Source organism: Streptomyces sp. WG7 (genome assembly GCF_049975785.1).
GTDB lineage: Bacteria > Actinomycetota > Actinomycetes > Streptomycetales > Streptomycetaceae > Streptomyces.
Genome location: NZ_JBNGGE010000034.1, coordinates 1 through 93,367 on the forward strand (window position 1 = coordinate 1; position 93,367 = coordinate 93,367).

At 71.6% G+C, this 93,367-nt stretch carries 66 protein-coding genes and 4 pseudogenes; 34 read left to right on the forward strand and 36 right to left on the reverse strand.

Annotated elements, in window-relative coordinates; genetic code table 11:
* Positions 1 to 130: 130 nt before the first annotated feature.
* From ACP4J0_RS27470 to ACP4J0_RS27480, 3 genes are all read right to left on the reverse strand, one after another.
* On the reverse strand, positions 131 to 3,139 hold the full coding sequence (locus ACP4J0_RS27470) for a family 16 glycoside hydrolase (RefSeq protein ID WP_426601404.1): 3,009 nt from the start codon (positions 3,137 to 3,139) through the stop codon (positions 131 to 133).
* Positions 3,140 to 3,343: 204 nt separating this feature from the next.
* Positions 3,344 to 4,741 carry a DEAD/DEAH box helicase gene (locus tag ACP4J0_RS27475; protein WP_426601405.1) on the reverse strand — a complete coding sequence of 466 codons (1,398 nt, stop codon included), beginning with the start codon at positions 4,739 to 4,741 and terminating at the stop codon, positions 3,344 to 3,346.
* 265 nt (positions 4,742 to 5,006) lie between these two features.
* Complete coding sequence (locus tag ACP4J0_RS27480) at positions 5,007 to 5,810, reverse strand: SDR family NAD(P)-dependent oxidoreductase (protein WP_426601406.1); 804 nt, start codon at positions 5,808 to 5,810, stop codon at positions 5,007 to 5,009.
* Between the two features lie 288 nt (positions 5,811 to 6,098).
* Between ACP4J0_RS27480 and ACP4J0_RS27485 the strand changes: the two genes are divergently transcribed.
* Both ACP4J0_RS27485 and ACP4J0_RS27490 read left to right on the forward strand, forming a co-directional pair.
* Positions 6,099 to 6,938 carry an SDR family oxidoreductase gene (locus ACP4J0_RS27485; protein ID WP_426601407.1) on the forward strand — a complete coding sequence of 280 codons (840 nt, stop codon included), beginning with the start codon at positions 6,099 to 6,101 and terminating at the stop codon, positions 6,936 to 6,938.
* 11 nt (positions 6,939 to 6,949) lie between these two features.
* Entirely contained in the window at positions 6,950 to 8,011 is a 1,062-nt protein-coding gene (locus ACP4J0_RS27490; RefSeq protein ID WP_426601408.1) for a type I phosphomannose isomerase catalytic subunit, read from the forward strand.
* Between the two features lie 13 nt (positions 8,012 to 8,024).
* On the opposite strand, the gene ACP4J0_RS27495 is transcribed toward ACP4J0_RS27490, so the two are convergent.
* Positions 8,025 to 8,984 carry an alpha/beta hydrolase family protein gene (locus ACP4J0_RS27495; RefSeq protein WP_426601409.1) on the reverse strand — a complete coding sequence of 320 codons (960 nt, stop codon included), beginning with the start codon at positions 8,982 to 8,984 and terminating at the stop codon, positions 8,025 to 8,027.
* Between the two features lie 243 nt (positions 8,985 to 9,227).
* Positions 9,228 to 9,638, reverse strand: coding sequence for a PGPGW domain-containing protein (locus ACP4J0_RS27500; protein WP_426601410.1), 411 nt, complete (start codon positions 9,636 to 9,638; stop codon positions 9,228 to 9,230).
* 273 nt (positions 9,639 to 9,911) lie between these two features.
* On the opposite strand from ACP4J0_RS27500, the gene ACP4J0_RS27505 reads away from it, so the two are divergent.
* The 3 genes from ACP4J0_RS27505 (at position 9,912) to ACP4J0_RS27515 (ending at position 13,002) form a co-directional block, all read left to right on the forward strand.
* Entirely contained in the window at positions 9,912 to 10,613 is a 702-nt protein-coding gene (locus ACP4J0_RS27505; protein ID WP_426601411.1) for a bleomycin resistance protein, read from the forward strand.
* Positions 10,614 to 10,802: 189 nt separating this feature from the next.
* Positions 10,803 to 12,668 carry a CocE/NonD family hydrolase gene (locus ACP4J0_RS27510; protein ID WP_426601412.1) on the forward strand — a complete coding sequence of 622 codons (1,866 nt, stop codon included), beginning with the start codon at positions 10,803 to 10,805 and terminating at the stop codon, positions 12,666 to 12,668.
* Between the two features lie 91 nt (positions 12,669 to 12,759).
* On the forward strand, positions 12,760 to 13,002 hold the full coding sequence (locus ACP4J0_RS27515; protein WP_426601413.1) for a DUF5302 domain-containing protein: 243 nt from the start codon (positions 12,760 to 12,762) through the stop codon (positions 13,000 to 13,002).
* A gap of 67 nt (positions 13,003 to 13,069) precedes the next feature.
* On the opposite strand, the gene ACP4J0_RS27520 is transcribed toward ACP4J0_RS27515, so the two are convergent.
* Together ACP4J0_RS27520 and ACP4J0_RS27525 are read right to left on the reverse strand one after the other, a co-directional pair.
* Entirely contained in the window at positions 13,070 to 13,834 is a 765-nt protein-coding gene (locus ACP4J0_RS27520) for an ABC transporter permease (protein ID WP_426601414.1), read from the reverse strand.
* Positions 13,835 to 13,860: 26 nt separating this feature from the next.
* Positions 13,861 to 14,808 (reverse strand): methionyl-tRNA formyltransferase, encoded by a 948-nt coding sequence (locus ACP4J0_RS27525; RefSeq protein WP_426601415.1) that lies wholly within the window; start codon positions 14,806 to 14,808, stop codon positions 13,861 to 13,863.
* 235 nt (positions 14,809 to 15,043) lie between these two features.
* Here ACP4J0_RS27525 and ACP4J0_RS27530 point away from each other — a divergent pair, with 235 nt between their 5' ends.
* The 8 genes from ACP4J0_RS27530 to ACP4J0_RS27565 all read left to right on the forward strand — a co-directional run bounded on the left by ACP4J0_RS27530 (position 15,044) and on the right by ACP4J0_RS27565 (position 35,095).
* Positions 15,044 to 16,399, forward strand: coding sequence for a lysine N(6)-hydroxylase/L-ornithine N(5)-oxygenase family protein (locus tag ACP4J0_RS27530; protein ID WP_426601416.1), 1,356 nt, complete (start codon positions 15,044 to 15,046; stop codon positions 16,397 to 16,399).
* Between the two features lie 11 nt (positions 16,400 to 16,410).
* Positions 16,411 to 17,469, forward strand: a complete 1,059-nt coding sequence (locus ACP4J0_RS27535) for a FecCD family ABC transporter permease (RefSeq protein WP_426601417.1) — start codon at positions 16,411 to 16,413, stop codon at positions 17,467 to 17,469.
* 32 nt (positions 17,470 to 17,501) lie between these two features.
* The gene (locus ACP4J0_RS27540) at positions 17,502 to 18,569 is read left to right on the forward strand and encodes a FecCD family ABC transporter permease (RefSeq protein WP_426601463.1); all 1,068 of its coding nucleotides are present in this window, start codon (positions 17,502 to 17,504) and stop codon (positions 18,567 to 18,569) included.
* Positions 18,570 to 18,607: 38 nt separating this feature from the next.
* A complete protein-coding gene (locus ACP4J0_RS27545; RefSeq protein WP_426601418.1) occupies positions 18,608 to 19,468 on the forward strand; it encodes an ABC transporter ATP-binding protein in 861 nt (286 codons plus the stop codon).
* A gap of 90 nt (positions 19,469 to 19,558) precedes the next feature.
* A complete protein-coding gene (locus tag ACP4J0_RS27550) occupies positions 19,559 to 20,614 on the forward strand; it encodes an iron-siderophore ABC transporter substrate-binding protein (protein ID WP_426601419.1) in 1,056 nt (351 codons plus the stop codon).
* Between the two features lie 2 nt (positions 20,615 to 20,616).
* Positions 20,617 to 22,407 carry an ABC transporter ATP-binding protein gene (locus ACP4J0_RS27555; RefSeq protein ID WP_426601420.1) on the forward strand — a complete coding sequence of 597 codons (1,791 nt, stop codon included), beginning with the start codon at positions 20,617 to 20,619 and terminating at the stop codon, positions 22,405 to 22,407.
* 57 nt (positions 22,408 to 22,464) lie between these two features.
* The gene (locus tag ACP4J0_RS27560) at positions 22,465 to 33,408 is read left to right on the forward strand and encodes an amino acid adenylation domain-containing protein (protein WP_426601421.1); all 10,944 of its coding nucleotides are present in this window, start codon (positions 22,465 to 22,467) and stop codon (positions 33,406 to 33,408) included.
* Complete coding sequence (locus ACP4J0_RS27565) at positions 33,395 to 35,095, forward strand: ABC transporter transmembrane domain-containing protein (RefSeq protein WP_426601422.1); 1,701 nt, start codon at positions 33,395 to 33,397, stop codon at positions 35,093 to 35,095. The genes ACP4J0_RS27560 and ACP4J0_RS27565 overlap by 14 nt, the downstream gene beginning before the upstream one ends.
* Before the next feature lie 30 nt (positions 35,096 to 35,125).
* On the opposite strand, the gene ACP4J0_RS27570 is transcribed toward ACP4J0_RS27565, so the two are convergent.
* On the reverse strand, positions 35,126 to 36,217 hold the full coding sequence (locus ACP4J0_RS27570; RefSeq protein WP_426601423.1) for an alpha/beta fold hydrolase: 1,092 nt from the start codon (positions 36,215 to 36,217) through the stop codon (positions 35,126 to 35,128).
* 88 nt (positions 36,218 to 36,305) lie between these two features.
* Between ACP4J0_RS27570 and ACP4J0_RS27575 the strand changes: the two genes are divergently transcribed.
* The 4 genes from ACP4J0_RS27575 to ACP4J0_RS27590 all read left to right on the forward strand — a co-directional run bounded on the left by ACP4J0_RS27575 (position 36,306) and on the right by ACP4J0_RS27590 (position 41,227).
* A complete protein-coding gene (locus tag ACP4J0_RS27575) occupies positions 36,306 to 36,518 on the forward strand; it encodes an MbtH family protein (protein ID WP_426555369.1) in 213 nt (70 codons plus the stop codon).
* A gap of 858 nt (positions 36,519 to 37,376) precedes the next feature.
* Entirely contained in the window at positions 37,377 to 38,273 is an 897-nt protein-coding gene (locus ACP4J0_RS27580; RefSeq protein WP_426601424.1) for an aminoglycoside phosphotransferase family protein, read from the forward strand.
* Between the two features lie 583 nt (positions 38,274 to 38,856).
* Positions 38,857 to 40,200 (forward strand): GDSL-type esterase/lipase family protein, encoded by a 1,344-nt coding sequence (locus tag ACP4J0_RS27585; RefSeq protein ID WP_426601425.1) that lies wholly within the window; start codon positions 38,857 to 38,859, stop codon positions 40,198 to 40,200.
* Positions 40,201 to 40,471: 271 nt separating this feature from the next.
* Positions 40,472 to 41,227, forward strand: a complete 756-nt coding sequence (locus ACP4J0_RS27590) for an SDR family NAD(P)-dependent oxidoreductase (protein WP_426523466.1) — start codon at positions 40,472 to 40,474, stop codon at positions 41,225 to 41,227.
* Positions 41,228 to 41,709: 482 nt separating this feature from the next.
* Here ACP4J0_RS27590 and ACP4J0_RS27595 read toward each other — a convergent pair whose 3' ends face one another.
* Together ACP4J0_RS27595 and ACP4J0_RS27600 are read right to left on the reverse strand one after the other, a co-directional pair.
* Entirely contained in the window at positions 41,710 to 42,417 is a 708-nt protein-coding gene (locus tag ACP4J0_RS27595; protein WP_426601426.1) for a B3/B4 domain-containing protein, read from the reverse strand.
* Positions 42,418 to 42,455: 38 nt separating this feature from the next.
* On the reverse strand, positions 42,456 to 43,103 hold the full coding sequence (locus ACP4J0_RS27600; RefSeq protein WP_426601427.1) for an FMN-binding negative transcriptional regulator: 648 nt from the start codon (positions 43,101 to 43,103) through the stop codon (positions 42,456 to 42,458).
* Positions 43,104 to 43,396: 293 nt separating this feature from the next.
* Between ACP4J0_RS27600 and ACP4J0_RS27605 the strand changes: the two genes are divergently transcribed.
* Positions 43,397 to 43,972, forward strand: a complete 576-nt coding sequence (locus tag ACP4J0_RS27605; RefSeq protein WP_426523462.1) for a helix-turn-helix domain-containing protein — start codon at positions 43,397 to 43,399, stop codon at positions 43,970 to 43,972.
* 314 nt (positions 43,973 to 44,286) lie between these two features.
* On the opposite strand, the gene ACP4J0_RS27610 is transcribed toward ACP4J0_RS27605, so the two are convergent.
* Positions 44,287 to 45,336 (reverse strand): pentapeptide repeat-containing protein, encoded by a 1,050-nt coding sequence (locus ACP4J0_RS27610; protein ID WP_426555401.1) that lies wholly within the window; start codon positions 45,334 to 45,336, stop codon positions 44,287 to 44,289.
* A gap of 280 nt (positions 45,337 to 45,616) precedes the next feature.
* Positions 45,617 to 46,528 carry an NAD-dependent protein deacetylase gene (locus ACP4J0_RS27615; RefSeq protein WP_426601428.1) on the reverse strand — a complete coding sequence of 304 codons (912 nt, stop codon included), beginning with the start codon at positions 46,526 to 46,528 and terminating at the stop codon, positions 45,617 to 45,619.
* 362 nt (positions 46,529 to 46,890) lie between these two features.
* On the opposite strand from ACP4J0_RS27615, the gene ACP4J0_RS27620 reads away from it, so the two are divergent.
* On the forward strand, positions 46,891 to 48,234 hold the full coding sequence (locus ACP4J0_RS27620) for an APC family permease (RefSeq protein WP_426601429.1): 1,344 nt from the start codon (positions 46,891 to 46,893) through the stop codon (positions 48,232 to 48,234).
* A 176-nt stretch (positions 48,235 to 48,410) separates the two neighbouring features.
* Positions 48,411 to 48,785 (forward strand): VOC family protein, encoded by a 375-nt coding sequence (locus tag ACP4J0_RS27625; protein ID WP_426601430.1) that lies wholly within the window; start codon positions 48,411 to 48,413, stop codon positions 48,783 to 48,785.
* A 415-nt stretch (positions 48,786 to 49,200) separates the two neighbouring features.
* Here the strand turns inward: ACP4J0_RS27625 and ACP4J0_RS27630 are convergent, their stop codons facing one another.
* Positions 49,201 to 51,885, reverse strand: a complete 2,685-nt coding sequence (locus ACP4J0_RS27630) for an erythromycin esterase family protein (RefSeq protein ID WP_426601431.1) — start codon at positions 51,883 to 51,885, stop codon at positions 49,201 to 49,203.
* A 604-nt stretch (positions 51,886 to 52,489) separates the two neighbouring features.
* On the opposite strand from ACP4J0_RS27630, the gene ACP4J0_RS27635 reads away from it, so the two are divergent.
* The gene (locus ACP4J0_RS27635) at positions 52,490 to 53,587 is read left to right on the forward strand and encodes a winged helix DNA-binding domain-containing protein (protein ID WP_426601432.1); all 1,098 of its coding nucleotides are present in this window, start codon (positions 52,490 to 52,492) and stop codon (positions 53,585 to 53,587) included.
* A gap of 114 nt (positions 53,588 to 53,701) precedes the next feature.
* On the forward strand, positions 53,702 to 57,142 hold the full coding sequence (locus ACP4J0_RS27640; protein ID WP_426601433.1) for a phosphocholine-specific phospholipase C: 3,441 nt from the start codon (positions 53,702 to 53,704) through the stop codon (positions 57,140 to 57,142).
* 412 nt (positions 57,143 to 57,554) lie between these two features.
* Here the strand turns inward: ACP4J0_RS27640 and ACP4J0_RS27645 are convergent, their stop codons facing one another.
* Positions 57,555 to 58,346: a class I SAM-dependent methyltransferase gene (locus tag ACP4J0_RS27645; protein ID WP_426601434.1), complete on the reverse strand. Its 792-nt coding sequence runs from the start codon at positions 58,344 to 58,346 to the stop codon at positions 57,555 to 57,557.
* Positions 58,347 to 58,538: 192 nt separating this feature from the next.
* On the opposite strand from ACP4J0_RS27645, the gene ACP4J0_RS27650 reads away from it, so the two are divergent.
* The 4 genes from ACP4J0_RS27650 (at position 58,539) to ACP4J0_RS27665 (ending at position 62,130) form a co-directional block, all read left to right on the forward strand.
* Positions 58,539 to 59,783: a sensor histidine kinase gene (locus tag ACP4J0_RS27650; protein WP_426601435.1), complete on the forward strand. Its 1,245-nt coding sequence runs from the start codon at positions 58,539 to 58,541 to the stop codon at positions 59,781 to 59,783.
* Positions 59,777 to 60,433, forward strand: coding sequence for a response regulator (locus ACP4J0_RS27655; protein WP_426601436.1), 657 nt, complete (start codon positions 59,777 to 59,779; stop codon positions 60,431 to 60,433). The genes ACP4J0_RS27650 and ACP4J0_RS27655 overlap by 7 nt, the downstream gene beginning before the upstream one ends.
* 110 nt (positions 60,434 to 60,543) lie before the next feature.
* A complete protein-coding gene (locus ACP4J0_RS27660) occupies positions 60,544 to 60,915 on the forward strand; it encodes a hypothetical protein (protein WP_426601437.1) in 372 nt (123 codons plus the stop codon).
* Between the two features lie 1,065 nt (positions 60,916 to 61,980).
* A complete protein-coding gene (locus ACP4J0_RS27665; RefSeq protein ID WP_426601438.1) occupies positions 61,981 to 62,130 on the forward strand; it encodes a hypothetical protein in 150 nt (49 codons plus the stop codon).
* A gap of 258 nt (positions 62,131 to 62,388) precedes the next feature.
* Here the strand turns inward: ACP4J0_RS27665 and ACP4J0_RS27670 are convergent, their stop codons facing one another.
* The 3 genes from ACP4J0_RS27670 to ACP4J0_RS27680 form a co-directional block, all read right to left on the reverse strand.
* On the reverse strand, positions 62,389 to 63,288 hold the full coding sequence (locus tag ACP4J0_RS27670) for an SUKH-3 domain-containing protein (protein WP_426601439.1): 900 nt from the start codon (positions 63,286 to 63,288) through the stop codon (positions 62,389 to 62,391).
* Entirely contained in the window at positions 63,207 to 63,833 is a 627-nt protein-coding gene (locus ACP4J0_RS27675) for a YwqJ-related putative deaminase (RefSeq protein WP_426601440.1), read from the reverse strand. Before ACP4J0_RS27675 ends, ACP4J0_RS27670 begins: the two co-directional genes overlap by 82 nt.
* A gap of 114 nt (positions 63,834 to 63,947) precedes the next feature.
* Positions 63,948 to 65,627, reverse strand: a complete 1,680-nt coding sequence (locus tag ACP4J0_RS27680; protein WP_426601441.1) for a carboxylesterase/lipase family protein — start codon at positions 65,625 to 65,627, stop codon at positions 63,948 to 63,950.
* A 321-nt stretch (positions 65,628 to 65,948) separates the two neighbouring features.
* Here ACP4J0_RS27680 and ACP4J0_RS27685 point away from each other — a divergent pair, with 321 nt between their 5' ends.
* Complete coding sequence (locus ACP4J0_RS27685; RefSeq protein WP_426601442.1) at positions 65,949 to 66,614, forward strand: hypothetical protein; 666 nt, start codon at positions 65,949 to 65,951, stop codon at positions 66,612 to 66,614.
* Positions 66,615 to 66,902: 288 nt separating this feature from the next.
* Here the strand turns inward: ACP4J0_RS27685 and ACP4J0_RS27690 are convergent, their stop codons facing one another.
* From ACP4J0_RS27690 to ACP4J0_RS27740, 11 genes are all read right to left on the reverse strand, one after another.
* On the reverse strand, positions 66,903 to 67,403 hold the full coding sequence (locus ACP4J0_RS27690; protein WP_426601443.1) for a nuclear transport factor 2 family protein: 501 nt from the start codon (positions 67,401 to 67,403) through the stop codon (positions 66,903 to 66,905).
* 147 nt (positions 67,404 to 67,550) lie between these two features.
* A complete protein-coding gene (locus ACP4J0_RS27695) occupies positions 67,551 to 67,952 on the reverse strand; it encodes a hypothetical protein (RefSeq protein ID WP_426601444.1) in 402 nt (133 codons plus the stop codon).
* A 37-nt stretch (positions 67,953 to 67,989) separates the two neighbouring features.
* The gene (locus ACP4J0_RS27700) at positions 67,990 to 69,000 is read right to left on the reverse strand and encodes a methyltransferase (RefSeq protein WP_426601445.1); all 1,011 of its coding nucleotides are present in this window, start codon (positions 68,998 to 69,000) and stop codon (positions 67,990 to 67,992) included.
* On the reverse strand, positions 68,997 to 70,778 hold the full coding sequence (locus ACP4J0_RS27705) for an ABC transporter ATP-binding protein (RefSeq protein WP_426601446.1): 1,782 nt from the start codon (positions 70,776 to 70,778) through the stop codon (positions 68,997 to 68,999). Before ACP4J0_RS27705 ends, ACP4J0_RS27700 begins: the two co-directional genes overlap by 4 nt.
* A complete protein-coding gene (locus ACP4J0_RS27710; protein WP_426601447.1) occupies positions 70,768 to 71,196 on the reverse strand; it encodes a lasso peptide biosynthesis B2 protein in 429 nt (142 codons plus the stop codon). The genes ACP4J0_RS27705 and ACP4J0_RS27710 overlap by 11 nt, the downstream gene beginning before the upstream one ends.
* Complete coding sequence (locus tag ACP4J0_RS27715; RefSeq protein WP_426601448.1) at positions 71,193 to 71,450, reverse strand: lasso peptide biosynthesis PqqD family chaperone; 258 nt, start codon at positions 71,448 to 71,450, stop codon at positions 71,193 to 71,195. Before ACP4J0_RS27715 ends, ACP4J0_RS27710 begins: the two co-directional genes overlap by 4 nt.
* Positions 71,451 to 71,479: 29 nt before the next feature.
* Positions 71,480 to 73,126: an asparagine synthase-related protein gene (locus ACP4J0_RS27720; RefSeq protein WP_426601449.1), complete on the reverse strand. Its 1,647-nt coding sequence runs from the start codon at positions 73,124 to 73,126 to the stop codon at positions 71,480 to 71,482.
* 156 nt (positions 73,127 to 73,282) lie between these two features.
* A complete protein-coding gene (locus tag ACP4J0_RS27725; RefSeq protein WP_426601450.1) occupies positions 73,283 to 73,396 on the reverse strand; it encodes a lasso RiPP family leader peptide-containing protein in 114 nt (37 codons plus the stop codon).
* A 419-nt stretch (positions 73,397 to 73,815) separates the two neighbouring features.
* Positions 73,816 to 76,122 (reverse strand): lanthionine synthetase LanC family protein, encoded by a 2,307-nt coding sequence (locus ACP4J0_RS27730; protein ID WP_426601451.1) that lies wholly within the window; start codon positions 76,120 to 76,122, stop codon positions 73,816 to 73,818.
* Positions 76,119 to 77,237 carry a phosphotransferase family protein gene (locus ACP4J0_RS27735; RefSeq protein ID WP_426601452.1) on the reverse strand — a complete coding sequence of 373 codons (1,119 nt, stop codon included), beginning with the start codon at positions 77,235 to 77,237 and terminating at the stop codon, positions 76,119 to 76,121. Before ACP4J0_RS27735 ends, ACP4J0_RS27730 begins: the two co-directional genes overlap by 4 nt.
* Positions 77,238 to 77,313: 76 nt before the next feature.
* Positions 77,314 to 77,628, reverse strand: a complete 315-nt coding sequence (locus ACP4J0_RS27740; protein ID WP_426601453.1) for a hypothetical protein — start codon at positions 77,626 to 77,628, stop codon at positions 77,314 to 77,316.
* Between the two features lie 355 nt (positions 77,629 to 77,983).
* Between ACP4J0_RS27740 and ACP4J0_RS27745 the strand changes: the two genes are divergently transcribed.
* The 3 genes and pseudogenes from ACP4J0_RS27745 to ACP4J0_RS27755 all read left to right on the forward strand — a co-directional run bounded on the left by ACP4J0_RS27745 (position 77,984) and on the right by ACP4J0_RS27755 (position 79,727).
* Entirely contained in the window at positions 77,984 to 78,274 is a 291-nt protein-coding gene (locus ACP4J0_RS27745) for an AMP-binding protein (RefSeq protein ID WP_426601464.1), read from the forward strand.
* A 3-nt stretch (positions 78,275 to 78,277) separates the two neighbouring features.
* Positions 78,278 to 78,973, forward strand: a pseudogene (locus ACP4J0_RS27750) (condensation domain-containing protein); the annotation flags it as partial.
* Positions 78,957 to 79,727, forward strand: a complete 771-nt coding sequence (locus tag ACP4J0_RS27755; RefSeq protein ID WP_426601454.1) for an acyltransferase domain-containing protein — start codon at positions 78,957 to 78,959, stop codon at positions 79,725 to 79,727. The pseudogene ACP4J0_RS27750 and the gene ACP4J0_RS27755, both read left to right, overlap by 17 nt.
* A 777-nt stretch (positions 79,728 to 80,504) precedes the next feature.
* On the opposite strand, the gene ACP4J0_RS27760 is transcribed toward ACP4J0_RS27755, so the two are convergent.
* Positions 80,505 to 81,332 (reverse strand): pentapeptide repeat-containing protein, encoded by an 828-nt coding sequence (locus ACP4J0_RS27760; RefSeq protein WP_426601455.1) that lies wholly within the window; start codon positions 81,330 to 81,332, stop codon positions 80,505 to 80,507.
* 681 nt (positions 81,333 to 82,013) lie between these two features.
* Here ACP4J0_RS27760 and ACP4J0_RS27765 point away from each other — a divergent pair.
* Positions 82,014 to 82,584, forward strand: a pseudogene (locus ACP4J0_RS27765) (hypothetical protein); the annotation flags it as partial.
* 74 nt (positions 82,585 to 82,658) lie between these two features.
* On the opposite strand, the pseudogene ACP4J0_RS27770 reads toward ACP4J0_RS27765, so the two are convergent.
* Positions 82,659 to 82,793: pseudogene (locus tag ACP4J0_RS27770) on the reverse strand (HIT family protein); the annotation flags it as partial.
* Between the two features lie 807 nt (positions 82,794 to 83,600).
* Between ACP4J0_RS27770 and ACP4J0_RS27775 the strand changes: the two are divergent.
* The gene (locus tag ACP4J0_RS27775; protein ID WP_426601465.1) at positions 83,601 to 84,140 is read left to right on the forward strand and encodes an SMI1/KNR4 family protein; all 540 of its coding nucleotides are present in this window, start codon (positions 83,601 to 83,603) and stop codon (positions 84,138 to 84,140) included.
* 66 nt (positions 84,141 to 84,206) lie between these two features.
* Here ACP4J0_RS27775 and ACP4J0_RS27780 read toward each other — a convergent pair whose 3' ends face one another.
* From ACP4J0_RS27780 to ACP4J0_RS27790, 3 genes are all read right to left on the reverse strand, one after another.
* Positions 84,207 to 84,956 (reverse strand): transposase, encoded by a 750-nt coding sequence (locus ACP4J0_RS27780; protein ID WP_426601456.1) that lies wholly within the window; start codon positions 84,954 to 84,956, stop codon positions 84,207 to 84,209.
* Between the two features lie 144 nt (positions 84,957 to 85,100).
* On the reverse strand, positions 85,101 to 85,982 hold the full coding sequence (locus tag ACP4J0_RS27785; protein WP_426601457.1) for an NADP-dependent oxidoreductase: 882 nt from the start codon (positions 85,980 to 85,982) through the stop codon (positions 85,101 to 85,103).
* Positions 85,983 to 86,129: 147 nt separating this feature from the next.
* A complete protein-coding gene (locus ACP4J0_RS27790; RefSeq protein ID WP_426601458.1) occupies positions 86,130 to 86,525 on the reverse strand; it encodes a MerR family transcriptional regulator in 396 nt (131 codons plus the stop codon).
* Between the two features lie 265 nt (positions 86,526 to 86,790).
* Between ACP4J0_RS27790 and ACP4J0_RS27795 the strand changes: the two are divergent.
* A pseudogene (locus tag ACP4J0_RS27795) lies at positions 86,791 to 87,996 on the forward strand (IS256 family transposase); the annotation flags it as partial.
* A gap of 459 nt (positions 87,997 to 88,455) precedes the next feature.
* Here ACP4J0_RS27795 and ACP4J0_RS27800 read toward each other — a convergent pair.
* The 3 genes from ACP4J0_RS27800 to ACP4J0_RS27810 are packed head-to-tail and all read right to left on the reverse strand — an operon-like array spanning position 88,456 to position 92,381.
* Positions 88,456 to 91,221, reverse strand: coding sequence for a Helicase associated domain protein (locus ACP4J0_RS27800; protein ID WP_426601459.1), 2,766 nt, complete (start codon positions 91,219 to 91,221; stop codon positions 88,456 to 88,458).
* Positions 91,222 to 91,252: 31 nt separating this feature from the next.
* The gene (locus tag ACP4J0_RS27805; RefSeq protein WP_426601460.1) at positions 91,253 to 91,708 is read right to left on the reverse strand and encodes a hypothetical protein; all 456 of its coding nucleotides are present in this window, start codon (positions 91,706 to 91,708) and stop codon (positions 91,253 to 91,255) included.
* A complete protein-coding gene (locus ACP4J0_RS27810; protein ID WP_426601461.1) occupies positions 91,698 to 92,381 on the reverse strand; it encodes an ankyrin repeat domain-containing protein in 684 nt (227 codons plus the stop codon). Before ACP4J0_RS27810 ends, ACP4J0_RS27805 begins: the two co-directional genes overlap by 11 nt.
* 312 nt (positions 92,382 to 92,693) lie before the next feature.
* On the opposite strand from ACP4J0_RS27810, the gene ACP4J0_RS27815 reads away from it, so the two are divergent.
* The gene (locus ACP4J0_RS27815; protein ID WP_426601462.1) at positions 92,694 to 92,990 is read left to right on the forward strand and encodes a hypothetical protein; all 297 of its coding nucleotides are present in this window, start codon (positions 92,694 to 92,696) and stop codon (positions 92,988 to 92,990) included.
* Positions 92,991 to 93,367: the final 377 nt, after the last annotated feature.

Genomic DNA, 93,367 nt, shown 5'->3' on the forward strand with positions numbered 1-93,367 from the left:
CCTCTCTTGCTCCTCCCCTCTTTCCCCCCCCCCCCCCCCCGCCCGGGGGGGGGGGGGGGTGGGGGGGGGGGGGGGTGGGGGGCGGGGGGGGGGGGGGGGGCCCCCCCCCCCCCCCCCCCCACGGCTGCGGTCAGCTCAGCGGTTCCACCCGGATGTTGCGGAACCGGACCTTGTTCCCGTGGTCCTGCAAGCGGATCGCCCCGGCGGCCGGCGTCTCGGCCCTGCCCGACGCGGTGGGCCCGTCGAGGACGATGTCGTCGTGGACCTTCTCGCCGTTCCACACCACCGTCACCCGGGCGTCGGCGGTCTTGCGGCCGCTGTCGTCGTAGCGGGCCGCGCGGAAGACGACGTCGTACGTCTGCCATGTCTCCGGCGCCGCCGCCGCGTTGGTGTCGGGCGCCTTCTTCAGATAGATCGCGCCGGCCTCGTCGGTGGCCGGCGAGGTGTCACCGTAGGAGTCGAGGATCTGCAGCTCGTAGCGGTCCTGGAGGAAGATGCCGCTGTTGCCGCGGTCCTGTCCGGTCACGTCCGGCGGCAGCAGTGGGACGCGGTACTCGACGTGCAGCCTGAAATCCTGGTAGGCCTCCTTGGTGCGGATGTCACCGCAGCACACCTCCATCGACCTCTCCTCGGCGAGCGGCCATGCCACGCGCCGTCCGTCCGTGTGCTGCCACTGCTCCTGCGAGGCGGCGGTGCCGTCGAAGAGCGCGACGCGGGCACCGTGCGGGCGCACGGTGATCAGGTCGAGGTTGACATGGCCGGTGTCGCCCGGCTCGTACCGGTAGGAGACGGTGTTGTGGCCGGCGCGCAGTCTCAGGCGTTCGGTCCGCGTGGACCAGGAGTCCCAGTCCCCGGTGGAGGCGAGTTCGGTCTGCCGCACCTTCTTCCCGTTGGCGTACAGGGAAAGGGACTTGGTGCCCTCGAACGGGTGCGGTCCGTTGGAGTACCGCAGGCCCACGTCGTAGGTGCCCGATTTCGGGACCGTCACGTCGAACGTCGTGGCGGCCTTGCCCTCGGTGTCGTACCGGTCGACGAATCCGCTGCCGGAGTAGCCGGCGTGGTCGGTGTCGATACCGGCCGTGCCCGTCAGACGCGCCTCCTCGGCCTCGTAGAGGGTGGCGGGCGGCGGCTGCTTGCCGGGCATCTCGTTGAGTGTGTACCAGGCCTCGGTGCTCCACAGCGTCTCGCCGGTCGCCGAGGTGAAGGGGCGGGGGGAGCGCACGTGCACCACGCGCTCCGGCTGGAGGCCGTCCAGCCTCAGCCGGACGGTCCGGCCGTCCTTGGAGAGCGTCGCCGAGCGCACGGACAGCTCCTCCTCGGCGATCTTCGGGCCGCCGTAGTCGGCGGTCGGCGTGTAGTGCCACTGCTCGACCTGGTAACGCTCGGCGAGTTCGGCGGCGGTCTCCTCGGACACCGGCTGGGTGTACGTCAGGTCGAAGCCGCCCGGCACGGCCCGCATCTTCTGGATGTCGAAGGTGTTGCCGCCGTTCGGCGTCAGCTTCTGCAGACCGAACTTGAGCTTGCCCTCCTGGCCCCAGTTGCCGTCGGCGCCCAGACCGCCGGCGTAGATCGCTCCGTCGGGGCCGAGGGTGATGCGGTTGACGCCTGCCTCCAGGCCCTGGGTGTAGCGGAAGACGGCGCCCTGGTACTGGCCCTTCACCTTCTCCAGGTAGGCGCGCTGCAGGCCGCCGTAGGTGACGTCGCCGATCAGCATCTGGCCCGCGAACCTGCCCTTGTTCAGGTACAGCGGGGTGGAGGGTGAGTTGCCGATCTCGTTCTGGGGCAGCCACAGCACCGGTTCGGTGACCGGGGAGTCCTCGAAGGGGCCGGCGGGCTCGGTGTAGTGGTTGAAGAAGCGGTCCTGTTTGATCTGGACGAGCTTCGAGGAGGGCAGCCAGCCGCCCTGGTTGTCGGTGGCGAAGAGACTGCCGCCGGGGCCCCAGCCGATGCCGTTGGGGGTGCGCAGTCCACCCGCGACCGGACTGATCCTGCCCGTCCTCTTGCTGATCTTGTATGTGGTTCCGCGGTTCGGCGCGGGCTGCGGAGTGGTGGTCGCGCCGCCGAGGTCGATGGCGACGGACAGGTTCACGTAGAAGTAGCCGTCGCGGTAGAGCAGGCCGAACGCGAACTCGTGGAAGTTTCCTCCGTACGGCCAGGTCGCGACCGTGCGGTACTCGTCGGTCACGTCGTCGTCGTTCAGGTCGACCAGCCGCGTCAGTTCGTGCTTCTGCGAGACGTAGAGCGAGCCGTCGACGTACTTGATGCCCATGGGTTCGCGCAGCCCGCTCGCCACCTTCTCGACGGTGACCTTGTCGCGGCTGGTCGCGCCGGTGACGTTGCCGAGCAGGTACACCTCTCCGGCAACGTTGTCGGAGCCGCCCCAGGTACTGATGGCGAGGCGGCCGTCGGGCAGCCAGTCCATGCCGGTGACCTGCGGTTCGAACCCGTCGGGGCGCAGGTCGGTGAGGGTCAGGTCGGGGCGTACGGAGGTCAGCGGCAGGCCGTCGCCGGGGGTGTCGCCGCCCGCCTCGCACTCCTTGCGGCCCGGTGCCGTCACCCGCACGACCCCGGCGTCGGTGCTCAGCGCCTCGCGGGGCACCACGGTGAACTCGCTCTCGCCCGGGGGTATCCAGGAGAGTTGCAGCTGCTGTCCGCCGCCCCGGTCGAAGTGCTCGATGCGCAGCGGGTGCGCTCCCGCGGTGAGGTCGACCGTGCCGTCCTTCGGCTCCGCGCCGTGCAGCCCGTCGTGGTCGATCACCGTGGCGCCGTCGAGGCTCAGCCGTGAGCCGTCGTCGCTGGTGAGCCGGAACACGTAGGTGCCGTCACGTGGCGCGACCAGGTATCCGGAGGCCTCCGAGACGAAGTTGTCGGCGATCCCGCCGAAGTCGGCGGTGGTGGACCAGTCGACCGTCGGCATGAGTGTGTCGTGGTTGGGGGTCTGGCCCGGCTTGAGGGTGCACAGCTCGTTCAGCGGTGTCTGGACGTCGAACACGCGCAGGGTGACTCCGGGCTCCTGCGGAGGGATGTCCGCGGGGGCGGCCGAGGACGCCGGGGCGGCCAGGACGCCGCCGATGGAGACGGCCGATGTCAGCAGGAGAATGAGGTGTCTTCGGGCACGCCTGAACAGGCGTTGGCGCATTGGTCCTCCAGGGCGTGGGGACCGGACCGTGCCGGAAATCGCTCCGGTCTCGTGCGGTGGGACTGCACTTCCGCCGCCAAGGTAGGAGACTTCCGCTTGACATGTCCATACTTTGTCATCGACGTGTTCAAAGTTCTCGGATCCCGCCCGCGCCCGGTTCTGGGACCCCGCCCGCCCCGCCCGCTCCCGCCGGTCCGCCCCGGGTCAGCGGCCCTTGCGTACCCGGGCCGCCGCGCGGGCCTCCGCCGCCTTGCGGGCCTCGGCGGTCTTGCGGGACTCCTTCGCGGGGCGGCCCGAGCGGGCGCCGAGGCCGCGGAAGGGCGCGTTGCCACCGCTGGTCTTCGAGCCGGCCGGCGGACGCTTCGCACCGGTGAGGGTGGTCAGCGTCTGTTCGCCGGAGCGCACGGGGGTGACGGTGGGCCGGATCCCGGCGTCGGACATCATCCGGTTCACCTCGCGCCGCTGGTCGGGAGTGACCAGGGTGACCACACTCCCGGACTCGCCGGCGCGCGCCGTACGCCCGCCGCGGTGCAGGTAGTCCTTGGCGTCGGACGGCGGATCGACGTTGACGACGAGATCGAGCGCGTCGACGTGGATGCCCCGGGCCGCGACGTTGGTGGCCACCAGCACGGTGACCTTGCCCTCCACGAACTGGGCGAGCGTGTGCGTGCGCTGCGGCTGCGACTTCCCGCTGTGCAGGGCGGCGGCCCGCACGCCGCTGGCCCGCAGGTGCCGGGTGAACCGGTCGACCCCGGCCTTGGTGTCCAGGAACATCAGCACCCGGCCGTCCCGGGCGGCGATCTCCGTCGCGGTCGCGTACTTGTCGGCGGGGTGAATGGTCAGGACGTGGTGTTCCATCGTGGTGACCGAGCCCGACGCCGGGTCGACCGATGCGACGACCGGGTCGTGCAGATGGCTCCGCACCAGCTGGTCGACGTCGCGGTCGAGCGTGGCCGAGAACAGCAGCCGCTGCCCGTCGGCGGGCACCTGGTCCAGGATGCCCGTGACCTGCGGCAGGAACCCCAGGTCGCACATCTGGTCCGCCTCGTCCAGCACCGTGATCCGCACGTCGTTCAGGTGGCAGTCACGTCGCGACACCAGGTCGGCCAGCCGGCCCGGCGTCGCGACGACCACGTCGGCGCCGCTCCGCAGCTGCGCCGCCTGCCGGTTGATGGCCAGTCCGCCGACCACCGTCGCCAGTCGCACGCCGAGCGTCTGCGCGTACGGCGCCAGCGCGTCGCTCACCTGCTGTGCGAGTTCCCGCGTCGACACCAGGACCAGCGCGAGCGGCCGTTTCGGCTCGGCCCGCCGGCCGGCGGTCCTGACCAGCAGGGCGAGCCCGAAAGCCAGCGTCTTGCCGGAGCCGGTCCGCGCCCGGCCGAGGACGTCACGGCCGGCCAGCGCGTCGGGCAGGGTCGCCGCCTGGACGGGGAAGGGTTCCGTCACCCCGAGGCCGGTCATCGTCTTCAGCAGCGCGGACGGCAGCCCGAGCGCCTCGAAGGACGCGGCCGCCGGGCGGTCCGCCGGCTCGGCCGGCGTTGTCGTTCGCTGGGATGTGCCGGTCCGGGAGACACCGGGGGGCGGCGACGGCTGCGCGTTCATGGGGAACCTTCCTGATCAGGCGCCCGGAACGCGCCCGGGTCCGTACCCATCGGTACGGACCCGGGCGCCTCAAAGCGTGACCCCAGTTTACCAGCGGGTACCGGAGGCCCGGCCGGTCCGCCAAGACCCCACGCGAGGCACTCCCGCGCGTCGACCGCAGACGCACAGACGCACAGACGCACAGTGGTACAGACGTAAAATGGTACAGACGTACGGGCGTGCAGACGTACGGGCGCGGCCTTCACGGCGGCACATGCGGATCCGGTCAGCTCCCGCCCCGGCGGGCCGCCGCGCGGATCGCGCGTTCGGCCTCGGCGAGGCCGGCGACCGGGGCCGGGTCCGCGAGCCCCGGCACACACACCACCTGGCCGGCGTCCAGAGCGGCCAGCGAGGCCTCGACCACGTGGTCCACGGGCATTCCGCCCTCCTCGTGCACGGACTGCTCCCGGCCCTGGACCGGCTCGTCACCGCGCGACCGGTGGAACTCCGTGGCGGTCAGACCGGGGCACAGCACCTGGACGCGCAACCGGGTACCGGCGAGTTCGGCGGCGAGCGTACGTGTGAAGGTGACCACGTAACCCTTGGTACCGCCGTACACCGCGCGCTCGGGCAGCGGATCCGGCGGCAGCGACCCCGCGAAGGCCAGCTGCGAGGCCACGTTGACCAGGGTGCCGCGCCCGCGTTCCAGCATGGCCGGCACCACCGCCCGTGTCAGCGCGGTGACGGCGAGGACGTTGACGTGGAGGACCTTCGTCATGAGACCCGGTTCCAGTCCGGCGAACGGGCCGTAGCCGTTGATCCCCGCGTTGTTGAGGAGGAACCCGACGTCGTCGTCCGCCGCGCGGCGCGCCACCCGTGCCACGTCGTCCGGTTCGGACAGGTCGGCCACGACTGTCTCCACCGTCGTGGCCGTCTCCGCGCGCAGCCGCCGCGCCAGGTCGTCGAGCCGCTGCGCCCTGCGGGCCACGAGGACGGTGTCCCACCCCTGGGCGGCCAGTCGTGCGGCGTAGGCCGCGCCGATGCCCGAGGAGGCTCCCGTGACCAGGGCCGTGCCGGGTCGTGCGTTCATGGTGATGCCACCTCTCCTGTCGCCGGCCTGCGGTGCCGTGATCGTTGACAGGTACCCGGCCCTCGCGTGGTCACCAACCGCGCACACGACCGACAAGGCAGGGAGCAGGCATGGATGAACACGGGCAGGGATGAGCAGGCGTGAGCAGGCGCGGGCAGACACGGGCAGGGGCGGCCAGGCATGGAACCACCCCCATGCGGCTACACGGACACCGGTCCCGGCGTCACCGCGGCCCGGCGGTGACCGTCCGCGGACAGCCCTCACGCACCTCGACGGCAGGAGTTCCAAGTGAGCCAGCCCGCACAGCAGCAGACGCCCCCCGGAGACACCGACCGGATGCGGCCCCGGCCGGACCACGGTGAGGAGAGCTACCGGGGATCGGGCCGCCTGTCGGGGAAGGCGGCAGTGATCACCGGCGCCGACAGCGGCATCGGGCGGGCGGTCGCCATCGCCTTCGCCCGCGAGGGCGCCGACGTACTGATCTCCTACCTCGACGAACACGACGACGCCCGCGAGACCGCGCGGTGGGTCGAGGAAGCCGGGCGCAAGGCGGTCCTGGTCCCCGGCGACCTCGCGGACCCGGAGCACTGCCGGGCGGTGGTGCGTACGGCCGTGGACACGTTCGGCCGCATCGACGTACTGGTCCCCAACGCGGCCTACCAGATGACCCGCGAGTCGCTCGAGGACATCCCGGACGAGGAGTGGGACCACACCCTCGCGGTGAATCTCAGCGCACTGTTCCACCTCTCCAAGGCCGCCGTGCCGCACATGCCGTCGGGCGGCTCGATCATCGCCACCACCTCGGTCAACTCCGACTCCCCGCCGCCGCAACTCCTGCCCTACGACGTCACGAAGGCCGGGATCGCCAACTTCGCCGGCGCGGCGGCCCAGCTGCTGGCGGGGAAGGGCATCCGGGTCAACAGCGTCGCGCCGGGCCCGATCTGGACCCCGCTGATCCCGTCGACCATGCCGGCCGGGCAGGTGGAGAGCTTCGGCCGGGACGTCCCGATGGGCCGGCCGGGGCAGCCCGCCGAGGTGGCGCCGGTGTACGTCCTGCTGGCCTCCGACGAGAGCAGCTACGTCTCCGGGGCCCGGGTCGCGGTCACCGGAGGCCGGCCGATCCTGTGACGAGGCCGGACGTGGACTGGTACCCGCTGCGGCTGACCACGCCCGTCAAGCAGCACGTCTTCGGCGGCCGGGCCATCGCCGACCGCCTCGGACGCCAGGGGCTTCCCGCCGGACGGATCGCCGAGACCTGGGAGGTCAGCGACGTCGACGGCGACGGGGCGCGGGTGCGGGAGGGGGCACTGGCCGGCACCTCCCTGCGGGAGCTGGCCCTCGCACACCCGCGAAGCCTCGTGGGGCGGGACTGGCGTGGCCCGCGCTTTCCGCTCCTGACGAAGTTCATCGACGCCGCCGCCCCGCTGCCGGTGCACCTCCACCCGGACGACGAGGCCGCACGCGAGCGGGGTGAGCCCAACGGCAAGACCGAGGCCTGGCACGTCCTCGAGGCCGAACCGGGTGCCACCGCGCTGGTGGGCGTACGGCCGGGTGTAGGGAGGGAGCGGTTGCGGCAGGCCCTGCTGGAGCAGGACTTCGACGCCGCACTGCGACGTCTGCCCGTGCGTGCCGGGCAGACGCTGTACGTCCCGGCCGGCACCGTGCACAGTTTCGGCCCGGGCACACTCGTCTACGAGATCGAACAGACCTCGGACCTCCAGGAACACGCCATGCCGCACCGTATGGAGGACGGGAGCGCCCTCGACGACGAGCAGTGGCACGCCAACATCGACGCCCTGCTGAAGCAGTGGAAAGCGGATCCACGGCCGGAGTTCGTTCCCGGTCTGCGCCTTCCGGCCCACGAAGACGCTCAGCGGGTGATCCTGTGTGCGGGCCCCTGCTTCGCCCTCGAACGGTGGCAGGTGCGGGCCCATGCCGTGCTGGAGCACTCGTACACGACCGCCCTCGTGGTCAGCAACGCGGGTGCGCCGGCCTCCTTCACCTGCGGTACGTGGACGGAGGGGCTGGGCCGTGCGGAGACGGTACTGCTGCCCGCGGCGCTCGGCCGGGTACGGCTGCACGGGCCCGCCGACGTCCTGGTCGGCCACGTCCCCGACCTGGAGGCGGACATCCGCCGGCCCCTGGCCTCGGCCGGTTACGGACCGGCCGTCGTCTCGGCCCTCGGGGAGGGCCTCGGCTGAGGCCGGCGGCGGCCTACTTGGACTCGACCCGTCCGAACGGGTTCGGTCCGGCCGTGAGCTCGTCACGCGCCGCCTGCCAGGAGGGGTCCCCGGGATACAGCTCGCTGCGCAGGTAAGCGCAGGTGAGCCGCTGGACCGCGGCCACCCGCTCGGGATTCTCGTCCGTGGTCTCGGCGACGTCGTAGCCGGCGACCCCGCCGAGCCCGTGTTCCGCGTCGAACAGGGTGAGCAGGGACTTGGGGCCGGGGGCGAGGACGTACGGATCGGCGTGCCACTCCGCCCCGCGGACCGTCAGGTGGGCGGAGTCGTCCTTGTCGCCGGCGACCACGAGCGCGGGCGTCGTCATCTGGGAGAAGTCGGTGGTCAGCAGGAAGGAGAAGTTCTCGGCGGCGGACTCGCTGAGGGCGTCGCCGCCCCGGCCGGGCGCGGCGAGCAGGACGCCCGCCTTGATCCGGGGGTCGGCCAGGTTCGCTTCCGTTCCGTCGTCCGGATCGGTGAGCCGGGCGCCCAGCAGCAGGCTCGCGGTGTGGCCGCCCATCGAGTGCCCGGCCACGGCGACCCTGCTGCGGTCCAGGCGTCCGAGAAGCTGCGGGACGGCGGCTTCCAGTACGTCGAGCTGGTCGAGGACGCGTGTCATGTCCTCGGCCCGCGATCGCCAGAACAGCGGGGCCCCAGGGGTTTCGGGGTCCAGCCGCAGCGTCCTGGAGCTCAGGTGGGTGGGCTGGACGACGACGAAGCCGTGCGCTGCCCAGTGGTGGGCGAGGGGAGCGTAGCCGTTCAGCGAGGAGAGGTGGTTCGAGTAGCCCTGCCCGTGCGAGAGGAGGATGACCGGCAGGTCGCTCCCGGTCACGGGTGCGGAGACCCGCACCTCCAGGTCCACGGCCCGCCCCGGGGCCGGCAGTACGACCGGAGCGACCGAGAGGACGCGAGTGGGCGAGCCGGCGATGTCGGGTAGGGAGGTCGGTGCACTCATGATGCGTATGTCCGTTCGATGGCGGCGACGGCCGGTGTCGTCCGGCCGGCGGGCGGGTGGGTGCAGTGGGACGTCCGGCTTCTGTCGAACGAAGCGGAACGTTGTCCCGTTAATATACGGAACGTTGTTCCGTTTGGTCAACGGGTGCAGGAGACCGGACCGCTCGCTGCGATCGCGCGGCAGTGACCACGGGCGTCGCACACCTGGAATCGCCCGCTCGTTGCTCTCTGTGCCGACGGGGGGTCAGGGCCTGCCGCGGGCCGCGTGATTCCGCCGGTGGGTCCAGCCGAGCAGGGCGAACAGGATGACGCCCGAGATGATCAGGCTCGCTCCGGTGCCCCATCCGGAGTACGGCAGTTGGGGAAGCGCTCCCCACACGACACCCGCGACGATGAGGAGCAGCCCCACCAGAATCGAGCCCGCGATACGCCAGGGTGAGGAGACGCTCTCCTCGGCCGCCCGCATCGCCTGTCTGCGAACGGGGGCGACGAACCGGTCCAGGGCCGGGACGGCGCGCGCCAGCAGCACCATCCCCGCGAACACGAGCAGCAGGCCCGGTCCGGGCAGCACCAGCAGGGCGGCGCCGATCACCACCAGCACGGCGCCGAGAGCGCCGAGAACGGCTCGCCGGATCGATTCGACACTGCGCGCCATGTCGCCCCACCTTCCTGCGGTCGGCAAGAACCCTGGTTCCGTCGGCCTGCCCAACCTTAGGCAGGCATCGAGGTGCGGGCGATTCCACCCGGTCCGTCCGCCGGGCGGTCCGGCTCGGTCGCCGACGAGGGTGCCGCGCCCGCGCCCGTGGCCCGGAGGGTGCCGTACCGGAGTTCACTGCTTCCTGAGTGCGGGCTTCGGCGGGCTGCCGTCATGGCGCGTGATCTGTGCGAACTCCACCCCTCGGTAGTCAAAGTTGATTAGATTGAGGGCGTGACTGAGAAGACCATTCCGATCCTGCCGTGCCGGACCATCCAGCCCGTCCTCGACTTCTACACCGCTCTCGGCTTCGAGGTGACGTTCCGGCAGAAGAGCCCCAACCCGTACGCGGTCGTGGAACGCGGCGGCATCGAGCTGCAGTTCTTCGGGATGAGAACGCACGAGCCGGCCGAGTCGGTCAGTACGTGCTACGTCCTGACCGATGACGTCGACGGCCTCCACGCCGCCTTCCGAGCGGGACTCAAGGCGGCCCGCGGGAGGGTCCCCACGCGAGGGCTGCCGCGTATCGGGCCGCTCAAGGACATGTCGTACGGCGTGCGGCAGTTCCTCATGACCGATCCGGGCGGCAACTGCATCCGCATCGGGCAGCGCACGAGCGAGGACCGGCACCACCGGCGCGCCCCCGAGGGGACTTTCGCCCGTGCCCTGCACCACGCCTGCCTCCTCGCGGACTCGAAGGAGGACCCGGCGGGCGCCGCGAAGGTCATCGACCGGGTCCTTCACCTCGAGGACGAGCGGCCCACGCCCACCCAGTTGTTCCGCCTGCTCGTGCTGCGAGCGGACGTCGCCGGGCGTCTCGCCGACGAGGAGACCACGGCCACGGCGCTCGCCCGGGCCGCCGCGGTCCCTCTCACCGCGGAGGACCGGGAATCGGTGGCCGACGCACTCCAACGCCTCGAAGAGCTGCGGAACTGAGGGCGGCAAGCGGTCGAATACGAGAACGGCGAGGCGCCAGGCGGGCGACGGTCTGCCGACAGCCGATCAACGGTGCACGCCGAACGCCTCCGACACGTAAGGAACTTGACGCCCCATCGACGTACGGGGCCATCGCTGCTAGACCTGCACCACCTGCACCACCTGCACCCACCGTTCAAGGAGGAGCATGTGAGAGCACGTCGCGCGTCCGTCCGCACCACCTCGGCCCTCGTCGCCACCCTCGCCCTGACCGTCGGCCTCGCCGGTCCCGCCGCAGCGGCACACGACGCGGGGGTCGGGCCGGCCGCCACCGCGACCGGCCCCGTCACGCACGAGGAGAACGACCGCGTCCCGGAGGGCTCGGTCTGGACGCAGCACTACTTCCCGTCCTCGGACGGCTCCGGCACCCAACTGCACGCGGACGTCCTGCTGCCCGAGGGACTGGCCAGAGGCCAGAAGGTGCCGGTCATCCTGTCGGTCGGCCCGTACTTCGCCCACTCCGGGCAGACCGGTCCGGAGGGCTGGACCCGCACCGGTCCCTCGGCCCGCTTCCAGGACTTCATCGAGGGCACCGACCTGTTCGACCAGGGCTACGCCTTCGTCATGGTGGACCTGCGCGGCTTCGGCGGCTCCACCGGCTGCCTCGACTGGGGCGGCCCCGGAGAACAGGCCGACGTCCGGGCCGCGGTCGACTGGGCCGCGAAGCAGCCGTGGTCCACCGGCGCGGTGGGCATGTACGGCAAGTCGTACGACGCCGTCACGGGCCTCATCGGCAACAACCTGGACCAGCGCGCGCTCAAGGCCGTCGTCGCCCAGGAACCCCTGTGGGACATGTACCAGTACATCTATTCCAACGGCGTGCCCCGGCCCAACGTGACCGGGACCGCCGGTGCGTACAACTCCATCGCCACGATGCCTCCGATGGCGGACGACGATCCCCGGTACCGGGCCAACGCCCGGTACGAGGAGCGCCACCCGGAGTGCCTGACCGAGAACTCGGCCGGATACCGGATATCCGACCAGCGGGACGAGCACTGGACCTCCCGCGACCTGGCCCGCATGGCCAGGGGCAGCGACACACCGCTGTTCGTCACGCAGGGCTTCATCGAGAACAACACCAAACCCGAGGAGATGGAGGAGTACCTCGACAACCACAAGGGCCCCGAACGCGGCTGGCTCGGCCAGTGGGACCACGTCCGCGGCGGCGACCGCACTCCCGACGGACGCCTCGCGATGGGCCGCGAAGGCTGGTACGACGAGACCCTGTCCTTCTACGACCAGTACCTCAAGGGCATCCGGCCGACGGTGCGTTACCCGGCCTACGCCGTCGAGGACTCCACCGGCGCCTGGCGCGCCCAGCGCACATGGCCCGTCACCGAGCGGTCGGTCACCCTTCGGCTCGGCGGCGGCTCTTACGTGGACGACGGCGGTGCGTCCGCCCGAGCGGCCCTGACCGCGACCGGCCGGCCGGCACCGCAGGCGCCCGCACGGCCGGACGGCGAGTGGGACATGGAGAACGCGCCCGCGACCGAACGGCCGGCCCCCGAGGGACTGGCCGGAGAACTGGCGGAACGCCAGCAGGCCGGTGAGGTCACCTCCAGCTTCTTCGTGTGGTCGAAGCCCCTGAAGAAGGCCGTACGCGTCACCGGCACCCCGCAGGTCACCCTGACGGCCAAGGGCGAGGGCAACGTCATGCTCAAGCTGTACGACGTCGCCCCGGACGGCACCGCCGTCATGTTCGACGAACAGGTCTCCCTGGTGGACTCGGGCCGGCTGTCCGTCGACCTGAAGGCGACCGACTGGACGCTGGCGGCGGGGCACGTCCTGGCCGTGGAGATCGGTTCCGTCCAGACCGGCTCGTGGCGCGACGCGCCCTCCGGCGAGACCGTCGAGGTGAAGGGAGCCAGGCTCCGGCTGGCCCTGGACGACCCGGCCGACGACGTGGCCACCCCCGGCGACCGCTCACCGTACCTGGACACGTACCTGCGCCAGTACACGGTGGCGCTGCCGGCCGGTCCCGGGACGTTCACGGTGGTTCCGGGCGGCCGCCGGTGACGGCCCCGGCGCACGGCGGGGCGGGGGCGGTACCCCGGGCGGCGGTCGGCATGACAAGCTGTGGTCCTGTTGTCCGAACCCAGGAGGTCCCATGGCTGCAGAGTCTTCATCGCAAGCAGGTTCGGAGTCGGCCGAGGTCGAGGGCTCTGCCCTGACGCCCGACGAGGACGGCCAGTACGACCTGAAGGGCAAGTTCCGTCAGGCCCTGGAGCGCAAACGCGGGAAGCAGGCGGAGGCCGCGGCCCTCGCCGCGCACCCCGACGCGTCGAAGATCCGCGGCGCACACGGTCCGGCCGCGAGCCAGCGGTCGTTCCGGCGCAAGAGCGGGGGCTGACGGCGCCGGAGCAGCAGTGTGTGAGGGCCCGGCGCATGACGACCGGGCCCTCACCGGTGTCCCGACGTCACGCACCGCGCGCCTGCCTGCTGAGCTTGGCGCGCGCCACCAGCTCCAGCACGATCGCGATCGCGACGGACTCCACCGCCAGCAGCGCGACCAGTACGAACAGCTGGACCGCCCCGGCCAGCAGGGGTGAGGCTCCGCCGAGGAGCATGCCGATGAACGCGCCGGGCAGGGTGACCAGCCCCACCGTTCTGGTCTGGTCGAGTGCCGGGATCAGGGCACCGGCGGCCGACGGCCGGGCGATCTCCAGCCGCGCCTCCCGGTCCGGGAGCCCGAGGGACAACGCCGCCTCCACCTCGCCGTGCCGTGTCTCCAGCTCCTCCAGGGCACGCCGTCCGGCGAGCACCGTCGCCGTCAGCGCGCCCCCGATGAGGATGCCGGTCACGGGGATCAGCGCGATGCCCTTGACCGGGAGCAGTCCGATGGCCACGAGCAGCAGGACGACCGGGAACACGGCGAGACCGATCGGTACCGCGGCCCACCACCAGGTGCGGTTGCCGGTGATGCGGCGGCCGGCCGTCCGTGTCGCCACCGCGAACATCATGGCGACGAACGCGAAGAGCAGTGCGCGGGAGCCGAACGCCCACCGGACGACGACCGCGACCGCGGCCAGCTGGACGGTCGCCCGGAGCCCGGCGGTGACGATCGCGCGGGTGTGCCCGAGCCGGGCCGACGCCGCGACCGCCGCGCCGGCGACGAGCAGCAGGGCGAGTGCGACGCCGAGGGTCGCGTTCACCGGGAGCAGGGTCGGGGCCGACGTGATCACAGCCCCACCCTACGGCGGGGGTGCCGTCAGGGGTGGCTGGTCAAGTAGCCGCCCATGGAGGTGAAGTACTCCGTCGCGGACAGCTCCCGTCCGTCCTCCGTCCGTACCCGTGTGATGGCGAGGCCCCGGTTGCGGCCGGTGCGGGCGTCGGCGCCGGCGACGATCACCACGGCGTCGCCCTCACGGTAGAAGACGCGGCCGGGCGTGCCGCCGTAACGGCCCTGGGACACCACGGCGGCGAGGACCTCGAGCCGCCTGCCCCGGTGGAAGGTGAAGGCGCTGGGGTAGGGCTCGGACTGGGCGCGGACCAGGCGTTCCAGGTCTTCGGCCGGCCAGCTCCAGTCGATGCGGATGTCCTCGGCGGACCGCTTGTGGAAGAAGCTCGCCCGGGACCGGTCCTGCGGGGTGAACTCCGTCTGCCCGGCGGCGATGAGGGCGAGTGCGCCGGTGGTGACCGGGGCGATGAGGTCGACGGTCTTGTGGAACAGATCGGTGGCGGTGTCCGACGGTCCGACCGGCACCGCCTCCTGCCGGACGATGTCGCCGGCGTCGAGTTCGTCGTTCATCATGTGCGCGGTGACGCCCACTTCGGTCTCCCCGTTGATCAGAGCCCAGATCAGCGGGGAGAAGCCGGCGTACTTCGGCAGCAGCGAGTCGTGGACGTTGAGCGTGCCGTGGCGCGGGAGGTTGAAGATGCGCGGAGGGATCCAGGTGCGCCAGTTGTTGGCCACGATGATGTCCGGGTCGGCCTGCTCGAGGCGCTCGAACAGCTCGTCGTCGTCGGGGCGGTTGCGGATCAGCACCGGAACGCCGTGCTCTTCGGCGAGGTCGGCGACGGAGTCGCTCCAGATCTTCTCGTACGCGTGCTCGCTCTTGGGGTGTGTCACGACCAGCACCACGTCGTGTTCGGAGTCCAGGAGGGCTTGCAGGGTGCGGTGCCCCCACGTCTGGTAACCGAACATGACGACCCGCATGGGGTTCCTCCTCGAGACAGGGGACGGCCCGGGCAAGTAAAGCAAGGCTTACCTTAGTCCACAACGGCCGCGCGTGGCACCCCAGTTGACGGCGGGGACCGCGAACTTGCCCTATCGACAGCCTCGGGATATTAGCTTAGGCTCACCTAAGTTTCCGGCGGCCGCTCCGTCGGCATGTCCCGGTTCGGCAATCCCCCACGTTTGACAGGCGACTGTCCCGCACGATGGGAGTGACATGTCACAGGTTCTTCCTGATGACGCAACACCGGTCCACGACCTCATTGGCATCGGCTTCGGACCGTCCAATGTCGCCATGGCGATCGCGATCGGCGAGCACCACGCACGCGCAGACGGGCAGGAGACGATCACCGCTCGCTTCTTCGAGCAGCAGCCGCGCTTCGGCTGGCACCGCGGCATGCTGATCGACGACGCGACCATGCAGGTGTCCTTCCTGAAAGACCTGGTGACCCTGCGGAACCCGGCCAGCGAGTTCAGTTTCCTCTGCTACCTGCAGAGCAAGGGACGGCTGATCGACTTCATCAACCACAAGAACCTCTTCCCCCTGCGGGTGGAGTTCCACGACTACTTCGAGTGGGCCGCGGCCAAGGTCGACGACATGGTCTCCTACGGCCACGAGGTCGTCGGCGTCGCACCCGTCGGGCGGGACGGAGCCGTGCACCACCTCGAGGTGACGGTCCGCTCGGGAGAGGGACTCGAGGTTCACCGGGCCCGCAACCTCGTCATCGGCACCGGGCTGCGTCCCTTCCTGCCGGAGGGTGTGGAGCGTGGCGACCGGGTCTGGCACACCTCCGACCTGCTGGCGAAGGTCGACGGGCTGGAGGGCACCTCACCCGCTCGGTTCGTCGTCGTCGGCGCCGGCCAGAGCGCCGCGGAGAACGTCGCCTACCTGCACCGCCGCTTCCCCGGAGCAGAGATCTGCGCCGTCTTCAGCCGCTACGGCTACAGCCCCGCGGACGACAGCGGTTTCGCCAACCGGATCTTCGACCCCGCCGCCGTCGACGACTACTTCGCCGCGCCCGCAGGCGTGAAACGCCGGCTGATGGACTACCACGGCAACACCAACTACTCCGTGGTGGACATCGACCTGATCGACGACCTGTACCGGCAGACGTACCGGGAGAAGGTCCTCGGTACCGAGCGGCTGCGCTTCCTCAACGTGTCCCGGCTCACGGACGTCAAGGAGACGCCGGACAAGGTCCGTGTCACCGTGACGTCCCTGGTCACCGGCGAGGAAACCCTCCTGGACGCGGACGTCGTGGTCTTCGCCACCGGGTATGGGCGGGCCGACCCCCTCGGTCTGCTCGGCGAGGTCGCGGAGCACTGCCTGCGTGACGACGAGGGCCGGGTCCGCGTGGAGCGCGACTACCGCGTCGCGACCGACCCCGGCCTGCACTGCGGCATCTACCTGCAGGGCGGCACGGAGCACACCCACGGCATCACGTCGTCCCTGCTGTCCAACACCGCCATCAGGGTCGGGGAAATCCTGGAATCCCTCCTCGACCGGGGGCTCAAGTCCGCGTCCGACGCGGTCCGCACGGTTGCCGACGGAACCGGCACCACCGCCCGTTAGTGTACGTCGCTATGGCCACGACTGCGGTTGAACGCCCCACGCCCGGGGGCGCAACGACGGCCCGCCGACGGCGGGTTGCGGGTTTGGGTGTGCTTGTGGTGGTGCTCGTGGCCGCGGGGGCGGTGTCGCTGACCGTCGGTGCGCGCGCGTTGAGTCCTGCCGAGGTGTGGCACGGGCTGTTCGCGGCGCCCGACCCCGACCAGCGACTCACCGAGATCAGGCTCATCGTGCGGACCGTGCGGCTGCCCCGCACGGTGCTCGCGACCGTGGCGGGAGTCGCCCTGGGGATCGGCGGAGCACTGATCCAGGGGTACACGCGCAATCCGATCGCCGACACGGGCCTGCTGGGCGTGAACTCCGGCGCCTCGTTCGCCGTGGTGTCGGGGATCGCGCTGTTCGGGCTCACCGACCCGTTCCAGTACGTCTGGTTCGCCTTCCTCGGCGCGGCGGTCGCGGGTGTGGTCGTGTTCGGGCTGTCGAGCATCGGCCGGGGCGCCGGCAACCCGTTGACGCTCGCCCTGGCCGGGCAGGGCGTCACCGTGTTCCTCGCGGCGATGACCACGGCGGTCGCGCTGACGGACAAGGCCTCGCTCAATGCGCTGCGGTTCTGGAACGCGGGCTCGGTCGCCGGTGTCGGGTTCGACGTCATCTGGCCGGTCACCGCGTTCATCGCGGTCGGGCTGGTGCTGGCGCTGACCACGCTGCCCGCCGTCAACCTGCTCAACCTGGGTGACGACGTGGCGCGGGGCCTGGGGGTGAACATCGCGCTGACCCGGACCGTCGGCATCGTCGCCATCACCCTGCTGGCGGGCGCGGCGACGGCGGCGTGCGGCCCCATCGCGTTCATCGGCCTCATGGTGGCCCACGTGGCCCGGTATCTGACCGGGCCGGACTACCGCTGGCTGGTGCCGTACGCGGGGCTGCTCGGCGCCGTCGTCCTGCTGGTCTGCGACATCGTGGGCCGTCTGGTGGTGCGGCCGGGGGAGCTGGACGCGGGTGTCCTCGTCGCTCTCCTGGGGGCCCCGTTCTTCGCGGCTCTCGTATGGCGCGGAAAGTTCAAGAACGCATGAGCGGGGCGGATGTGAAGGCGAACGGGGCTGACATGAAGGCCGACGGGGCGGAAGTGAGGCCGGCCCTGACGCCCGGTGTGCGGCTCGGACACGTGTCCTTCGTGTGGCGGCCCTGGATCGCGTGCGTCACGCTGCTGCTGACGGCGGCGGTCTTCCTGGTGTTCTGCCTGTCCATCGGTGTCGGGGACTTCCCCATCGCCCTGCCCCGGGTGGTCGCCACCATCTTCGGCCGGGGTGAGCAGGTCGACGAGTTCGTGATCATGGACCTGCGGATGCCCCGCGCCCTCGCCGGCCTCGTCGTGGGGATCGCGCTGGGTGTGTCCGGGGCACTCACGCAGTCCATCGCGCGCAATCCGCTGGCCAGCCCGGACATCCTGGGCATCACCAGCGGTGCCAGTGCGGTCGCGGTGTTCCTGGTGACCGTGTCGGGCGGCACCGCCGCCGCGATCGTCGACACCGTGGGCCTGTCCGCGGCCGCGCTCGCGGGCGGTCTCGGCACCGGCCTGCTGGTGTACTTCCTGGCATGGCGGCGCGGGATCGACGGCTTCCGGCTCATCCTCATCGGCATCTCGGTGAGCGCCGTGATGCAGGCCATCACGACCTGGCTGCTGGTCGAGGCCGACATCAGGGACGTGGCCCGGGCCCAGGCGTGGCTGGTCGGCTCGCTGGACAACCGGGGGTGGAACGAGGTGTGGGTGGCGCTGTGGGGCACGCTCGGCCTTCTGGTCGTGGTGTCATGCGTCGCGTTCCAGTTCAAGCCGATGCACTTCGGCGACGAGGTCGCCGCGGGCCTCGGCGTCCGGTTCTCGATGGTGCGGGCGGTCCTGCTGCTGTGCGCGGTGCTGCTGGCCGGCGTGGCGGTGAGCGCCGCGGGTCCGGTCCCGTTCGTCGCGCTGGTGGCTCCGCAGGTGGCGATGCGTCTGGCGAGGTGCCCGACGCCGCCGTTGGTGGCTTCCGGCATGGTGGGAGCACTGCTGTTGATCGGCTCGGACCTGATCGCGCGCACGGCCCTGCCGGTCTCCCTCCCGGTCGGTGTGGTCACCGCCGCGATCGGCGGCCCCTTCCTCGTCCATCTGCTGGTGCGGGCGAACCGCAGATAGCTGGTACAAAGTAAGGCGAGCCTAAACAAGGGGGCCTTGTGGTCGTTCAGTCCATCACCGCGACCGAGTCCGGAGTCGATGGTGCCTCACGGCTGGCAGCCCGGGGGGTCACGGTCGGGTACGGCACCCGGACCGTCATCGACGATCTGGACGTGGCGATCCCGCCCGGGGTGATCACCACGATCATCGGCCCCAACGGCTGCGGGAAGTCGACCCTGCTGCGGACGCTGTCCCGGCTGCTCAAGCCGGCCAGGGGGACAGTCGTGCTCGACGGCGAGGACATCGCCGGGCTCCGTACCAGGGACGTGGCGAAGAAGCTCGGCCTGCTGCCCCAGGCGCCGGTCGCGCCCGACGGCCTGACGGTGTCCGACCTGGTCGCCAGGGGCCGTCACCCGCACCAGAGCTGGCTGCGGCAGTGGTCGTCGGACGACGCCGCCGTCGTGGAGCGTGCACTGGCCATGACCGGGGTGTCCGACCTGGCCGACCGCCCGGTCGACTCGCTCTCCGGCGGTCAGCGTCAGCGCGTCTGGATCTCGATGACCCTGGCCCAGGGCACCGACCTGCTGCTGCTGGACGAGCCGACCACCTACCTCGACCTGGCGCACGCGATCGACGTGCTCGACCTGGTGGACGACCTGCACGAGTCGGGCTGCACCGTGGTCATGGTGCTGCACGACCTCAACCTGGCCACGCGGTACAGCGACAACCTCGTCGTGATGCGGGAGGGAGCGGTCCTGGCGCAGGGCCACCCGCGTGACGTGATCAGCGCCGAGCTGCTGCACGACGCCTTCGGACTGCGGGCCAAGGTGATCGACGACCCGGTCGGGGACCGGCCGCTCATCGTGCCGATCGGGCGCGCCCACGCCGAACTCGGGCGAGTACCAACCGAGTTGCAGTAGTGAGGGTAGGCTAACCTCACTCGGGCGCGATAAGGTTTGCTGCCCTTAGACGGGGGCGCAGTGGACAGCGCGACAGCAAGGGATCTCCGGATGCTCCTCAGAACGACGCGTATGAAGCCCTGGCGGCGGTTGGCGGCGGCGCTGTCCGCCGCCGCACTCGGCGCAGGCCTCCTTGCGGGGTGCGGTTCCGACTCGAACGACTCGGCGGACAAGACGGGCGACGACACCCCGGCCGCCGCAGCCGGTGCCTTCCCGGTCACCGTGGAGCACGCGTTCGGGACCACGAAGGTCACCGAGGCTCCCGAGCGGGTCGTCTCCGTCGGCTACACGGACGACCAGACCATCCTGGCGTTCGGCATCAAGCCGGTCGGCATGGTCGACCAGTACCCGAACCCGGCGGGCCGGAGTCCCGACATCAACACCCAGTGGCCCTGGGTCAAGGACAAGTGGGGGGACACCAAGCCCGAGGTCGTCATGAAGAACGGCGACTCCGGCCCCAACTACGAGAAGATCGCCGCCCTGCGGCCGGACCTGATCATCGCGGTCTACTCGGAGATCGACCAGGCCGCCTACGACAAGCTCTCCAGGATCGCTCCGACGGTGGGCCGCACCAAGGCCGAGAAGGAGCCGTTCAGCGCGCCGTGGCAGGACAACGCGCTCCACATCGCCAAGGCGCTCGGCAAGGCCGAGGAGGGCGAGAAGATGGTGGCGGACATCGAGGGCAAGCTCGACGCGGCCAAGACGGCGCATCCCGAGCTCGCGAGTCAGACGGCCGTCGTCCTGTCCTGGTACGAGGACTCGGTGGCGCCGTTCACCTCCACCGACGTGCGCGGCCGGCTGGTGACGGGAATCGGCTTCGCGTACCAGACCGCGATCGACGAGGTCGCCGACGGCAACTTCTACACGAAGCTCTCCCCGGAGCGGGTCGACCTGGTCGACGTCGACCGCATCTTCGTCATCAACGACAAGGCGGACCAGGACGCGCTCAAGAAGTTCAAGCTGTTCACCAACCTGGACGCCGTCAAGAACGGCAAGGTGTCGTACCTGCTGGACAGTGAGGGCCCGGCGGTCGGAGCGGCCATTTCCCAGGGCACCATGCTCTCCATGCCGTACGCGATCGACGAGCTCGTCAAGTCGGTCGGGTAGGTGTGAGCAGCACCGACACACGCCTCGCCCCGGCGACGCTGCGTACGGCGACCGGGCGCGAGGCCACCCGATGGGTCGCGGCGCACTGCCGCGAGGTGCCGTGGCTGACGGCCGCCACCGTACTCACCACGGTGGCCGGGGCGGCGCTCCAGGTGCTCCCGGTGCTCCTGCTCGGCCGGGTGGTCGACGAAGTGGTCCAGGGCGGATCGCAGTCGGTCCTGGTGACGATCGGGGCCCTGATGGTGGCCGCCGCGCTGCTCGGCGCGGCGGCCACCGCGGCGTCGACCTACCTGATCGGGAGGCTGGGCGCCGATCTGCTCGCGCGGCTGCGGGAAGGTGCCGTCCGGGCGGTGCTGGGGATGCCCAGCACCCGGATCGAGGAGGTCGGCCGGGGGGACGTGCTGTCCCGGGTCGGTGACGACGTGGCCGTGATCTCCAAGGGCATCCGGACGGCCGTCCCCACGGTGTTCTCGGCGGGCGTGCTGGTCGCCATCGCCACGGCGGGCATGTTCGGACTGGACTGGCGGCTCGGCCTGGCGGGCGCCGGCGCGCTTCCCGCGTACGCGCTGGCGCTGCGCTGGTACCTTCCCCGGTCCGCCCCGCTCTACCGGAAGCAGCGGGCGGCCCAGGCCGACCGCGCGCAGGCCCTGATAAGCGGTCTGGACGGAATCGACACGGTCCGGGCGTACCGTCTGGAGGACGCCTTCCGCGACAAGGTCACCACCGAGTCCTGGCGGGTGCGCGATCTCGGTATCGAGGTGTTCCGGTTCTTCGGCCGGTTCGTCGGCAGGGAGAACCGCGCCGAGTTCATCGGGCTGACCCTGATCATCGTGGTGGGTTACGCCCTGCTGGAGGCCGACGCGGCCAGTCTGGGCGAGGTGTCGGCCGCCCCGCTGCTGTTCCACCGGCTGTTCACCCCGCTGGGCGCCATCATGTTCACCTTCGACGAGGCGCAGAAGTCGGGTGCGAGTCTGACCCGGCTGGTCGGGGTGGTGGGGGAGGACACGGAGGTCCGGCTGGTGGGTGACGCGTCGGTCGAGGCGGCGGGCGCCGCCACCGCGTACCCGGTGACGGTGGAAGGGCTGACGTTCGCCTACCCCGGCGCCGAGGAGCCGGTCCTGAGGGACGTCGACCTGACGATCCCGGCGGGCGGTTCGCTCGCCCTGGTGGGCGCGACGGGCGCGGGCAAGTCGACCCTGGCCGCGCTGATCGCGGGCATCGGGACCCCGCAGGCAGGGTCGGTGCGCGTCGGGCCGACCGATCTCGCCGGTGTGGACGAGGCCGGGGCGCGGGCCCTGGTGAGCATCCTGACCCAGGAGACGCACGTGTTCTCCGGTCCGCTCGCCGACGACCTGCGGCTGGCCGCGCCGGAGGCGACCGACGGCGAACTCGCGGACGCCCTGCGCACGGTGGGCGCCGCCGCGTGGGTCGAAGCGCTGCCCGAGGGGATGGACACCCTGGTCGGTGAAGGCGGCGAGCGGCTCGACGTCACCAAGGTCGCCCAGATCGCCCTCGCCCGGCTGGTGCTGAGCAGGTCGCCCGTGGTGGTCCTGGACGAGTCGACCGCGGAGGCGGGCAGCGAGGGCGCCGCCGAGCTGGAGCGGGCCGTGCTGGCCGCCTGCTCGGGCCGGACCACGCTGTTCGTGGCGCACCGGCTGACCCAGGCGATGGCCGCCGACCGGATCGCCGTGCTGGACGCGGGACGCGTCGTGGAGGAGGGAACGCACGAGGAGTTGGTCGCTCTGGGCGGCCGGTACGCGCGGCTGTGGCGAGCCTGGCGAGAGGGTAGTTAGGTAAGGCTTGGCTAAGTTACTCTGCCTTCATTCCTTGGAAGGGGCGTTGAGTCTTCGATGACGGAACCGACCGCTCGTCTCGTTCTGCTTTCCCCCGCGCACCTGACCGGCATACGCCGCCGCACCGGCGACTTCTCCGACCGGACCATCGCCGGGGCATGCGCCGTCGGACTGTCGTACTGGGCGACGGGCCGGAGCCCCGACGGCATCGACCTCACCCCGAACACCCTGTTCGCCGACGTCCTCGGATGGGTCGACAACGGCGGCTCGGCGCCCCGCGACTGGGGTGTCGGACCGGACTGCCGGAGCATCCGTCTCCCGGAAGGCGTCCTACCGGACGACGCCCAGCTCGCGCTGGACGACCTGGCCGACTTCCCGGACCGGCCCCTCGGCACCATCGGGCCGTCCAGTGCGGCGGCGCGGCGCGCGCAACTGGCCGAATGGAACGACACAGGGGCCGACCGGGCCCGTCCGACCCTGGTGGAGATGTTCCGCGAGCAGGCGAGGACCAGGCCGGACGCCGTAGCCGTCGTGGACGACCGGCGGACGCTGACCTACCGCGAAGTGGACGAGAGGTCCGCCCAGTTGGCCCACCACCTCGTCGGACGCGGGCTCACCGCCGAACAGGTCGTCGGCATCTGCCTGGAACGCTCCGCCGACATGGTGATCGGACTGCTCGGCGTGCTCCGGGCGGGCTGCGCGTTCGTGCCGCTCGATCCGCACTGGCCCGCCGCGCGCCGGGCCGTCGTCATCGAGGACGCCCGGGTCGTGGCGCAGCTCAACACCTCGGGCGAGCACGCCGAGGGCGAACCGGAAGCCGTGGCGGTGGACCTCGGCGACTGGCGGTTCGGGTCCCACCCCGCCGAGGACCCCGAGGTCACCGTCCTCGGCGACGCCCTGGCCTACGTGATCTTCACGTCCGGTTCGACCGGGCGGCCCAAGGGCGCGATGATCCGGCACGAGGCGATCAGCGAGCGCCTGCTGTGGCAGGTCCACGAGATCCTGGGCTTCGGCCACGGCGACGCGTCACTCTTCAAGGCGCCGCTGTCCTTCGACATCTCCATCAACGAGATCTTCCTGCCACTGGTGTCCGGTGCGAGGCTCGTGGTCCTCGGGCCCGGCGGCGAACGCGACCCGCACCACCTGCTGAGCGTGATCGCCGAGCAGCGCGTCACCTTCACCTACCTGGTGTCGTCCATGCTGGACGTGCTGCTGGAGATGGCCGGCGACTCCGGGCGCCTCGACAGCCTGCGGCACGTGTGGTGCGGCGGCGAGGTGCTGACCCCGGAGCTGTACGAGCGGTTCCGTACCCGGCTCGACATCCCCATGTACCACGGGTACGGCCCCGCCGAGGCGACGATCGGCGTCTCGCACGTCGTCTACCGGGGCGTGGCGGAACGCCTGTCGACGTCGATCGGCAAGGCCAACCCCAACACCCAGTTGTACGTACTGGACGACGAGCTGCGCCCGGTCCCGGTCGGCGTCGGCGGTGAACTGTACGCCGGAGGCCTCCTCCTCGGGCGCGGGTACGTCAACGCCCCCGCCCTCACGGCGTCCCGGTTCGTGGCGAACCCCTTCGCGAACGACGGCTCACGGCTCTACCGGACCGGTGACCTCGCGCGCTACACCCCCGACGGCTCGCTGGACTTCCTCGGCCGGGCCGACAACCAGATCAAGATCCGCGGCATGCGGCTGGAGATCGAGGACGTCGAGGCCGGCCTCGCCGAGCACCCGGCGGTGCGGCACACCTGCGTCGTCGCGAAGAGGAACGCGGCCGGCGGCACCTACCTGGTGGGATACGTGATCCCGTCCACCGGGAACGACGGTCTGCGGGCGGCCGACGTGAAGGCCTGGGCCGGCGCGCACATGGTCGAGTACATGGTGCCCGCCCACATCGTCGTGATGGACGCGTTCCCCCTCACGGCGAACGGCAAGCTCGACCGGAAGGCGCTGCCCGAGCCGGTGACCGCGACGGCCTCGCTCGTCCAGCCCGCCACCGGGAACGAGCGCGCCGTGTGCGCGGCGGTCGCGGCGCTGCTGCGGCTGGACGAGGTCGGCGTCGACCAGGACTTCTTCCAGCTCGGCGGAGACAGCATTCTGGCGATCTCGCTCCTGGGCGCACTGCGGAACGCGGGTCTCCACGTCACGGCACGGCAGATCCTCACCCACAGCACCCTGGGGGCGCTGGCGGCCGTGGCGAGCCGGGCGGACACCGCCGTCGTGGACCACCGCGACGTCGAGACCGGCTCCGTCGTGGGATCGCCCATCGTGCAGTGGCTCGGTGAGACCACGGACGCGATCGACGGCTTCGTGCAGTCGGTGGTACTGAACACCCCGGCGGACCTGACCGCCGGCGCTCTCGACGCGATCCTCGCCGCCTTGGTCGGCCGGCACGCCATGCTGCGCGCCAGGCTGGTGCGCGGCGACCGCTGGAGCTTCGACATCCCGGAAGCGGACGGGGCGGACGGGACCGGCGAGGCCGGCGGGACGGGCCCCTCGGCCTCGCGCTGGCAGGAGAGCGACCGGCCGCTCGACGAGTGCGTCGCGCTCGCCACCGAGCGGCTGGACCCGGCGGGCGGCGCGATGCTGCGTGCCGTCTGGCGCCGCGAGGCACGGCAGTTGGTCCTCGTCGTCCATCACGTGGTGATCGACGGCGTGTCCTGGCGGGTGCTGATGGAGGATCTGGCCACGGCATGGCGGCAGCTCGCCTCGGGCACCCCGATCGAACTTCCCCCGCCCGGCACGTCGTTCCGACGCTGGACGCAGTTGCTGGAGCGCGCGGCGTTCGACGCGGACAGCGCGTACTTCCGACGTCCCCTGCCGGGAGCGGACGAGCCGGTGGGCAGGCGTGCGCTGTCCGAGGCCGACACCGTCGCACGGGAGCGGGTACGGACCGTCTCGATCGGCGCTGAGGCCACGGCCGCGCTGCTGGGCGAGACACCGGCCAAGTTCCACGCCGGTGTCAACGACGTACTGCTGACCGCGCTCGCCGTCACCCTCGCCCGGTGGCGCCGGGACCTCGGCCAGGACCAGACGTTCGCCCACATCGAGCTCGAGGGCCACGGCCGCGAGGGACGGTTCGTGGCACCGTCCGCCGGCTTCGAGCCGGAACTGTCGCGGACCGTGGGCTGGTTCACCACCCTCTTTCCGGTGACCGTGGACCCCGGCCCGGCCGCCGACCCCACCGCGCCCCGGTACCTGGCCGCCGCCCTCAAGGCGGTCAAGGAGGACCTGTCCCGGGTCCCGGACAACGGCGTCTCCTACGGCGCCCTGCGCTACCTGGCCCGCACCGACCTCGCGGCGCCCGCACCCCAGGTGCTGTTCAACTACCTGGGCCGCTTCGACGCGGGCGCTCCTGGCGACTGGCAGCTCGCCCGTACCACCGGCCGGCTGGGAGAGAGGCGGGACGCGAGGATGCGCCTGCCGCGCGCCCTGGAGTTCAACGCGATCGCCGAGCCCGGCCCGACCGGCGCCTACGAGCTGAGCACCGCCATCTCCTGGCCCGACGGCATGTTCACCGACGACGACATCGCGACGATCGGGTCCTACTACCGAACGGCCCTGGCGGGGCTGGCCGCGCTCGACGCGGGCGGCCACTCGCCCAGCGACTTCGCCCCGGTGCCGCTCACACAGGCGGATGTCGACGCCCTCGACGGCCCGGCGCTGCGGGACATCCTGCCGTTGACACCGCTGCAGGAGGGCCTGTACTTCCACTCGGTCTACGACGACGACCGGACGGGGAGCTACGTCGAGCAGCAGCTGCTGACCCTGGACGGTGAGGTCGACACCGGCCGGCTCGCGGCGGCGGCCACCCGCCTGCTCACGCTCCACCCGAACCTGGCCGCGCGCTTCGTGGCCCTCGCCGACGGCCGAGTGGTCTCCGTGCTGGAGAGCGGCGTGGAGGTGCCCTTCACCGAGCTGCACCGCCCCGGCATCACCGACGACGAGATCCGGGCCCACGCCGAGGAGGACCGCCGCGCCGGGTTCGACCTGGCCACCGGCCCGCTGATGCGGTACACGCTCATCCGCGGGGGCCCGGGCCGCACCGTCCTGGTGCAGACCGTGCACCACATCATCGCCGACGGCTGGTCGGTGCCGCCCATGCTGCGCACGCTGCTGGCCGAGTACCACGCGCCGGGGACCGTCCACCCGCTCGGCGGCTTCCCCGACTACGTACGCCTCCTCGCCGGACGCGACGACGAGGTGAGCGACCGGGTGTGGCGCGACCGGCTCGCCGATCTGCCCGGCCCCTCGCTGGTCGCCGAGGGACACACCCCGTCCGACCGGTTCGCCGACACCGCGGCGGTGCCGGAGCAGGACGTCGACGCGGCCGCCCGGTCGGCCGGCGTGCCGCTGAGCGTGGCCGTGCACAGCGCCTGGGCGGTGACACTGGGCGGCATCCTGCACGGCAGGGACGTGGTGTTCGGTTCCACGGTGTCCGGACGCGACGCGGACGTGCCCGGCATCGAGGACATGGTGGGCCTGTTCATCAACACGGTCCCCGTGCGCGCCCGGTGGACCGCCGCCACCACCGCACGCGACCTGCTCGCCTCGGTCAGGGCGCACCACAGCGCCGTGCTGGCGCACCAGCACGTCTCGCTGGCACGGATCGCCCGTCAGGCCGGTGCCGGCCCCCTGTTCGACACCCTGGTGGTGTTCGACGTGGCGACCGACGTGGCCGGTCTGCGGCGGCCCGACGACACACTGGTCGTCACCGGCATCGTCAACGAGGGCGCCCCGCACTACCCGCTGACGCTCGTGGTGGAGCGCACCTCCGACGGCCGCCCGCGCTTCAACCTGATCCACGACGGCGAGCTGCTGCGGGAGGCGGGAGCCCGGACGATCCTGGACACGTTCACCCGCACCCTCACCGGCCTGCTCACCCGCCCGGACGCCGTGGTCGACGACCTGGCGTCCGAGGGGACCCGGCGACCCGCGCCGGTCACCCCGACGACCCTGGACGAACTGTTCGACGCCGCCGCGCGCCGAGACCCGTCCGCCACGGCCGTCACCCAGTGCGGCCTCGACGGCGGCACCCGGTCCCTGACCTACGGCGAACTGGCGGACGCCAAGGACAGGCTGGCCTCCGCCCTGCGCGCGGCCGGCGTCGGACCGGGGCAGCGGGTCGCCGTCGCCGTACCCCGCTCCGTCGAACAGGTCGTCGCGTTGGTCGCGATCGTCAGCGCGGGGGGCGCGTACGTCCCGCTGGACCTGGCCTACCCGGACGAGCGGCTGGAGTACATCCTCGCCGACGCCGCCCCGCAGGTCGTCCTCGTGGCCCCGGACCGGCGCGACCGCCTCGCGGGGCTGCTGTCCCGGGCGGGTGTGCCGACGGCTCGTGTGCTGGTGCAGGGGGAGGAGCCGGCGCCGGCCACCGCTGCCCCGGGAACCGGCCCCGGCCGGCACGACCCCGCGTACGTGATCTACACGTCCGGATCGACCGGCAGGCCCAAGGGCGTCGTCGTGCCGCACTCCAGCGTGGTGACGCTGCTCGCGAACACCCGGCCGGACATGAACTTCGGCCCGGACGACGTGTGGGTCCAGTTCCACTCCTTCTCCTTCGACTTCGCGGTCTGGGAGCTGTGGGGCGCGCTCGCGCACGGTGGTGAGCTGCTGGTCCCGGAGTACGGGCTGACCCGCTCGCCGGTCGACTTCCACCGGCTGGTCCGCGAACGCGGGGTGACCGTCCTCAACCAGACCCCATCGGCCTTCTACCGGTTCATCGAGGCCGACCGGCATGCCGGCCGGCCGCTCCCCGCGCTGCGCCGGATCATCTTCGGCGGCGAGGCGCTGGACCTGGGGCGGCTGCGCGGCTGGGTCGAGCGGCACGGCACCGGTTCGCCCGAGCTGGTCAACATGTACGGCATCACCGAGACCACCGTCCACGTCACCCACCGGGTGCTGACCGACGCGGACTTCGACCCGGGCGACGAGGTCGGTCCGATCGGGGGCCCGCTCGCCGGCCTGGTCACCTACCTGCTCGACGACCGGCTCCGGCCGGTGCCGCCGGGCCGGGTGGGTGCCATCTACGTCGCCGGCTACCAGGTGTCACTCGGCTACCTGGGGCGGCCGGGGCTCACCGCGGGCCGCTTCGTGGCCGACCCGTTCGCGGGCGACGGCTCCCGCATGTACCACACGGGCGACCTCGCCCGCCGCACGCTCGACGGCGAGCTGTGGTTCGCCGGGCGCGCCGACGACCAGGTGCAGCTCCAGGGGTTCCGTATCGAACCGGGCGAGGTGGAGTCCGCGATCAGGGGACTCGACGGTGTCGTGGACGTCGCCGTCACCGTGGCCGACACCGGCGACCACCTGGTCGCGCACGTCGTGGGCCGGATACCCGGCGACCTCGCCGAGCAGCTGTCCACGAAACTGCCGGCGCACATGGTGCCGGGCCGGGTGCGGCCGGCCGACGCGCTGCCGCTGACGGTCAACGGCAAGCTGGACCGCCGGGCCTTGGCCGAACGGGCGGCACACGACGATGCTCCGGTGGCGGCGGCGGGCCAGGTACTCGCCGCGCTCGTCGGCATCTTCGCCGACTCCCTGCCCGGCTGTGAAGTGGACGGTGACACCGACTTCTTCAGGGCCGGTGGTGACAGCATCGTGGCCATCACCGTGATCAACCGGGCCAGGGCGCTCGGCCTCGCGATCGCGCCACGGGACGTGTTCCTGCACAGGACACCGCGTGCGCTCGCCGCACAGCTGGCGACCCGGGGGGCGGCGGGTCCGGGCGCACCGCGGGCCACGGAGTCCGCGTCCGGACACCGCGGGACGGGCCCGCTGCCGCCGACGCCCGTGATCCTGCGCCAGCGCGAACTGGGCGGCTCCCTGACCCGGTTCGCCCAGGCGAGGACCCTGCGGGCCCCCGAGGGCACCGGCTTCGCCGACGCCGAGCGCGCCGCGCGGGCCGTCGTGGCCGCACACCCGGCCCTCCGTCTGCGGCTGCGCGTCGAGCACGGGGTGTGGGCACTGCGCACCGAACCCGCCCGCGAGGCCACCGTCGCACGACCGGACACGACCGATGTGACGACGGCGGCGAACGAGGCCGCCGGACGGCTCGACCCCGAGTCCGGGGACGTCGTCGCGTTCTCGTGGCTGGAGACGAGCCGGACCCTCGTGATCACCGCACACCACCTCGCCGTCGACTCGGTGTCCTGGCTGATCATTCTCGACGACCTGGCCACCGCGATGCGCGGGGCGCCCCTGGCACCGCCGACCACGTCCTACGCCGAGTACGCAGAAGCACTGACGTCCCACGCCACCCGCGCGACCGGCGACCTGGACCACTGGATCACCACGCTCCAGGCACCCGCGCTGCTGCCCTCCGTCGACGGGCTGCGCGAGACCACGGCCGTACTCCCGCCCGAAGCGGCCCACCGGGTGACGCGCACCGCGCCCACCGCACTCGGCGTCGGTCTCACCGAGTTGCTGTGCGGCGCGCTGCGCACCGCGCTGACCCGCATCCAGCCGTCCCCCACCGATCTCGCGATCGAACTGGAGCGGCACGGCCGGGTCCCGGCCCTCGGACACCACGACTACACCCGCACGGTCGGCTGGTTCACCTCCATCGCGCCCGTACGGCTCACCCCGCACACCGATCCCCTCGCGGCGGCGCGCGAGATCGCCGAACGCCAGCCGGACGAGCGTGCGCACGTCGCCTACGGCGGGCTCAGGTACCTCAACCCGCAGACGGCACCGCTGCTGACCGCCCGCCCGCAGGTGCTGTTCAACTACCTGGGCCGGGGCGGCGAGTCCCGGGCGCCGCACCTCACCGGAGGCGACCAGGGAAGCCCGTACGCCGTCGAGGTCAACGCGTGGACCGACGAGACCACCGGCAGCCTGCACGCCGCCTTCACCCTTGCCGAGGGCATCCCCGACGAGATCACCGAGTACTGGCTCGGCGCGCTGGAACACATCGCGGACGCCTCCGCGACGGCCGAGCGCACGGCACCGGTCACCCCGCTCCAGCGGGGGCTGTACTTCCAGGCCCAGATGGCGGGCTCGGCCGGACACTACGTCGCGCAGAGCTACTTCACCTTCGAACGGCGCCTGGACACCGAAGCGCTGGCCGAGGCGATGGCGTACGTGATCGCACGGCACCCGGTCGTGGGCGCGGGCTTCACGACCGACGCCGGCGGAAACCCCGTCCAGGTCCTCACCGCCGGCCGGCGAGTCGGTGTCCGCACGGTCGAACTGGCCACGGACGCCGAAGTCGAGGCCCTGCGCGCCCGGGACCGCGACACGGGCTTCGACCCCGGTGAGCCGCCGCTCGTCCGGCTGACCGTGGTGCGCCGGCCCGACGACCGCGACGGTCTGCTGCTCAGCTACCACCTGCTGCTGTGGGACGGCTGGTCGAGGGAGATCGTGCTGAGGGACCTGTTCGACGCCTACCAGGACGTCCTGGCGGGGAAACCGCCGACCGCTGTCGCGGCCACCCCGAGCTTCGAGGACCACGCCCGCCTGCTCGCCGCGAAGGACTCCGCAGCGGCGGAGCGTTTCTGGGCGGACCATCTGGCCGGCCTCTCCGGCCCCACCCTGCTCGCCGGACCGGCGCCGGCCCTCTCCGACGACCTGCCGCGCGCACTCGTACACACGCTGTCCGCCGCACAGTCGCACCTGCTGCGGGAAGCGGCCAGGGCGCACGGGGTCACCCTGAACTCGATACTGACCGGCGCCTTCGGCCTGCTCCTCGGCGCCCGTACGGGCCGCGGTGACGCCGTGTTCGGTGTGACCGTCTCCGGCCGCGAGGGCGAGGGACTGTCCGGCATCGTCGGCGTACTGCTCAACACCGTGCCCATGTGGACGCGGGCACGGCCGGGCGACACGGTGCGCGCGTACCTGACGGGCGTACAGGCGGCCAGGGTCGCGGCCATGGAGCACGAGCACCTCGGCCTCGGCGAGATCCAGCGGGCCGGCGGGCACGACACCCTGTTCGACAACCTGTTCGTGCTGCAGAACTTCCTCGACGTGGACGCCTTCGCCGAGATGAACGCCAGGCACGGCATCACCTCGGTCCGGGCCGACGACTCCACCCACTATCCGTTCACCTGGGTCGTCACGCCCGGCGAACAGCTCACCGTCAAGCTGGAGTACCGCGACGACGACCCGGAGAACGCCCGTGGTCTCCTGGACGACTACCTGAGCGTCCTCGACGACCTGGCCCGGTCGAACGGACCGGTGGGCGCACTGCGGGGCCTGGGGCCACAGCCCGAACCCGCCGAACGCACCGACATCGGCACGGACACCGTCGTCGACCGGTTCGACCGGGCGGCGGACCGCGACCCGCGGCGAGTCGCGCTCGTGGCCCACGGCTCGACCATGACCTTCGCCGGACTCCGCGACCGCAGCCGCGCGGTGGCGGGTGTACTGGCCCGCCGCGGCGTCGGACCCGGGACGACCGTGGGCCTCGCGGTCCCGCGCTCCCCGGACTCGATCGTGGCGCTGTTCGCCGTACTGCGCGTCGGCGCCGCCTACGTCCCGCTGGAGCTGGACCACCCGGACGAGCGGATCGCCGCGATCGTGGCGGACGCCCGCCCGGACGTGATCCTCACCGTGAGCACCGTCTCGCCCCGCCTGACCGGCGACCTGATCGAGCTGGACCGCCCACTGCCCGAGGCCGAGCCGTTCGTGACGTTCGCGCCGGACGACCCGAACCGGCTGCGGCACCCCGCGTACACGATCTACACCTCCGGATCGACCGGCAGGCCCAAGGGCGTGGTGACCGAGTACGCCGGACTCACCAACATGCTGATCAACCATCAGCGCCGGATCTTCGAACCGGTGCTGGCGGAACACGGTCACCGGACCTTCCGGATCGCGCACACCGTGTCGTTCGCGTTCGACATGTCGTGGGAGGAACTGCTGTGGCTCGCCGACGGCCACGAGGTGCACATCTGCGACGAGGAACTGCGCCGTGACGCGCCCCGCCTGGTCGAGTACTGCCTCGCCCACGGAATCGACGTGATCAACGTGACCCCGACCTACGCGCAGCAACTGGTGGCCGAGGGCCTGCTCGACGACCCGGCACGCCAGCCGGCACTGGTGCTGCTGGGCGGCGAGGCCGTCACCCCGACGCTGTGGCAGCGGCTCGCCGAGACCGAGGGGACGGTCGGCTACAACCTGTACGGCCCCACCGAGTACACCATCAACACCCTCGGCGTCGGCACCTTCGAGTGCCAGGACCCGGTCGTGGGTGTCGCGATCGACAACACGGACGTGTACGTGCTGGATCCGTGGCTGCGGCCCTTGCCGGACGGGGTCCCCGGCGAGCTGTACGTGTCGGGCATCGGCATCGCCCGGGGCTATCTCGGACAGACCGCCCAGACCGCGCACCGTTTCGTGGCGTGCCCGTTCGGCGCCCCCGGCGAGCGCATGTACCGCACCGGGGACCTGGTGGTCCGGCGGCCCGACGGCAACCTGATGTACCTGGGCCGCACCGACCAGCAGGTCAAGATCCGGGGACACCGGGTCGAACCGGGCGAGGTAGAGGCCGTGTTCGCGGCGCACCCGGCGGTGCGGTTCGTCGCCGCGGTCGCGCAGCCCGACCCGCAGGTCGACGGGGCCCACCGGCTGGCCGCCTACCTCGTGCTGGACGGCTCCGATCTGGCGGCGGTCGCCGCCGAAGTGGGCGCCGCGCTGCCGGACTTCCTGCGCCCGACGCACTACGCCCAGGTCGACGCCATCCCGCTGACCGTGAACGGGAAGGCCGACACCAGGGCGTTGCCGCAGGCCAAGCCGCTGGGCGCGCTGACCACGGCGGGGGAGCGGGGCCCGGAGACCGGGACCGAGACCCGGGTGTGCGAGTTCTTCGCCGAGGCACTGGACCTGGACGACGACGAGGTGAGCGCGGTGAGCGACTTCGTCTCCCTCGGAGGGCACTCCATGCTGGCGGTGCGGCTGACCGGACTGCTCCGCCGCGAGTACGGTCCTGTGATCACGATCCGCGATCTGTTCACCCTGCGAACCCCGGAAGCGATTGCGCGCCACCTCGATGACAACGCCTGACACGCAGCGGCCCCGCCCGGGGTCCGACATCCTCCGCACCGCCCTGCGCCGCAACGTCGGCGCGATGGTCTGGGGCACCGTCCTCATGGGCCTGTACCAGGCCGGTGAGACCGCCTTCCCCATCGCGCTGGGGCTGATCGTCGAACACGCCCTGCGCGACCGGAGCCCCGAGGCCCTCGGCGTCTCGATCGCCGCGCTGGCCGTGATCATCACGACCGTGTCGCTGTCGTGGCGGTTCGGGATGCGCGTCCTGCAGGACGCCAACACGACCGAGGCGCACCGCTGGCGGGTGCGGGTCGCGGCCTGCGGACTCCAGCCGGTGGCCCGGGACGTCGACCTCAAGTCGGGCGAGGTGCTGACCATCGCCACCGAGGACGCCGACCAGACCGCCGACATCATCGAGGTGGTGCCGCTGCTGATCAGCTCACTGGTCGCGGTGGTGATCGCGGCCGTCGCGCTGGGCCTGGCCGACATCCGGCTCGGACTGCTGGTGATCGTGGGAACCGTCGCGATCCTCTCGGTCCTGAGCGTGATGTCCAGACGGATCGGCTCCAGCACCCGCGAACAGCAGGCCCGGGTGGCACGGGCCGGTGCGAAGGTCGCCGACCTGATCACCGGTCTGCGCCCGCTGCACGGCTTCGGCGGCAACCACGCCGCGTTCCGCTCCTACCGGGAGGTCAGCACGGAGGCGAAGCACCAGGCGGTGACCGTCGCCAGGGTGAACGGGGTGTACGCGGGCACCGCGCTCGCCCTCAACGCGGTCCTCGCCGCCGCCGTGACCCTCACGGCGGGCTGGCTGGCGTTCGACGGTCAGATCAACATCGGCGAACTCGTCATGGCCGTGGGCCTCGCACAGTTCATCATGGAACCGCTCAAGCTCTTCTCCGAGATGCCCAAGTACGTGATGATCGCCCGTGCGTCGGCCGAGCGGATGGCGCTGGTCCTGACCGCGCCGCCGGTGACGGTCCCGGGGCCGGAGCGGCCGGCCGCGGGAGGCGCCCTCGAGGTCGACTCCCTCCGGCACGGTGCCCTGCGCAAGGTGCGGTTCCGGGTGTCCGCCGGGGAGTTCGTGGCGATCGCCGCCTACCAGCCGCGCGCGGCGGCCGACCTCGCGTCGGTCCTGGCCCTGAACGTCCCGCCGGACGCCTACGAGGGGGTGGTGCGGGTCGGCGGCCAGGACGTCGCGGACCTGTCGATCGAGGCGGTCCGCGCTCACATGCTGGTCAACCCGTACGACGGGGAGATCTTCGCGGGCACCCTCCGCATGAACATCGACCCCTCGGGCACCAGCCGGACCGTCCCCGAGGCCGTCGAGGCCTCCATGCTGACGGACGTCGTCGCCCTGCACCGCGAAGGACTCGACTACGCCGTGCGCGACCGGGGAGCGAACCTCTCCGGTGGGCAGCGGCAGCGGCTCTCCCTGGCCCGCGCCCTCGCCGCCGACGCCGACGTCCTCGTCCTGCGCGATCCGACGACCGCCGTCGACGCGGTCACCGAGCAACTCGTCGCACGCAACATCGCGAAGCTGCGCCGGGGGCGCACCACCCTCGTGATCACCAGCAGCCCGGCGCTGCTGGACGCCGCCGACCGAGTCCTCGTCCTGGACGACGGCGTCATCACCGCCGAGGACACGCATCGCAACCTCCTCGCGACCGACGAGGCCTACTGCCAGGCCGTCGCCCGGTGACCCGGCGGTCGGTGCCCCGGTGGCCGGCCCTCAGGCGAGTGCCCAGGCGACGTCCCTGAGCAGGGCGTGCCGCCAGCCCGCCCGGTCGTGGTCCGACGCCGACCGGGAGACCCGCACCGTCGCACCGGCCTGCTCGGCCAGGGCCTCCACCAGGCCGCAGTGGGGGAGCATCCGGGTCTCGTGCTCCCCCACGTCGAACGCGACCCGGAGACCGGACAGGTCGGGCCGCTCGCGCAGGCGCGCGGCGAGGGCACCGCCGACCGGCCCGCCCAACGGGTCCGCCAGGTCCGCGGCGCCGGGTGCCCACCACAACGACGCCGACTGGCAGGCGACACGGGACACCAGGTCCGGGTACTCCAGCGCCGCGTACAGCGCGCTGAGTCCGCCGAGGCTCTGCCCCGCCACGACCAGCCGGTCCGGGTCGGCGGGCACCCCGCACTTCGCGACCAGTGGCAGCAGTTCGTCCCGGACCGCCTCCCACAGTGCGGGACGGCATCCGAACTCGGCCGGCCTGTCCTTCGCCGGCAGGAAGACGAGCGTGACCGGCGGCATCGCGCCACCGGCGACGGCCGAGTCGAACGCGGTCGCCGCCGGGTGCAGGTAGAGCCAGTCGTCCCCGTCGAGCAGCAGGACCACCGGTCCGCCGCCGCCCGCCGGATGGACCCGCACGGTACGCCGCCCGCCGAGCCGTTCGCTGCTCCAGCGGAGCCGGGTGCGGGGGAGGGGCAGTACGACGTCGGCGCCGCCGACGAGGGGCCAGTGCGGCTGCGCGGGGGCGTCCGGGGTAGCGGCGATGGACCGGTCACCGCCCGCACCGACCGGGTTGAGCGGGTCCGCGTACGCCGCGTCACCCACGAGGAACCGGTACGTGACCCGCAGCCGCGCCGGCATCCGCACCTCGGCGTACCAGCAGTCCGTGTCGCCCCACCGTCGCAGGGGCACCGGCTCCGACCAGCTCTCGAAGACCGTGGTCGCCGCTTCGGAACCGCGCCGCAGGAACAGGGTCGTCCAGCCGTCGCCGTCGGGTATCGACGCGGGGGCCCTCGCGGTCGCCCAGAAGGCCTCGGTGCCGGGCGCCCCGGACAGCCCGAAGGCGGCGAAGGCGTCGTCCCCCAACCTCATGAAGGTCTCCTTGTGGAGCGGAAAGCGAGAAGGCTAAGCTCAATCGCGATTAGGCGAGCCTAACCTAATTCTTCCGGAGGTACCGCGTATGAGCACCAACCCGTTCGACGACGCCGACGGCCGGTTCCTCGTCCTCGTGAACGACGAGGGGCAGCACTCGCTCTGGCCTTCCTTCGCGGAGGTGCCCGGGGGATGGACGACCGTCTTCGAGGAGAACACCCGGGACGCCTGCCTGGAGTACGTCGAAGCCAACTGGACCGATCTGCGGCCCCGTTCCCTCGCCGAGTCCATGGACGCCTGACGCGCCTGACGCGCCTGACAGGGCCCACCCGGCGGGTCGTCACTGCCCGGCTCCCGGCGACGCCCCGTCCGTTTCCCACTGGCCCCCACGGTTTCGGCTTGCTACAACCGGCGCATGGGAACCTGGACCGACGCGTTCGTCGCACCCGCCGAGCCGAGCCCGCTGCCCGGGAGGCCTTCGGCCGTCTCGTGGTGGACCTGGCGCGCGAGCGTGTGGTCCGTACGCCCTGGGCGCTGATCGCGGGCCGGCTCCGTGTCAACGCGAGCCTCAACTGGTGCAGCGTCAGCGGGCAGGCCGCTGGGACCGTCCGGCCCCGGGCACCCTGCTGTGCTCGGAAGAAGTCCCGACGAGTTCCAGGACGCCGACCGCCCCCGTGGGGCGACTCGCACGAGCGGGCCCGGCTGCCCGCCCGCGGTGACGCGATCCTCGACGTGCTGCCGGCGCTGCGGCGGGTGCCCTACGGGGAAGAGGACGTCGCCGTTGTCTTCGACCGCCTCGACTTCCGCAACCGGGCTGTCCTCGACCACTTCTGGTCCGAGGACCACCCCGCACCCTGCTGGTCTGCTTCGCCCTGGCCCGGCAGCAGAGCAGACCCCTCGACGCCCACGACTGCGACGAGCCGGGCAAACCGGTCCACCCGGTACGCACCTGTATCGTCCACACGTTCAGGGGCGCGGCGGAGGAGGACCCCGCGCCGGCGATCACCGCTGACGCCGCCCGGTATTTCGGCCCCGCCCTCGTCAGTGGCCGGACCCGGGGCTGAGCAGCGCAGGAATTCGGTCGACAGGGAAGCCCGCGACGCACTGTGATGGCCGGGACCGCCCGCCGTACGCAGCGGGCCGACGTCAGGAGCCATCCTTGGCAACCGCGAGCACCCCGGCCCGCCCCTCGATCGACACCTCACTGGTCAGGCGCCTGGTCGACAGGCAGTTCCCGCAGTGGGCGGAGCTGCCCCTGAGGCTGCTCGAACCGGCCGGCTCGGACCACGTGATCCACCGGCTGGGGGAGGAGCTCGCCGTCCGGCTTCCCCGTCATGCCGGCGCCATCGGGCAGGCCAGGAAGGAACTCGAGTGGCTGCCCCGGCTCGCCCCGCACCTGCCTCTGGCCGTCCCGGTCCCGGTAGCGGTGGGGGAACCCGGCCTCGGATATCCCTGGCCGTGGGCGGTCTCCCGCTGGATCGACGGGGAGGTGGCCACCGCCGACGCGCTGGCCGACTCCTGCGAGACCGCCGTCGAACTGGCCGGATTCCTGACCGCGCTTCAGCGGTTCACACCCGAGGAGGCCCCGGCCCGGGGCCCCGTGGACGACCTCACCGACCAGCCGCTGGCCGCTCGGGACGAGGCGACGCGCGCGGCCATCGCGGAGGTCGACGGCGCGTTCGACAAGGCTGCCATGACCGAGCTGTGGGACGCGGCGCTCAGCGCCTCGGGATGGGAACGCCCTCCGGTCTGGTTCCACGGAGACTTCCACACCGGCAACCTGCTGACCGTCGACGGCCGCCTCAGCGCGGTCATCGACTTCGGCGGCCTCGGCATCGGTGACCCGGCCTGCGACCTGACCATCGCCTACACCCTGATGTCGGCCGGGCCCCGGGCCGCCTTCCGCGCCGCGCTCGGCGTGGACGACGCCACCTGGACCCGAGGCCGGGGCTGGGCCCTGGCCACCGGCCTGAACGCACACCTCTCCTACGCCGCCACCAACCCCGGGATCGCCGCGCAGACCACTCGGCAGATCACGCAGGCGCTCATCGGGTAACGCGAGCCGTCCGCGTCGACGGCCCGTCCGTGGCCACCGTCGGGCGCGGCACGCCCCGCTCCCCGAGGTGAGCCGCCGGCCCCGTGCTGCGGTCCGGACCGCAGCGGCCAGCTCCCCGGACCGCGTGGCGGCAGCGTCGTCGGTCCGCATCCGGTCGCCGGCGACGACGGCTCGTTGCGGAACAGCGGTGCCGGCCGGTGGGCCGGAGATGTCACGGCGGCCGTTGGTGGCGGCCCGGCCGGGGTGGGGTTCCTCGGCGACCGTCACGAAGTGGTCCCCGGACCGCCGCGGCACCGCCGGCCCGGAGGATTCCGTACGGGCGAAGCCGGACGACGACTGCAACACGCTTTCAGCGGCCCGGCGTTGGTGTCTACGATGCTGGGGTCATCGGAGCGTCGCGAGTGGTGGAGGCGACGCGGAGCAAGCCGAGCGACGACGCGGGGCCGCGTTCACGCGACTGCCGTCCGGCCGAGGACGGACCGAGGAGGGGAGGAGGGGGGACCACGGGAGACCACGCGGGGCCGCTCCACGGACGTTCGTGCAGATGACCGACCCGTCCAGCCACGTCGGAAGGCAGGCACCCATGCACCGTCTCCTTGCCCGGGTACTCAGTCCCGCCCAGGCTCCGTCGGCCAGACGCATCGCGGCCGGCCTGGCCTTCACGTTGGCTTCCTCGTGCCTCGCCGCGTCCGCGACGACCGCGGCCACCCCCGCCGACACCCGGTCAGGCAGGCACCCCGGAGCCAACGCCTGGTTCACGTCCTGGGCGAGTTCCCAGCAGAGCCTCGCCCCCACCCCACTGCGTGATCAGTCCGTTCGGATGATCACCCACCTCAGTCAGGGAGGCGACGCACTCCGGATCCGCGTCCAGAACACCTTCGGCGAGACACCCCTCACCGTCGACGCGGCGACGGTGGGACACAGCAGCGGCACGGGCGCCGCGACGGAAGGCCGCCCACGACCTGTCACGTTCGACGGTCGGCGCGAGGTCGTCGTACCGGCCGGCGGTGAGGTGTGGAGTGACACCACCGTGCTCAAGACCGAGGCCCAGGACGACGTCGCGGTGTCGCTCTCGGTCTCCGGCACGGTGATCCCGGGCCGGCACGACAGTGCCTTTCGCACCAACTACCTGACCGCGGCAGGCTCCGGCGACCACACCGGCGACACGACCGGTGCCGCATTCACCGAGACGACCGGCTCCACCTACCTGGTCAGCGCCGTCGACGTGCACAACCCGCGACTACGGGGCAGCCTCGTCGCCTACGGCAGTTCGGTGGTCGACGGGTCGGGATCGACGAACTGCGGGCGGGACTGCAGCCGGCCGGGCGCCAACCTCCGGTGGACGGACGTCCTCGCCCGGCGGATCACCGCGGAACTCCCTCCGGAGCGGCGGTTCGCCGTGGTCAACGCCGGTATCGGCGGTACCACCAGCGCCGGAACCTGCCCGGGCATCGGCGAATCCGTGCGCGGCCTGGACGCGGCCGCCCGACTGGAACGAGACGTCCTGTCGCTGCACGGAGTCACCGGGGTCCTCTACTACTACGGCACCAACGACCTCGCGGCCGGCTGCGATGCCGCGGGGATCCTGGCGAGTTACCGGGAGGTCTTCCAGCGGCTGCGTGCCGCGGGGATCAAGGTGTACGTCACGCCCATCACCCCCCGCCCGGGCTACACCGACCAGAACAACCGCGACCGGCACACCGTCGGCACGTTCGTGTCGAAGTGGAACGGGTGCGGCGGTACCTGCGACGGCGTTCTCCCCTTCGACCAAGTACTCAAGGATCCCGTGGAGCCGAACAGCATTTACCCGCCGTACGACACGGGGGACGGAGTCCACGCGAACATCGCCGGTCAGCAGGCTCTCGCCGACATCATCTCGCTCCCGATGCTGACAGCGTCGGGCCGCCGATGGCATGAGGGCCGATGACCTGCGCCAGGGCGGTCCCGCGGAACGCGACCGTGTGAGCGATTGACGGCCCCGGCCCCGGCCGGCCCCGCACCGGGGGCATGCCATCGCCGGCCTTGTTTGCACGCAAAGAGTGACATGTGTACTGTGCATATGAAGTGCATAATGCATATTAGTCTTGCGTGGCGGGCAGTGCGTCGTGGCCGCCGGTGACGACGCACAAGGACGTCCAGGAGGCCCCGGCTCTCCCGTCCGAACCGGGACCGCAGGCGTTCACGAAAGGCAGCGACCCATGAATTCCCTCAGCCTCGAAGGCAAGTCGGCCATCGTCACGGGAGGTGCGTCCGGCATCGGCGGCGCCATCACGAAACTGTTCGTCGCGCGCGGCGCCCGGGTCGTGGTCGTCGACCTCCAGGAGGAGGCCGGAGAGGCGCTCGCCCGCGAAATGGGCGAGTCGGTGGTCTTCCTCCGCGGCGACGTGTCCGACCGGACCGTCGCCGACCGTGCCGTCGCGACCGCCGCCGAACGCTTCGGGAAGCTCGATGTCCTGGTGAACAACGCGAGCGTGTCGCGCCAGAAGCCGTTCGAGGAGCAGACGGACGACGACTGGAACCTCGCCATGAACACCAGCCTGTACGCCACTCGCAACTTCATGCTCGCCGCCCTGCCGGAACTGAAGAAGGCCGGCAGCGCGACGGTCATCAACTTCGGTTCCGGCGCAGGTCTCGACGGCCAGCCCAACCAGGCGTCCTACGCGGCGACGAAGGAGGCCATCCGCGGACTGAGCCGCGTGGTGGCCAACGAGTGGGCACCGCTCAACATCCGCGTCAACGTGGTCTGCCCGATGGCCATGACGGCAGGTGTGGCCCAGTGGGCCGAGGCGCGCCCCGAGCAGTACGCGCAGTCCGCGGCCAAGGTCCCCCTGGGCCGCTTCGGCGACCCCGACCGTGACGTCGCCCCCATCGTCGCCTTCCTCGCGAGCGACGATGCCCAGTACATGACCGGGCAGACCATCATGGCCGACGGCGGCGCGATCAAACTCCGCTGAGCCCCGCCTGCCGCGGCGCGAGAGCCGCCGAGTGACGCGAATACGCTGACGGTTGTCCCGCCGCGCTCGGCCCACTGCTGTCAGGGAGGAGGCGGCCGAGCGGGGTTCGGCTCTCAGCGGGAGGGCGGTATCGGCGGGGATGCGAGGGCGTCGAGCAGGCCCGGCGTCGGGGGGCGCCGGGCGGGGGCTGTGGGTGAGACCGCGCTTCCATGCGGCTGGACGTTACGCGTTGAGCGGGCGAGAGGCCTGCCGGCCGCGGGGCGGCCCGCTGTCCGAGCGGCCCATCCGGCTGCGCGGCGGGCTGGAACCGTACATCCCCGCCCCGCCCCGCGCCCGGCCGAGCTCGACCCGGGTACCGAAGAAGGCCATGCCCCGAGTCCAGAGCGCTCACGCGTGAGCGCGGGAGGCCGGCAGGCGGTGGCGGGCACACGCGTACACCGGCCGAACGGGCGTGGACACGGCCCGGGTCCACACCGCCGACGTCAGATGCCGGCGTGCGGATGGGCGGGGCTGAGGTAGTGCACCGCGGTCTGCTCGGCGTGCGGGACCAGCAGGCCCCGCAGTTCCTCCGCCGCGGCCTTGAGGCAGTCGCCGTCGCGGGTGGCGTGGAGGGTCTCGAGGACGAAGGCGACGTGGGTGGAGTCTTCGGTGACGCGTGTGCGGTGGGCGTCGCGGTGGTTCCAGTGGCGGGTCAGGACGCCGTCGGTGTCGGCGTAGATGATCTCGCCGGGCTTGGGGTTCTCGACGGTGCCGGGCTCGCCGAGCGGGGTGAACTCCTCGCCGCCGTCCGCGTAGCGGATGTCCACGTCGCCGGTGACGTGGTCGAGGTCGAAGGCGCCGGCCGGAAGTGCGTGACGGACGGAGACGGAGTTGTAGGAATCGACGGCCGGGTTGATACGCGGCAGCGAACGCTTCTTGGTGAGGCGGCGCCCGAGGGCGTCGACGCTGGGGCGGATGCGGCGGGGATTGGTGCCGAAGGAGCGGTAGGCGGTGTGCCATGCCTCGATGCGGGGATCGTTCTCGTCGGCGGGCTGCCAGGTGCCGTCGGCGAGCTGCTGCTCCAGGTTCTCCAGAGCGGCGGTGGTGTCGGGCCAGGCTTCGTGGCCGCGCAGACCGGAGGCGATGACAAGGGCGATGAGTGTGTCGGGGAATGCGTCGGCGACGGCGGGGCTGATGCGAAAGGCGGTCATGAGGGGGTTCCTGTTTCGTACGTGTGCTGGTGGAGGGGTCAGGGCTTCCACGGACCGATGCGGTCCAGTCGGCGCAGTTGCTGGCGTGCGGTGGACACGTCGAGGCCCTGGCCACGCTCGGTGAGGTGGCCGGCGACGGCAGTGCGGTGTGCCACCGGTTTGTGGTCGTCGTACTTGAACTTGGCCCGCACTTCGAGCACTTCCAGCCTCAGGCCTCGGATTCCGGGAAGCATCCGTCCGTACGGGGGGCGGTCGGCGTCGATGGAGGCGTGGTCGCCGTCGGGCTGGAAATGTGCCATCTGGCGGCGCAGCAGCTCGGCCTTGGCCTCGGGCTCGTCGATGATGTGGGCGCGGCAGATGAACTGGACGGCCGCGTAGTAGCTGGTGGGAACGCCGTCGGTGGGCGGGTCCTCGGGCCTGGCGCGCCAGGGGCCGGGGATGAAGGCGTAGTCGCCGATGACGGTGAAGGTGACGTTCGGGTCGTTCTCGATCGCCTTCCAGAGCGGGTTGGGCCGGGCCAGGTGGATCAGCAGCCGGCCGGCGTCGGTGGTGAAGTGGGTGGGAACGGTGAGGGGCGCTTGGCCGGGCAGGCCGTTGACGCTGAGCTGCCCGAAATCGTGACCGTCGCCGACCCAGGCCCGCCATTCGGCTTCGTCCAGGGCGGCGTCCCAGGGCTGGATGAACATCGGGTTCTCCCTGTGTGGAAGGTGCGGCGGTTCGGATGAGGGCGAGCGGGCCGGCGGCGACGGCGGCGGTGGTCAGCCGGCGAGGCGCCCGGGAGGAGTCACAGCGGCAGGTCGACCGCGAGCCGGTCCGGGCCCCGCCCGGCACGGTGCCCGGCACCTGCCGCCCTGCAGCCGGCAAGGCCACCGGACTTCACGGTGGAACGACTCGACCGTACAATGAAACGACCGCAGGTTGTCAACCAAATGACCGTGCGGTCCATTCCAGTGCTGTAAGACGTCAGGACGGTGATCAAGTGCTCGAGGCAGAGGCGGCCTTGCGCGCCCTCGCGCACAACGTCAGAGCCGCACGCACGCGCGCGGGGCTGTCCCTGGACGAACTGGGCCGACGGGCGAAGGTCAGCAAGGGTGCCCTGGTCGGGTTGGAGAAGGCCCAGGGCAACCCGAACTTCGCCACTCTGGTCCGCCTCGCGGACACCCTCGGTCTCTCGGTGTCCGCCCTGATGGACGGACCGGCCGAAGGCCGTGTCCGAGTGGTGTCCGCGGACGCCGTCAGGCCCTTGTGGGCCGGGGAGCGGGGCAGCGAGGCCCGGCTCGTGCTGACCACCTCGGGAGCGGCCCCGGTCGAGGTGTGGCGCTGGAAGCTGGAGCCGGGGGAGGAGTACCCCAGTCACCCGCACCAGGCCGGCGTTGTGGAGACGGTCAGTGTCGTGCACGGCCGGATGACGCTGGTCGTCGACGGCACCGAGCACCCCGTCGAAGCCGGACAGACAGCCACCTACGACGGCGACACCGCCCACACCTACCGCGGCTCGGGGACCGAAACCTGCCACCTGATCATGACCGTCCACATCCCGCCCACGAGAGGGTGACGGCTGCCGGCCGGGACCCGGGGGCACGGTCGGCAGTGAGCGGCCACGCGACCACGGTCTCGGTGCCGGCCGGCGCAGGCCCGCGGGTCCGATTCCGCCGAGCCGCGGCAGGACCGGCGTCGCACCGCCGAAGCGGACGGGCGAATGCGGGCCACATCCACTTCACCGTTCTCGGGCCGTGACGTCTCGGTGGCGGAAGGCGATCACTCGCCGTGGCGAGCGGCATCGAGGACGCGAGCGCGATCGCCCTCGCCTGCCCTTGGCGCAGTCGCCGCGCCCGGAGGCTGGGACGCGGCTGTGTCCGACCGCGCCGGTCACTGGGTGGACCGCAGTGGCGGCGCCTGCCACGTCATGCCAGGGGGCTGAAGCAGGGGCGAGGGTTCGGGGCCCGGGTCATCGGTGTCGACGACTCCGGCGGCCGGGTGGTCGAAGCCGACGGGCCAGCGGGTGCGGTCACTGGCCAGGGCACCGGTCAGGCGTGCTTCGGCGAGGTCGGCGGTGCTCAGGTCCGTGCCGCGCAGATCGGTCATGCGGAGGTCGGCGCGGTGGAAGACCGCCCCACGTGCGTCGGCCTTGCGCAGGTTCGCCTCGCGCAGGTCGGTCCCGGTGAAGTCGGCGTCGCGCACATCGGCTTGGACCAGTTTCGCACCCCGCAGGTCGGCCAGCACGCAACGGACCCGTCGGAGAATCGCCGTGGTGAGATCGGCGTGCCGCAGATTGACCGAGACCAGAGAGGCCTGGGTCAGATTGGCGTGGTACAGGCCCGCCGCCTCCATGCAGGCGCGGTCGAAGTTGACCTCGGGCAACCCCAGCCCGTCGCAGTCGGCCCGGCGCAGATCGGTGACGCTGAGATTGACCCATGACTCCTCCCGGTGCCGGCACAGAGAGCCGAGCCCGGTCAGCGCCACCTGGGCGTCGGCGACACGGGTCTCCAGCGGTGCTATGTCGTTGATGGCCACGTCCGCCGCCGGCGACTCGGGGCCGGTGGGCGGCCAGGGCAGACGCGTACGCAGGTACGCGGCCTGGATGGAGATGACGGCGTCCCGGTCGCGGGCGGACTGCTCCGCGATCCGCCGCAGGGCGTGCAGCCCGCCGATGCGTACATCCATTTTGTCGCTGCCGAGCTGGTCGACCGCCCGGCTGAACCGATCGGTGACGTACCCCTCCTGAGTGGCGCGCAGACTTTCCTGGCTCACCCGTACCTGCCGCCAGGTGGCGGACGCGCCGAAGAGCACGACGAGACCGGCGAGTACCTGCAGAAGCGTCGTTCGGACATCGTTCACGGCCTTCAGCCGATCCTGTGCGGCAACGCTCGACCCGGCGAGATCGTGATCGACCACCACAGCCGGCAGGACGACGAACATCGTCCCCAGAACGACCACCACCACCGCCGTCCCGGCCAGCACAGCTGCGACTCCGCGCCCCCTGACCAGCCGACGGCTCAATCCCCTCGGACCGTGATGCGGTCCCCCCGTTTCCATGGCCGGGAGCCTAGGCAGCTCCCGAGGGATGATCAAGAGGAACGGCCGGTCGGCCGATCGGCCCGGGGCGTGAAGAGCCGCAGACGGTGGCCGGCCGCGGCTCGGCGTGGGGCGCGAGGGGCGGGCTGTGGGGTGAGGTGTGGTGCGCTGACGTCCGCCACCGTCACGACTCGCCCGGGGCCGTCGGCCCGCCGTCGACGGGGATGCCCAGCCGGTCGGCCACGGTGGTGAGGGCTGTTCCCAGCGGGAGCGCGACCCGGGTGAGGGCGTGCCGGTCGCCCCGTGTCGGGTCCAGGTTGACGATCAGCACCGGCTTCGCGTCCTGAGCCGCCTGACGGACGAACCGGAGCCCGGACATCACCGTCAGTGAGGAGCCCAGGACCAGCAGCGAGGCCGCCTCGCGGACCAGCTCGCGGCAGTGCTCGACCCGCCGCGGCGGAACGGCTTCGCCGAAGAACACCACGTCCGGTTTGAGGATGCCGTCACAGAGAGCGCAGGGCACCACCCGGAAGTCCCCGACCTGTGCGTCGGTGAGGTCGGCGTCACCGTCCGGGTTGATTCCCGCGGCCACCGGCTCGAAGCCCGGGTTGGCCTCCTCCAGCCGGCGGGCGAGTTCACGGCGCGGGCTGAAGGTGCCGCAGGAGAGGCAGACGACCCGGTCCAGGCTTCCGTGGAGTTCCACGACGCCGTCGCTGCCGGCGGCCTGATGCAGGCCGTCGACGTTCTGGGTGATCACACCCGTGAGCAGTCCGTGGCGTCCGAACGCGGCGACGGCGCGGTGCCCGGTGTTGGGACGGGCGCGGCCGAAGGTACGCCAGCCGAGGTGACTGCGCGCCCAGTACCGGCGCCGGGCCCGGGGATCGGCGATGAAGTCCTGGTAGGTCATCGGGGTGTGCCGGCTCAGGCTCCCGCCCTCGCCCCGGTAGTCGGGGATCCCCGACTCCGTGGAGAGGCCCGCCCCGCTGAGCACCAGTACACCACCGGCGCTCAGCGCGTCGGCGACCGGCTCCACATCCGTGGTACCGGGCGGCAGATCCTCGGTGGGCGTCCAGCTCAGAGTGGGGCGCATGCGCATGCCGCCAGGGTACGGAACCGGCCGCCCCCGGTCGCGGGCGGCGGCGACTCGTCCACCGGCGCCGGCAGGCGGCCGCGTACGCGGCGGAAGCCGGGACACCGGCGCCGGCGGGCTGTCGCGTACGCGGCGGAAGCCGGGACACCAGCGTCAGTGGGTGCCGCTTCAACCGCGGCAACCGGGGCGCAGTCGGCCGCGGATTCCCCCTGGTTCGCTGACCGGGCGCGGGAACGTCGGAAGGTCCCGCCGGCGCGCTTCCGAATGCAGTATGCCCGGGCATGACTCCCCGGCCCCTCGGGCAGGGGACACGTTGTTCAGTGCCGAAACCTCGAGGGGGAGCCTCCGTGACCACAGGCGGAAGAGACGTGACTGCCTCGCCGGACGGAGCGGACGACACCCCTTTGCGGCGGGCCATCGGCCCCAGACTGCTGATCCTGTTCGTGATCGGCGACATCCTCGGTACCGGCATCTACGCGACCACCGGGCAGGTCGCGGGCAAGGTCGGCGGGGCGCTGTGGCTGCCGTTCGTCATCGGGTTCGTCGTGGCGGTGCTCACCGCGGCCTCGTACGTCGAGCTCGTCGGCAAGTACCCGAAAGCCGCAGGGGCCGCGCTGTACACCCAGAAGGCGTTCCAGGTGCCGTTCCTGACCTTCATCGTCGCCTTCATGGTCATGTGTTCGGGCCTGTCCTCGGCGAGCGCGGCGGCACGTGCTTTCAGCGGCGACTACCTCGCCGAGTTCACGGACCTCTTCCCGCCCACCCTCATCGCCATCCTGTTCGTCCTCGCCCTCGCGGCCCTCAATCTGCGCGGCGTGTCCGAGTCCGTGAAGACCAACGTGGTCCTCACTCTGGTCGAACTGACCGGCCTGTTCGTCATCCTCGCCGTCGGTGCCTGGGCGGTTCTCACCGGTGACGGTGAACCCTCCCGACTCGGCGAGTTCCAGGCAGGGGGCTCCGGCTACGCGCTGATGACCAGCGTGCTGGGAGCGACCGCCCTCGGCTTCTTCGCCTTCGTGGGCTTCGAGGACTCCGTCAACATGGCGGAGGAGACCCAGGACCCGGCACGTACGTTTCCGCGCGCCATCTTCATCGGCGTCGCCGTCACCGGGACCATCTACGTCCTGGTCGCCCTGGTCTCCTCGCTGCTCGTCGACTACCGCGTGCTGGAAGGCTCCAGCGGCCCGCTGCTGGAGGTCGTCAAGGCCGGCGGGCTGGACTTTCCACCGAAGCTGTTCGCGCTGATCGCCCTGTTCGCCGTCACGAACTCGGCACTGATCAACATCATGATGGCGTCCCGGCTCTGCTACGGCATGGCGAACGAACGCATCCTGCCGCGCGCCCTGGGCCGGGTTCTTCCCCGGCGCCGTACTCCGGTCGTCGGCATCGTCTTCGTGTCGCTGCTCGCCATCGGCCTGGTCTCCACCGGAGAGATCGCGGGCCTCGGCGACACCACGGCCTTCCTGCTCCTGTGCGTCTTCGCCGTCGTCAACATCGCCGTACTGGTTCTGCGCCGCGACCGTGTCGAGCACAGGCATTTCCGTACGCCGACGGCGCTGCCGGTACTGGGCGCGGTCACCTCCCTCATTCTCGCCAGCCCCCTGTCCGACCGGCCCGCGCACGTCTACATCCGGGCGGGCGTGCTGCTGGCCATCGGCATCGGGCTGTGGGTGCTGAACAAGGCGGTGATGAAGGCACGCGGCGAGGCGTGAACGGCGCCATCGAGGCCTGAGCAGTCGTCCATGACGACCGGCGGCGGTCCGGAGTGCGCCTCGCATGTCCGCCGCGACAGCGGGTACGACACCTCCCGAGTTCGTCTGCGTCCCGGCGGTCCGTGGACGGCCATACGGGGCGTCGCGGATGTGGCCGAAGAGCGAGGGGATCGGAAGTGATTCGAAAGCTGCAGGCGGTCGCGCTGGACTGCGCTGATCCGGTACGGCTTGCGGAGTTCTACGCGGATCTGCTCGGTGGCCGGGTGGTCGCGGACCGGGAGGACCCGGACTGGGTGGAGGTGCACGGGTTCGAAGGGACACCGCTGGCCTGCCAGCGGGTGGACGGTTACGAGCCGCCCGCGTGGCCCGGCCAGGAGCGCCCGCAACAGCTCCACCTGGACTTCGACGTGGACGATCTCGACGGGGAGGAGAAGCGTGCACTCGCCCTCGGCGCGACCGTGCTGGAGCGGACGGACCAGCTCCGCACGGAGGCCAATTGGCGGGTCTACGCGGACCCGGCCGGCCATCCGTTCTGCCTCTGTCTCCACTGAGTCCCCCAGGCCCGCCGCCCCGCCTCGATGACTGCCGCCGCCCGCACGGGCGCCATGAGCGCGAAGCCGGGCGCCTACCGTCCTGCGCCGGCACAGCCGCCGCCACGGCAGGCCCAGGAAGCAGATGCCGGGTTCACCGGCCATCCCTCGGCGCTGCTTCGGCCGGCCGTTCCCGGCGAACGTGTCGATTTCCGGGCCGGCGTGGGGTGCGACGAGCGCGCCGTACGGGAACCGCGGGGCGTCCCGGTCGCCCGGCGCGGACCGGCTGCCCCCGCACCGGGCGGCCGACCGTCCACGGACCGCCGGGACGCAGACGAACACGCGGTGCCGGAGCCGAGGGAGTCGGCGCCGGCACCACGTGCGTGGGACGGTCGCCTTGCCGCAGCGGAGGAGCGGCCGGCCGCCGGCGCAAGGGTCAGTGGCGCGGAAGCAGGCGGCTCGGCCGGATCTCGTGCAGGTGCACCACCACGTCCGCCGACCTCAGCAGATTGACCGAGTCCGGGTCCCGGGGCCAGTGCGTGCCGATCTCCCGTTTGGGACGGGTCACGGCCAGCCAGGCGCGGACGGCGGGCGGCGCGGTGCGCAGGTCGAGGTACCAGTCCCGGTGGCTCACCCGGTCCAGGGTCTGCTCGACCGAACCGGCCGCGACCGGCCCGGAGCGGAACTCCTTCACGTCCTCGTCGCGGGGGTTGGAGACGCCCTTGTCGGTGGCGTGGAAGGAGCCGTGGTCGAAGGCCAGGCCCACGACCAGGTAACCGTTCCCGAGCGCGCGGCGGAGCAGGCCGCCCTGGATGACCGGGTAGTCCGGGTCGTAGCCCTCCAGGTACACGTGGCCGTTGTGGGCGGCCAGCACCGCCCGGGCGCCGGTCTGCCGGAGCCACCAGAGGGTGTTCTCCGTCATCACGGTGTCGCGGTAGGCCAGGGCCTCGCGTTCGTCGGCCGGGTCGTCGTAGTCGAAGGCGTTCTGGCGTGCGACCTGATGGACGATCTCCGCGTTCCGCACCGCCCGGGCGTGGGCGTCCCCTGCCACGGTGCGCCCGGCGAAGCTCCGGGCGCGCAGCAACTCCACGACGCGTCCGGTCCGTTCGGCCTTCTCCCGCCGCAGGGCCGGGGGTTCCTCGATGGCGGCCACCATGTACTCGCCGGCGGGCAGGGTGGGGCGCAGTCCCCGGTACAGCTCGGTGACGGCGGGCAGCAGGTCGGGGTGGGCGCGCCGGACGTGGTCGACGACCCGGTCGTACAGATCGGGGCCCGCGTAACTGCTGTCGTTGCCGGCGAACCTGACCGGGTCGTCGGGGTGGGCGACGTTGTACGCGCGCATCCAGCGGATCAGGTCCAGCACCTCGCCGGTCCGCATGAACAGGTAGGCGTTCTGGAACTCCTCGGACACGATCCGGGCGGGGTCGCCGCGCCCGGTGAGCAGGTAGTCGTCCAGGCGGAGCCCCGCGCTCCAGGGGGCTTCGAGGACGAGGGAGCGGAAACCCTTCTCCTCGACCAGGTACCGGAACACCCGGTGCTGGAGGGCGAGGAAGTCGCGGGAGCCGTGGACGGCCTGCCCGACGCCGACCAGCCGGGCGTCACCCACCGCCTCCCCCAGGGCGCGCAGGTCGTCGAAGGGGCCGACGGGCTCCACGGTGCGCAGCGGACGGGCCGCCTCCTCCAGGGCGGGCAGCAGACCGGTGGACGTCCCCGGAGCGTGGGGCCGCTGCTCGGCCGCTGCACGGGCGAGTCTCCGGCTCGGCCGGATCTCGTCCAGGTGCACCACCAGGTCCATCGACCTCAGCAGGTTGACCTGGTCGCCGGTCGGCGGGTAGTCGGTGCCGATCTCCCGTTTGGGCCGGGTGACGTCCAGCAGGGCGCGGGCTGCGGGCGGCGCGGTGCGCAGGTCGGCGTACCAGTTCCGGTGACCCACCCGGTCCAGGACGTACTCGGCCGAACCGGGAGCGGCGGGCTCCACCTCGACCCGTCCGACGTCCTGGTCGGCCGGATTCTGCAGACCCTGCGCGGTGGCGTGCACGGCGCCCCGGTCGAAGGAGAGCCCCACCGCCAGGTAGCCGTCGCCCAGCCGTTGCCGGAGCACCGATCCCTGGGGGAGGGGGAGGGTGGGGGTGGAACTCCTGGTGTACAGGTGGCTGTTGTGTCCGCCGAGCACGAGTCGGTGGCTGGTGTGGCGGTGCCACCACAGGGTGTTCTCCGCCATGGCGGTGTCGCGGTGGGCCATGGCCTCCGGCCCGTTCCGAGGGTCGGAGAGGTCGAAGGCGTACAGGCGCGCCACCTGGTCGATGACGGTGGCGTGCTGGAGCGCCCAGGCGTGCTCCTCGTCCGTCCCGGCGGGTTCGCGGGCGCGGAGCAGTCCGAGGACGCGTCCGGTGCGTTCGGCCCGTGCGCGACGCTCGTCCAGGGGCTCGGTCACGGCGGTGCGCATCCACGCGTCGACGGGCAGGGTGGGGCGCAGCCCCCGGTACAGCTCGGTGACGGCGGGCAGCAGGTCGGGGTGGGCGCGCCGGACGTGGCCGACGACCCGGTCGTACAGCTCCGGACCGGCGTAGCCGTTGTCGTTGCCGGCGAACCTGACCGGGTCGTCGGGGTGGGCGACGTTGTACGCGCGCATCCAGCGGATCAGGTCCAGGTACTCCTGGCTGTGCAGCAGCAGGAAGGCGTTCCGGAACTCCTCGGACATGATCCGGACGGGATCGCCGCGCCCGGTGAGCAGGTAGTCGTCCAGACGGAGCCCCGCGCTCCAGTTGGCCTCCAGGACGAAGGAGCGGAAACCCTTCTCCTCGACCAGGTACCGCAGCACCCGGTGCCGGAAGGTGACGAAGTCGTGGGAGCCGTGGGCGGCCTCGCCGATGCCGACCACCACGGCGTCACCGACCGCCTCCCCGAAGGGCCGCAGGTCCTCGACAGCGCCCGAGGGCTCGGTGGTGCGCAGCGGACGGGCGGCCTCCTCCAACGCCTGCAGCGGGTCACCGGTTGGAGTGGGAGACCCGTCTGAGGCCCCTGGCCCCCCACCGGCCGGCACCGCGGCGACCGTCCCGGGGACGACGGCGAGCCAGACGAGCAGCGCGACGGCGAGCCGCCTTGATATGAGGGGTGCCATGACGCCAGCATTCCTGCCCGGGCGTCGGGCCGCGCTCCGTATGTCACCTGGTCGGAGCAATGTCGCGGGCGGCGGACGGGCCGCCGACGTGCTGTCCCGGGCCCTTGCGGGCTTCGTGGGATGCCGCCGGGAGCGACGGTGCCGACCGCCTCCGTGAACGGGTGCCCGTCATTCCGCCCGCAGTAGAGGACACAGGCTGACCGCTACTCCTGCGACGGTGGGATCAGAGCCACCCCGGGACCAAGAACTGCCGGGGCGACGCGCGTCGGGCGCGCATGTCCGTGTTCGGCGGACGCACCGGCGCCGTCACCTACCAGGAAACCGGCAACGTGCGGAACGAGAACGAGAACCAGGCGGACCGGACGATCCGGGGCGAGGCGGCCGGGGGACCGCAACGGCCGAGCCGGCCGACTCGACACAGTACGACGGGCGCCGCCGACGACACGACGGCACCCGGCAGACAAGCGGAAGGAAGCGAATCACGTGCGCATACGACAGCCGGGGCGGCGGACCGGCCCCGTGGACGTCCCCCGCACACCCCCCTCACCGTCCCACCCCGTTCCGCGCCGGCGTCCGGCCACCGAGCGAGCCGCGGCCTGAGAACATGACCGTCCTCGACACACGCGCCCTCAACCGCGCCACCCTCGCCCGCCAGTACCTGCTCGGGCGCGCGGACACCTCCGTCCACGACGCCGTGGCGCACCTGTGCGGAATGCAGGCGCAGGAACCCCAGGAACCCTTCATCGGCCTGTGGTCCCGGCTGCACGCCTTCCGACCGCAGGACCTGGACGACGCGCTGACAGGCCGTAAGGTCGTGCGTACGCACCTGATGCGCCGCACCGTCCACCTCGTCACCGCCGACGACGCGCTGGCCTGGCGAGCCCGCCACGACACCATGCTGCGCCAGCGGGTGATGGCCACCTACCGGAGCGAACTCGCGGGCATCGACGTGGAGGAGGTCGCCGCGGCAGGCCGAGCGGTCATGGCCGACCAGCAGCCCCGCACCATGGCCGCACTCGTCGAGCAACTGGAAGGCCGTTGGCCGACGCCCCCGCGCCGTGTCCTGGGCGAGCTGCTCGTCGCGGCCCTCGTCCCGATGGTCCAGCTCCCGCCCCGAGGCCTGTGGCGCACCAGGGCCGGTGTCCGCAACCTGCCCCTGGCCACCTGGCTCGGGCGCGACATCGACCCGCTCTCCTCCGACGATCGCGACCCGACCGGGCAGCAGATGGTACGGCGCTACCTCGCCGCCCACGGTCCCGCCGCCACGGCCGACCTCCGTTCCTGGTGCGGCCTCGCCGGACTTCCCGCCGCGGTCGAGGCCATCCGCGAAGAGCTCGTCGCCTTCCGCGACGAACGCGGCCGGGTGCTTCTCGACCTTCCCGACGCGCCGCGCCCACACCCGGACACTCCCGCACCCGTCCGGTTCCTGCCGGCCTTCGACAACGTGATCCTCGGCTACCACGACCGCAGCCGCATCATCGACGACGCCCACCTCGGCCTGTCCGTCGCCGGCCGACGCGCCGTCCTCGTCGACGGACGCGTCGCCGCCACCTGGACCGTGCACGACGAACAGCTCGCCATCACCCCACTCCGCCCTCTTTCCAGCCCGGAGCGAGAAGCAGTCCACGCCGAAGCCCTGGCCCTGACCGTCTTCCTGGACGAGGGCGTCGAGCGCGTACACATCACCGCGGACGGCGCCTGAGCCGCTTGTCCGGCGTACGGGCGACGGAACAGCCGATGTCGTGTGGTGAACGGCCGGCGAAAATCCGTTGCCCAGGGTTATGCCGTGAGGTACGAGCGCCTTAACGTCCCCGACATGTCTGACGTTTCCCGCCGCAAGGTTCTCGGCACCCTCGCCGGTGGAGCCGGCTTCTCCCTCCTGCCCCCCTCGCTGCACCGGGCCATGGCCGCGCCGATGCCGCGCGGCGGCCTGCGTGCCGTCGAGCACGTGATCGTCCTGATGCAGGAGAACCGCTCCTTCGACAACTACTTCGGCGCCCTCAAGGGGGTGCGAGGCTTCGGCGACCGTACGCCCCTGCGGCTGCCCTCGGGGGCCGACGTCTTCCGGCAGCCGCGGCCCGGCGGCGGCGAGGTCCTGCCGTTCTCGGCCCGCCGGGCGGCGCTCGACGCGGGCCGCCCGGAAAGCGACATCCAGTATCTGGGTTCGCTCCCGCACGCCTTCCGCGACGCCGTGCAGGCCCGGGGGAACGGCTGGTGGAACGACTGGGTCGCCGCCAAGACCCAGAGCACCATGGCCTTCTACGACCGGCGCGACATCCCGCTCCAGTACGAACTCGCCGACCGCTTCACGATCTGCGACTCCTACTTCTGCTCGGTCTACGGCTCGACCAACCCCAACCGCAACTACCTGTGGACCGGCACCACCGGTTACGAGCCGGACGGTGTCAACCGGGCCCTGACCAACGCCGCCTACGACCACCGCCACGCCGGATACGGCTGGACCACGTACCCCGAGCGCCTGGAGGCCGCGGGCGTCGACTGGCAGATCTACCAGGAGTGGGACAACTTCACCGACAACGCGGTGGAGTACTTCCGGCCCTGGAAGGAGATCGGCCGGAAGATCCTCGCCCGGGTCGGCGGACAGTACTCCACCACCGAGCAGTTCTACGACAGCCTGTGGGCCAGGACCCCGGAGCAGCGCAGGACCGCGCTGGCCGAGTTCCAGCGGGGTGTCGACGCGCTGACCGAGGCCGAACGCCGGCTGTTCCTGCGGGGCGCCTACCGCTCCGAGCCGGACACCCTCGTCCGGCGGATCCGGTCCGACATCGACAAGGGCACGCTGCCCGCGGTCAGTTGGATCGTTCCGACGGCGGCGCTGTCCGAACACCCCAGCAGCTCCACCCCCGTCGGCAGCGCCAACCTGGTCTACGACCTCCTCGACGCCCTCGCGAGCGACCCGGACACCTGGTCGAAGACGGTGCTGTTCATCAACTTCGACGAGAACGACGGCTACTTCGACCACGTGCCGGCCCCGGTCGCGCCGCGGCCGGCCTCGGGAAACGACGACGACTGGTCCGACGGAAGCCCGGTCGGCCCCGGCCCGCGCGTGCCGATGACGATCGTGTCGCCCTGGACGGTGGGCGGCTTCGTCAGCTCGCAGGCGTTCGACCACACCTCGGTCATCCGGTTCCTGGAGAAGTGGACCGGAGTCCACGAGCCCAACATCAGCGCCTGGCGCCGCAGCGTGTTCGGTGACCTGACCGCCGCCTTCGACTTCCACCGCACCTACCGGCAGCCCCGGGTCGAGCAGCCCGCTCCCGTACCGGACGCGGTCGGCCGCTGGAACCCCGTACCGCCGGGCGAGCAGTCGCTCCCCGAACAGGAGGCCGGCACGCGCCGCACGCGTCCCTCCCCCTACCGGCCGTCCCTGCGCTCCGACGTCACCCGCACCGGCGTCCGCCTCCGCCTCCGCAACGACAGCGCCGACGCCGCCGTCTGGTTCTCCGGCTACCCCGGCGACGGCACCGCCCCACGTACCTGGACGGTACCCGCGCGCGGACGAGCCGACCACACGGTCGAGTACGGCGCCGACGGCTACGACCTGCAGGTGCACGGACCGGGCTGGTCCGTGTGGGAGCTGCGGGGCACCGGAGTGGGCGCCGAGGCGTACCTCTCCGAGCGCCAGGCCGCCGGTCACGTGAGTATCGTCTGCTCCAACCCCTCCTCCCGCACCCGCAGGCTCCTCGTCGGTGAGTCGGTCCACGCCCACAGGCACGGCGACCGGGTGCGCGCCGTCACCCTCGGACCCGGCACGTCCCGCACGGTGCGGCTCGGTCTGCCGGACCACGGCTGGTACGACATCGTGGTCGTCGACCGGGACGACCCGGCCTTCCTGCGCCGCATGACCGGCCGCCGGTTCCACAACAGGCCCGGCGTCACCGACCCGGCGACCGGCACGGCCCCGGCGCTGACCGCGGCCATCGGCCTGCCCGAGCCCCAGCCCTCCCTGGACACGCCGTTCGCGCAGGGCAACCCGACCGATGTCGTCGTCACCGTGCGCAACGACGGCCAGGACCGGCTCGAAGGGCTCCTCGCCGCCCTGACCGCACCGTCCGGCTGGACGGTCGAACGGTCCGGCACCACCCCCGCAACCCTCGCGGCCGGCGACTCGGCCGACGTGCGCTTCACGGTCACGCCCGCCCGGAACGCCACCGCCGGCCGGCTGGTCGTCGCCGCACACGCCCAGGGCGACGGTCTGCTCAGGCTCGCCGACGCCCGTGTACAGGTCCGGGTCGTTCCCGCCCTGAGCGTCACGCTGACCGGTCCGGCGAGCTCACCCGGCACCGACGGCGCCGTCCTGTCGCCGGGCCGAGCGGCCACCGTGACGGTCACCGTCGTCAACGCGGCCGGCACGCCCCTCACGGGCCTGGCCGCCACGCCGGCCCTCCCGCAGGGCTGGCAGGCCACTCCCAGGGGCACCGCGCCGACGTCGGTTCCGGCGCGCTCGAACGTGACCCTGGCCTGGGACGTCGTCGCGCCCGTCACGGCGGCCCGCGTCTCCGACACGCTCCGGGCGACCGTCACGGCGAAGCTGGGCGGCAGCGGTACGGAGGTGTCCGCGTCCCTGCCCGTCAGAACCGGCCCCGTCATGACCGGTCACCTCCTCGCGGAGGACTTCGAGTCCGCCGCCCCCGCGCTCGCCCCGGCCGCCGATCTCAGCCGCCCCGGGCTGCTCGGCTGGACCCGGACCGCCCCCGAGGGCTGGACGGTCACCAACGCGCCGGACATGCCGCAGGGCACGCGGGAGTTGCAGGGCTGGACGTTCATGAGCAAGCAGTTCTGGTTCCCCGCCGGGCAGAACCGCGCCGGCTTTACCCGCGCCCTCGGCGTCGTCGCCGTCAGCGACCCCGACGACTGGGACGACAACGGCGGCCCGTCCGGCCGGGGCCGGTTCGACTCGACCCTGACCAGCCCGGCGGTGACCGTCCCGCCCGGCACCCCCACCCTGCACCTGGGATTCGACTCCCACTACCGGCAGGAGAGCCCGCAGGAGGCCGAGGTCACCGTCGAGTTCGATTCCGGCGGCAAGGTGCGGCTGCTCCACTACAGCGCCGCGACCTCCGGGAACACCAACCAGGGCCGGGACCAGGAGAACCGCCTGGTCCGGCTCTCGTGCCCCGTCCCGGACGGGGCCACATCGGCGAAGGTGGCCTTCCGGGTCTTCAACGCGGGCAACAACTGGTACTGGGCGATCGACAACGTCCGCCTGGGGACGGCCCCGATCACCGACGCCTGACCCGCCCGCGCGCCCGCCGAGGGCGGGGTGGGAGGTGGGACAGGGCAGCACCCCTCCCGGCATGCAAAAGAGGGTGCCGAGGGAGCCGGCGGGGGAGCGACAGGTCCACCGCCGCGCCCGGGTGGAGACGACACGAGGCGGAGGCCCCGGCGGGTCGTGCCGTGGTCTGCTCCGGGTGAGGGCGGCGCAGGCCGGTGGCGAACGGTGCGGTCGGGCGTGCGGTCGGACAGCTTCGCACCCAGACGCATGACCGGAAGGGGTATCCCGGCCGGCGGTGCAGCGGGAGCGCGGTCCGCGGGCTCGAGCCACGCCGCGGGGCCGTCTCGGCCTCGATCGAGCACCGCTGGGACTTGCCCGGCCCGGGGCGCCGGGCGGGAGCTCGGGGACGGCCCCGGGCGCCGGCCCGGTGCCCTCAGGAACGGCCACCGCCCTCGGGCCGGTGCGTCACGCGGATCTTGGACTGGCCGTGCCCGAGGTCCTCCCAGTCCTCCATGAAGCGCGCCGCGAGGCCGTGCTCGGCGGCCAGGGCGATCAGCGTCTCGGTCCGGTAGTAGAAGTCCTCCCGCAGCACGTGATGTTCCTCGCCCTCTGTCCGGTCGAAGGTGAAGTCGAACCAGCCGCCCGGCGCCAGAACGCGGCCGATGTGGGCGAAGCACTCCTCGATCACCGGCAGCGGGGAGTGCGAGAACACGCTGTGCGCGTGCACCACGTCGAAACGGCCCTCCGGCAGGAAGCCCAGCGTGAGATCGCGGACCGGCGTCAGCGCGGGCAGCCGGTCCTGAAGGCCCTGGGCCTTGAGGGTGTCCTGCGCGGAGACGAGTATGTCGGGGGAGATGTCGACGCCGTAGTAGTGGCCGGCGTCGAGGTACTCGATGAAGCGCCAGCCCGCCCGCAGGTTGCCGCAGCCGATCTCCAGCATCCGGTGCTCCGGACGCAGCCCGTGGCGCAGCAGGTAGTCGAACTGCATCTGTCCCAGCGCGAGCCAGCGCTCCCGGCTGCGACTGCCCACCGCTGCGTCCGGGTCGCGGCGTGTGTCGGACCGCATGACCGCCCGGTAGTAGGAGACATGGTCCGGCGAGCGGTACCGCAGCCACGCGTCGCGAGCGGTGCGACGCAGGTGGCGCGGCACCCGACCGGGGTGGCGCACTGCGTAGGACAGGCGGTGGGTGAGGGAGGCGCGGTTGGCCGTGAGGTTCTTGGGCATGCGGTGCTCGATCTCCGTAGGGGCCGTACGTGTCCCAGCAGTCTCACCGCTGCGCCGGTCCCGCTCTTCGGACGTACGGCTAGTCCGAGGAGCCGGCGGGACTATGCGAAGATCAGCCGATCGGATGACGCGCCTCACAGGGTGCGCCTGTATCTGTGGTGGGACGGGGATCGGCGAGACGACGGGGACACGGTGGAGCGAGACGCCATACGGCCGGACCCCGAGGCGCGGTGGCTGACCGCCGCCCTGCACGTCGCCTTCGTGCTGCTGCTCGGCGGCGCGATCGCCCGCCTGCTGACCCACGACCGGGGCGACGGCGCCCGCACCGCCGTGACGCTCGTCCTGTTCCTCCTGTTCGGGGCGCTCTACCTGCTCGGACTGCGGTGGGCGCCCGCGCCGCGGTACGGGGAGCGCCCCGCCACCCGGCATCTGCTCTGGCTGAGCGCGGTACTCGCCGTCTGGATGGTTCTGCTCGCCCTGGAACCGAGCGCCACGTGGTGCACCATGCCGCTGCTGTTCACCGGACTGCACCGTTTGCCGGTGCGGCTCGCGGTGCCGCTCGCCGCCGTGCTCGTCGCCCTCGTGGTGGTCTCCGAACTACGCGTCCTCACCGGCCCGTTCAACCCCAACCTGGTGATCGCCCCGGTCGCGCTCGGTACGGTCGCCACGGCCGTCCTGGTCGACAGCAGACAACTGACCGCCCGGCAGCGCCTGCTCATCGACGACCTGGTGCGCGCCCGCGGCGAACTGGCCGCCACCGAACGGCACGCCGGCATCCTCGCGGAGCGCCAGCGCCTGTCGGCCGAGATCCACGACATCCTCGCGCAGAGCCTGTCCAGCCAGCAGATGCTGCTGCAGGCCGCCGACCGCCGCTGGCACACCTGCCCGGACACCGCGCACGGGCATGTGCGCGACGCCGCCGCGGCAGCCGAGCGTGCGCTCGCCGAGGTCCGCCGGTTCGTCCGCGACCTGACGCCGCTGGACCTCGCGGAGAACACCCTCGTGCAGGCACTGCGAGCCCTCGCCGCGCCGGACGGCGGACCGGAACCGGGACCGGCCGTCGAGTTCCGGCTGGACGGGACCCCCGACGCTCCCGGCTCTCTGCCCGGGCCCGTCGAGGCAGCCCTGCTGCGGGTCACCCAGCAGGCGCTGGCCAACGTACGGGAGCACGCCGGGGCGGCCCGGGCCGTCATCACCCTGACCTGTCTGGAGGACCGGATCACCGTGGACATCGCCGACGACGGGCGCGGCTTCGACACGGGCCGGCCGCCTCGCCGGGGCCGGGCCTCCACCCGCGGTCACGGCCTTCCGGGCATGGTCATGAGGGCCCGACAGGCGGGCGGGACGCTCGCGGTCGAGTCGGCGCCCGGTGAGGGGACGGTGGTCACGATGTCCGTGCCGCTCGCCGAGAACGGCGCCGGAAGGCAGGCGTGGTGACCCCGGCCGCCGCCCCCGCAGTCCGTGTACTGCTCTGCGACGACCACGCCGTCGTACGCGCGGGACTGCGCGCCCTGCTGTCCAGCACCGGCGGCATCGACGTGGTCGGCGAGGCCGGCAGCGGCGAAGAGGCCCTGGTGATGGCAGCGCGGCTGAAGCCGCACGTGGTGCTCATGGACCTGCAACTGGGCGCCGGCATGGACGGGGTGGCGGCCACCGGCCGGCTGGCCGCCCAGAGCGGTCCGGACGGACCCGCCCCGCGCGTGCTGGTCCTCACGATGTTCGACACCGACGCCGACATATCCCGTGCCGTGGCGGCGGGTGCCACGGGCTATCTGCTCAAGGCCGAGCGGCCGGAGCGGCTGTTCGCGGCCGTCCGGGACGCCGCCGCGGGACGCACCGTCCTGTCGGGACCGGTCACCGACCGGGTCGTCGCCCGTCTGCGCGCCCCCGGCCCCGCCCTCACCGAGCGCGAGCGCGACATCCTGGGCAGGCTCGCCGAGGGCCTGGGCAACCGGGAGATCGCCCGGGCCCTGTTCCTCAGCGAGGCCACGGTCAAGACCCACCTGGGGCGCGTGTACGCCAAGTTGGGTGTGCGGACCAGAGCGGGCGCGGTGGCGGCCGCGGCCCGCCACCGTCTGCTGCCGTGAACGACGGCCGGGCATGGGACGCACAACATCCGCGACCGCCGCGCTCACCGGGCTGTTGTCCGCCCGGCGCGGCCGGCGACATGAAACCGAGGCTCCTGGAGGGAACGGACATGGGATACAACGGGGTATCGGAAGAGCGCCCTGGGCGTACGCGTGCCGAGCGGGTGACCGAAGGACTGACCGTCGCCGTGGCGTCGGTCCTCTCGTCGGTCCTGCTGACCGGACCGGCCGTGGTGTTCGGTACGACCGCCTGGCACCTGGTCACCGACCCCGGTACCACCGCGTTCAGCCGGTTGTTGACGCCGGTGCTCTTCCTCGCTCTCGTGGCGCTGCCGCTCGTCCTGGCCCGTGTGGCCTACCGCGTGGGCCGGCGCAAGGGCAGGGAGCGGCTGACGGCGGCGGTCCCGGCGGTGCTGACGCTGCTCGGCGCGTCAGTCGTGCTGTTCGCGGTCCTGTGCCTGGTCGTCGTGTACGCGGACTGACGGTGCTGTGGCTGTTCCTGCTGGTGACGACCTGCGGGGCCCACCAGCACGCCACCGGCGTACCCCTGCCAGGTCCGGCTCGACGCGCAGCCGTGACCAGTCCGGCGCCGCCGGCGCAGGAGCCCGTTGACGGTGCTGGCCACGACACGGTCCGGACGCTCGGCCCGGCTGGTCCGGATCCCCATCGGTACGGCCGTACACACATCGTGCGCCGGTCGTGGTGCCGGGTGGGGCGGAGGTCCGGCGGCCCGGCGGTCCGGGCCCGGCGGGCAGGGGTCGGTGCTCTGGCGGGGCAGGCGGTCCGCGGGCGCGGGTACCGAAGGCCGCCTGGGGCGCGGGCCGGGTGAGCCCTTTCGGCGGGCTCGGCTTGCTCCCACGGCGATGGCAGGTTGGCGGTGGCCGGGCCGGCCCCCGCCGGGCGCAGCCGGGCGAAGACGGCGATCACCGGACAGGTACACCGGCCGGCCGCCTCGGGAGTGGGGACCTTCGGCCGTGCCCAGCCCAGTGTCCGCCCGGAAAAGCCGGATGGTGTGCTCCACGTCGAAGCGCCGCCGGAAGACCTGCCTTACCGGGCCGACCTGGGGGTTCGATGGCATCGGGCCCCGATCACCACGACCACGACGGCTTCGGGCTCGCGCCGCCGGACGGATTTCCGCCGGGTGGTGACGGTGGCGGCGCCGCCCCCCCCCGGCGCACCATGAGTCCAGCGGTACGGTCCGGCAGCTGCCGCCTGCTCCCGTCGCGCAGGTCCGCCGCCCGTGTCCGCCCCCGGCCGTCCGCATGGACGGTCACCGCGATGACGAACCGTACGGCCGGACGCTCCGCCCCCTCGCAGCACAGGTGCCTGTGCGTCACCGGCGGGTGCGAGCCGCATCGGGCAGAGTTCGCAGGGCGCTCAGCCTCTGCCGGGAGCACTGTCGGTCGGTCCTTGCGGGCACAGTGATCGGCTTGGCTTGCTGTACTTCGAGTAACAAGATCACTGTTGTGTGTGCCTCGCGCGACCAGGCGGGGCAGCCCTCCCGTGTGCCCGCGAACGTGGTGCCCGGACCACCAACAGGAAGCCGAATGAAGCCGTCATACGACCGCCTGGAGCAGGCGCGCGCGGACTACGACCACCACCTGCGGACCTGCCGCCAATGCGAGGCGGACGGGGCGAGATGTCCCGCGGCCAAACACCTGAGACGCCTGTACAACAACCTGCTGCGGACGACATGACCTCGCATCCGGTGCTGCCGGGCCCGGCATCCTGAACGCAGCCCGGGTCGCCGCCCGTCACCTCCGGCAGAACCCGGGAACCGCCGGCGCGCGGAGCGTGAGCCGTGGCGACTGCCCGAAGGCTGCCGCCGTCAGGGCTGACGGCCTGTCGAGCGATGCCCTCGCTGACCGCGGGAGCGTCAACAGGGCGATGCCACCGACCGAGGCCGTATCCGCGAACGTCAGGTCTCTTCCGGTGCCGGCGTCGGCCGGTTCACCTCATGCCTTTGTGCCGTGCACGGAGTGCCGGGGCGGGTGGCTGCCGAATTGCTCCTCGTACATCTCGACGATCATGTCGGGATGCAGGCTCGGCCACGTCGTGACGCGGCCGTTGCGGCGGTCGATGATCCAGTAACTCCCGCCGGCGGACCGCGGCGGTCCGCCCGCCGCGACGCGGTCCGGGGAAGGCGGGGGGTGGACCAGCCAGCCCAGGCCGAACGGGTGGAGTGCCACGACGGCGTGCCGGTCCGCCCCGTCCCCCACCACCATGCGGCGGGCCAGTTCGGCCGCTTCCGCGGCGTCCATCGGACGCTCGGGCAGGGGCGCTCGCGGCGGTGCCAGGTGGACCCGGGCAGGGCGGCGACCCTGGACCAGCGCGCTCAGCGCGGCGTCCATGGAGTCGGCGACCCGCCACAGGTAGACGCCACCCTCCTCGTCCATCGCCAGTCGGCCGCGCCCCAGGTCGTACTCGCCGAGCGGCGTCAGCGCGGTACCCAGTGCGGCTCCGTAGCCGGCCAGCGTGGCCGCCGCGTGGAGACCGGTCATGGGGTCGATCCGGAACGGCATCCGGGACATGTCCACGCCCGGCCCGTACTGGTGCACCGTCATCCCCCCGAACTCCCTCAACGCGGCGGCAGCGGCAGGGGGCATGTCGGAACCCGCGGCCTTCAACGCCCGGAACCACCGGAGGATTTCGCCGTCGTCGACACGGACGCCCTCGTACCATCCGGCGGCGGAGAGTACGGCCGCGACATCGGGCGGGAAGCGGCCGTCCCCGCTCCGCCGCGAGCCCCCGGCGGGCCCACCCCGTGCCGCACTCACCGGGGTGCCGGCCCGTCGAACCGGACGCCGAGCGCGGTGAGGGCGGGAGCGCAGGAGGAGCAGGGCGGGATCGGCCACCCACCTGAGGAATCGTGCGGCTCGCGCACCAGCACCGCCGTCAGCAGCGAATCCCGCAGCAGCGAACGCATCTGCTCCAGCACCGCCCCGAAGGCCGGTGCCGGGTCCTCGGCGGCCAGGGACGCCTCCGCCTCGGCCGCGACGCCGGAGAGCAGCAGCACGTCCGGGCAGCGCCCGTGGAAGACCGAGCGCATCGCCGGCTGTGTGCGGTCCAGCAGGGCAAGGACCGCTGGGTGCGCGACGACCGCGTCGGAGTGCGTGCTCACGGCGTGTTCGGGGCGTCGGCCCGGCCGGTACAGCGTGGCTCCGACTCCCGGAGGCATCGGCCGAACGTCCATGACAGCGCTCACCTCTCCGTTCTCCCGAGGGGGCAAGGCGTGGTGGGAGTATCGGGCAGTGAACCGCGTGGCGTCCATACGATCGCCGTCGATCTCTCTCGGCAGACCGTCCAGAGCCCTCCGGGCCGGCCTGCGACCATGGCCTCCCCGCTCACCGGGGCAGGTTCTCCTTCGTCCGTTCGGGGAGCAACGGCAGCGACCCCGCATCGCCGGCTTCGAGCTGCGCGGAGGAATGTGAAGTCGATGACGCAGCCTACGACGGCTTCCTTCAGTACCCCCGGCCGTGAATGCCGTTGATCCGCTGCCGGGGGAGTGGGGCGCTCATGAGATCGGCTCTTTGCCCTCGGTGGGTACTGATTGCGGGAAGGCGTCCGGTTCCGCGAGTCGGCGCCAGAAGCCGAGCCGGTGTTCCAGGGCGTAGTCGACCGGCCCGACACTGTCCGGCGCCAGGTACTGGGTGTGCGGTACGGCTCGGGCCGGATCGAACCGGGGCCACCGCGGAAGACCCGGCCGGTTCGGTGTGCCGGTGCGGGCGAAGTGCGCCCAGTGGTCGGTGATGATGTCGGACAGCCGCACCTGGGCCCGGGTGAAGTGCTTCTGGGCGCCCGGGTCCTCGAAGACGTACGGGGTGTCACCCGCGTGATAGGCCCCGAAGTCGAAATCGCCGGGGAAGGGGAGGTACATGGGGGCGTCCCGGTCGGCGAACTCATAGGCGTAGGTGGGCGTGTGACGTCCGAACGCGACTGCCTGGGCGTAGGTGCCCCGGGCCCACATCCGGTCGGTCACCACGGTGGCCCAGGCCAGGGCGGGCGAGGGGAAGTCCCCGACCGGGTACTGCGCCTTCACCGTGTCCGCCTGGCGACCGAAAGCCGTGACGAGCGCTCGCTCGTACTGGTCGGCGGTGAAGGGGGAACCGACCGCGTCGTGTGCCATCCCGACGAACAGCCGGTGTTCGTCCCTGGTGCCGCCCGACATCAACGGGATGCGCGGGAAGCGGCCTTCCGCCAGAACCTTCTCCGGCAGTTCCGGAAGCACCTCGCTGCCGTAGGCGAACGTCTGGAAGGCGTTCATGATGTCCGGGACCGCCAGCAGTTCCTCCACCGGCAGTGCGCGCAGGCACCGCAGCGCACGCTCGGGGTCGTGCCCGGCGCAGCCCAGTGAGGCGGTCATCTCGACTCCGGCGTCGCGCACTTCCTGCTCCGTGCGCCAGGTGTAGTACGGGTACGCCGGTATCCCCTCGCCCATCGCGCCGGCGGGCATGTCCATCATGCCCTCACCGCTGGCCAGAACGGCTCGGTGGAACAGTCCCCGGGCCCCCGGTGAGGTGAGGTGCCCGCTGATGGCGGCCGCGCCGAACGAGGACCCGGCCACCGTGACGTTGCCGGGGTCGCCGCCGAACGCGCCGACGTTGCGCCGCACCCAGTCCAGTGCTGCCTGCTGGTCCTGGAGGGCGAACGTCCCCGACCCCTCGAGCCCTGGATAGCCGAAGCCGCCGAACACGCCGAGACGGTAGTTGACCGTGACCACGACCAGGCCGCGGTCGGCCAGGCGCCGCGCGTCGAAGAGGCTCCCCCCGCCCACACTGCCGTCACCGTGGATCCACACCAGGACGGGGGCGGGCCGTTCCGCGGAAGCCGGGGCCGGCACGGTGACGTTCAGGACCAGGCAGTCCTCCTCCGGACTCGGAGCGCCCGCGTAGGGCGAGGCGACCTGTGCGCACAGCGGGCCGGGCTCCGTCGCGTCGCGTACGCCCTTCCAGGGCTGTACCGGACGTGGTGCGGCCCAGCGGTAGGCGCCCTCGGGCGGTCCCGCGTAGGGGATGCCCCGGAAGAGGGTGTGGGTGGCCGTCCGCAGGCCCCGGACGAGGCCGCTGTCGGTGCGCACCGTGGCGGCGGCACTCGCGGACACCGGCGCCCGCGGGAGGTCCGGGGCATTGGCGTACACCATCAGGAAGGCCGTGCTCGCGAGGGCCGCGATCACCGCCGTGCGCTTCACTGCCATGGCTGCCTGTCGTGTGTCGACATCACCGAGAACACGGAAGGGATACGAAACACATCTACAGCCGAACCACTGGGAGTGCGCGCCCATGACCGACCGAAGAAGGCAGACGCAGCCGCGCATCCGAGTGAAACGGGCCACGCCACCGGCATACGGGCCAGGGGGCACGGAGGGATTCCGCCTGAGCGGCGGAACGGGCCGCGGTTCGGACTGGACGGCGTACCGGCACGAGATTCTCCGAGACGGCCCGGCCGGGTCACCCCCTCGGCCGCCCACGGATCTGGACCCTCTTCGAGGCAGGCACGGCGAGTGTCCTCCCTGTGGGTGACGCTGCTCAGTACGGCCTCCTTCGCGCTGGGGAGCGGTTCGGCCCACGGGGATGATCCCTCGTTGTGCCTGCTTCACGAGGATGAAGCCATGAAGCTGAAGATCCTCCACACGCCCCCGCCTGTCAGTGACACCGAGCGGCCGGTTCCCCGCTGGGCCGTGCGCCTGGCCTACGCGCTTCCCCTGCTCCTGCTGCCGTCGTGCCTGTGGCGGCTTCCCTTCGCCCTGCACTTCGAGATGGGGCAGATCCAGGAGCTCGGTATGCCGCCCTATTGGGTGAGCATCCCGTACGTCCTCGGGCTCAGCGCGTTGTCGGAAGTGATCGCGATCTTGGCCATCGGGCTGGTCAGGGGCTGGGGAGAGGTGGCGCCCGCCTGGATCCCGGTCATCGGCGGCAGACCCATCCGGCCGATGGCGGCCTTCGCCCCCGCCGTCCTCGGCGGTCTGATCCTCACCCTGCTGTTCACCGACGTCCCGATCGGTGACGGTCGCAGGCTCACCCTGTACGGCGTCGTCGACACCGTCGAATACACCAATGACGCCTGGCAGACGCTTGCGACGGCGTGCCTTGCCCCGATCGCCGCATGGGGACCCATCACCATCGCGCTCGCGATCGCCTACTACCGTCGCCGCACCCGTGCCGTCGCCGGGTCAGACCGGTGAACTTGCCGGGGCGCCCTCCGCACCCTCTCGGCAAGGCGGTCAGAAACGGGCATGGAAAAGGCGCTCTGTCCCACCAGGGTTGTCCGGTCCGAGGTTCGGGTGTCGCGCCGGTTCGGGTGCCATCTCGGGTGAGTCGACGGCTCACGGGGACGAGCACGGTGACGTGGATCGCGGCTCCGGAGGCCGGCGCCCGCCCGCTCGGTCAGGTCGCTGCCAGTTGTCCCGGCGTCCGCGAGGCCTGGGGCGACGGCGCTGTCGCACCAACGGGGCGACTCGACCGGCGTGTCCTCAGGGCTCCCGGCCCGGCTCCGTCGGCCTGGCCTCGCCCGGGTCGAGGGGCGCGTGCGGCGGGGGAGCAGGGGAGGCGGTGCCACCCCGCCACACCGGGCTCACCCGGACGCAGGTGAAGCGCCAGTCCCCGCCCTCCCGGCGGTAGGTGTTGTCGTACCAGCCGCCGACCGACCACCAGTGGGTGAGGTCAGACCCGTCGGGCACGTGAACCGCCTGAAGGTAGGAGCGTGATACCGCCTCCTCGGCCCGGACGGTGATCTGATGGTTCGCGCTGAGGTGATGTGTACCGTGGTAACGGCCCAGATCTTGCCTCACGAACGCGGCGAGCCCCGCACGGCCCCGGTGCGTGGCGCGGGGCAGCACAAGGATTCCGTCCTCGGCGAAAAGAGCCGCATAGCCTTCGAAGTCCTTCTCGTCCAGGCACCGGGCAAAGGTGAACAGCAGGTCGCTGATGGCCGCGCGGTCCATGAGCAGACGTACATCCTTGTCGAGGGACATCGCGGGGGTCTCCTGAGCAGCTCGGGTCAGATCACAGCGGACAACGCGCGACTTCGGGCGCCTGGCCGGCGAGGGTGCGGCCCACGGCGTTGTGGCTCCCAACGCCGTCAGCACAACACACTCATACCCGGGACCGGTCCGTGATTCTCATCGATGCTGCCATCTGCTCCCGGCGGTGATCATGTCTCGCGGAAGGTCCGGGGCGCGGGCGATGTGCGGGAGCACCGCTTCAGCGTCCGTGTACGTGCCGTGCGCGGAGCCCGGCAGCGTCACACAGCGGAGCCGCGCGCTGCTGTGGCGGGCCGGAGCGGCCCAGGAGGGCACGGTGGCAAGGTGGTTGCCGTCCTTGCCCATCAGGGGGAACGGGCGGTCCAGACCGTACCGCGCCACGGGTGACCAGTGGCCGGGGGCGCCGGCCTCCTGGACGTACGCGAGCATGCCGTCCAGGTTGGCGCCTGCCTGTGGCCGGCGGTCGTCGTGCATCGTCTTCAGGGCTGCGAACCCGCCGGCCGAGTGGCCGGACATCCCGGCACGGGACAGGTCTGCCACACGGTGAAGCCCCTTCGGCAGGGCGGAGGGCAGCACGTCACGCCGGGCCCCTGTCGCCGGTGCGGAAGCGTATGAGCTGGAGGCCTGAGGGGAGGGCCGTACGCCGGTCGTAGGCCAGCCCGGCCGTCTCCGCTGCCGCCCTCAGCTGGGCGAGGCTGCGTTCCTTGCCGCCCAGCAGGAGGAACATGCGCAGATCCATGGAGGTGATGGCGCGGGTGTCCGCCTCGTCGGCGAGTCGCTCGCCGACGATCACCGTGCCGTCGGGTGCGGCGGCCCGCGCGCAGTGGCGCAGCAGCGTGACGGCCTGTTCGTCGCCCAGGTTGTGCAGGACGTTGACGAGCGTGTGGACGTCGGCGCGCGGCGGAGGAGTGTCGAAGAAGCTGCCGGGCGAGGGGGTGAAGCGACCGTTCAGGCCGGCGCCGGTGATGCGCCGTGTCGCGGCCGCTACCGTCTCCGGCAGATCGACCAGCGTCGCGTGCAGGCAGGGGAAGCGGCGCAGGAGTGTTTCCAGCAGGACGCCGGTTCCGCCGCCGACGTCCACCACGTGGCCGACCCGGTCCCAGGGGAAGGCGTCGGCGATCTCGCCGGCGAAGCCCTCGGCGTGGGCCTGGCGGAGATCGTCGAACGACGGGCCCGAGGACCGCGCGGCCAGATCGGCGTAGAAGGAGCCGCCGTGGAGCCGGTCGTAGGGGCAGCGGCCGGTGCGTACTCCCTCGGAGAGCGCGCGGACCGCCTCGTCCATGCGGGCGCCGACGCCCCGTTCGTCGAGCCAGGCACGCAGCCGCGCGGGGTGCCCCTCGAGCAGCAGGGCCGAGAGCGGCGTGAGGGCGTAGGTGGCCGGGACGGGTTCACCGAACACTCCCCGGGCGACGAGGAAGCGCAGCAGACGCTCCAGCACGTCCCGGTCCGCACCGATCCGGTCGGCCAGACGCGGAACGGTGTCGAAGCCGGCCGCGATGTGATCGGCCAGGCGAAGGGTGGCCGCCGTGCGCAGCGCGACCGGAGCCAGCCCGTCGACCGCCTCGGAGAACTCGGTCTCGAAGCTCACGTGATCCCCTCCTCGGACCGTCGAGGATCCCCGCCGTCCTGGAATCGGTTGCCGAGGAGCCGCCGGTAGCGGGGGCTGGTCCGCGCGAGTTCGTCGTGGGTTCCCGAGGCGACGATGCGGCCGTCGTCCATCACCAGGATGCGGTCCGCGTCACGGACCGTGGAGAGCCGGTGCGCGATGACGAGCACGCCGGTGGTGCGGGGAAGTGCGCGCAGGGCGTCCACGACGGCCGACTCGTTCTCGGTGTCGAGACTGGAGGTGGGTTCGTCCAGGAGCAGCAGCGCGGGCCTGGTCAGCAGGGCTCGGGCGATGGCCAGGCGCTGCCGTTCGCCTCCGGAGAGCGTTGCGCCGTGTTCCCCCACCGGCGTGTCGATGCCGTGGGGCAGGGACGCGACGAGGGTGTCCAGGTTCACCTGGCGCAGCACGCGGGTGATCTCCTCCTCGTCGATCGTCCTGCCGAGCCCCAGGTTGTCGCGCAGCGTGCCGTGCAGGACGGGCGCGTCCTGCTCCACGAGCCCCAGCAGGCGGCGGCACTGGGCCCGCGTCAGCACCGAGGAGGGGCGGCCCAGGTAGGAGACGGTCCCGCCGGACGGCTCGTGGAAGCGGCAGATGAGAGACAGGACGGTGGACTTCCCCGCACCGGAAGGGCCGACGACGGCGACGCGGGAACCGGCGGGGACGTCGAAGGAGACGCCGCGCAGCGCGGGCCGGCCGGGCCGGTAGGAGAAGCGGACGTCCGCGAAGGACACGACGGGCTGCCCGGGGCGAGGGCCCGGCAGTGGCTGCGGCCGTGCGGGTTCCTCGTCGGGTTCCACGGCGAGCTCCAGGCCCTCGCGCACCCGTTGCAGCGCTCCAGTCGCACGCTTCATCATCGTCAGACCCTCCAGCAGGTTGCCCAGCGGCATCACCAGGTATGTGGCGTACAGCAGGACCGTGACGAGGTCGCCGATGCCGAGCTCGCCCGACGCGACCCGCATACCGCCCAGGACCAGCACGAGCAGGAACGATCCCGAGGCCGCCAGCTGGATCGCCGGCTGTGCGGCCGCGGCGAGCCGCGCGCCCCGCACCCCGGCCTCGTACGCGGCCCGCGCCGAATCGGAGATCAGCCGCGTCTCGTGCTCTTCCGCCCCGTGTACGCGGATCGCGCGGACGGCCGTCAGCCCCCGTTCCAGGTCCGCGCTGAAGGCACCCACGGCTGTCTGGGCCTGCTCTCCGGCCACGCGGATGCGGTTGAGGACGAGGGCGACTCCCGTCCCGGCGGCGGCGAACACGCCGAGCACCACCACGAAGACCAAGGGGTCGACCATCAGCATCAGCACCGTGGCGCCGACGACGGTCAGCGCACCGACGCTGACGTCGACCACGCTGCGGGTCAGGCTGTCCCGCAGGGCGCCGGTGTCGTTGCCGGCGCGGGACATGAGGTCGCCGGTGCGGTGGCCGGCCAGGACCGCGACCCGCACGCGCAGCAGCCGGTGGACGAGAGCCGTACGCAGCCGCAGCACGACGCTTTCACTGGTGCGTTCCAGCAGGTACCGGCCGACGGTGTCGACGGCCGTCTGGGCGACGAAGAGGGCGGCCAGCGCGATCGCGTAGGGCGCGACCGGGGACGACGTGCGGACGCGGTCGATGATGTGGCCGGCGAGGACCGGCTGGGCCAGGCCCAGCCCGGCCGCCACCAGGACCAGGAGCAACGCGGGGACGACCACGGGGCGGTGCGGCCGCAGCAGGCGCAGCAGGTCGGGCAGCCCGACCGCGGGCCGAGGGGTGTCAGCCGCCAAGTCCGGCCTCCACCCGCATCAGGGCCCGGTACGCGCCGGGGGTACCGGGCTCGGCGACGATCCGTCCGTCGGCTTCGAGCCAGGCGTGGGCGGTGAAGGGAAGGGTGACGCGTACGCCGGTGCACCAGGCGGGCCAGGTGCCCTCGGTGCGGCACAGGAGGCAGACGGCGATGGACCGTGGCAGGCAGCCCTGCCAGCCGGCGCAGTGCGGGCTGGCCGCCGCGACGGCGTGGTAGTGGGATTCCGCCTCCGTGTATCCCGCGGGCCGGGCCCCGGCCGCCGCCCTGCGCAGCACGCTGCGCAGCCGGCGGGGCGAGAGTCGTGCCAGCACCAGCGCGACCAGCACGACGGCCCTGGTCCTCACCCGTTGCCACGGGCCGCCGGCGGCGCCGTCCGGCATGGTCATTCTTACGCTCACGACTGCACCAGATTCCTGTCCCGCAGTGTCCGGACGAGGACGGCGACGTCCTCCCTCGCCTGCCCCTCGTCCACGTCGTACTCCTGTGCGATGCGTTGTGCGATGGACTCGAGGGAAGACCGGTCGGCCAGGCCCTCGGCGACGATCGTGGCGGTCTCGTTGAGCTGGAAGTACATTCCGGACTTCTCGTCGAGCAAGACGGAACCGTACTCGGTGTGCACCAGCGAGACGTGGTCACACAGCTGCGGATTCATCAGTACGTGCTCCCTTTCGTGTCGGGCCCTCACAGGGTGCGCAGCCATGTTTCGCAGGCGACCGTGGTCAGGAGCCCTCCGTCATCGAACTCGGGTGAATCGGGAACCCGGCACAAGGACTTCAGACGCGCCGCGTCGACCAGTCCCAGGTCGGCCAGGCGGGAGTCGCTCCACATCCCCACCAGCGTGTGCGAATGAGTGCGCAGGCCCAGCGCCTGGGCCAAGTTCCCCACGCCCTTCGTGGACCGGCGCAGCAATGCCTCGGGAACGACGTCACGCATCGCTTCGGCGAGCAGCGGTTTGTAGCGGTGGGGCTGGACCTTGTCCTGTATCCGTACGCGCAGGGCCGCCTCGATCACCCGGTCGTCGAAGAACGGCGCGGAGAGGGGGAGGCCGGCGCAGGCCGTGATGTCGGTCAGTGCCCGCACCAGGCGGGCCCCGTCGCGCAGCCCGTCGAGTTCCAGGTGGCGGCCCGGCCCGGGCGCCAGTGCGCGGGCCGTACGGGCCTCCTGGCGGATCGCGTCACGGATGAGGCCGGCGCCGTGTGCCGTGGTCCAGGGCGGGATCGTCGCTCCCAGCCCCCAGGTCAGGATCGGATGGCGGGGGTCGGCTCCCGTCCCGGAGACGCCGTGGGAGGCCAGCCATCTGCGATACGGCACCCGCAGGAGGAGCTGGCGCGCGATCTCGGTTCGCGGCCACCGGAACATGCCGCGGTAGGCCCTGATCCGCCGGGCGGCCAGCCAGGGGTGACGGGGCAGCAGATCCGCGCACAAGGTCGCCAGGCCGACGAAGAGGTGGTCACCTCCGTGCCCGGTCAGGTGGACGTCCGCTCCCTCGGCGCGGCCCGGTTCGGTCATGGCCAGCACGCGCGCCCGGCTGGCGACGGCGATGGAAGGCTCGTCCAGCGGCTCGACCGCCCGACGGAGGTCCGCGTACACCAGCGGCACGTCGTGTGCCGGGACGACGCGGTGATCGACCCGCCCGCAGTGCCGCGCGGCCAGCAGGGCCCATTCCGTGTCGTCGTCCAAGGGGTCGCGGCTCGCTGCGGTCACCGCGACCACCGGCCCTTCGCGCGCCGCCAGGAACATCAGCGCGGTGGAGTCGAAACCCCCCGACAGCTCGCTGCTCACCCGTGTGCGGTCACGGACGTGGTGCCGCACCGAGGACCGCAGAGCCTCTCGCACCTCCCGGGCGCCGGCCGCGAGCGGAGTCTGCGGCTGAGGTGGCCGCCACCAAGGGTGTACCCGGGGTTCCGCGCGGCCGAGGTGGAGCCAGGTACCGGGGAGAACGGGGTGGACACCCGTCCACAGGGGTCGTTCGGCCAGGGGGTGGGGCACGGGTTCCAGCAGACGCAGGGCGAGGGCGGTGGTGTCGAGTGAGGCGTTCGCCATCCCGGCCAGGGTCCTGGCGCGGTCGGCCGCCCACCAGGCGCCGCGGCAGCGCGTGTAGAAGACCTGCTTGGTCCCCGAGGCGGTTCCCTGGACGCGTACCCCGTCACCGCCGATGGCGGCTACCACGTGGAAGAGACCGGGCAGCGCCGTCACCACCTGGTCGAGGTCCGCGGCCGTGCGGCAGGCCGCGATCGCGCGCGTGAGGGCCGGCGTGGTGGGATCGCCGGGACCGATCAGGACGACGGTGTTCCCGTCGGCCCGGATTCGGACCAGGGACGAGGACACGAGGCGGGCCAGGACCCATGGTCTGCCGGAGGGGTGGTCGATGGTGTGGGTCGCTTTCCAGGAAAGGCACCCGACCGCAGAGGCAGCTTCGTGATCAGGTGCCACCACAAAGTGTTCCATGACGATGCCGGGTGCCTTTCTCGATCATGTTGCGCCTTACGGGATGAATCGGCCGACCAGCTGGTCGGCGAAGAACCGGCCGAATCCGGCCGTCGCGGTCGCGAATGCGCCGCGCTCGATCAGAGTCGGGGGCTCATAGGTCTTCTTCACGGCTTTCACCTCCTTTCTGTTTCAGCGGACGCCCACGGAAGACGCCCGACGCTCAGCGTTCCTGAACGCTGTCTCCCCGTCGCCGCAGGCGCGTTAACGAATTGTCGGGCAGCGCGCGGAAGCATGGTGGTGTCCATTTCGCGCTCCCGGCACTTTCTTTCTTTACCTGTCCGCCCGCGGAGATCGGCCCGGGGCGCACGGAGGAAACGGACCGGCGCGGCGACCTCCATGGAGCCGGAGAAGGAAACTGAAAATGCGTTCGAAAAGGGGGTGAGGGGATATCCTGCGATGCGCCGAGGTGAATGCGCGCCGATTTCGGGGCGGTAAGGAAAGGCCCACCGCCTCCGGTGGTGTCGGAACACCGCATACCGGCGATGTCCGTGCAGGGCCCTGCCCTGGACCCGTATCGACCGGCCCCTTCACAGGGGAATGGGCAGCAGGACGGAGACGACGTCGGGATGGGCAGCGCGCAGACTGGCGTGGGCGACGCCGCCCGCTCCGGTCAGCAGCCCGCACCCGGACGGCCAGGGGCCGGGGTCGCGGTAGGCGCAGAGCGCGGCGGTCAGCAGGCGGTCCCTGACGGCGCGTCGCGCCGGGGCATGTGTCGGGGGCAGCAGGGTGAGCAGGTCGGCGAGCCCCGCGGCGCCGTGGCACAGGGACACGTCGTGACCATGGCGCGGGAACGCGGCGGCGGCCCGGTGGGTGGCCTGCACCGCGACGGCCGTCTCCTCCACGAGGGCGGGGTCCGTGCTCACCCGGGCGACCCGGGACCGGGCCAGGGCGATACCGGGTGCTTTGTAACACCACTGGTAGCGGTCCCGGCGTGCGCTCGCGAGCCCGTCTCCGGCGTCGCGCAGATCCGCCCAGTTCCGCTTCCTGGGGTCGAACCAGCGGCGCTCGTAGGCGCAGGCGGCCTCGGCGGCCTCGCACCACGCGGGGTCGCCGGTGACCTCGGTCAGTTCGGCCAGAGCCAGGGCGACGCCGGAAGCGCCGTGCGCCAGTCCGACCGGGGCGGGGCACCCGCCGTCCGGGTCGTCCCACCGGAGTCCCGCACCGTCCCGGGATGCCGCCCGCACCATGTGGTGCCCCAGCTCCACGGCCACCTCCGCCGCTCCCGGCGCGCCGAGCCGGTGGGTGCCGAGGAGCGCGAGGACCGTGCCCGCCGTGCCGTAGAGCAACTCGCAACGGACCTCCCGCGCGCCGCCGAGGAAGCAGGTGGCCGAACGCCGTGTGAGGTCCGCGCCGGCCGTGAACAGGGTGTCGTCGGCCAGCTCCCGGGCGGCCAGGGCGACGCCCCATCCGACACCGGCGGTACCCGCGTACAGTCCGGGCGTCTCGGGTGCGGCACCCGCCTGGCCCAGTGCCGCGCGCAGGGCGCCGTAGGCGTGGCGGCGGTGCGCCGCGGAGCCGGTCCGCCGCGACAGCGCGGCCAGCAGCAGCCCGATCCCGGACAGCCCGTCGTACAGCTCCGGGCCGGCCGGCTTCCACAGGCGGGCGGAGCCGGTGGCCGGTGCCCCCAGCCAGGTGCAGTGGCCGTGGTGCCACAGGGCCTGTCGGGTGATCCGCTCGCCCAGGGCGTCCGCCTCCGCGAGCCAGTCGGGAGTGCCGCCGTGCCGTTCCCCGTGGCCCCCGCCGAGAGAGGGCCGGGGGTGAGGGAGAGCGCTGTCGGGCCTTGTCTCCCCGGGGGTGGACGGGAGACGGGTCGGGGTACGAGGAGGCCGCGGCCCCGTGGCGCGGGAGCGGCGGAGGAAGTCCAGCCCCGGGCTGTCCGGGTTGAGGTAGGGGGCGTGCAGGGACAGGCCGGCCTCCTCGAACGCGTCGGACACGGCGCCGACACGGCGGGGCAGCTCGTCGTGTCCCGCGCGGTGGGCGGCGACCAGGCCGCGGGCGACGAGGCGCGAACGGTGCATGCCGAAGCTGGTGTCGTGACCGGGGTCCTCGGCCGCGGCCAGCCCCCGGCCCAGCCGCAGTGTCAGCGCGGGTGCGGCTGGGCGCAGCCACGGCCCGACCCGCTCACGGACGTCCTCCAGCAGCGGCCACGCGGCTTCGGCGTGCGAGGCACTCAGGTACAGCACGGCCGGGTCGGCCCGCCGGGGCCAGGGCTGGTCGGTGTGCCGGACCTTGAACTCGAACGGGATCGCCGCCGTGTTGAGGGTTTCGGTGAGGGCCGCCACCAGCTCGGGCGCGCCTTCGGCGGTGACGTTCCAGTAGAAGCGCAGGACGCGTTCGGCGTGCCGCGGGCGCGGTCCGGAGTCGCCCAGGAACAGCAGGTAGCCCGGGGAGGTCAGCAGGACCCCGGGCATGTCCAGTTCCAGGCGGCCGTCGTCCCCGGCCGTTTCCGCGATCGTGCCGGGCACCAGGAAGTCCACCCCGGCGCATCGCACGACGCCGTCCCCGTCCGCCTCCCGCCGCAGCAGAGGTGCCTTCCAACGCCAGGTGCCCTTGCCGGCGTTGGCCCGGACGAGCCGTTCACAGAAGCGGGCGGAGGCGCTGCGGGGTGCCGGGCGGTCCACCTCCCCGAGGTCCGCCAACGGCTCGCCGAACACATAGAACGCCTGGTACAGCAGCTGGGACAGGTGCAGCGTGAGGGCGTCGTCGGTCACCGCGGGATGCGTCACGCGCAGCGACTGCGTGGGCGCGCCGCACCAGGTGACACGGTCGTCGTCACCGATACGTACCGCGCCTGCCGCGGCCCTCACCTGCCGGACGTGACCAGAGTGCTTCATCGTCCCTCCGGGGCCAGTCCGAGGAGGCAGTGGGCGGCGGCGGCCGGCCGGGCGAAGGTGTTGGCCGCCAACTGCAGGAGCTGGCGCGCCGCCGCGGTGACGAAGGCGGACTGCTGCACGGTCTCGAACGCCGCCTGGACCAGCCGCGCGGCGCACCACCGCACAAGCACCAGCGGGTCGATGTCCTCCCTCCGATGGCTCCGATAGGTCCCGAGGTAGGCCGCGGTGAACCGGCGCACCGGCGTCAGCGTGGTGACCGCTTCCGCGCCCGGTACCCACAACTCGCCGTCGGTCAGCCACCAGCAGAGGCGTTCCGCCAAGGGGCCCGCGAGGTCCCAGTACGGGTCTCCCCGACCGCCCAGCTCCCAGTCGATCAGATGGACCGTGCCGTCGTCCGGGTCGACGACGAGGTTGTCACTGCGCAGATCGTTGTGCGTCAGTGCGCTGGGTCGCCAGTCGCGGCTCAGCGCCGCGAGCGCGTCGCACAGGGCCGGGTGTTCTTGCAGCAGGCCGGTGAGGGCGAGCGAGGCGCTGCTGCGGTAGCCCACGCTGTCCAGTCCGGGCCGGAAAACGGTGAGTACCGGGGGCGCCGGCTGAGGAGGCAGCAGAGCGGGATCGTGCCAGCGGTGCGTCCTGGCCAGTACGCTTCCCAGGGCGCCGGCGAGACGCGGGTGCGTGTCGTCGGAGCCGCCGAGCCGGTGCTCGGCCTCCCAAAGCGGCAGCCCGTCGAGGTGGGCGACGACGAGCAGCGAGCGCCTCGGGTTCGCGTGTACGAGCCGCGGTACGGGCAGGCGCGTCGTCCCTCGGGCGAGAGCACGGTAGACCTGGATCTCGTGCCGGACCGCGCCCGCGGTGTCGGCGGTCGTGCCCTGCTTGAGCACCCATCCCCGGCCGTCGGCGCGCACGATCAGACATCGGCTGCGCCGAGAACGGTCCTCGATCGTGAGGTGAGGGCTCAGCACCAGTCGGGTGTCCAGCTCTCCCAGCTCCACCAGCAGCCGGAGCGCGGACAGTTCGTCCACCAGGTCCGTCCCGGAAGGGACGAGGACGCCCAGCCGCTCCCTCCCGGCCGGAGACGGGGGAGTCGTCGTCTTCGGCGCCGCCGGCCGTGTCACGGCGCCGGGCACGGTCCGTCACCCCTCTTCCGTCGGAGCCGGCGGCCGGCACCAGCCCGGCGGAACTGGCGTCGGTTCAGCATCCGAAGCAGCTGAGCACGACGGAGCAGGACGTCAGGGTGAGGATCGTGATCGACACGGTGCCGCACAGAGGCTGGACATCGGCGGCCAGTTCCAGCAGCCGTTCCCGCTCCACGCTCCGGTCCGAGATGTCTCCCCGCAGGAACGACATCATCTGCTCGGTCGCTTCCTCCTTGCTGATCTCGCCTCTGACGAAACGATCAGCGGCGTTGGTGAACTGACCGATTCCCGGAGCTGCTCGAAGCTGTTCGTCGAGTTGCTCCAAGATGTTCACGGAGTTCGCTCCCGCGGACTGTGCATCGGCGCTCATCTGTCACCCTCCTGATTCTCTGACGCTCCTGGACGGGGCGAGCGGTCGGGTGAGCAGGTGCAGTGCGAAAGAGCGGGAACGCGAGGGGATGGGGCCGACCGCGAATGAGGCCCGAACGGCATGAGCCTTTCGCCTTTATCAATTTATCCGGCCATGGAGAAACAAGACCAGACGATGAGGGAAAGTCATATTAACGAGCTCGCGTGAGGTCGGCGGTGGGACGTCGAGGAGCACGTTCGGTTGCGTCCTGGTGTTGTTGCTGTTGAGTGTGGTGAGGAGCGTGTCACGTATGCCGAGGTTAATGCTGGTGCGAGCCGTGTTGCGCATTGGCTGCGTGAGCACGGTGTCGGTCCGGATGTCCTGGTCGGTGTGTGCCCGGCGCTCTGTGGAGCTCGTGACCGGTCTGCTCGGTATTCTCAAGACGGGTGGCGCTTATGTGCCCATCGACCCGGACTACCCGCGGGAGCGTATCCGTGCCCTGGTTGCGTATTCCGGTGTCGTATCGTGCTCAGCCAGTCCTGTCTGCCGGCGGGGTTGTTCGCCGGCGCGGGTGGGGGTGAGCGTCTGCAGGGCGTCCACCTCGATACCGGTGAACGTGCCGGGGACGGCACGCAGTTGCTTGCCGGCCGTCCCGAGGACGACCTGACGCGTGCCGGGCTCGGTCTCACTCCCGAGCATCGGGCCTACGCCGTCTTCACCTCGCTCCCAGCTCGCGGGCCTGCCGGCCCGCACCGCGCTGCGCACCGACTACCGGCGGCCCGGGACCAAGTCGTACCAGGGCTCATCGGTCGAGGTGGACGTCCCCGCCGCCGTGCTCGACCAGCTCAAGCGGGTCGGCAACGAGCACGGCGGCACGCTCTACCTGACGCTCCTGTCGGCGTACGCGACGCTGCTCGGCGCCCGTACCGACGACCGGGAGCTCGCCATCGGCTCACCGGTGACCAACCGGCCCCGCCCCGAGCCGGAGCGCCTCGTCGGCTACTTCGTCAACGTGCTGGTCATGCGCCTGGACGTGCGGCCCGAGCGGGCCTTCGGCGAACTCCTCGCGCAGGCCCGGCAGGTCACCGCGGCCGCCCACCAGTACAAGGACGTCCCGTTCGCCGGCCTCGTCACGGCCCTGGTGCCCGAGCGGGGCCCGGCGCACTCGCCGCTCTTCCAGGTCATGTTCAACCTGGTGCCCGCCGCCGAGGCCGCCCCGGCGGATCCCGCAGGCCTCGGCTTCCTCCCCCTGCCCACCGACAGCGGCACGGCGAAGTTCGATCTCAACCTCGTCGTCCGGGAGACCTCCGAAGGGCTGCGCGGCTACCTGGAGTACAGCACCGACCCGTATGCCCGGAGCACGGCCCGGGAGCTCGCGGCCATCTACGAGAGACTGCTGCTCAAGATCGTCACGCAGCCCGCCGCGAGCGGAGGGCTTTCGGCCCGACGCGGTCCTCGGCCACAGCCTCGGCGAGTACGTCGCGGCCACCGTCGCCGGGGCGATGTCCTTCGAGGACGGCCTCGACCTAGTGATGAAGCAGGCCCATCTCCTCGAGTCGCGCTGCTGCCCCGGCGGCATGGTGGGCGTCCTCGCCCCGCCGTCCCTGTACCGGCGGCGGCGCGACCTGTTCACCGGTCTCGCCCTGGCGGGCGTCGACTTCCCCACCGAGACCACCGGCAACTTCGTCATCGGCGGGGAGGCGGAGCGTGTCACCGAGGCCCGCGCCGTGCTCGACCGGGAAGGGGTGATCGCCGTCCGCCTTCCGGTGCGCCACGGTTTCCACTCCGGGCTCGTCGACGGCATCCGCCACGAGTGCCGGAGCCTGGGACACGCGGTAGCGGTGAAGTTGCCCAGCCTGCCGGTGTATTCGTGCGCGTACGCGGGAGAGCTGGACGGCGCGGCGCTGCCCGGATGGGACGACTACGCGTGGGACGTCGTCCGAGGGCGCGTGCGCTTCGACGAGCTGATGGCAACCGCGTTCCGCGACCCGGCGCGCCACTACTTCGTCGACCTGAGCGCCAGCGGCTCCTTCGTCACTTCCTCAGGCACGGCTAGGCCCCGACTACCGGGGCGCGTCCGCGATCAACCAGTTCGGCAACAACGCGGCGTCTCCTTCTGACGCCGGCTCTCCGGCCCGCTGGAGTCGACGTTGCGCACTTCGACCGACGCGCCCGAGCGCAGCAGGCCGAACACGTCCTCGTACCGGGTGACCACCCAGAACCCAGGGGGTGCGGATAGATCGGGCGGTCTCGCGGAGCGTCGCGTACTGCGGATACGAATTCGGTGAACCCCTTGGCGAAGGGGTTGAACAGCGGTATCTGTTCCTGGGGGAGCACACCCTCGGTCATCCCGTGCTCCTTGTAGTGGCACCGGTCGCAGGGACCCCCGGCGGCCGGTCCCGGTGGAACCGCCGCGGCTGCCATCGGCCCTGGCTGGATAAGAGTTCGCAGGTCACAGTAGTGCGGCCGGAGGCACCAGCGGCACGAGACGAGGAGGGAAGCAGGAGAGTACCCGGCGTAGCCGGGCGGGGAGGGACACGTCAGGCGGCTTGCGGGAAGCCGGTGGCCGTTGCGGCGCGTCCGGGGCCCGGCACCACCGCGGACGCGGAGGCCTGGCGGGACTCCGGCCTGACTGCGCATTACGAGGGCGCCAGGCCCCGGAGGCCCCTGCTGCCGGGCGGGGGACAAGGCCGGACACCGCAGGATCAGAACCCGTGTGGAGCACGCCTTCCGCACGAAGCACTCAAGATGCTCCGCGACGCACGACAGCGCGGCACCGGCCCCCACGACGCCGTCCGGGCCGTCGCCCGCCTGCGTGGCCTTGCCCTCGCCGCGTGACCGGACCGGCTCCGGCAGTCTGCCCGGGCCTGCCCGGACGCAGCCTTCCGCAACACGCTTCAGGCCGCCCAGTGCGACGGGCGCTCCAAGGGGTGGGGGACCTTCGTGCGGGCGTCGCCCCGCGCGGCGTTCAGCTGAGGCTGGGTGAGGAACAGCGCGCCGCGCAGGTCTGCCCCGCACAGGTTGGTGTCCCGCATGTCCGCGCCAATCAGGTCGGCGTCGCGCAGGTCGGCGTCGGACAGGTCGGCCGCGATGAGGACAGCACCGCGCATGCTGGCGCCGCGCAGCTTCGCGCCGCGAAGCCGCGAGCCGATGAGGTTGGCGCCCCGGTGGTTCTTCTTGCGCCCCGGGACCGCCGCGCGGGCCAGTTCACTGGCGCGCAGGAGCAGCGGGTTCACTTCGCCGCGCAGCGCGTCCACGTCGACAGCGAGCAAGGTCTGGGCCGTGTCCCGGGTGAGCGCGTCGATCTGGTCGTACGCGCGGCGCAGGTCCCGGTGGGCGGGCCGGGCCGAGGGCAGGTCCAGGGCCTGCGCGGTGTACTTCAGGAGCTCCTGGAGCTGGCGCACAACGGGGAAGACCTCGTACATCGCGCGGGCCGAGTCCGGATCCTCGCGCCAGCTGACGCCCTCGAAGGTGACCTGGGAAACCTTCTGGCCCGCGCCGAAGCAGTCGAACACCGTGCAGCCGCTGTAGCCCTTGTCGCGCAGCCGCTCGTGGATGCCGCAGCGGAAGTCCTCCTGGAGGTTTCCGCAGGGTGTGCCGGCGGACTTGTTCACCGGGAAGTCCGACGAACGTGAGAAGGGCAGCGCCACGCAGCACAGACCGAAGCAGGCGCCGCAGTCGGCTTGCAGGTCGGGGTGGGCGGCGTACGAGGTGCGCTCGGACAAGACGGTGACTCCTGGTTCGGCCTGCGGCGGGGGGCGGCGTGTGCGTGGCCCCACCCCTCCATTGTCCCTCGTCGGCAGGTTGTGCTCGTGTGCGGATCGCGACAGGCGGTCCGCGGAGGGCGGAATCGAGAAGAGGTGACCGCTGACCCGGGGGCACCTCGGGGATGAGAGTTCCCACGGCCCGGCGACGCCGTTCGCCGCGTCCGACGACCGGACCGGATGGCACTGCCGGGCCGGCCGGGACCTGCCCCCGAGTGGTGGACACCTTGGAGCCCGGGCTGCCAACGACCGCTCAGTTCCCCCCCGGAGGCGGCCGGTGGATCTGCTCACCGCCGTCACACTGCGTATCTCGGGGACTGGTTCATCCTGGTCAGAGCGCTGGGAAGACCGCGTCTGCGATCTCCGGAGTCCCGCTCGGCGTGGTGATCGCACAGGCGTCCGACCCGCAGCGCGGCCCGGGACAGTGCGTGCCGCTGTCGGCCCTCCTCGGCGCGAGGAAACTTCCGGTCGCCCGTGCGACGGCTGCGCGGGGCACGCTGAACGGTCCGGCCACGCCGTATCGTGGCCGGCCGGCCGGTTGATCAGACCTCGCGTGCCCGCGATGCCTGTCCGGCCGGGCGGCTGAAGAGACACCCGGGCGGCGAGGCGGGACGCCCACGCGAGCTGCCCGCCGGCTTCCGCGTGAACAAGACGGTCCCCGTCGCTTCCGGGAGGTTCGGCGCCCGGGGCATCAAGGGCAGCGACGCCGTCGCACGCGAGCTCGACGAACTCGCGAGCGGCATCGCCACCCCCGTGACCGCCAAACGCGGCTGGATGGCGCGCCTGCACTACCTCACGAAGTCGCCCCAGCCCCTGAAAACCGCGCAGGACGCCGGACTCACCGTGACCCACCGGACGCTGAAAGCCTGGCTGAAGGGCGAATGCCGCCCCTCCAAGACCAACCTCGAACGCATCGACCAGGCCTACCGAACGGTGCGCCGGCACAACGTCGCCCGTCACCTCCTCAGGCGCCTCAACCGCGACGGACGCGGGACGCGAGTGGAGATCCACCCGATCAACCAGTGCCAGGTACCGCAGCCGCTGCAGTGCATGGTGGAACAGCGGACGATGAACGTGTGCCGCTGGGACCGCATCGTCGGCTCCTGGCAGGCGGCGACCACCGGAGTCTCGACGCCGCATGGCAGGACACGATCGTCGACCTCGGCTCCCAGTGGGCCAGTACGAGTACGTCACCAACGTCGGCTTCGTCGCTGGATCGGTGTCACCGGCGTACCGGGGACAGACGTGGCTGTGCAGGTGGGGCACGACGTTGCCGAGGGTGGAGTAGTTCAGTTTCACCAGCTCGTAGAAGGCCGTCAGGGCCTTGCCGAGCGCGAGGGTGTCGCGCCAGTAGGCGGCGGCGTCGGCTTCCGGCAGGTCGGTGGGCTCGGCGACGTGCGGGGCGCCGCGCTGGATGAGCACGCAGTAGCCGCGGACGCGCCCCGCTGCGCCACAGATAGGCGTTGGCTACCTCACCGCGGCGAAGCGGCAGGCCCCAGCCGATGCCGGGCCGAGGTGTAGTCGTTCGCACACAGGGGGCACCCGTCGCCAAAGCGGTGGCGGAGGAAGTCCTCCGGCCGGCGGGCACGGAGGAGCTGTCGACCTGGGGGTGTGAGCGGGCGCGTTGGTGGCATTGGGCTGGTGTCAGCGGGAGAGGGTGCTGGGTGCCTGGTCATGGGGATAGTTGCGGGCGGGCCTGCTGTCATGAGGTGACCAAGCGGCTGCTGTTTTCCGGCCGGTGTGGGGGTGGGTCGGCTGTCGTGGCAGTGGCAGTGGCAGTTCCTATGGTTTGAAGGACAACCGTAGGGATGCCCGCGAGACTCGGAGCCGGCAGTGGAGTGGCGAGGGAGCTCCAGTGAGGACACCTGACGGGCTGGATGAGTTTCGTTGGCGGTGGTTCGCCGTCCGAGGACGCAGTGAGTGTTTTCAGCTTCGCCACTCCGGGGTGACGCCGTGGCCCTCGCTTGAGTCCTGGAAGCTCCTGGGCTGGGCCCGCCGGGCATAGCGGGTTGTCTGTGAAAAGTCGCGGGCGGCCACTTCGCTGGGGGCCGACCCTGCGCTCGGGGCGGAAGATGATCGTGGGGAGGGACGGAACGCATGCTCGAAGTAGCATCCCTGCAAGGTTCTCCGGCCGGTACTTCCCAACCTCCGCAGTGGCGTAGTCGGTCGGAGACATCCCTGTGGAGAGGGCAGAGGGCGATGAGTGTGGCTGAGAGTTGGTCGCGTGTGATGAGTCTTCTTCGGGAGCACGCGCCGGCCGATCACGCGGATCTGCCAGGGCCCGCTACGGAGCAGATGCTCGCGGCAGCCGAGGAACGGATGGGGATCTCCCTGCATGGGGACCTGCGGACGTGGCTGTTGCAGAACAATCTGGATCTGTCGGAGGAAGACGTCGACGACGAAGTGGCATGCTGCGGCTTCGACGGGTTCCCCGACGAGGGAAGCTTCTTTCTGGGCATCCGGGCGATGGAGAGGCTCTACGCGAACCGCTCGATGCCCGGTGGATTCGACCCTCCGGACCAGCCGGACAATCCATTCTGGCGTAACGAGTGGATCCCCTTCCTGTCGGACCAGGACGGCTGGATGGGAAAGTTCATCGATGTGCGGGACGGCCGCGTCGGCAGCTGGTTCGTGGGTGAGGTCACGGTCACGGGTGAGTACGAATCGATGGCCCAGTATTTCGACTCCGTGGCGGAGACGCTGACGAGGATCGCCGATGGAAGCTATCCGGTCTGTCGGTTCACCGAAGGTCGGCTTGTCTGGTCGTGAGACGGTTCCCAACTGGATGTCGGCCCTTGCCGATCCGTCCTGACCCTGGAACGGCAATGAGATTTATCAGCGTTGACGTTCCAGGGTGAGGATGGCTGCGGCGATGACGGTCATCCGGTTGGGGCTGCAGCGGGCCCGGCGGAGGACCTGCCAGGACTTGAGTCGCGCGATGCTTCGTTCGACCGGTGCTCGTGCCACTGACAGGGCTCGGTTGACTGTCTGCTGGGTTGTGGTGAGGTCCTGGCCGGGAAGCCGTCTGATGGGCGTGGTCACCCAGGGGCCGGCCCCGCTGTAGGCGCGGTCGGCGAGCACGGGGACGCCCTGGCGTTCGCAGATCCGGATGATGCGGTGGGTGCGGGCCGCGGTCAGGTCATGGGTGCGGCCGGGCAGCGCGGGTGAGATCCACAGCAGCTTGCCGGTGGGATCGGCCACGACCTGCACGTTCACGCCGTGACGGCGGTGCTTCTGGGAGAAGTCGGCCCGGCTGTCGCCGACCCGATCGCACTCGGCGAGCGTCCCGTCGAGCAGGACGTGATCAGGATCCGTCTCGCGCAGGACCCGCAGCAGACCGGGTGCCCGGCGGGACAGGTGATCGACGACGGCCGTGACGTAGGCGTAGGCGGTCCCGACGGATATGCCGAAGCCGGCGGCGATCTGCGTGAGCGTGTCGTGCCGGCGCAGGTAGACCAGACCGACGAGGGCGCGCTGGTGGGGCGGGAGCTTGCAGCGTCGGTCGCCCTCACGGGTGACGATGAGCATCGATACCCACTCGACCAGAGCATGAGGCAGGTCGAGTGCGGCAGGACGGGGAACCAACGATGCTCCTGTGGTGTCGGCGTACGCCTGAACGTGCTCAACCCCGTCCCGTACAGGTGAACGTGCTCAGCTGATGATGCGCTGACCACGGGTTCCCGTCAGTCCGCAATGGACCGTCGACAGCGTCGGGCGGCCGGGCATTCCTCATGCCACCTTGATGACAACCTTGCCCGAGGTGTGACCGTTCTCGACGGTGGCGAGGGCGGCCGGGGCGTCGGAGAGCGGGTGGACCGAGGTGATCACGGGTGCGAGGAGTCCGTCGAGGGCCAGCCGGGCTGACCGTTCCAGGTTCTCGCGGTCGACGCGACGAGCGACGAAACGCCCACCGAGATCGGGCACAGACATATCACCCACAGCGATGACGTTGCGGGGATGCTGGGCCAGCGGAGCGACCGTCCGCAGCGAGGTGCCTCCGGCCAGGTCGACGATCCCGTCGAAGCCGTCCGGAACCAGCTCGCGTGCCGCGGCGGCGACGTCCTCGGCGGTGTAGTCGATGAACCGCACCCCGATGGCCTCGGCGTGCTCGCGTTTGGCTGTACTCCCGGTGCCGATCACACGCAGCTCGCGCCCGATGGCCAGTCGGGCGACGGCGAGGCCGACCCCGCCCCCGACTCCGTTGACCAGGACCGTGGCACCGGCCGGGAGGCTGAGCTGGTCGAGCACGTCCACCGCGGTCGTCCCGGCTACGGGCAGCGTTGCCGCCACGGTCGCGGACAGACCCTCCGGGATGCGCGCGGTGTTCGGTGCGGACAGCACCGTCGTCTCGGCGTAGGTGCCGCCACCGGTGAGTGCGAAGCCGAAGACCGCGTCACCCACCTCGAGCCCGTTGACGTCCTCGCCCCGGGCGAGAACCGTTCCGGCTGCTTCCATACCCAGCACGCGGGGAAACGGACGCCCGCCGTCGAGCCCGTCGACCAGACCCGAGCGCAGAAGGTGGTCGAGGGGATTCACGCCGGCGACGTCGACCCGGATCAGCACCTCGCCGCGACCGGGGACAGGGTCGGGACGATCGAAGAACTCCTGCACCTCAGGCCCGCCATACCTGCCGAAACCCCACGCCTGACCCATCTTGCGCCGCCTCTCGTATAACCGCCCGGTGATTCCGGGCGTTGTCGCCATCCTCACCTCTGACATTGGCGTAAGGGGCAACCGGATGAGACGCAGATCACAGCATCAGGTCGACTGTGCCACCGGTTCCGGGGCCGTGGACAGCTCCGCCCGGTGCCGGCTGTTGGCCCTGATCAGCACGTCGATTGCATCCCGGGTCTCGATCAGGTGCGCGATGTCGGCGTCGATCCGGTCGCGCTCGCGCATCATCGCCGTGAACGTCTCCTCAGCGACGCCCAGGTCACCCGGAACGTCCACACACGGCAGCACAGTCGCGATCACCCTGCTGGACATACCCGCGTCGAACAGCTGTCGGATGAGCGAAACGCGCTGGACCGCAGCATCGGAATAGTGACGCTGCCCCGCGTCGGAGCGTGAGCTGGTCAGCAGGCCCTGCTCTTCGTAGTACCGCAGTGAGCGCGGACTCACGCCCGTGCGCTTGGACAAGTCGCCTATCCGCATCCCTGAGAGCCTACGCCCGCGTGCTCCAAGTCCGGACCGCCGTCGAGTCATGGACGCTCGCGGACACCCCCACGGCCGCAAGGTCGTCGTCCCGGGCACGATGGCGTCCCGCTGTGTGGTGTAGGGGATCTTCGCGGTTGAGTGCGCGGGTTCTGCTCCCTGGGGTGCACCGTCTGTCGGTGTCTGCTCCCTGCTCAACTGGCAGGCCACCGTGCAACTGTCCGGAGTGAACGGGCAGTTCGACCCCAGGGGGTGCACGGTAGCCTTGTCCCAGCATGACCTACTTCGCCTGCTTGAGTCACTACGTTCGGCCGATGGTCTTGAACTCGTCCGCGAGGTCGCCGAAAGGCTGCTGCAGGAACTGATCGAGGCCGAAGCCACCACAAAGACCGGCGCCGAGTGGGGCGAACACGCCGACACCCGCACCACCTGGCGCAACGGCCACCGCGACAAGACGGTGACCACACAGGCCGGCGACCTGGAACTCGCCATCCCCGAACTGCGGGCCGGAAGCTTCTTCCCCAGCCTCCTCGAACGCCGACGGCGCATCGATCAGGCCCTCTACGCGGTCATCATGGAAGCCTACGTCCACGGCGTCTCCACCCGCTCCGTTGACGACCTGGTCAAAGCCCTCGGCTCCGACACCGGGATATCCAAGAGCGAGGTCTCCCGGATCTGCGCGGACCTGGACGAACAGCTCGACGCCTTCCGCACCCGGCCGCTGGACCACATCCGGTTCCCCTACCTGTTCCTCGACGCCACCTACGTCAAGGCCCGCGTCGACCACCGCATCGTCTCGCAGGCGGTCGTCATCGCCACCGGCGTCACCCAGGACGGCGGCCGCGAAGTCGTCGGCGTCATGGTCGGCGACAGCGAGACCGAAGCCTTCTGGGCCCAATTCCTGCGTCACCTGCGCGAACGCGGCCTCAGTGGCGTCCGCCTGGTCATCTCCGACAGCCACAGCGGCCTGGTCAAAGCGATCCGGAAAGTCATGCCCGGCGCCGCCTGGCAGCGCTGCCGGGTCCACTTCGTCCGCAATGTCTTCGCCGTGATCCCGAAAGGCTCGGCGGAGATGGTCGCCGCCACGGTCCGCACGATCTTCGCCCAGCCCACCGCGGACGCGGTCCGCACCCAGCTTGACACCGTCGCCGACATGCTCGGCCGGCAGTTCCCCAAGGTCAGAGAGATGCTGCTGGAGGCGAAGGAGGACCTGACCGCGTTCGCGGACTTCCCCCACCAGCACTGGAAGAAGATCCAGTCCACGAACCCGCTCGAGCGGCTGAACCGGGAGATCAAACGCCGCAGCGACGTCGTCCAGGTCTTCCCCAACCCGGCCGCCGTCCTCCGCCTGGCCACCGCCGTCCTCGCCGAACTCCACGACGAATGGATCGCTTTCCCCCGCCGCTACCTCTCCAACGAGAGCATGGACGCCCTCTATCCCGACGACACGATCGTCCTGCCCGCCACATCCAGACGACTGATCGCCTACACCACGACAAGGGACATGACCCTCCACCAGGGGGCGAGGCGAGAAAGTCTCGCCGGAGGAGGTACTGCTGTGATCGTCCGATTCCAGGGTGGCCCGCTCGCCGGTCGCGTGCTGGAGACCACCGACGCCTCGTGGGCCGGAAGCTGGCTCACGGCCGGTGGCGCCGACTGGGGCCTGTACGTCCCGGTGCACCGCGACCCGGTGACCGGCGTCGTCCTGGCGGAGGTCCGAGTCACCAGCCCGCGCCGCTCGTAGCGGACTTCCACACCGCCGCCCTGCACCGTGTGACGCACGAGACCCCGGGCCCTGTCGACGGGCCCGGGGTCTCGTACGGCGGTGGGGGAGCGGTCAGAGGTCGTCTCCGTAGCCCTCCCGCTCGGAGGGCGGCCGAACCACTTGATGGACCAGCAGGTGCAGTTCCCGCCCTCGTACAGCTCCTTGTCACACTCCTCGTAGTGCTCCCGCACCGGCCGCCTCTTCGGGGCCGCCGGCGGCGCGGGCTACGGTGCAGACGGCTCCGGGGGCGTCGACGACCGGCACCGCGCCCGCCCAGTCCATGCCCAGCTCCCGCAGCGCGTCCAGCTGCTCGGCGGTGAGCTTGTCGCGTCTCGCTCGTGCGTTCGAAAGCCACACCCCCAACTTCACTGGCATCGCTTCGTCGTCGACCGTGATCTCGACGACCGCGCCGCGCGGGACGGGCCGCTGGGCGCCTTCCTGTTCGATCCACTGGGCGAGGGCGGCCAGTCCGCGTTGGAAGGCCTGCTGTGCTTTGCTCGGACCCTTTGCCGAGCGCTTAGCCGTCGGAGCCGGAGACGGAGCTTCCACAGGCTTCAGGCTCAGCTTGGTCAGCCGTTCCTGCTGTTCGGTGGTCAGCAGTCTCCAGTCCCGGCGTTGCCGTTGGAGCCATCGCCCGATGTCGTCGCCATCGATCTGCACGCCGGGTGCGATGTCGGGAAGGTGGCCGCCGGGTTCGTCGGCGGCGAGGTGGGCGAGGTGGCGGTAGTGGCGTTGCCAGTCAAGGGGCCAGGGGCAGTTCCAGTCGGGGTCGATCGCGGTCAGCTGCGCGGCCCGCGTCTGCGCGCGTTCGGGGTTCTTGCCGAGGCCGCCCTTGCGTCGGAGATTCGCCAGGAGCTGACCGATGGGGACAGGCTTGTCGTCGGCGGGGTCGTCCCACAGGGCGTCCTGTCGTGGAGCCAGGTGCCCCGTGGCCCGCCGGTAGGACCGGAGCGCGGCGAGCTTCGTCTCCCAGGCTTCCTCGCCGGGTTCCCAGACCATGCCGGCCTCCGGTGTGTCGAGGAGCTTCTTGCGCCGCGGTTCGAGCTCCCCGGCCCGCAGTGCCTTTCGCTGCTGGTGCACCCACCTGCCGAGGGGGAACGCCTTGGTGACGCCGACCTCGGTCTCGGTGTCGTAGGGGACGGCGTAGAGCCCGGTGATCTCGTGTTCCTTCCGCCAGCGCAGCAGGGCCTGGTAACCCTCCAGCCAGACCAGCGATTCCGGCCGGTAGACGCGGGTGCGCAGGAACGCCGCGATCGTGGCCGCGTCGCGTGGGCTGGAGAAGTGGAGCAATGGGGACTCGACCGTACCGTCGGTGCCGCCCTCCTGGTCCTCGCCGGCGTCCCCGCCACTGGTTGCGATGATCCGCCCGTCGGTGTCGCGCTGGATATGGGTCTTGCGTTTGCCGCTGGTGAGCGCGCGGGAGGCCAGCTGCTCGACGAGTCGTTCATCGTGGGAGCGCAGGCCCTGGAGGACAGCGACCAGCCCGGCATACGAGGCGCTGGCGACCATGTCGGTGGGGTCTTCGCCGGGCTCGAGGAAGACGGGCACGATGATCCGCGCGACCTTCGTTGAACCGTCCCGGTTCAGCCGAAGGGCCCGGCCGATGTTCTGCACGATCTCGACCTGCGAGCCGCGGGTCTCCGCGAAGCAGACGGCCTCGACGCCTCGCTCGCCGGTAATGTCGACGCCTTCCCCGAGCACGCGGCAGCTGGCGAGGAACGCCCGGTGCACTCTGCGGCCGTCGGCGTCGATGCCGTTGGCGAACTGGCGAAGGGCTTCGCGGCGTTCGGTGACGAGGTGGTCGCCGCACAGCCACGCCGACCATACCCGCTCTGGGGGTACGTGCCGGCCGGCTTCCAGCTCGTACAGCTGCGCGCCGATCGACGAGACGGGCAGCTCGCCCGCGGCCGCCAGGTCCTCGTCCGAGGCATCTCGCGCGTACAGCCCGGCTGCCGTCTTCGGCAGCTTCTCCGCGAACGCCGCCGCCTCCTCCACCTTCTGGTGGAACGTCATGACCGTACGCAGGTTGTACGCCGCGGCGTGCTCCAGCAGCGCGGTCTGCAGCAGCGCCAGGCGCCGGCCCCGCCGCGCCTCCTCTGACTCCCCGACGAGGGGGGAGGGGTCGTGGATCTCGAGGACGTCGATCTCGAATCCGGCGAGGACGCCCCGCTCGATCGCCTCCGAGAGTCCCAGTTCGGCGCCGGGAAGCCACGCCCCGAAGGTGCCGTCCGGATCGTCGGCCATGCTCGCCAGCTCCACCTCTGTCCCGCCCGCGCCCTTCTGCGGGCGGGGTGAGGCGAGGATGCGTGGGGTGGCGGTGAGGTAGAGCCGGAAGTGCGCCGGGATGCGGGCGTTGTCGTGGATCGCCGCCCACGGCCTACCAAGATCACCCGCGGTTGAGTGGGCTTCGTCCACGAGGGCGAGGTCGAACGGGGCCATCTGCTGGCCGTAGAGCCGTTCCCCGCCCGCCAGGGCGGCTTCCAGCGGCCCGCGGACCGTCCGCCGGCCCGTCGGGTCCTCCGGGTCCTCGCGGTCCACCAGGGAGGCGTAGGTGGCGAACACGACCACGGGCCCGGTTCGGGCCCACAGCGCGAGCTGGATCGCATTCGTGGTGGTGCGCACCCCCAGCGCGTTCAGCACCGGGTCGTTCTCCAGCGAGCACACCGCCACCATCGGCGCCCGGTGACCCACCGCCCGCCACGCCTGGGCAGTCTGCGCGAGCAGGTCCAGGGTCGGCACGGTCACCAGGATCCGCCCGCCCGGGAAGCACTCCAGGGCGCTCGCGGCAGCAGTGATCGTCTTACCCGACCCGGTCGCGGACACCAGCGTGCCCCGCGCCCCCTGCTCGGGAACAGACGATCTTGCAAAGAATTTGACCCATTCCCGAATGGCCGTTTTCTGGGTCACCTGATGTTCCCGGAGGCTGATCACAGATTTCGACCTTTCCTTTTTCCGAGCGAGATCAGGTTCTTCCACCACGTGCCCGTGCTCGAAGAGACCGCGCCCCCTCGAGAACAGGAGCGGGGCGGGGGTACCTGTCGATCCCGCCGTGCGCAGGCAACTCGTCCTCGAAGCCGCAAGTGGCTACGGCCTTGAAGCCGCCACGCCACAGCGCTTCGAGCACGGCCGTGACGGCCTGCACCACCTCGGCCGGCGTCCTCGCGGAGGCCTCGCGCTCCAGCACGGTCGGCCACTGAAGGAAGTCGGAGGGATGGGCGTGCCGGCCGGTGGCGTAGTCGTTGGGCTCGCCTTCCACGCGCACCGGCCCCATGGTCAGCTCCGCACCGCTGCCCTTGAGGCCGAGGGTGTCTCGAAGCCGGCGCACGATCCGCGGGACGGCTTCTGCGTCCGCGTAGATCGAGGCGTTGCTGTAAGGGGAATCCGGGCCGAGTGGCGAAAGCCCCCGATCATTCGTCACGCGTGCTCCCTGCGGATTTGGCCGGGGTGAGGGCGAGGAAGCGCTGGACGAGTCGCTTGATCGGTTCGTGGTGGTAGTACTCGGCGACCTGCAGGGGAGTCTCGCCGTCGATGGCCGGCAGGTGTGGGTCGGCACCGTAGGCCAGCAGGATCGCCGTGGAGGCCGTGTTCAGCGGGTAATCCATCTGCACATGGCCCTCCCCTTCCAGGCCGATCGCGTGGGTCAGCAACGTGTCCCCGAAGCACACCTCATCCGGGTCGGCCCCAGCGTCCAGGAGCGCGGTGAGGGTCTCGTAGTCACTCATCTCCACGGCCCTACGCGCGGGCGCCCACGACTCCACCTCAACAGAAGACCCGCGATCACATCCACGCCCGCTACCTGGAGCTTCCGCCGGTGCGAGGAAGCGCTGGAGCAGTCGCTTGGCCGGCTCGTGATCGTAGCTCTCGGCGAACTGCAACGGAGTTTCCCCGCTGGAAGACGGCCGGCGTGGATCGGCACCGTAGGCCAGCACGATCGCCGTGCCGGCCGTGTGCAGGGGAACCCCCGACTGCAGGTGACTGTCCCTTTCCAGGTCGATCGCATGAGTCAGCAGCGTGAGCCCGAAGCACACCTCGTTCGGATCCGCCCCAGCATCCAGGAGCATGGAAAGGGTCTCGTACTCACTGATCTCCACGGCCTGATGCGCCGGTATCCACGGCTCCACCTCAGGCCAGGAGCTCGGCCTCAGCGCATCGGAACCCATGGCGCCCTTCCCCTCTCCACCGGCCTTGCTGGGCCTTGGCTGTCAGATAGCAGACGGGCCACGGACCTAACGCGCCGAGGCCGATACGCCCCCGACCTCCGCTGCCGGGTGCCCCCCGCTATCCGCCAATGCTACATGCTGCATCACATTGAGATGCAGACTTGCGAGACTCCTCGACAGAACCCCCACTCAAGATCTTGTCCGACCCCGGTGGGCATCGCGCATCGGGGTACACGGTGCCGCATGGCACCGAAGACCGAGCGCATCCAGTTCCTGCGGGCCGTGCGGCAACTACGCCGTATCCGCTCCTTCTACGCTGCGGCCACCCTCTTGTGGGCAGGGTCCGCGGCCTGGACCGGCTGGCAGGCCCCGGGGAACCGCCAAATGTGGGTGTCTGTCCTCCTCCTGGCTGTCTTCACCGTACTGCTCGTCACCGCGACCCTTGCCCTGCGGCGCCTCGCCGTTCCCGCGACAGGCCGGCCCATGCACCACGCTGCCCCGCACAAGCTGCCGAGTACCCGCCGTCACGCTCACGCCTGAGGACCCGTCACCCTTACCGCGGGTCAGCCGGGCCCGATGGTGCCCGCCACGGGGCGGAGCAGGTGGTCTGCTGACAACCCGTTCCGGATCACACGAGCCCGAATCCCATAGGCGCACGGGCCGCAGGCCCGTTGGCCGGCCCGCGCAGCGGGCCCGGCTTTGGTGGCGCGTAGCGCCACCAGGTGGCTGGAGCGCAGCGGAAGCCACCCAGCCCCAGGAGCGCAGCGGACAGGGCGTCACCAACCCGGCGCAGCCGGGTTGGTGAGCGGGACGCGCAGCGTCCCGCCAGCGCTCACGCGGAGCGTGAGCGCAACACCCGTGCGCAGCACGGGTGTTCGCTTGCCTATCGCGCAGCGATAGGGTACCCGCTCCGCGGG

What these genes read in the sequence shown, in the direction of transcription:
- ACP4J0_RS27575 (WP_426555369.1), top strand. Translation starts at nt 36,306, where the DNA reads ATGAGCACCAACCCGTTCGACGACGCCGACGGCCGGTTCCTCGTCCTC.
- ACP4J0_RS27665 (WP_426601438.1), top strand. Translation starts at nt 61,981, where the DNA reads ATGAAGCCGTCATACGACCGCCTGGAGCAGGCGCGCGCGGACTACGAC.
- ACP4J0_RS27585 (WP_426601425.1), top strand. Translation starts at nt 38,857, where the DNA reads ATGCACCGTCTCCTTGCCCGGGTACTCAGTCCCGCCCAGGCTCCGTCG.
- ACP4J0_RS27660 (WP_426601437.1), top strand. Translation starts at nt 60,544, where the DNA reads ATGGGATACAACGGGGTATCGGAAGAGCGCCCTGGGCGTACGCGTGCC.
- ACP4J0_RS27635 (WP_426601432.1), top strand. Translation starts at nt 52,490, where the DNA reads ATGACCGTCCTCGACACACGCGCCCTCAACCGCGCCACCCTCGCCCGC.
- ACP4J0_RS27600 (WP_426601427.1), bottom strand. Translation starts at nt 43,103, where the DNA reads ATGTTCATCCAGCCCTGGGACGCCGCCCTGGACGAAGCCGAATGGCGG.
- ACP4J0_RS27525 (WP_426601415.1), bottom strand. Translation starts at nt 14,808, where the DNA reads ATGCGGGTCGTCATGTTCGGTTACCAGACGTGGGGGCACCGCACCCTG.
- ACP4J0_RS27565 (WP_426601422.1), top strand. Translation starts at nt 33,395, where the DNA reads ATGACAACGCCTGACACGCAGCGGCCCCGCCCGGGGTCCGACATCCTC.
- ACP4J0_RS27535 (WP_426601417.1), top strand. Translation starts at nt 16,411, where the DNA reads ATGGCCACGACTGCGGTTGAACGCCCCACGCCCGGGGGCGCAACGACG.
- ACP4J0_RS27690 (WP_426601443.1), bottom strand. Translation starts at nt 67,403, where the DNA reads ATGTCCCTCGACAAGGATGTACGTCTGCTCATGGACCGCGCGGCCATC.
- ACP4J0_RS27480 (WP_426601406.1), bottom strand. Translation starts at nt 5,810, where the DNA reads ATGAACGCACGACCCGGCACGGCCCTGGTCACGGGAGCCTCCTCGGGC.
- ACP4J0_RS27570 (WP_426601423.1), bottom strand. Translation starts at nt 36,217, where the DNA reads ATGAGGTTGGGGGACGACGCCTTCGCCGCCTTCGGGCTGTCCGGGGCG.
- ACP4J0_RS27515 (WP_426601413.1), top strand. Translation starts at nt 12,760, where the DNA reads ATGGCTGCAGAGTCTTCATCGCAAGCAGGTTCGGAGTCGGCCGAGGTC.
- ACP4J0_RS27550 (WP_426601419.1), top strand. Translation starts at nt 19,559, where the DNA reads ATGCTCCTCAGAACGACGCGTATGAAGCCCTGGCGGCGGTTGGCGGCG.
- ACP4J0_RS27495 (WP_426601409.1), bottom strand. Translation starts at nt 8,984, where the DNA reads ATGAGTGCACCGACCTCCCTACCCGACATCGCCGGCTCGCCCACTCGC.
- ACP4J0_RS27680 (WP_426601441.1), bottom strand. Translation starts at nt 65,627, where the DNA reads ATGGCAGTGAAGCGCACGGCGGTGATCGCGGCCCTCGCGAGCACGGCC.
- ACP4J0_RS27675 (WP_426601440.1), bottom strand. Translation starts at nt 63,833, where the DNA reads ATGCGGGGTCGCTGCCGTTGCTCCCCGAACGGACGAAGGAGAACCTGC.
- ACP4J0_RS27590 (WP_426523466.1), top strand. Translation starts at nt 40,472, where the DNA reads ATGAATTCCCTCAGCCTCGAAGGCAAGTCGGCCATCGTCACGGGAGGT.
- ACP4J0_RS27630 (WP_426601431.1), bottom strand. Translation starts at nt 51,885, where the DNA reads ATGGCACCCCTCATATCAAGGCGGCTCGCCGTCGCGCTGCTCGTCTGG.
- ACP4J0_RS27615 (WP_426601428.1), bottom strand. Translation starts at nt 46,528, where the DNA reads ATGCGCATGCGCCCCACTCTGAGCTGGACGCCCACCGAGGATCTGCCG.
- ACP4J0_RS27500 (WP_426601410.1), bottom strand. Translation starts at nt 9,638, where the DNA reads ATGGCGCGCAGTGTCGAATCGATCCGGCGAGCCGTTCTCGGCGCTCTC.
- ACP4J0_RS27610 (WP_426555401.1), bottom strand. Translation starts at nt 45,336, where the DNA reads ATGTTCGTCGTCCTGCCGGCTGTGGTGGTCGATCACGATCTCGCCGGG.
- ACP4J0_RS27715 (WP_426601448.1), bottom strand. Translation starts at nt 71,450, where the DNA reads ATGAATCCGCAGCTGTGTGACCACGTCTCGCTGGTGCACACCGAGTAC.
- ACP4J0_RS27530 (WP_426601416.1), top strand. Translation starts at nt 15,044, where the DNA reads ATGTCACAGGTTCTTCCTGATGACGCAACACCGGTCCACGACCTCATT.
- ACP4J0_RS27775 (WP_426601465.1), top strand. Translation starts at nt 83,601, where the DNA reads ATGAGTCTTCTTCGGGAGCACGCGCCGGCCGATCACGCGGATCTGCCA.
- ACP4J0_RS27740 (WP_426601453.1), bottom strand. Translation starts at nt 77,628, where the DNA reads ATGAGCGCCGATGCACAGTCCGCGGGAGCGAACTCCGTGAACATCTTG.
- ACP4J0_RS27640 (WP_426601433.1), top strand. Translation starts at nt 53,702, where the DNA reads ATGTCTGACGTTTCCCGCCGCAAGGTTCTCGGCACCCTCGCCGGTGGA.
- ACP4J0_RS27540 (WP_426601463.1), top strand. Translation starts at nt 17,502, where the DNA reads ATGAAGGCCGACGGGGCGGAAGTGAGGCCGGCCCTGACGCCCGGTGTG.
- ACP4J0_RS27470 (WP_426601404.1), bottom strand. Translation starts at nt 3,139, where the DNA reads ATGCGCCAACGCCTGTTCAGGCGTGCCCGAAGACACCTCATTCTCCTG.
- ACP4J0_RS27745 (WP_426601464.1), top strand. Translation starts at nt 77,984, where the DNA reads ATGTCCTGGTCGGTGTGTGCCCGGCGCTCTGTGGAGCTCGTGACCGGT.
- ACP4J0_RS27815 (WP_426601462.1), top strand. Translation starts at nt 92,694, where the DNA reads ATGGCACCGAAGACCGAGCGCATCCAGTTCCTGCGGGCCGTGCGGCAA.
- ACP4J0_RS27645 (WP_426601434.1), bottom strand. Translation starts at nt 58,346, where the DNA reads ATGCCCAAGAACCTCACGGCCAACCGCGCCTCCCTCACCCACCGCCTG.
- ACP4J0_RS27595 (WP_426601426.1), bottom strand. Translation starts at nt 42,417, where the DNA reads ATGACCGCCTTTCGCATCAGCCCCGCCGTCGCCGACGCATTCCCCGAC.
- ACP4J0_RS27755 (WP_426601454.1), top strand. Translation starts at nt 78,957, where the DNA reads ATGCCCGGAGCACGGCCCGGGAGCTCGCGGCCATCTACGAGAGACTGC.
- ACP4J0_RS27475 (WP_426601405.1), bottom strand. Translation starts at nt 4,741, where the DNA reads ATGAACGCGCAGCCGTCGCCGCCCCCCGGTGTCTCCCGGACCGGCACA.
- ACP4J0_RS27560 (WP_426601421.1), top strand. Translation starts at nt 22,465, where the DNA reads ATGACGGAACCGACCGCTCGTCTCGTTCTGCTTTCCCCCGCGCACCTG.
- ACP4J0_RS27730 (WP_426601451.1), bottom strand. Translation starts at nt 76,122, where the DNA reads ATGAAGCACTCTGGTCACGTCCGGCAGGTGAGGGCCGCGGCAGGCGCG.
- ACP4J0_RS27790 (WP_426601458.1), bottom strand. Translation starts at nt 86,525, where the DNA reads ATGCGGATAGGCGACTTGTCCAAGCGCACGGGCGTGAGTCCGCGCTCA.